General features: G+C 69.0%; 102 protein-coding genes and 15 pseudogenes (1 of these 117 cut by a window edge). 71 read left to right on the forward strand and 46 right to left on the reverse strand.

The features are described from left to right. On the forward strand, window positions 1-1,000 hold the 3' portion of the coding sequence (locus tag ACFZDL_RS26845) for an AMP-binding protein (RefSeq protein WP_353593779.1). 476 nt of this gene lie to the left of the window's left edge; the window shows 1,000 of its 1,476 coding nt (coding positions 477-1,476); its start codon lies off the left edge, out of view; its stop codon occupies window positions 998-1,000. Window positions 1,001-1,060: 60 nt separating this feature from the next. On the opposite strand, the gene ACFZDL_RS26850 is transcribed toward ACFZDL_RS26845, so the two are convergent. Further along, window positions 1,061-3,502: an L-tyrosine/L-tryptophan isonitrile synthase family protein gene (locus tag ACFZDL_RS26850; protein WP_353593780.1), complete on the reverse strand. Its 2,442-nt coding sequence runs from the start codon at window positions 3,500-3,502 to the stop codon at window positions 1,061-1,063. A gap of 703 nt (window positions 3,503-4,205) precedes the next feature. On the opposite strand from ACFZDL_RS26850, the gene ACFZDL_RS26855 reads away from it, so the two are divergent. Further along, window positions 4,206-5,624, forward strand: coding sequence for a DUF1775 domain-containing protein (locus ACFZDL_RS26855; protein WP_353593781.1), 1,419 nt, complete (start codon window positions 4,206-4,208; stop codon window positions 5,622-5,624). A 128-nt stretch (window positions 5,625-5,752) separates the two neighbouring features. On the opposite strand, the gene ACFZDL_RS26860 is transcribed toward ACFZDL_RS26855, so the two are convergent. After that, window positions 5,753-6,607: an isocitrate lyase/phosphoenolpyruvate mutase family protein gene (locus tag ACFZDL_RS26860; RefSeq protein ID WP_353593782.1), complete on the reverse strand. Its 855-nt coding sequence runs from the start codon at window positions 6,605-6,607 to the stop codon at window positions 5,753-5,755. 603 nt (window positions 6,608-7,210) lie between these two features. Between ACFZDL_RS26860 and ACFZDL_RS26865 the strand changes: the two are divergent. Beyond that, window positions 7,211-7,733 (forward strand): annotated as a pseudogene (locus ACFZDL_RS26865) (alkaline phosphatase); the annotation flags it as partial. Between the two features lie 325 nt (window positions 7,734-8,058). Here the strand turns inward: ACFZDL_RS26865 and ACFZDL_RS26870 are convergent. The 3 genes from ACFZDL_RS26870 to ACFZDL_RS26880 all read right to left on the reverse strand — a co-directional run bounded on the left by ACFZDL_RS26870 (window position 8,059) and on the right by ACFZDL_RS26880 (window position 10,630). Continuing rightward, a complete protein-coding gene (locus ACFZDL_RS26870) occupies window positions 8,059-9,186 on the reverse strand; it encodes a DNA alkylation repair protein (protein WP_353593783.1) in 1,128 nt (375 codons plus the stop codon). 125 nt (window positions 9,187-9,311) lie between these two features. Next, the gene (locus ACFZDL_RS26875) at window positions 9,312-9,599 is read right to left on the reverse strand and encodes a hypothetical protein (RefSeq protein ID WP_353593784.1); all 288 of its coding nucleotides are present in this window, start codon (window positions 9,597-9,599) and stop codon (window positions 9,312-9,314) included. Next, window positions 9,596-10,630 carry a hypothetical protein gene (locus ACFZDL_RS26880; protein ID WP_353593785.1) on the reverse strand — a complete coding sequence of 345 codons (1,035 nt, stop codon included), beginning with the start codon at window positions 10,628-10,630 and terminating at the stop codon, window positions 9,596-9,598. Before ACFZDL_RS26880 ends, ACFZDL_RS26875 begins: the two co-directional genes overlap by 4 nt. A gap of 584 nt (window positions 10,631-11,214) precedes the next feature. Between ACFZDL_RS26880 and ACFZDL_RS26885 the strand changes: the two genes are divergently transcribed. Continuing rightward, window positions 11,215-11,766 carry a YciI family protein gene (locus tag ACFZDL_RS26885; RefSeq protein WP_353593786.1) on the forward strand — a complete coding sequence of 184 codons (552 nt, stop codon included), beginning with the start codon at window positions 11,215-11,217 and terminating at the stop codon, window positions 11,764-11,766. 385 nt (window positions 11,767-12,151) lie between these two features. After that, window positions 12,152-12,727, forward strand: a complete 576-nt coding sequence (locus ACFZDL_RS26890) for a YceI family protein (RefSeq protein WP_353593787.1) — start codon at window positions 12,152-12,154, stop codon at window positions 12,725-12,727. Between the two features lie 60 nt (window positions 12,728-12,787). Here the strand turns inward: ACFZDL_RS26890 and ACFZDL_RS26895 are convergent, their stop codons facing one another. Both ACFZDL_RS26895 and ACFZDL_RS26900 read right to left on the reverse strand, forming a co-directional pair. Then, entirely contained in the window at window positions 12,788-13,069 is a 282-nt protein-coding gene (locus ACFZDL_RS26895; protein ID WP_353593875.1) for a hypothetical protein, read from the reverse strand. Between the two features lie 258 nt (window positions 13,070-13,327). Further along, window positions 13,328-13,612, reverse strand: a complete 285-nt coding sequence (locus ACFZDL_RS26900) for a hypothetical protein (RefSeq protein WP_391192587.1) — start codon at window positions 13,610-13,612, stop codon at window positions 13,328-13,330. Window positions 13,613-13,820: 208 nt separating this feature from the next. Here ACFZDL_RS26900 and ACFZDL_RS26905 point away from each other — a divergent pair, with 208 nt between their 5' ends. The 5 genes from ACFZDL_RS26905 (at window position 13,821) to ACFZDL_RS26925 (ending at window position 18,242) form a co-directional block, all read left to right on the forward strand. Further along, window positions 13,821-14,510 (forward strand): type 1 glutamine amidotransferase domain-containing protein, encoded by a 690-nt coding sequence (locus ACFZDL_RS26905; protein ID WP_353593788.1) that lies wholly within the window; start codon window positions 13,821-13,823, stop codon window positions 14,508-14,510. Window positions 14,511-15,033: 523 nt separating this feature from the next. Further along, window positions 15,034-16,065: a hypothetical protein gene (locus tag ACFZDL_RS26910; RefSeq protein ID WP_353593789.1), complete on the forward strand. Its 1,032-nt coding sequence runs from the start codon at window positions 15,034-15,036 to the stop codon at window positions 16,063-16,065. Window positions 16,066-16,320: 255 nt separating this feature from the next. After that, window positions 16,321-17,523 (forward strand): tyrosine-type recombinase/integrase, encoded by a 1,203-nt coding sequence (locus ACFZDL_RS26915; RefSeq protein ID WP_353593790.1) that lies wholly within the window; start codon window positions 16,321-16,323, stop codon window positions 17,521-17,523. Continuing rightward, window positions 17,427-17,813: a hypothetical protein gene (locus ACFZDL_RS26920; RefSeq protein ID WP_353593791.1), complete on the forward strand. Its 387-nt coding sequence runs from the start codon at window positions 17,427-17,429 to the stop codon at window positions 17,811-17,813. Before ACFZDL_RS26915 ends, ACFZDL_RS26920 begins: the two co-directional genes overlap by 97 nt. Before the next feature lie 33 nt (window positions 17,814-17,846). Next, the gene (locus ACFZDL_RS26925; protein WP_353593792.1) at window positions 17,847-18,242 is read left to right on the forward strand and encodes a DUF6262 family protein; all 396 of its coding nucleotides are present in this window, start codon (window positions 17,847-17,849) and stop codon (window positions 18,240-18,242) included. Window positions 18,243-18,268: 26 nt separating this feature from the next. On the opposite strand, the gene ACFZDL_RS26930 is transcribed toward ACFZDL_RS26925, so the two are convergent. Continuing rightward, window positions 18,269-19,348 (reverse strand): protein kinase family protein, encoded by a 1,080-nt coding sequence (locus ACFZDL_RS26930; RefSeq protein WP_353593867.1) that lies wholly within the window; start codon window positions 19,346-19,348, stop codon window positions 18,269-18,271. A gap of 134 nt (window positions 19,349-19,482) precedes the next feature. On the opposite strand from ACFZDL_RS26930, the gene ACFZDL_RS26935 reads away from it, so the two are divergent. Together ACFZDL_RS26935 and ACFZDL_RS26940 are read left to right on the forward strand one after the other, a co-directional pair. After that, the gene (locus tag ACFZDL_RS26935) at window positions 19,483-19,740 is read left to right on the forward strand and encodes a Tn3 family transposase (RefSeq protein WP_353593793.1); all 258 of its coding nucleotides are present in this window, start codon (window positions 19,483-19,485) and stop codon (window positions 19,738-19,740) included. Further along, window positions 19,686-20,219: pseudogene (locus ACFZDL_RS26940) on the forward strand (Tn3 family transposase); the annotation flags it as partial. The gene ACFZDL_RS26935 and the pseudogene ACFZDL_RS26940, both read left to right, overlap by 55 nt. A 311-nt stretch (window positions 20,220-20,530) precedes the next feature. On the opposite strand, the gene ACFZDL_RS26945 reads toward ACFZDL_RS26940, so the two are convergent. Both ACFZDL_RS26945 and ACFZDL_RS26950 read right to left on the reverse strand, forming a co-directional pair. Further along, window positions 20,531-21,652, reverse strand: coding sequence for an epoxide hydrolase family protein (locus tag ACFZDL_RS26945; protein WP_353593794.1), 1,122 nt, complete (start codon window positions 21,650-21,652; stop codon window positions 20,531-20,533). Between the two features lie 52 nt (window positions 21,653-21,704). Continuing rightward, a complete protein-coding gene (locus ACFZDL_RS26950; protein ID WP_353593795.1) occupies window positions 21,705-23,150 on the reverse strand; it encodes an MFS transporter in 1,446 nt (481 codons plus the stop codon). A gap of 51 nt (window positions 23,151-23,201) precedes the next feature. Here ACFZDL_RS26950 and ACFZDL_RS26955 point away from each other — a divergent pair, with 51 nt between their 5' ends. Together ACFZDL_RS26955 and ACFZDL_RS26960 are read left to right on the forward strand one after the other, a co-directional pair. Next, entirely contained in the window at window positions 23,202-23,786 is a 585-nt protein-coding gene (locus ACFZDL_RS26955) for a CGNR zinc finger domain-containing protein (protein ID WP_353593796.1), read from the forward strand. A gap of 201 nt (window positions 23,787-23,987) precedes the next feature. Beyond that, a complete protein-coding gene (locus tag ACFZDL_RS26960; RefSeq protein ID WP_353593797.1) occupies window positions 23,988-24,419 on the forward strand; it encodes a hypothetical protein in 432 nt (143 codons plus the stop codon). A gap of 63 nt (window positions 24,420-24,482) precedes the next feature. On the opposite strand, the gene ACFZDL_RS26965 is transcribed toward ACFZDL_RS26960, so the two are convergent. Then, on the reverse strand, window positions 24,483-25,646 hold the full coding sequence (locus ACFZDL_RS26965) for an epoxide hydrolase family protein (protein WP_353593798.1): 1,164 nt from the start codon (window positions 25,644-25,646) through the stop codon (window positions 24,483-24,485). Window positions 25,647-25,747: 101 nt separating this feature from the next. Here ACFZDL_RS26965 and ACFZDL_RS26970 point away from each other — a divergent pair, with 101 nt between their 5' ends. Further along, window positions 25,748-26,347, forward strand: a complete 600-nt coding sequence (locus ACFZDL_RS26970; RefSeq protein ID WP_353593799.1) for a TetR/AcrR family transcriptional regulator — start codon at window positions 25,748-25,750, stop codon at window positions 26,345-26,347. Between the two features lie 800 nt (window positions 26,348-27,147). On the opposite strand, the gene ACFZDL_RS26975 is transcribed toward ACFZDL_RS26970, so the two are convergent. From ACFZDL_RS26975 to ACFZDL_RS26990, 4 genes and pseudogenes are all read right to left on the reverse strand, one after another. Beyond that, window positions 27,148-27,543, reverse strand: coding sequence for a helix-turn-helix domain-containing protein (locus tag ACFZDL_RS26975; RefSeq protein ID WP_353593800.1), 396 nt, complete (start codon window positions 27,541-27,543; stop codon window positions 27,148-27,150). A gap of 195 nt (window positions 27,544-27,738) precedes the next feature. Further along, the gene (locus ACFZDL_RS26980) at window positions 27,739-28,662 is read right to left on the reverse strand and encodes a GNAT family N-acetyltransferase (RefSeq protein WP_353593868.1); all 924 of its coding nucleotides are present in this window, start codon (window positions 28,660-28,662) and stop codon (window positions 27,739-27,741) included. A 225-nt stretch (window positions 28,663-28,887) separates the two neighbouring features. Then, window positions 28,888-29,232, reverse strand: a pseudogene (locus tag ACFZDL_RS26985) (IS481 family transposase); the annotation flags it as partial. A 127-nt stretch (window positions 29,233-29,359) separates the two neighbouring features. Then, complete coding sequence (locus ACFZDL_RS26990) at window positions 29,360-31,702, reverse strand: ATP-binding cassette domain-containing protein (RefSeq protein WP_353593801.1); 2,343 nt, start codon at window positions 31,700-31,702, stop codon at window positions 29,360-29,362. 100 nt (window positions 31,703-31,802) lie between these two features. Between ACFZDL_RS26990 and ACFZDL_RS26995 the strand changes: the two genes are divergently transcribed. After that, window positions 31,803-32,747: a YafY family protein gene (locus ACFZDL_RS26995; RefSeq protein ID WP_353593802.1), complete on the forward strand. Its 945-nt coding sequence runs from the start codon at window positions 31,803-31,805 to the stop codon at window positions 32,745-32,747. Between the two features lie 548 nt (window positions 32,748-33,295). Next, the gene (locus ACFZDL_RS27000) at window positions 33,296-33,445 is read left to right on the forward strand and encodes a hypothetical protein (protein WP_353593803.1); all 150 of its coding nucleotides are present in this window, start codon (window positions 33,296-33,298) and stop codon (window positions 33,443-33,445) included. Between the two features lie 736 nt (window positions 33,446-34,181). Here ACFZDL_RS27000 and ACFZDL_RS27005 read toward each other — a convergent pair. Next, a complete protein-coding gene (locus ACFZDL_RS27005) occupies window positions 34,182-34,814 on the reverse strand; it encodes a DUF2461 family protein (RefSeq protein WP_353593804.1) in 633 nt (210 codons plus the stop codon). 589 nt (window positions 34,815-35,403) lie between these two features. Between ACFZDL_RS27005 and ACFZDL_RS27010 the strand changes: the two genes are divergently transcribed. Further along, complete coding sequence (locus ACFZDL_RS27010) at window positions 35,404-35,628, forward strand: hypothetical protein (protein WP_353593876.1); 225 nt, start codon at window positions 35,404-35,406, stop codon at window positions 35,626-35,628. A 90-nt stretch (window positions 35,629-35,718) separates the two neighbouring features. On the opposite strand, the pseudogene ACFZDL_RS27015 reads toward ACFZDL_RS27010, so the two are convergent. Continuing rightward, window positions 35,719-36,671: pseudogene (locus ACFZDL_RS27015) on the reverse strand (class I SAM-dependent methyltransferase); the annotation flags it as partial. 204 nt (window positions 36,672-36,875) lie between these two features. Continuing rightward, entirely contained in the window at window positions 36,876-37,511 is a 636-nt protein-coding gene (locus tag ACFZDL_RS27020) for a TetR family transcriptional regulator (RefSeq protein ID WP_353593805.1), read from the reverse strand. A 103-nt stretch (window positions 37,512-37,614) separates the two neighbouring features. Between ACFZDL_RS27020 and ACFZDL_RS27025 the strand changes: the two genes are divergently transcribed. The 3 genes from ACFZDL_RS27025 to ACFZDL_RS27035 all read left to right on the forward strand — a co-directional run bounded on the left by ACFZDL_RS27025 (window position 37,615) and on the right by ACFZDL_RS27035 (window position 40,879). Further along, window positions 37,615-38,481: an alpha/beta hydrolase fold domain-containing protein gene (locus ACFZDL_RS27025; RefSeq protein WP_353593806.1), complete on the forward strand. Its 867-nt coding sequence runs from the start codon at window positions 37,615-37,617 to the stop codon at window positions 38,479-38,481. Next, complete coding sequence (mca, locus tag ACFZDL_RS27030; protein WP_353593807.1) at window positions 38,478-40,505, forward strand: mycothiol conjugate amidase Mca; 2,028 nt, start codon at window positions 38,478-38,480, stop codon at window positions 40,503-40,505. Before ACFZDL_RS27025 ends, mca begins: the two co-directional genes overlap by 4 nt. Before the next feature lie 251 nt (window positions 40,506-40,756). Further along, a complete protein-coding gene (locus tag ACFZDL_RS27035; RefSeq protein WP_353593808.1) occupies window positions 40,757-40,879 on the forward strand; it encodes a hypothetical protein in 123 nt (40 codons plus the stop codon). Window positions 40,880-41,101: 222 nt separating this feature from the next. Here ACFZDL_RS27035 and ACFZDL_RS27040 read toward each other — a convergent pair whose 3' ends face one another. After that, entirely contained in the window at window positions 41,102-41,527 is a 426-nt protein-coding gene (locus tag ACFZDL_RS27040; RefSeq protein WP_353593877.1) for a hypothetical protein, read from the reverse strand. 331 nt (window positions 41,528-41,858) lie between these two features. Then, window positions 41,859-42,035, reverse strand: a pseudogene (locus ACFZDL_RS27045) (Teneurin-2); the annotation flags it as partial. A gap of 317 nt (window positions 42,036-42,352) precedes the next feature. On the opposite strand from ACFZDL_RS27045, the gene ACFZDL_RS27050 reads away from it, so the two are divergent. The 3 genes from ACFZDL_RS27050 (at window position 42,353) to ACFZDL_RS27060 (ending at window position 45,173) form a co-directional block, all read left to right on the forward strand. Next, window positions 42,353-42,997, forward strand: a complete 645-nt coding sequence (locus ACFZDL_RS27050) for a LysE family translocator (RefSeq protein ID WP_353593809.1) — start codon at window positions 42,353-42,355, stop codon at window positions 42,995-42,997. Between the two features lie 263 nt (window positions 42,998-43,260). Further along, the gene (locus tag ACFZDL_RS27055; RefSeq protein ID WP_353593869.1) at window positions 43,261-43,785 is read left to right on the forward strand and encodes a zinc-binding dehydrogenase; all 525 of its coding nucleotides are present in this window, start codon (window positions 43,261-43,263) and stop codon (window positions 43,783-43,785) included. A 521-nt stretch (window positions 43,786-44,306) separates the two neighbouring features. Then, a complete protein-coding gene (locus ACFZDL_RS27060) occupies window positions 44,307-45,173 on the forward strand; it encodes an aminoglycoside phosphotransferase family protein (RefSeq protein WP_353593810.1) in 867 nt (288 codons plus the stop codon). 893 nt (window positions 45,174-46,066) lie between these two features. On the opposite strand, the pseudogene ACFZDL_RS27065 reads toward ACFZDL_RS27060, so the two are convergent. Both ACFZDL_RS27065 and ACFZDL_RS27070 read right to left on the reverse strand, forming a co-directional pair. Further along, window positions 46,067-46,164 (reverse strand): annotated as a pseudogene (locus ACFZDL_RS27065) (sulfate adenylyltransferase small subunit); the annotation flags it as partial. A 194-nt stretch (window positions 46,165-46,358) separates the two neighbouring features. Continuing rightward, a complete protein-coding gene (locus ACFZDL_RS27070; protein WP_353593811.1) occupies window positions 46,359-46,847 on the reverse strand; it encodes an Lrp/AsnC family transcriptional regulator in 489 nt (162 codons plus the stop codon). 172 nt (window positions 46,848-47,019) lie between these two features. Between ACFZDL_RS27070 and ACFZDL_RS27075 the strand changes: the two genes are divergently transcribed. Then, window positions 47,020-48,459, forward strand: a complete 1,440-nt coding sequence (locus tag ACFZDL_RS27075) for an aminotransferase class V-fold PLP-dependent enzyme (protein ID WP_353593812.1) — start codon at window positions 47,020-47,022, stop codon at window positions 48,457-48,459. A 109-nt stretch (window positions 48,460-48,568) separates the two neighbouring features. Beyond that, window positions 48,569-49,222 carry a Tn3 family transposase gene (locus ACFZDL_RS27080; protein WP_353593813.1) on the forward strand — a complete coding sequence of 218 codons (654 nt, stop codon included), beginning with the start codon at window positions 48,569-48,571 and terminating at the stop codon, window positions 49,220-49,222. 220 nt (window positions 49,223-49,442) lie between these two features. Here the strand turns inward: ACFZDL_RS27080 and ACFZDL_RS27085 are convergent, their stop codons facing one another. Together ACFZDL_RS27085 and ACFZDL_RS27090 are read right to left on the reverse strand one after the other, a co-directional pair. Then, window positions 49,443-50,210, reverse strand: coding sequence for a glucose 1-dehydrogenase (locus tag ACFZDL_RS27085; protein ID WP_353593814.1), 768 nt, complete (start codon window positions 50,208-50,210; stop codon window positions 49,443-49,445). A gap of 92 nt (window positions 50,211-50,302) precedes the next feature. Further along, complete coding sequence (locus ACFZDL_RS27090) at window positions 50,303-51,325, reverse strand: zinc-dependent alcohol dehydrogenase family protein (RefSeq protein WP_353593815.1); 1,023 nt, start codon at window positions 51,323-51,325, stop codon at window positions 50,303-50,305. 124 nt (window positions 51,326-51,449) lie between these two features. Here ACFZDL_RS27090 and ACFZDL_RS27095 point away from each other — a divergent pair, with 124 nt between their 5' ends. The 3 genes from ACFZDL_RS27095 (at window position 51,450) to ACFZDL_RS27105 (ending at window position 53,146) form a co-directional block, all read left to right on the forward strand. Further along, window positions 51,450-52,346, forward strand: a complete 897-nt coding sequence (locus ACFZDL_RS27095) for a helix-turn-helix transcriptional regulator (RefSeq protein WP_353593816.1) — start codon at window positions 51,450-51,452, stop codon at window positions 52,344-52,346. 266 nt (window positions 52,347-52,612) lie between these two features. Next, entirely contained in the window at window positions 52,613-52,897 is a 285-nt protein-coding gene (locus tag ACFZDL_RS27100) for a recombinase family protein (RefSeq protein WP_353593817.1), read from the forward strand. Between the two features lie 18 nt (window positions 52,898-52,915). Beyond that, window positions 52,916-53,146, forward strand: coding sequence for a hypothetical protein (locus tag ACFZDL_RS27105; RefSeq protein WP_353593818.1), 231 nt, complete (start codon window positions 52,916-52,918; stop codon window positions 53,144-53,146). A gap of 228 nt (window positions 53,147-53,374) precedes the next feature. Here ACFZDL_RS27105 and ACFZDL_RS27110 read toward each other — a convergent pair whose 3' ends face one another. Then, window positions 53,375-54,109, reverse strand: coding sequence for an SDR family oxidoreductase (locus ACFZDL_RS27110; RefSeq protein WP_353593819.1), 735 nt, complete (start codon window positions 54,107-54,109; stop codon window positions 53,375-53,377). A 71-nt stretch (window positions 54,110-54,180) separates the two neighbouring features. On the opposite strand from ACFZDL_RS27110, the gene ACFZDL_RS27115 reads away from it, so the two are divergent. Both ACFZDL_RS27115 and ACFZDL_RS27120 read left to right on the forward strand, forming a co-directional pair. Beyond that, window positions 54,181-55,128: a LysR family transcriptional regulator gene (locus ACFZDL_RS27115; RefSeq protein WP_353593820.1), complete on the forward strand. Its 948-nt coding sequence runs from the start codon at window positions 54,181-54,183 to the stop codon at window positions 55,126-55,128. Between the two features lie 113 nt (window positions 55,129-55,241). Next, window positions 55,242-55,666 (forward strand): annotated as a pseudogene (locus ACFZDL_RS27120) (recombinase family protein); the annotation flags it as partial. Window positions 55,667-55,999: 333 nt separating this feature from the next. On the opposite strand, the gene ACFZDL_RS27125 reads toward ACFZDL_RS27120, so the two are convergent. Continuing rightward, the gene (locus ACFZDL_RS27125) at window positions 56,000-56,818 is read right to left on the reverse strand and encodes a dienelactone hydrolase family protein (protein WP_353593821.1); all 819 of its coding nucleotides are present in this window, start codon (window positions 56,816-56,818) and stop codon (window positions 56,000-56,002) included. A 90-nt stretch (window positions 56,819-56,908) separates the two neighbouring features. On the opposite strand from ACFZDL_RS27125, the gene ACFZDL_RS27130 reads away from it, so the two are divergent. Next, entirely contained in the window at window positions 56,909-57,880 is a 972-nt protein-coding gene (locus ACFZDL_RS27130) for a helix-turn-helix domain-containing protein (protein WP_353593822.1), read from the forward strand. 121 nt (window positions 57,881-58,001) lie between these two features. Further along, window positions 58,002-58,489 (forward strand): annotated as a pseudogene (locus ACFZDL_RS27135) (transposase); the annotation flags it as partial. Between the two features lie 29 nt (window positions 58,490-58,518). On the opposite strand, the gene ACFZDL_RS27140 reads toward ACFZDL_RS27135, so the two are convergent. Continuing rightward, entirely contained in the window at window positions 58,519-59,454 is a 936-nt protein-coding gene (locus ACFZDL_RS27140; protein WP_353593823.1) for an oxidoreductase, read from the reverse strand. Between the two features lie 104 nt (window positions 59,455-59,558). Here ACFZDL_RS27140 and ACFZDL_RS27145 point away from each other — a divergent pair, with 104 nt between their 5' ends. After that, entirely contained in the window at window positions 59,559-60,143 is a 585-nt protein-coding gene (locus tag ACFZDL_RS27145) for a TetR family transcriptional regulator (protein WP_353593870.1), read from the forward strand. Here the strand turns inward: ACFZDL_RS27145 and ACFZDL_RS27150 are convergent. The 5 genes and pseudogenes from ACFZDL_RS27150 to ACFZDL_RS27170 all read right to left on the reverse strand — a co-directional run. Continuing rightward, window positions 60,124-60,264 (reverse strand): annotated as a pseudogene (locus ACFZDL_RS27150) (IS5/IS1182 family transposase); the annotation flags it as partial. The gene ACFZDL_RS27145 and the pseudogene ACFZDL_RS27150 overlap by 20 nt on opposite strands. Window positions 60,265-60,448: 184 nt before the next feature. Further along, the gene (gene npdG, locus ACFZDL_RS27155; RefSeq protein WP_353593824.1) at window positions 60,449-61,177 is read right to left on the reverse strand and encodes an NADPH-dependent F420 reductase; all 729 of its coding nucleotides are present in this window, start codon (window positions 61,175-61,177) and stop codon (window positions 60,449-60,451) included. A gap of 100 nt (window positions 61,178-61,277) precedes the next feature. After that, window positions 61,278-62,216 (reverse strand): TIGR03619 family F420-dependent LLM class oxidoreductase, encoded by a 939-nt coding sequence (locus ACFZDL_RS27160; protein ID WP_353593825.1) that lies wholly within the window; start codon window positions 62,214-62,216, stop codon window positions 61,278-61,280. Window positions 62,217-62,296: 80 nt separating this feature from the next. Next, the gene (locus tag ACFZDL_RS27165) at window positions 62,297-63,613 is read right to left on the reverse strand and encodes a cytochrome P450 (protein ID WP_353593826.1); all 1,317 of its coding nucleotides are present in this window, start codon (window positions 63,611-63,613) and stop codon (window positions 62,297-62,299) included. 36 nt (window positions 63,614-63,649) lie between these two features. Further along, window positions 63,650-65,005: a glutamine synthetase family protein gene (locus ACFZDL_RS27170; RefSeq protein WP_353593827.1), complete on the reverse strand. Its 1,356-nt coding sequence runs from the start codon at window positions 65,003-65,005 to the stop codon at window positions 63,650-63,652. 351 nt (window positions 65,006-65,356) lie between these two features. Here ACFZDL_RS27170 and ACFZDL_RS27175 point away from each other — a divergent pair, with 351 nt between their 5' ends. From ACFZDL_RS27175 to ACFZDL_RS27225, 11 genes are all read left to right on the forward strand, one after another. Then, the gene (locus tag ACFZDL_RS27175; RefSeq protein WP_353593828.1) at window positions 65,357-65,545 is read left to right on the forward strand and encodes a ferredoxin; all 189 of its coding nucleotides are present in this window, start codon (window positions 65,357-65,359) and stop codon (window positions 65,543-65,545) included. Window positions 65,546-65,550: 5 nt separating this feature from the next. Continuing rightward, complete coding sequence (locus tag ACFZDL_RS27180; RefSeq protein ID WP_391192606.1) at window positions 65,551-66,771, forward strand: FAD-dependent oxidoreductase; 1,221 nt, start codon at window positions 65,551-65,553, stop codon at window positions 66,769-66,771. A gap of 11 nt (window positions 66,772-66,782) precedes the next feature. Further along, on the forward strand, window positions 66,783-67,589 hold the full coding sequence (locus ACFZDL_RS27185; protein WP_353593830.1) for an acetoacetate decarboxylase family protein: 807 nt from the start codon (window positions 66,783-66,785) through the stop codon (window positions 67,587-67,589). A gap of 33 nt (window positions 67,590-67,622) precedes the next feature. Further along, window positions 67,623-69,086, forward strand: coding sequence for an aldehyde dehydrogenase (locus ACFZDL_RS27190; RefSeq protein ID WP_353593831.1), 1,464 nt, complete (start codon window positions 67,623-67,625; stop codon window positions 69,084-69,086). Next, window positions 69,079-70,005 (forward strand): 3,4-dihydroxyphenylacetate 2,3-dioxygenase, encoded by a 927-nt coding sequence (locus ACFZDL_RS27195; protein ID WP_353593832.1) that lies wholly within the window; start codon window positions 69,079-69,081, stop codon window positions 70,003-70,005. The genes ACFZDL_RS27190 and ACFZDL_RS27195 overlap by 8 nt, the downstream gene beginning before the upstream one ends. A gap of 11 nt (window positions 70,006-70,016) precedes the next feature. Continuing rightward, entirely contained in the window at window positions 70,017-70,862 is an 846-nt protein-coding gene (locus ACFZDL_RS27200) for a fumarylacetoacetate hydrolase family protein (protein ID WP_353593833.1), read from the forward strand. A gap of 81 nt (window positions 70,863-70,943) precedes the next feature. Next, window positions 70,944-71,579, forward strand: coding sequence for a TetR family transcriptional regulator (locus ACFZDL_RS27205; RefSeq protein ID WP_353593834.1), 636 nt, complete (start codon window positions 70,944-70,946; stop codon window positions 71,577-71,579). 205 nt (window positions 71,580-71,784) lie between these two features. After that, entirely contained in the window at window positions 71,785-72,966 is a 1,182-nt protein-coding gene (locus tag ACFZDL_RS27210) for a cytochrome P450 (protein WP_353593835.1), read from the forward strand. 58 nt (window positions 72,967-73,024) lie between these two features. Continuing rightward, window positions 73,025-73,237 (forward strand): ferredoxin, encoded by a 213-nt coding sequence (locus ACFZDL_RS27215; RefSeq protein WP_353593836.1) that lies wholly within the window; start codon window positions 73,025-73,027, stop codon window positions 73,235-73,237. 330 nt (window positions 73,238-73,567) lie between these two features. Then, complete coding sequence (locus ACFZDL_RS27220) at window positions 73,568-75,025, forward strand: APC family permease (protein WP_353593837.1); 1,458 nt, start codon at window positions 73,568-73,570, stop codon at window positions 75,023-75,025. Between the two features lie 93 nt (window positions 75,026-75,118). Then, window positions 75,119-76,225, forward strand: a complete 1,107-nt coding sequence (locus ACFZDL_RS27225) for a class II histone deacetylase (RefSeq protein WP_353593838.1) — start codon at window positions 75,119-75,121, stop codon at window positions 76,223-76,225. Window positions 76,226-76,230: 5 nt separating this feature from the next. Here ACFZDL_RS27225 and ACFZDL_RS27230 read toward each other — a convergent pair whose 3' ends face one another. Next, a complete protein-coding gene (locus tag ACFZDL_RS27230) occupies window positions 76,231-76,941 on the reverse strand; it encodes a gamma-glutamyl-gamma-aminobutyrate hydrolase family protein (protein WP_353593839.1) in 711 nt (236 codons plus the stop codon). Window positions 76,942-77,053: 112 nt separating this feature from the next. On the opposite strand from ACFZDL_RS27230, the gene ACFZDL_RS27235 reads away from it, so the two are divergent. The 3 genes from ACFZDL_RS27235 (at window position 77,054) to ACFZDL_RS27245 (ending at window position 79,836) form a co-directional block, all read left to right on the forward strand. Further along, on the forward strand, window positions 77,054-78,544 hold the full coding sequence (locus tag ACFZDL_RS27235; protein ID WP_353593840.1) for an aldehyde dehydrogenase: 1,491 nt from the start codon (window positions 77,054-77,056) through the stop codon (window positions 78,542-78,544). Next, the gene (locus tag ACFZDL_RS27240; protein WP_353593841.1) at window positions 78,541-79,242 is read left to right on the forward strand and encodes a gamma-glutamyl-gamma-aminobutyrate hydrolase family protein; all 702 of its coding nucleotides are present in this window, start codon (window positions 78,541-78,543) and stop codon (window positions 79,240-79,242) included. Before ACFZDL_RS27235 ends, ACFZDL_RS27240 begins: the two co-directional genes overlap by 4 nt. Window positions 79,243-79,323: 81 nt before the next feature. After that, window positions 79,324-79,836, forward strand: a complete 513-nt coding sequence (locus ACFZDL_RS27245) for a hypothetical protein (RefSeq protein ID WP_353593842.1) — start codon at window positions 79,324-79,326, stop codon at window positions 79,834-79,836. Window positions 79,837-80,183: 347 nt separating this feature from the next. On the opposite strand, the gene ACFZDL_RS27250 is transcribed toward ACFZDL_RS27245, so the two are convergent. Genes ACFZDL_RS27250 through ACFZDL_RS27260 form a run of 3 tightly spaced genes read right to left on the reverse strand, consistent with a single transcriptional unit; the run spans window position 80,184 to window position 83,045 of the window. Beyond that, window positions 80,184-81,038: a bifunctional methylenetetrahydrofolate dehydrogenase/methenyltetrahydrofolate cyclohydrolase gene (locus ACFZDL_RS27250; RefSeq protein WP_353593843.1), complete on the reverse strand. Its 855-nt coding sequence runs from the start codon at window positions 81,036-81,038 to the stop codon at window positions 80,184-80,186. Between the two features lie 20 nt (window positions 81,039-81,058). Next, window positions 81,059-81,904: a formyltetrahydrofolate deformylase gene (purU, locus tag ACFZDL_RS27255; protein WP_353593844.1), complete on the reverse strand. Its 846-nt coding sequence runs from the start codon at window positions 81,902-81,904 to the stop codon at window positions 81,059-81,061. Window positions 81,905-81,923: 19 nt separating this feature from the next. Further along, the gene (locus ACFZDL_RS27260) at window positions 81,924-83,045 is read right to left on the reverse strand and encodes an aminomethyltransferase family protein (RefSeq protein WP_353593845.1); all 1,122 of its coding nucleotides are present in this window, start codon (window positions 83,043-83,045) and stop codon (window positions 81,924-81,926) included. Between the two features lie 118 nt (window positions 83,046-83,163). Here ACFZDL_RS27260 and ACFZDL_RS27265 point away from each other — a divergent pair, with 118 nt between their 5' ends. Next, window positions 83,164-83,847, forward strand: coding sequence for a TetR family transcriptional regulator (locus ACFZDL_RS27265; RefSeq protein ID WP_353593846.1), 684 nt, complete (start codon window positions 83,164-83,166; stop codon window positions 83,845-83,847). A 37-nt stretch (window positions 83,848-83,884) separates the two neighbouring features. After that, window positions 83,885-86,245 carry a SpoIIE family protein phosphatase gene (locus ACFZDL_RS27270; RefSeq protein WP_353593847.1) on the forward strand — a complete coding sequence of 787 codons (2,361 nt, stop codon included), beginning with the start codon at window positions 83,885-83,887 and terminating at the stop codon, window positions 86,243-86,245. Between the two features lie 34 nt (window positions 86,246-86,279). Here ACFZDL_RS27270 and ACFZDL_RS27275 read toward each other — a convergent pair whose 3' ends face one another. After that, entirely contained in the window at window positions 86,280-86,849 is a 570-nt protein-coding gene (locus ACFZDL_RS27275) for a MarR family transcriptional regulator (RefSeq protein ID WP_353593848.1), read from the reverse strand. 302 nt (window positions 86,850-87,151) lie between these two features. On the opposite strand from ACFZDL_RS27275, the gene ACFZDL_RS27280 reads away from it, so the two are divergent. Then, window positions 87,152-88,498: an IS630 family transposase gene (locus ACFZDL_RS27280; RefSeq protein ID WP_353593849.1), complete on the forward strand. Its 1,347-nt coding sequence runs from the start codon at window positions 87,152-87,154 to the stop codon at window positions 88,496-88,498. A 64-nt stretch (window positions 88,499-88,562) separates the two neighbouring features. Further along, on the forward strand, window positions 88,563-89,228 hold the full coding sequence (locus ACFZDL_RS27285) for an IS5 family transposase (RefSeq protein ID WP_353593850.1): 666 nt from the start codon (window positions 88,563-88,565) through the stop codon (window positions 89,226-89,228). Between the two features lie 15 nt (window positions 89,229-89,243). On the opposite strand, the gene ACFZDL_RS27290 is transcribed toward ACFZDL_RS27285, so the two are convergent. Continuing rightward, window positions 89,244-89,879 (reverse strand): DUF4352 domain-containing protein, encoded by a 636-nt coding sequence (locus ACFZDL_RS27290; RefSeq protein ID WP_353593851.1) that lies wholly within the window; start codon window positions 89,877-89,879, stop codon window positions 89,244-89,246. Between the two features lie 181 nt (window positions 89,880-90,060). On the opposite strand from ACFZDL_RS27290, the gene ACFZDL_RS27295 reads away from it, so the two are divergent. Both ACFZDL_RS27295 and ACFZDL_RS27300 read left to right on the forward strand, forming a co-directional pair. Beyond that, on the forward strand, window positions 90,061-90,480 hold the full coding sequence (locus tag ACFZDL_RS27295; protein ID WP_353593878.1) for a hypothetical protein: 420 nt from the start codon (window positions 90,061-90,063) through the stop codon (window positions 90,478-90,480). Next, a complete protein-coding gene (locus tag ACFZDL_RS27300) occupies window positions 90,363-90,614 on the forward strand; it encodes a transposase (RefSeq protein WP_353593871.1) in 252 nt (83 codons plus the stop codon). Before ACFZDL_RS27295 ends, ACFZDL_RS27300 begins: the two co-directional genes overlap by 118 nt. A 30-nt stretch (window positions 90,615-90,644) precedes the next feature. Here ACFZDL_RS27300 and ACFZDL_RS27305 read toward each other — a convergent pair whose 3' ends face one another. Beyond that, the gene (locus ACFZDL_RS27305; protein WP_353593852.1) at window positions 90,645-91,016 is read right to left on the reverse strand and encodes a hypothetical protein; all 372 of its coding nucleotides are present in this window, start codon (window positions 91,014-91,016) and stop codon (window positions 90,645-90,647) included. 366 nt (window positions 91,017-91,382) lie between these two features. Between ACFZDL_RS27305 and ACFZDL_RS27310 the strand changes: the two are divergent. The 5 genes and pseudogenes from ACFZDL_RS27310 to ACFZDL_RS27330 all read left to right on the forward strand — a co-directional run. Further along, window positions 91,383-91,949: pseudogene (locus ACFZDL_RS27310) on the forward strand (TldD/PmbA family protein); the annotation flags it as partial. A gap of 331 nt (window positions 91,950-92,280) precedes the next feature. Then, the gene (locus tag ACFZDL_RS27315) at window positions 92,281-93,477 is read left to right on the forward strand and encodes an MFS transporter (RefSeq protein ID WP_353593853.1); all 1,197 of its coding nucleotides are present in this window, start codon (window positions 92,281-92,283) and stop codon (window positions 93,475-93,477) included. Window positions 93,478-93,481: 4 nt separating this feature from the next. Beyond that, a complete protein-coding gene (locus tag ACFZDL_RS27320) occupies window positions 93,482-93,784 on the forward strand; it encodes a hypothetical protein (protein WP_353593854.1) in 303 nt (100 codons plus the stop codon). Window positions 93,785-93,796: 12 nt separating this feature from the next. Further along, window positions 93,797-94,963: a hypothetical protein gene (locus ACFZDL_RS27325; RefSeq protein ID WP_353593855.1), complete on the forward strand. Its 1,167-nt coding sequence runs from the start codon at window positions 93,797-93,799 to the stop codon at window positions 94,961-94,963. Between the two features lie 49 nt (window positions 94,964-95,012). Continuing rightward, window positions 95,013-95,147 (forward strand): annotated as a pseudogene (locus ACFZDL_RS27330) (RacP protein); the annotation flags it as partial. 342 nt (window positions 95,148-95,489) lie between these two features. Here ACFZDL_RS27330 and ACFZDL_RS27335 read toward each other — a convergent pair. Together ACFZDL_RS27335 and ACFZDL_RS27340 are read right to left on the reverse strand one after the other, a co-directional pair. Next, window positions 95,490-96,095 (reverse strand): lytic polysaccharide monooxygenase, encoded by a 606-nt coding sequence (locus ACFZDL_RS27335; RefSeq protein WP_353593856.1) that lies wholly within the window; start codon window positions 96,093-96,095, stop codon window positions 95,490-95,492. Window positions 96,096-96,401: 306 nt separating this feature from the next. Next, entirely contained in the window at window positions 96,402-96,737 is a 336-nt protein-coding gene (locus ACFZDL_RS27340; protein WP_353593857.1) for a hypothetical protein, read from the reverse strand. 999 nt (window positions 96,738-97,736) lie between these two features. Between ACFZDL_RS27340 and ACFZDL_RS27345 the strand changes: the two are divergent. Together ACFZDL_RS27345 and ACFZDL_RS27350 are read left to right on the forward strand one after the other, a co-directional pair. Further along, window positions 97,737-98,066: pseudogene (locus tag ACFZDL_RS27345) on the forward strand (MarR family transcriptional regulator); the annotation flags it as partial. A 399-nt stretch (window positions 98,067-98,465) separates the two neighbouring features. Beyond that, window positions 98,466-98,957, forward strand: coding sequence for a hypothetical protein (locus ACFZDL_RS27350; RefSeq protein ID WP_353593858.1), 492 nt, complete (start codon window positions 98,466-98,468; stop codon window positions 98,955-98,957). 394 nt (window positions 98,958-99,351) lie between these two features. Here the strand turns inward: ACFZDL_RS27350 and ACFZDL_RS27355 are convergent, their stop codons facing one another. Then, entirely contained in the window at window positions 99,352-100,275 is a 924-nt protein-coding gene (locus tag ACFZDL_RS27355; RefSeq protein WP_353593859.1) for a LysR family transcriptional regulator, read from the reverse strand. Window positions 100,276-100,683: 408 nt separating this feature from the next. Here ACFZDL_RS27355 and ACFZDL_RS27360 point away from each other — a divergent pair. Then, window positions 100,684-100,929: pseudogene (locus tag ACFZDL_RS27360) on the forward strand (IS701 family transposase); the annotation flags it as partial. A 129-nt stretch (window positions 100,930-101,058) separates the two neighbouring features. Here the strand turns inward: ACFZDL_RS27360 and ACFZDL_RS27365 are convergent. Continuing rightward, complete coding sequence (locus ACFZDL_RS27365) at window positions 101,059-101,547, reverse strand: MarR family winged helix-turn-helix transcriptional regulator (RefSeq protein ID WP_353593872.1); 489 nt, start codon at window positions 101,545-101,547, stop codon at window positions 101,059-101,061. A gap of 86 nt (window positions 101,548-101,633) precedes the next feature. Here ACFZDL_RS27365 and ACFZDL_RS27370 point away from each other — a divergent pair, with 86 nt between their 5' ends. The 4 genes and pseudogenes from ACFZDL_RS27370 to ACFZDL_RS27385 all read left to right on the forward strand — a co-directional run bounded on the left by ACFZDL_RS27370 (window position 101,634) and on the right by ACFZDL_RS27385 (window position 104,164). Continuing rightward, entirely contained in the window at window positions 101,634-102,221 is a 588-nt protein-coding gene (locus ACFZDL_RS27370; protein WP_353593860.1) for an NAD(P)H-dependent oxidoreductase, read from the forward strand. A gap of 21 nt (window positions 102,222-102,242) precedes the next feature. Then, window positions 102,243-102,420, forward strand: a pseudogene (locus ACFZDL_RS27375) (transposase); the annotation flags it as partial. 579 nt (window positions 102,421-102,999) lie between these two features. Continuing rightward, the gene (locus ACFZDL_RS27380; RefSeq protein WP_353593861.1) at window positions 103,000-103,629 is read left to right on the forward strand and encodes a transposase; all 630 of its coding nucleotides are present in this window, start codon (window positions 103,000-103,002) and stop codon (window positions 103,627-103,629) included. A gap of 157 nt (window positions 103,630-103,786) precedes the next feature. Continuing rightward, a complete protein-coding gene (locus tag ACFZDL_RS27385; protein ID WP_353593862.1) occupies window positions 103,787-104,164 on the forward strand; it encodes a hypothetical protein in 378 nt (125 codons plus the stop codon). 185 nt (window positions 104,165-104,349) lie between these two features. Here ACFZDL_RS27385 and ACFZDL_RS27390 read toward each other — a convergent pair. After that, window positions 104,350-104,739, reverse strand: a pseudogene (locus ACFZDL_RS27390) (transposase family protein); the annotation flags it as partial. A gap of 81 nt (window positions 104,740-104,820) precedes the next feature. Here ACFZDL_RS27390 and ACFZDL_RS27395 point away from each other — a divergent pair. The 3 genes from ACFZDL_RS27395 (at window position 104,821) to ACFZDL_RS27405 (ending at window position 107,491) form a co-directional block, all read left to right on the forward strand. Beyond that, window positions 104,821-105,192, forward strand: coding sequence for a VOC family protein (locus tag ACFZDL_RS27395; protein WP_353593863.1), 372 nt, complete (start codon window positions 104,821-104,823; stop codon window positions 105,190-105,192). A gap of 1,118 nt (window positions 105,193-106,310) precedes the next feature. Then, window positions 106,311-107,066 carry an ISAs1 family transposase gene (locus ACFZDL_RS27400; RefSeq protein ID WP_353593864.1) on the forward strand — a complete coding sequence of 252 codons (756 nt, stop codon included), beginning with the start codon at window positions 106,311-106,313 and terminating at the stop codon, window positions 107,064-107,066. A 53-nt stretch (window positions 107,067-107,119) separates the two neighbouring features. Then, window positions 107,120-107,491, forward strand: coding sequence for a hypothetical protein (locus tag ACFZDL_RS27405; protein WP_353593865.1), 372 nt, complete (start codon window positions 107,120-107,122; stop codon window positions 107,489-107,491). A gap of 62 nt (window positions 107,492-107,553) precedes the next feature. Here the strand turns inward: ACFZDL_RS27405 and ACFZDL_RS27410 are convergent, their stop codons facing one another. Then, window positions 107,554-108,144: a hypothetical protein gene (locus ACFZDL_RS27410; RefSeq protein WP_353593866.1), complete on the reverse strand. Its 591-nt coding sequence runs from the start codon at window positions 108,142-108,144 to the stop codon at window positions 107,554-107,556. A gap of 362 nt (window positions 108,145-108,506) precedes the next feature. Continuing rightward, the gene (locus ACFZDL_RS27415; RefSeq protein ID WP_353593873.1) at window positions 108,507-108,746 is read right to left on the reverse strand and encodes a GNAT family N-acetyltransferase; all 240 of its coding nucleotides are present in this window, start codon (window positions 108,744-108,746) and stop codon (window positions 108,507-108,509) included. Between the two features lie 185 nt (window positions 108,747-108,931). On the opposite strand from ACFZDL_RS27415, the gene ACFZDL_RS27420 reads away from it, so the two are divergent. Next, window positions 108,932-109,570, forward strand: coding sequence for a flavin reductase (locus ACFZDL_RS27420; protein ID WP_391192629.1), 639 nt, complete (start codon window positions 108,932-108,934; stop codon window positions 109,568-109,570). Between the two features lie 76 nt (window positions 109,571-109,646). Beyond that, a complete protein-coding gene (locus ACFZDL_RS27425; protein ID WP_353597309.1) occupies window positions 109,647-111,128 on the forward strand; it encodes an IS1182 family transposase in 1,482 nt (493 codons plus the stop codon). Window positions 111,129-111,267: the final 139 nt, after the last annotated feature.

The raw sequence follows: 111,267 nt of genomic DNA on the forward strand, positions 1-111,267 counted from the left end.
GGGGCTGCCACGGGTGATCGTGCGCCCGCGGCCGTGGACGTACCGGCCGGGCGACTGGGAGGCGCGGCACGACAAGGCGCAGGGCATGCGGCTCGGTCAGACGCAATTGCTGGTCCTGCCGCTTTACCACACCGGGTTCCAGGCGCTGTACCAGGGCCTGGCGCTCGACCACCGGGTCATCATCATGGAGCGGTTCCACCCGTCGCTGTTCCTGAAGCTCGTACAGGAGCACCGGGTCAGCTATGTGCGGATGGTGGCGGCGATGATGCGGATGCTGCTCGATGTGCCGGGGCTGAGGGACTACGACCTGTCCAGCATCGAGACACTGCACCACGGCGCGGGCCCCTGCCCGGAGAAGGTCAAGCGGGCCTGGCTGGGGCTGATCGAGCCCGGGCGGGTGTATGAGATCTACGCCAGCCAGGAGCGGGTCGGCAGAACGGTGATCCGGGGCGACGAGTGGCTGAAACGCCCCGGCAGCGTCGGCCGTCCGACCGGCTGCGAGATACGGATCTACGACGAGGGCGGGCGGCAGCTGCCGCCCGGTGAGGTCGGCGAGGTCTTCATGCGGACACCGGGTGTCGGGCAGCCGAACTACCTCGGCGACGGACCGCCCCTGCCCGAGCGGGACGGCTTCCTCACCGTCGGCGACCTCGGCCACCTGGACGCCGACGGCTACCTCTACCTCGTGGACCGCAAGAGCAACGTGATCAACGTGGGCGGGAGGAACGTCTACCCCGCCGAGGTGGAGGCGGTGTTGCTGGAGATGCCCGGCGTCGCCGACGCCGTCGTCACCGGAAGGCGGCACGAGTACCTGGGACAGGCGGTGCACGCGCTCGTCGTACCGTCCGACCCGGCGGATCCGGTCACCACCGCGGCCGTCGACGCGTACTGCCGTGAACGGCTGTCCGACGCCAAGGTGCCGATGACATGCCAGATCGTGGCGAGCGTTCCGCGCCAGAGCAGCGGCAAGGTGCGCAGGGCCGAACTCGGGGAGCGCTGACCTGGCGGCGCCGGGCGGGTCCTGCCGGATCACGGCGGGCGGGTCCTGGCAGATCACGGTTCATCTCCGCCGCAGGCGCGTGGTGCGCAGGAACGCCGGATCGATGCGGGCGCCGGCCCCATCACCCCTCGCCTGGGTGGCGGTCACCGGAACCATGGCGAACGGCTGCCCGGGACCGAGCAGCGGTGAGTACACAGGGACGAAGCACTGGTCCCGCAGCGCCACCGCGAACTCGCGGGAGACGACGCCCCGGGCGTCGATGGCGCCCGTGGCGTGCGCGGACGACAGGGCGGTGCCGCCCAGCAGGTTGAGACCGATTCTGCCGGGCATGGGCCGCAGCGACGCCTGGACTCCACCGGGAACGAGCTTGGAGCGGTAGCCGGTGCGGGCGTCGGCGTGCCAGGTGGCGACGTACCTGAGGGCGTCGTCCCACGCGGTGGTCAGGACCTCCTTGCGCGCCGCGATGACTTCGGGCGCCGCGCAGTCCTTCGCCAGGTTGTACAGGTCCGCGTAGACCTCGCTCCACCACGATCCGGCGGCCGGCACGGTGCCGGACGTCCGCACGGAGAAGACCAGCGACCGGAACAGATCGGTGAAGTTGCCCCGCGGGTCGCGCACATCCGCCTCGCGGAGCGCGCGCAGCGGCCCGGAGGTGATGTCGAGGCCGCGCAGGGCAGCGCGGTACTCGGCCAGGATACGGGCCCGCAGGGCCCGGTGGGCGGTCACGAACGCGGTGCCCTGGTGCCGTTCCGCGAGTTCGTCGTAGGCGACGATCTCGACGACTTCGCCGGACAGGCCCGCGGCCCCCGCGTACCTGCTCATGGTGAGCATGCCCTCCTCGAGCTTCGCGGGCGGATGGGCGCGGTAGTGCTGGTTGTCCGCCGCCAGGAAGAAGAACAGGCCGGGGGAGTACACCTGATGAACGGCCTCCATGAGTTCCAGGAGGCGGACCAGCATCGCCAGTTCGGCGAGATCGGGAAGGTCGCCGACCGCCTTGAGCTTGCTGTGGGCGAACTTGTTGGGGAAGAACACCATGGCCATGGGGACCGGTGCGCCGCGCCGTACGAAGGGGAGCATTTCCCGCAGCGCCAGCTCGGGCGGGTAGTGGGAACTGGGGCCGTGCTTGAACTGTTTGCGTTGCAGGATGTGATGCACCAGGCGCACGGTCCGCTCGGCGTCGGTCGGCGACCTGCTCAGCCGGCGCCCCAGCGTGTCCCGGGCGGCGCGGGCGGTGCGGTCGGCATTGCGCCGGGCGGCCGCGACCAGATGGTCGACGAACAGCCGGGTCTCCTCGCCGCTCCACCGTACGGCGTGCTGTTCGATCGCCGGGTTGTACCGCAGCGCATCCAGCCGCAGGGACGACAGCGACCTCGCGGTCGGCAGTGTCGGGGCGGGAGGTGTGCTGACCTGAGTGGCGGCCGGCGACTGCCTTTCCAGGGCCTTCACCACTTCCGGCCCACCCGGCACCTGCGGCGGGGGAGACGAGGGTACGGGCACGTCACCGGACCCGGTGCCGGCGCGGGTGCCCGTGCCTGTGCCCGTGCCCTCGTCATGCCCGACGACGAGCAGCGCGGCTCCCGGGAACTGGCGCGCGAACGACTCCCAGCCGACCGGAGCCCGCACGGTGGGGTCCAGCACCGCCAGGCAGGCGACGACTTCCGCTCGCCGATCCCACCGGGCGAGCGCCGCCGCGGCCGCGGCGGGCCCGGCGCCGTCCGCCGAACGCGGGATCAGCACCGTCGGATCGGGCACCCCGTACCGCGCGAGATCCGCCGCGTACCGAGGGGCCGGGCGGCCTGGCTCGGCCAGGAAGACGGTCTCCCCGCCCGCGTGCCACACGTCCCGGCATAACTGCGGAAGGCCGGGCAGGGCCCGTGCGCAGGCGTCCGTAAGAGGACCGATCAGGACCACGGGCAGTGGCTTGTCCGGACGGACCCGGCACTCCCGGGCCCGATCCTGGAGCCTGGCCAGCAGGCGGGCGAGGGCGCGCTCCTGCTGTTCCGGCACGCTGTGTGCCCATGCGGCCCAGCCCGCGTCCGCCGAGAGCAGGCGTGCGGTGTCCGACCGCAGATAACGCATCTCCGCCGCGAGAACCTCCCTGAACGCCGAGCCCGGGTCCTCACCCGAGTCCGGACGCGCCCGTGAGAAGGCCTCCGCCAGGGCATGCAGCGTGGTGGTGACGGTGGTTGCCGCATTCCTCGACGACCAGGCGGTGAGGGCGCCCAGGTCGGTATCCGACTCCCGCGCCGCGCGCAGGGTCGCCGCGCGACGCGTCATCAGGCCGGCGGCGCCGGAAACGGACAGGCTGTCCATGACCAGGACCCGGCCGGTGGCTGCCAGGTCCGCACGCAGCTCGAAGGCCGTGTCCGGCCCGAGGGGGTCGGCGAACACCAGTCCGTAGCTGTCCAGCGCGGTACGGAAGACCCGTACCAGGGGCCGTACGAAGTACTCGACGACGAAGGTGAGATCGTCCGCCTCGTCGCCGCCCGGACGACTGTCCATGATCTTTCGGAGCAGTCCGGGACAGTTCCTCAGCGCCCTCGTCGTGACGGCCAACGACCCGCCATGGCAGGCCGGATGAGCCGGAACGACCTCGATCGGCCCTATGGTCGCGCAGCCGTCGTCCTCGCTGACCGCGGCGGTCGGGCCACCCGGCGGGCGGAGCGCCGCGTGCAGTCGCAGCACGGGATCGGCCCGGATCAGAAGCCGCGCCAGGGCATACGGCGTCCGAGGCGGAGACGGTCCGGCCGAATCCCCGGAATCTCCATCGGCCCGCGTCGGGACGAGACTGTCACCCATGGGTCCAAGACCTCCCCACGCTCGGTCAACAGGCGCGGCAACGGGATGCACGGGACTGTGTACTATGCCGCAGTCACGCTCATACCATGCCCCATCATCACCACTAGCCAAGAGCGGGTGCTTCTACACCACGCGAGGCCCCCAGCAGCCTCACCGGGAAGACCCGGTTCCGGCACACGGTGAAAGCGGGGTGCCTCGCTGTACCTGCCATCGCGGTCACGCAGCACGTCGTGCGGCGTGCGTCGCACAGCCACCGGCAGGGTGAACAGTTCCCACCCTCCGCGCCGTATATGACAGGGTGAACGCCCGTCACCACCAGCCCGCTGAAGCCCGCCGCGCCACCGTGCCGCGTGATCCCATGACGGGGCACCGGGGCTGTGCCGGGGGATCGCGGACCGATGCCCGTGTGGGGGCGTGTGCGCGGGCCGGTGCGTTCGCGGTGCTCGGCACGGTGCTCGCCACGTTCGGCCACCATGCGATCGCCGGAGGAACGGTGCCGTGGCGGCTGGTGAGCGGCTTGGCCGCGGCGCAGTTCGCGGCGGTGTGGCCGCTGGCCCGGCGCCACCGCCCGCCAACCGGGACGATGCTGTTCACACTGGCGACGCAGGGCGTGCTGCACCTGGCGTTGTCCCGGGCGGACGGCGACACACCGGCGGGGATGCCGGGGCACGCGGCGCACGCCGGTCACCTGACGGCGGCGCCGTGCGACGGGCACGCCTGGCATCACGCCGGGACGGCGATGATGACCGTGCACGCTCTCGCCGCGCTGGCCGTGGCCTGGCTGCTGCACCGTGCGGACGCCCGGATGGTGGCCGCGCTGGACACGCTGCGCACCCTGACCAGGGCTGCTGCGGCCGCCCTGGTCCGGGCGCTGCCGCGGCCGGTCACCGGCGCGGGGCGTCAGCTCCGGCTGCCCGGCCGGCAGGCATGGGCCCGCGACGACCTCCCGGTACGGGCGGAAGGGGAGGCGCTGAGGCACGTGGTGGTGCGCAGGGGACCGCCGCAGCCGGAGCACCACCTCCGGTCCCGCACCGGCCCGTCATCCACGGGACCGGTCAATCCCGTAGCAGCAAGGAGTTCCCCTGTGCCCAAGTGCCCGCACCCGCCCGCCCGTACGGGCCGCCGGATCGCACTCGCCGGCGCCGCCGCGCTGACGTCAGTCCTCGCCTTGGCCGCACCGGCCGCCGCGCATGCGGAAGTCGAGGCCGACACCCCGCAGGCCCTGGCCGAGAACGTCACCCTGTCCTTTGTCTCCGAGGCCGAATCCGACTCGGCGGGCTTCCGCGAGCTGCGCATCGTGCTGCCCGACGGTATCGCCCCGGGTGAGGTGAGCCTTGCCGACGCGCCCAAGGGGTGGCGGATGAAGGCCACCGCCGACGGCTACACCGTCGGCGGGCCCGCGCTGAATCCCGGCGTCAACGCCGAACACAAGATCAAGGTGGACCGACTGCCGGATGCGAAGGAGATCGCGTTCAAGACTGTCGAAACCTACGGCGATGGCCAGGTCTCCCGCTGGATCGAACTGCCCCGCGGTGGCGGCGAGCCCGAGCAGCCCGCGCCGGTCCTGAAGCTGAAAGCGGCGGCCGCGGATGCCAAGCCGGCCAGCCCCAGCCCTACGCCGAGCGCGGCACCCGCTGAGGCTTCCCCCGCCACCGCCGGCAGCGCCGCGGAACGGGACGCCACGCCGGCCGCGGAGAAGGCCGCCGGCGAGAGCGACGGCCTGTCCTCCGGTGTGCTGATCGGGGTGATCGTCGCCGTCCTGCTGGTCCTCGCCGGCGGCGTGTGGTGGCTGATCCGGCGCCGGGTCTCCGCGTCGCAGAGCTGAGCGACAGAGCGGTGTGCCGGTGGGGCTGTCTGCCGGCACACCGCGGCTGGTCCGCCGACGCGGCCGGCCACGAGCCCGCCGATCCCACGGCAAACGCCGAGGCCATGACCCCGGATTCGGCCGCGGTACTAACGCCTCCTTCCCAGCAGCGCGTTGAGCTCACCGAAGTCGAGCCCTCCGGCCAGCGACTCGTAGGTCCCCGAGCCCAGCAGCTCCCGCGCGGCGCGGCGGACCACGGCATGCGCGGCCTGGGTGATGCCCGACCCGACGCTCACGCGCGCGACGCCGAGCGCGGCCAGCTCGGCGACCGGAGGCGCCCCGGGGCCCGCCATCACGTTGAGCGGACCGTCGATGCCCTCGGCGAGCGCCTTCACGGCCACCGGGTCGACAACCCTGGGGACGAAGATCCCGTCGGCGCCCGCGGCGAGGAAGGCGGCTGCCCGTTCCAGGGTGAGGTCCACTCCACCCGCGCCCCTGAGGAAGGTGTCGATCCGGGCGTTCACGAACAGCGGCACCCCTGCCTCGTCCGCGGCCTCGCGAGCGGCGGCGAGGCGCTCGGCCTGCTCGGCGACCGGCCGCAGCGGGTCCGCGCCGCTCCCGTACAGCGCATCCTCCTCGTACAGCGCGTCCTCGATGTTCACGCCGACCGCGCCCGCCGCGATCACCGCGCGGATCGTGTCGCCGACACCGGCCGAGTCCCGCGCGTAGCCACTCTCGATGTCGGCGGTCACCGGCACCCGGACCGCGTCGACGATGCGTGCGACGGCGTCGAGGGCCCGGTCGCGGTCCAGCCGGTCGCCGTCCGCCGCTCCCAGGGCCCAGGCCAGCCCCGCGCTCGTGGTCGCCACCGCGCCGGCCCCGGCATCCTCGACGATGCGGGCGCTCGGGGCGTCCCAGGCGTTCGGCAGGACGAGCGGACGCCCGGGGACGTGGCGGGACCGAAGGGCAAGGGCCTGGTCACGGAGGACGTGATTCTGCGTCATGCGGATCAGTCAACCAGCCGGACCCGGGCGACGGCTGGCAGGAATACGACGGCAACCTGGCCGTCGCCGGCCCCCGCGCCAGGGGTTCGGCACGAACCCTGATGAAAACCTCACGCACTCGATCGATTACCCTTTGTGTTCGCTTGGGTTGGGTCGGTCTCTCCGAGCAGCCGCTCCGTGTCGGATACCGGAGCGGTGCTCTTGGTGTTGCTGGCCGCGCTCCTGCATGTTCTGGGCTGTGCGCACGGTCCGACGGCGACCGCCGCGGTTCGGGCGGACGCCCTGGTACTGGCTTCCTCCGCCGCTTGCGGACAGGCCCCAGCGGAGTCACAGGGGCCGGCAGTCCACCGGTCGGCTCCGACGGACCATCATGTGGCGCACTGCTGGGGTCCGGACGAGCCGAGTGGCCAACCGCCGCGCGAGATCGACGTGGCCGGGCCGCAGATCCCCGAAGCCGCGGCCGCTGGACCCAGCGACGCCCACCCCGTCGGCGCACCCTTGGCTTCTCACCCGCCTCACACGACGCACGGTGCGTCATCGGCGGGGCGTACGCGAGCTCGTATCGGCGTGTGGCGGACCTGATCGGGCCGTCGCCGCGCCGCCCGTGCGGGGACGGCGCGCAAGCCGGTGCTGGGCCTGTTCGCCTCGGGTAATGTGCCCACCGAGTGGACCGGCAAGACGGCAGCGGTCGGCGGCACGGACCCGCAGCGGTGCGCGACCTCGAACCCCAACCGCCCGTCGACCACGCCGAGTCTGGCCGACTCCGCCACCAAGTCGATCGAGCCAGATCGGCGAGACTGCCGCCTTCGACCGGGCCGTGAAGGTGGCCCGCGACTACGCCGCCAAGCACCCCGACACGCTCGTCGTCACCACCGCCGACCACGGCCACACCAGTCAGATCGTCCCGCTGGAGGCCACCCCGCCCGGTCTGTCCTCCACCCTCATCACCAATGAGGGCCAGCAGCTCAAGGTCAACTACTCCACCAACACCCCGGGCCAGTCCCAGGAGCACACCGGCACTCAGGTACGCATCGCCGGCCAGGGGCCGCAGGCGTACCGCGTCCTCGGTGTCACCAACCAGACCGACCTGTTCGCCACCATCCGCGTGTCCCTGAGCCTGCGCTGATCGCATGTTCCCAAGGAGGGGAGGCCGGTGGCCTCCCCTCCGTCGGTATGCCCGGCATGAGCGAGAATTGGCAATTCCTGCCTCCCGCCGGCGTGGCCGCAGCGAGCCCCTGCGAGCTCGCCCGTCAGCCGGGGCTCGGCCCTTGCACGACCGCCGCCTCCCGGCTCGCCGCCGCCTCGTCGATGCCGCACCGGTACAAGTGCACCGGCTTCCCGGGCGTTGAGGTGATCGCGACCTGGCGAGAGGGTGACCGGCGGAGCCGGGCCCGGACCCGGTCCGGCTTGACCTGAGCAAAGCGCCGGTGGACCGTGGGGTCGAGAATCGGTCAGGGCCGCTCCTCGGCGGTTTCCCCGAGGTCGAACTCCACCAGGCCGTGCTGCTGGCCATTGACCTGAAGCTGCACGGCGTGGGTTCCGGGGTAGTAGACCCGGGTGCTGATGGGGCGAAAAGAGTGCCGGCGAGCCACGTCGGCGGATTCACCAGGGGCCAGGCTGCGTTTGGTGAGTTTGAACACCTTGGGTGCCAGCTTTCCGTTCGCCTTCTTGTGGTGGATGACATAGTCGATGGCCAGGGAGACGGGCTGGTCAGAGACGTTCTTGATGTGTGCGGTGAAGGCGAGGGTGCCGCCTACGGGGATGGCGGTGTCGGCCAGCAGGGGGCCGGTCACCTGGAGGTTTTCGCCGCTGCCGTGGAAGCCGACCAGTTCCAGGGCTTTCGGGTCGCCTTTCTTGATGAGGGTTCGCATGGCGTGGCGTACCAGGGCGGGCGTGGTGGGCGCCGACAGGTGGTCCATCCATCGTGCGGCCGTCCTGGCGGCGAGGTGGGGGTCGAGGCGGGAGATGTCGTTGAGGTGGTTGGCCACCGAGCGGCGTACGTCTGCGGATGTGTCGGTGTGCAGTTCCTCCAGCAGGGGGACGGTGGCTTGGGGGTTGCGGTTGAGTTCGGGGACCTGTCGCGCCCAGGGCAGTTTGGGGCGGGTGCCCTCGCTGGCCAGTCGGCGCACCGCGGGGTCGGGGGAGCCGGTCCACGTCGATGCTGTGGCCAGGGTGCGTTCCAGGTCGGCGTTCAAGAAGGTGCGCAGTGCGAACTCGCTGGTCAGACGCGGGGTGAGCTGTGCCAGCAGGGCGAGGCCGTCGTCGAAGTGCTCGGTGGTGCCAGATGTGGTGGCCGCCGTGGCGACGGCTTCCGTGACGGGCCAGATCATCCAGCCTGTCAGGTCCTCGCGTCGCAGGGCCTTGCGTACGGCGTGCGCAAGGTGCGGGTAGTCGGGGCCGGAGTCGGCGAGCAGGGCGTCGCCCACGGTGCGCGCCCGCTCGCTGAGCCCGAGCGTGCCGAGCGTGGTGGAACTGTCCGAGACGGTCTGCCAGCGCGAGGCGGAGGGCGAGGCGTCCTGGAGGATGGTGGCTAGGTGGCGGATGCTGTCAGGGCTGATCAGCTCATCGGCGGTGGGCACGGATCCTCCAGGGACCGAGGGTTGTTCGGGCGGAACGCTATGGCGTCGGGGCGTGTTTCGGCGCGTTGTCTGTCAGTGTCAGTGTCAGTGTCAGTGTCAGTGGCGGGCGACGGCGTAGCCCGCGGTCAGCTGACTGATGCACTCCAGCCGTCTGGAGCGGCGATGAGCAGGGCTCCGTGGTGCAGATCGAGGGTGCAGGCGTCAGTGGGCTTCCCTGTCTGAGTGAGTTGGCCGGGGCCCTGGAAGGCGGCGGTGTGGAGGCGGAAGGCGTCGGGCTCGGGGCAGCTGACGGTACGTAGCCGCCAGGGTGCCGAGGGAGGCTCGTCGGGGCGGGGCGGCAGGGCGAGCTGGAGTTCGGCGGTGGCCCGACACTCTGTGCGGTAATCGGTGTGTGCCGCCGTCCAGGCGGTCATGACGAGAGCTGCCTGCGAGGGCGTGCCGAACACGGGTGAGCCGGCGCTGAGGGACGGTGGCGTTCGTTCGGGGGGCCGGGGCGTCTCGATGATGTCCGGCCGGCGTGTTTCTTGAGGATGGTGGCGATCGAGCGAGTGAGAGCCGGGTCGCTCCGGTCGGCCCAGGTTCGGATCAGGTCACGGAAGGCCGCCTCACGGCGGCGGGCGTCGTGTCGCGATCCGGCGGTCAGGATTGCTTCACCCGCTCCTGAGAAGGCGTGGCACAGGCCGAGCACCGGGACATGATCGGCGCGGGCGGCGTAGCACACCGAGCGGATCTCCCACATGGCGTGGCGCAGAAGGATCGCGGCGGCACGGGCGTCGGCGCCCAGGTCCCCCGCGGGCGGTGGACGCAGGCGGTCCGGCTGGGCGGTGCGGGGCGGGGTGACCGCGTCAGCGCGTCGGCCGGCGGCTGACAGGTGCCACGAGCGGTCGTCCAGACGGTACTCGCCGCTTGTGGCGCGGAGCCGGCCGCCCGTGCCCAGGGTTATCTCAACCTGGCCCACACCGGGTTCCAGGGTCGCTCCCTGGGTGTCGGAGAGGTCGAAGACGGCGTCGGTGACGCCGTCCAGCGCCACGTTCAGCAGGGCAGGTTGCGCGGGCGTGCTCTCGTCGAGGGCGTACCTGCGGGGAGCGACCAACTGGAGGGAGGCGGTCAGGAGAGTACCGGCGCGCTCCACTCGAAGGTGGCGGACGGTCGCCGTCGCCAGGTCGTAGTCGGGGCCTAGATCGTCCACGGTCTGTCGGGTGAGCCGGCAAAGCGGTGTTATGACGTGTCCGCGGTAGTCACGGCCTGGCGCGTACGGCTTGGCCGGCGGCAGGAGCGGCTCCAGTTCGTACCCCGCGATGGTGGCCTGCTCGGTCATCCACCCGCGCCGCCGCTCGCTAGAACCGGCCATCCACTCCAACACGGTCAGAGCCCGACGCTCGCGCTCGTCGGCATTGGCCGTGCACGCGGCCCAGAACAGCGGGAAGAGGTTGTTGTCCCACACATCCGATGCCGCGCGAATCGTTTCCCGGTCATAACAGCGGACGTCCGCCGCGGCCCCGCGATCTGCTCGACCGAGCGGTCCAAGAGCGCCGCCAGCACCTGCATGGCCGATCCGCGGCTCGCGCCGCCTGCGTGCGGGGTGCCGGGCAGCAGGGGATGAGAGTCGGTCATGTGCCGATCGTGGCACACCACGGGGCGCGTCCGGCATCACTATGTCCACGGCAGAGCGCTCACTGCGCGTGTTGGCGGCCCGACTCCCTCGTGCGGCAGATGGGCAACCGCGGATCACCGGCCTTTCTGCGGTGTTCAGTCCGGCTGACTGCACACTCGTCCGTGGTGGAGCCCCCTGGCGACGCCGGGGCGGACCTGGCTCAGTCGGGGTTTACCCGTCGGCCCCTGTCCTGGCCCGCCTCGACCACCGCCGCAGCCGTTGGCCGAACACGGCCAGCCCCGACCTGCTGATCACCCCAGAAGCCGTCGTCCCCTACGCGGAGTCGGCACGCCCGCTTCTCGGCGAGGCTGCCGGGCAGTCACCATCGGGAAACTCGCTCGCCTTGGTCACGCCCTTGAAGGGAGCCTATGGGCATGGAGTTCCTCTGCTACCACCGCGACCGGCCCGGCTCGCTGCCGCTGCGCCACGAGCTACTGGAAGAGCATTGGTCCTATATGGACCGGTACGCGAAGGAGATGATCGCCCGGGGCCCGACCTTCGCCGACGACGGCGACACACTCACCGGAAGCGTGCACATCCTCGACCTGCCCGATCCCGCCGCTGCCCGCGCGTTCGCTTTTGACGAGCCGAACTACCAGGCCGGCGCCTACCGGGACGTACTGCTGCGACGGTGGCGCAATGCCCTGGGGCGCACCATGTGGGACTTCCCCGGCGGGCGCACCGGCGGCAACCAGTATTTGGTGCTCGGTCTCGGCGCGGGGCCCGCCGCCGACCTCGCCGTGCCGCCCGACCAGGACGAGCTGATCGCCTACGGGCCGATGCTGTCCGACGACGGCGCCACCTGGCTCGGCACGGCGGCGCTCGTCCGGGCGCCGGACCCGGACACGGCCCGTGCCATCCTGACCCCGGACCGGTACGCCGACATCGAGGTGCACAACTGGCGGTTCGGCGGGCGACCGTCATAGCCCGAGGAGGTCCGGTCTGCATCTGGGTTCGAGCGAAAGGGCCATCGGTTCCCTGGACCCGCGGGCCCCTGGCCCTGTCCTCGTACGGATGCGGCGAACGGCCGCCGGACGCCAGCGGCCACCGCACACGTGTGCGGCTGCGGGGTCCGGGGGTCGGCGTCGACTCCGAAGCCCTGGTCGTGGCGCCGCAAACTGTCGGGAAGGTCCGGGCCGGTGGCGGAGCGGGGGCGCAGTTGGTTGGTGAGTGCGGTCAGGTTGGCGTGGTGGTGTCCGGGCCGGGCGCCCTGGCGGGTGAAACGGTCGATAGGCCGGTCGATGAGGCTGGCGGAGCCAGGCCGAGCGGAGCGCCCGCTGGTAGGTCCATCTGTCACGTAAAGTCAGGTCCGTGACATTGAGTGATGGAGTGTATGGCTTCGGGCCGTCGACCGGCCGCTTGCTGATCAAGACCAGCCGCGTCGGCCTCGGCCGGAGGGCGGGCCACGACCTCACCATCGAGGCCACCCGATGGTCCGGGAAGGCGGTGGTCGTCGCCGACGATCCTGGGAAGTCATCGGTGACCGTGGAGGTCGAGACGGGCTCGCTGGCCGTCCGGGAGGGAGCCGGCGGGCTCAAGCCTCTCACCGACACCGACCGGGCCCAGATCAAAAGGACGCTGGCGGGTGAGGCTCTGCTGCACACTGCGCAGCACCCCACCATCGCCTTCCGTTCCACCAACATCACGGGAACGCTTCAGTCCTTCGAGATCACCGGCGACCTCACGATCAAGGGCCGGACACGCCCAGCGACCGTGCACGGCGGCAGTGATGGGAACGGCATGGTGTGCGGCTGGGGTACCGTCACCCAATCCGCCTGGGGGATCAAGCCGTACACAGCGTTCCTGGGCGCGCTGAAGCTGGCCGACGAAGTCCGGATCGAGTACGCAGTGACCGAACTCGAACGGCTGCCCGACCCGGACAGCTGAGTCGCACGCGCCGGGTGACGTTCCGTCTGTTCTGGGTGCCGCGTCAGACACCTCAGGCCATTACGGACTTCGGCGTATCAGGGTCCGTCGGACCTCCTCCGGGTGGGCCAGGACGTGCTCCAGCTCGTCCTTGGCGGAGAGGTCGTAGTGGGCGATGAAGAACTCGAGGTCGGCACTGTCGAAGACTATGACCGCGACACCGCTCTGCTCGGCGCGGGTGAAGACGGCGTCCAGCTCACTCGTCATCGTCGAGTCCACGAGATTGACGGGAGCGTTGTCGAACGTCACGCGCCAGTGCGTGGGCGAGTGCTCGGTCAGCGTGAACCGTGTCGGGGAGTTCATGGGGCCGACGCTAATATCTGACGGCCCAACGGCAACCTGGCCGCGCCCGACCGAGCTGACAGTCCCCGCGCCCAGGAACCGGCACCCCCGCCCCTCAGACGGAGTGGTGCTCCAACCGCTGGCGCCGGTGCCCCTCGCTGTCCTTTCTGTCAGGCAGTCGTTGGCCAGCGTCTTGGCGCCGGTGGGCAGGTTTTGACCACCGGCGTCACCCGCGCCTGTCGGCAGCTCGGTCACCGAGGCGGGGATGTCGAAGACTGCTCAGTGCCAGAAGCCGCTGACAGTCAGTGCGTCCGGGTCGTAGCAGGTGACCGCGAAGCTCTGTGTCTCGGCTGGATGGCCGTCCCAGGCCAGGTGTGGGGAGCGGTCCTGGCCCGGCCCGCCGAACAGGTCGCTGCGCTGGGCGACGGCCAGGGTCTCACCGTCGGCGATGTCGGCGATGTCGGCGATGTCGGCGATGTCGGCGATGTCGGCGATGTCGGTGCTGCGAAGTGCGAACTCCGGTACCGGAGGAAGCGCGCTGTAGGGGTCGTAGCGCTGGGTCATGTCCGATCCTCCGGACTCGTGGACACTGAGATGATCTCGAGGTGCGGACACCATGCGGAGCGGCGGATTGTCGAGGTAGGCGCAGGTCGGCCCGGCTTTACGTGCCCATGGCCACTGCAGCTGTGGCAGACTACACCTGCTCGTATCATGCTTTAAGGGAGATATGGACGCCAAACCTACCAAATCCTGACAGGAAGGCCATTATGTGATGGCCAAGGTACTTTTTGTAATGACCGGTACGCCGTACTGGACGCTCAAGGACGGCACCAGGTACGCGACCGGCTACTGGGCCGAAGAGTTCGCCGCCCCCTACAAGGCCCTCACTGAGGCGGGCCACGAGATCATCGTCGCCACCCCCGGCGGGGCCGTTCCGACGGTGGACATGATGAGCCTGCGACCCGATATGGCGGGTAGCGCGCAGATCGCGCTCGATCTGGAGGCGATCATCCGCTCCGCAGAGGTGATGCGGCGCCCGATCCACCTCGCGAACGCACGACTGGACGACTACGACGCCGTCTACTTCCCGGGCGGCCACGGGCCCATGGAAGACCTGAGCGTCGACGCCGACGCCGGCCGCCTGCTGACGGCGGCCCTGCCCTCCGGCAAACCCCTCGCCATCGTCTGCCACGCCCCGGCAGCGATGCTGGCGACCAGGATCCACGGGAAATCGCCCTTCGCCGGCTACCGGGTCACCGGCTTCACCAACGAGGAAGAGGAGGCGGTCGGCCTCGCCAAGAGAGCCCGCTGGACACTGGAGACCGAGCTCATCGAACTCGGCGTTGACTTCACCAAGGGCGAGATGTGGAAGCCGTACACGGTAGTCGACCGCAACCTGTTCACCGGACAGAACCCCGCCTCGGCAACCCACCTGGCGGAACGCCTGCTCAAGGTCCTCTAAGTCGCACGATGGCCCCACCCGCCTCACCACATCGGCTCTGGGCGGGGACGGCCCGTCAGACGAGGGTGCTGCCGTGGCTGTCGCAGCAGCGCCAACGGTGCGATTCATGATACTTGCTTGTCTCCGTGGTCATACCTGGGGGCGTGACCTGAAGTGAGACCCATGAGCGCTGTAGAGAGAGCAGCAGCGGCCCGGCGGGAACCAGGACGTGTGTTAAGTCGTGATCATGTGGATGCGTGAGACCGGGCGCGGACGACGGAGGGTGCGCACGGGCATGACGGCGCCCAGGCATACGGGGCGGTTCCGGAGGCCGCGGCACCGCTCGCGGACGTGTTGGCCGATCTGTTGTCGACGGCCGGGAAGATTGCTGTGTTCGGGGAGCCGGTAGCGGTCGGGGTGAAGGCGTCGGTGCTGGCGCGGCTGTTCTCGGCGACCGGCGGGCCCTCGTGCCGGTCTTGCGCGGCCGAGTGTTGACCGGCCGCGAGGTCGGCCGGTTGTCAGTGGCCCTTCTTATGCTGACGCTATGGAGATCACCAAGCGGACACTTGCGGAGGCCTGGCAGCGGACGGCCGCCGGGCACCCCCTGCTCCACGAGGTTGGACTGCCGCCCGTGGCTCGCTCGGACGACGAGCTGGAGGAGTGGGCCGAGCGTGCTGAGGAGGCGGAGGACGGCGGCCTGTGTCTGCTGCTGGACGATGACGGCACGGTGCGGGGCCATCACGGCCCCTACCGGGAGGTCTTTGCCACCCGCGTCCTCGAACAGGTGCTTTACCTGATCGCCGAGGCCGCGATGCGTCGGCGCGGCGGCAGCCTTGAGGAGGTGGCCGACGCACTGGAGCGGATCGATCCGGTGTGGGGCAGACGGTTCCGCAGTGGCGGCCTGGACGACGTGGGGGCGGTCGAGGCGTGCGGGCGCGACCCGCTGGAGGGGCTGGCCTGGATAGCGGGCTCCTGGCGTGAGCAGGACCCGTACACCACCCTTGCCTTCTTCCGCGCGGCGCCCGGGCTAACCGTCGACGCCGAGCGGCTGGCCCTGCTGTACGGGGCAGATCCCGCGCAGGTCGCGGTCGGCACGCGCCTGAAGGACCTGCAGGCCGTGGGCAGCGGCCGAGCCCACTGGGACCGCCAGTGGGAAAGCTGCTGTTTCGGGCAGGCAGGCGGGTGGACGTTCCTGCTGTACCACGACACGCCGCCGGGGTCCTTCGCCGACAAGGAGGCATACGCGGCGCTCGGGATCAAGGAGAGCGTGTGGCTGACCGCCACCTCTGCGAAGGCCATCTACACCTTCGACTATATGAGGGACGGTCGCCGCGTCGACGATGACTGGGGTGTGCTGGAGCTGATCTGGTACGAGCGCGGCCGTGCCCCCTATCTGCGGGGCGGGGAGCTGGACTTCCTCAACCGTGCCGTGCGCCGTGCCGAGCTGGACCACCCCGAACTGACTAGCACGTTCGAGCTGTACTTCCACGCCTTGGAGGAGTCCCTCGGCCTGCGTCTGCCGCGTCGGGATTTCGCGGAGGGGGAGGTGCGGGCCGCGTACTGGGCCGGGGAGTAGTGGTGAGTACGGCAAGGGATCGCTCATGGAACATAAACAGGTTCTGGAGCGCGTATCGAAGCTTGATCAATCCGTTGGTCTCAGCCGTGCTTTGTGGTGTGGTAGATCGTGTTGCATGACGCCGTTGCAACTGGCCGGTGTTGTATTTGAGTTCATTGGCTGTACCTGCCCATAGGCAGGTACGCCCGTATGCCGAGCGGCTGCGGCAACAGTTCGAGGGTGTGGCGGGGGCTGCAGTGGTACTTGAAGGTGCACATGGAGACCGGCGAACTGACCTGGTCCACCGCCCGGACCCGTCGGGGTGGCATCGGCTTCCTGGGCGGCTACCTCGAACAGCAGCAAGTGCCAGGCCCCTGGCTCTGCGACGACGCCGCCGCGCTGCGGGCCTTCATGCTCGACTACCGCAGCCACCTGTGTCAGCTCCCGGCCCGCGGCGGCCCGAACCGCGGCAAGCCCCTGTCCCAGCTGCGGATCACCGGCCTGATCACCGATGTCGAGCAGTTCTACGTCTTCATGCACGACAACCAGGAGACAGCCGCTCGCGCACTCGACGAGCCCGGCTGGCTGCAACTGGGGCCCCACCACACGGTGCTCTGGCGACGCAGCGACAAGAAGCGCCCCCGCGTCCGCCCCGACCTGCAGTACGTCATCGGCGACACCGAGCTCAGCCAGATCATGGCGAACATCGAGCTCCTCGGGCGCCCGGAGGACGAGGGCGGACTCGGCGACCCGCAGGTCATGCACGTGCTGATGCTGCTGACCCGCACCGGACGGCGGATCAGCGAGATCGTCATGCTCGACCGCGACCCGCTGCTGTCCCTGAACCGTCCCACCCCGGCCCCGGAGGACGACGGCGCCTTCCTCGCCAAGCTCCGCTACCAGCAGACCAAAATCGACAAGGCACCGGACACGATCCTCGTGGACTCCGAGATCGTCGCGATCATCCGGGTCCAGCAGCAGTGGGCCGACGAGCACCGGGCACCCGACTGGTTCCCCGGCACCCGGCCGAAGTACCTGTTCCTGGCCCGCAAGCTCAACCGCCGGGCCGACCGGCCGCTGACCGTGGAGGTCGTCCGCGACAAGCTCACCGAGTTCGCCGCCCGGCTCGACATCCGGGACGCGGCCGGGCGCCTGGTCGACTTCAACCGCACCCACCGATTCCGGCACACCAAGGCCACCAGCCTCCTCAACGCCGGCGTCCCACTGCACGTCGTCCAGCGCTACTTCGGCCACATGTCGCCGACCATGCTGATGAACTACGCGCAGACCCTCGCGCCACCCACGAGCGGGAGTTCCTGCGCTACCGGAAGATCACCGCCGACGCCCGGGAACTGTCCACCGATCCCCGCGACCTCTACGACATGCTGGAGCTGGACAAGCGCACCGACCGCATCCTGCCCAACGGGCTGTGCCTGCTGCTGCCCCGTCAGGCCTGCGCGAAGGGGAACGCCTGTCTGACCTGCGACAAGTTCGCCACGGACGCCACCTTCCTGCCCGAACTCACCACCCAGCAGCAACGCACCGCCCAGCTCGTCGAGGAATGGCAGAAGGCGTTCACAGCACGGACCGGGCAGCCGATGAGCGAGGACAACGTCTGGCTCGCCGGGCGCCGCCAGGAACAGGACGCCCTCGGCCGCATCCTCAAGCTGGAACAGACCCGCCTCGCCGACGGACCGCCCCAGGCCGTCCGCGGCGCCGGTGTCGACGCCCGCACCGACGCGATCACCCGCAGCCAGGACGGGAACTGACCGGCATGCGCGGCAACCCCGACAACCTCCGCCATGCCGTCGCCCGCAAGAGCGCCGCCGCGCAGGCCCGCGCGGAAAAGGGCCTGCTGCGAGATGATCCGCCGCGGACAGCCCATCACCTTCCGCGGCCTCGCCCAGACCGCTAATGTCTCGCTCGACTTCCTCTACCGGTGCACCGAGATCCGCCAGCGCGTCGAGCAGCTGAGGTTCCAGCAGCGAAACCACCCGCCACGACCGGCCTCGCAGCCGCCCGACGACTCGCCCAGCGGTGTCGTGCGCACCCTCACTACCCAGCTTGCTGAACTCAAGCGGCGGCACCGTGACGAGGTCCAGGTACTGCGGCAGGCTCTGGAAGCCGCCCAGAGCGAGAACCTCGAACTGCGACGCCGCCTCGGCCCCCGGCACACCACCCGTCCCGAGACGTCCTGACGGCGATCTTCTGCCGAAGGCCGGCCTCAGTGGGGCGCCGAAACCGCAGTGCCCCAGGCCCGCTCGATCTCGGCGGCCGGAAATGGCGTCCGCTTGCTCTCGGTGAGCAGACGTCGGGCGAATTCGCCGAAGATCACGGCAGCTCGGGAATTCCGGTCGATAATCGCGGCGATCTCGCGCGGGACGCCATCGGGCCGGTGGACGGCGATCCACTCGCGCAGGAACGCCTCGTGTTCCATCCCGCCGCGCAGGCCATCGGGCAGGTGGTGGCGGAGCAAATGACTCGCGGTGTGGCAGCGGTCATACGCGAGATGGCCGGAGAGGAACTCCGCCTCGGCCGCTGACAGTTCGAAGCCGGAACTCAGGGCGAGCCCGAAGTCCGCGAAATAGAGCAGCTGGCCGTCGGTCAGGACATTGGCGAAGTGGGCATCGAAGTGGACGAGTCCGCGCGAGCTCATGAAGGCACTCCCGCGCGCCAGGGCCTCCTCCACCCGTGGGTACGGCGAGCCCTCGCTGACCTCCAGCGCCGCGGTCCGGTGGTCGTGCAGCCAGTCAGCGAGGGTCTGCGGAACGTATTCTAGGAAAAGCACCAGGCTGAAAGAGGAACGGCCGATGGCCTCCAGCCGCTCACGCACGGCCGATGATCCCTCCCAGTGCGCGACCGCCCCGTCGATGCCCCCGAACTCGTCGACGAAACCCTGGGGAGGGGAGTCGGGCAGGATTCGCCAGTGGTACATCAGCGGAAAGCCCTCGTACTCATTCCTGAGGACCCAGTTGGTGGTCATCACGTGCACGGCCAGCTCTCGCCAGGCTCCGAACCCTGCTGAGCCCACCCCGTACTGGTAGAACATCGGCAGTCCGAAGAGGTTCGCCGTCGACCGCGCGTTCTCCGGCCGCAACTCGGTGTCTGTGAGGGGGACCCGCTTGACGAACACCCGCGTGCCTTCGATGTCCAGCTCTGCCGACCTGCCGCCGATGCCGGATCCGAGCGGGTCGGCGGCGGCCACGACCTCGCCGAGCCGGCGGTCGCTCAGCAGGGACAGGTGCGTGGCCACGGTCCCATAAATGGCGAGCCGCGCGGCATGCCGCGGGTCCAGGTGGTGCATCGACGACTCCTCGGTGCCCGGAACCAGGGCCTTAATGATCTCGCGCGCACTGTCGAGCCTATCCACCCGGCCTGCAGAAGGAGCAGGCACGCGAAGTCGCTCGGAACGCTCGCCCCCGGACGCCTCCCCAGACGATGACGCGCCCCAGGCACCGATCTCTCACAGACGCTACCGCAAGCGTTCTGCCTGCACAAACAGAACCCGTTCACCCGTTTGCCCCGGATACCTCCTGGGAGGCCGTCTACATCATCGAGGGCCTGCTCAAGAACACCTCCGAGGTCAAGCCGGCCACCGTGCACGCCGATACTAAGGGCCAGTCCTTTCCGTCTTCGCGCTCGCGCACCTGCTGGGCTTCGACCTCATGCCCAGGATCAGGAACTGGAAGGACCTGACCTTCTACCGGCCCACGAAGAGAACCGAGTACGTGCACATCGACGCCCTGTTCGGGGAGAGCGGCCGCAACGTCATCGACTTCGACCTGATCGAGTCCCAGTTCCGGCACCTGATGCGGGTGGCGATCTCGGTGCGCGAGGGCGTCATCTCCTCCACCCTGCTGCTGCGGCGCCTGCGGGCCGGGTCACGCAAGAACGCGACCTACACCGCCTTCCGCGAGGTCGGCCGCGTCATCCGCACCGTCCAGCTGCTGCGCTACCTCTCGGACGCCCCGCTGCGCCGGCGGGTGACCGCCGCGACGAACAAGGTCGAGGCATTCAACGGCTTCTCCCAGTGGATCGGCTTCGGCAACGGCGGCGTCATCACCGACAACGATTCTTCAGCCCGCTGCGCGGCGACGACCCCGGCACGGACGGGTACGCCCAAGCGGCCTGACTCCGCCTCTGCCGGGGGCCCACAGCCCGCCCCTAAAACGTAGGACAGCTTCTCAGCTTGTCCTTTGACCTCCGTCAGCGCCGCGAGTGCCGGGCCGTTGGATCTACTCCATCTGGCTGAACCAGTGGCTGTTTGCCCTGGTTGGCGCCGACCCTGCCCGCCATGGTGGGCCGCTATGAGTACCGATATGTCTCGCGCCGTAGTGCTATTCCGCCATTCGAAGGCCGACTCCTCGTTAGAGGGCGATGATCACCAGCGTCCGCTCGACGAGCGCGGCCGTCGTTTTGCCGGTAACCCGGGGGACGGACAGGACCATCCCCTGGGCGCGGGCTCCCCCGGGGGTGGCACGGACAGTCAGCGGAACAGGCGGAAGAACCCGCGCACCTGCTTGACCAGCGACTCCGGCTGCTCCAGCGCGGCGAAGTGGCCACCATGCGGCAGTTCCTCGAACCAGCGCAGGTCGGTGAACCGCAGCTCGGCCTCCCGCCTCGACGGGCGGGTTATGTCGCGCGGGTAGACCGACAGCCCGGATGGCGCGGTCACCTTGTCCCGGAAGTTGGCGAAGCTCTCCCAGTACAGGCGCGCCGACGACGTGGCCGACGCGGTGAACCAATAGACCGAGATCTCGTCGAGGATCGTCTGCCGCGACAACGCGTCTTCGGGATGGCCGTCGTTGTCCGTCCACGCCCAGAACTTCTCGGCGATCCAGGCGGCCTGCCCCGCCGGGGAGTCGGTGAGGCCGTAGCCGAGCGTCTGCGGCCGGGTTGCCTGGATCGCCGAGTACCCCCGGCCGGTGCGCTGCATCTCCTTCTCGGCCTCGAGATTCGCCAGCTCCGCGGGCGTCGGGTCGTCGAACGTGCCCGCCGCCACGGATCCCAGGTTCAGGTGCACGCCGGCGACCCGCTCGGGCGCCACCTCGCCCAGCACCGCGGACACCGCCGAACCCCAGTCACCGCCCTGCGCGCCGTACCGTTCGTAACCCAGCGAGACCATCAACGTGTCCCAGGCGCGCGCGGTGCGAGTGATGCCCCACCCGGTCGTCGACGGCTTGTCACTCCAGCCGTACCCGGGCAACGACGGCGCGACCACGTGGAACGCGTCCGCCGGGTCACCGCCGTGCGCGCGCGGGTCGGTCAGCGGGCCGAGGACCTCCAGGAACTCGAGCACCGAACCCGGCCACCCGTGCGTGAGCACGAGCGGGAACGCGTCCGGCTCCGGCGAGCGGACGTGCAGGAAGTGGATGCCCAGCCCGTCGATCGTGTCGCGGTACTGCGGGAACACGTTCAGCCGCTCGGCGAACCCGAAGTCGTAGTCCTCGGCCCAGCTACGGCAAAGCTCCTGCGCATACGCCAGCGGCAAACCCTGTGACCAGTCGTCCACCGGCTCGCGCTCGGGCCACCGTGTCCGTCGCAATCGTTCACGCAGGTCCGCGATCTCGGCTTCGGTAATGCTGACCTCGAATGGCTCGGCGGACATGGCAACGCTCCTTACTGGTCAAGGCGTTATCGGATCAGAGGCAGGTGGACCGTCATCGCGGGCTCCTACGCGTGGCGTCGGGTTCGGGGCGGCGGTCGGCGGTAGGGCGCCGGGTCAGGCTGAGGACGAGTCCGGCCAGGGGGAGTGCCGCGAGCACGGCGAGGGCCACCGGCACCGGCACGATGCCGGACAGACCCGCGACAGCGGCCGGACCGATCCCGCCACCCAGGGCGTTCATGAAGTTGAGCAGGCCCTGTGCGGTGTCGCGGTCGTCCGCGGCGACCAGGTCCGGCGCGAGGCTCACCAGTACGGCTTGGGCGCCGGCGAACCCGCACACGGTCAACGCCGTGCCGGCGACAATCGGGATCGGCCCGGTGAAGATCGCGACCACGAGCACGCCGACGACGGTGAGTGCCGCAAGCCCGGCCGACACCTGCCAGCCGGTGAACCGGTCGGTCAAGGTGCCGACCAGCCGCCCGGCCAGCACCGAGCAGGCGGCGGCCGGGACCAAGAGCACGCCGGCTTCCAGGGGGCCACCGCCCGTGGCCTGCTCGATCAGGGACGGGGCGCGGAACAGCACCCCGTAGTAGCCGGCGAAGACGGTCCCGCCGATGAGCCCGGCCGCCAGGAAGCCCCGGGAGGCGATCACCCGCCGAGGCACGAACCCGTCGGGCGTGCTTCGCACGCGCCACCACAGTCCCACGGCGGCGAGCGCCCCGGCGGCAGCCACGACGAGCGTGACCGGAGCGGGCAGGCCGACCGAGTGTGCCTGCAGCAACGTGATCAACGAGCCTGCGAGTACCGACAGCACGGCCGCGCCGACGATATCGAGTCGCCCGGTCGAGCCGTTTCGCTCGCCGCTACCGCTCCGCGTCAGCGCGCGCCTACTCGGCAATGCGGCCAGCAGGAGGGGCAGCGCGAGGACCGGGATCGCGAGCACGGCACGCCACCCGAGCCATGCGGTCACCGCCCCGCCCAACAGTGTCCCGCACCCCGACGCCGTCGCGCTGGCGGCCGCGATGATTCCCAAGGCGCGGATCCGTTGCCGCCCGGGAAGGGCGGTGGCCGCGGCAAAGACGGCGATCACGGTCGCGCCCGCCCCGGCGCCGCCGATCAGTCGGCCGACGATCACGACGGACAGTGTCGGCCCGGCTCCGGCGAGCACGGAGCCCGCGGCGAGCGCCATGACCCCGGCGACGAGGACCTGGAAGGGGCTCCAGCGGACCAGCAGCCGACCCGCGACCGGCATCGCGAGCGCGGAGGTCAGCGACCACGCGGCGAGAATCCATGCGGTGGCCCCGAACGGCACCGTGAGTGCGCGGCCGATGACCGGCAGGGCCACCGACGGCGCTCCCAGTGCCACGTACATCGGCAGCACCAGCATCCCCAAAGTCAGCCCCAGCCGACGCCCGTCCGGGGCGTCGGTTCGCTCCGGTGCCGGGGCCCCTCCAGACGGGATCGTCTGCGGCGTCGTCCCCCGCCGAGTATGTTGTGACATGCTAAAGCTCCTTTGGGTGTAACGCTACGAGGCAGTGAGGAGACACGTCAAATGCAGGATGCGTATCACAGTCCATTGGTGGTCCAGACGGCCGTCGACCTGGCCAACACCTTGAGGCCGGTCAAGGGAGAGGACGCGCTCGAGACCGTGGAGCAGCTCCGGGACTTCCTTGACGACCATCCCGCGGCTGAGCCTCCGAGTTCGGCCGCGAACCAAGGGACCGGTCCGCGGCATCTCACCCGCGCCGACCTGGCGGAAGTCCGCGCGTTGCGCGAGACGGTGCGTGAGGTGCTCGAACGGGCGAACGCGGACGCGGTCGAAGCTGCGGCTCTGATCAACGACGGTCTGCGTCGCAGCCGCGCCACCCCGGCACTGCGCCACGAGGACGGCCGCTGGTGGACCGAGGTGACCTCCGACACCGACCGCTGCGCGGCGCACCTTGCCGCGACTACGCTCAGCGCACTGGCCTCCGTGATCGCCACGCTCGGTCCCGCTCGTCTCGGCGTATGTGCCGGGCCGACCTGCCGGGCCACTTTCGTGGACCTCTCGCGCAACGGCTCGAAGCAGTACTGCACCCGAACCTGCGCACACCGGGCCAGTGTCGCGGCCTACCGGAGCCGGCGCAGCCCGCGTTGAGCGCCGGCGCCTGACCCTGTCAGGTCGGCGCCGGGGTTTCGTCCGAGCCCGCCTTCGGCGAACTCGTTCGGGCCTCCGAGGGCGTTCCTCGCGATGCAATGAGCACGCCCCGTCCTGTGCGGAATCCAGGATCTACTGGGCCTCTGCCGGGCGGATACTGCGCCGCCTGGTCGGCACGCCCGCCCGCTGGCGGGAGGTGTGATGACCCACGCCGTCATCCAGCAACTCCTGGACGGAATCGACCTGCGCGAACGTCAGCTTGCCGAGCAGATCGGCGAACTCGCCGCCCGCCTGCGCGAGGCGCAGGCTGAACGCGAGGCCCTGGCGACCACGGCCAAGACCGTCCGCGCGGTGGCCCCAGGCCTCGACCTCGAGCGGCCGCCGCCCCCGGCGCTGCCGGATGGCGCGGCCTACCAGCAGATCATGGACGTATTCGAGCACGAACGCCGACCGCTACGCGCCCGCGACCTATGCTTCGCGCTGGACCTGCCCTTGATGCCCAAGCACGTCGTAGGCACCCGCGCGAAACTCAAACGCCTGGTCAGCCTCGGATTCCTCGACGAGACCGAACCCGGACTGTTCGCACAGCCCGGCCCTCAGGCCCCGACAGCCCCCGCCGACCAGCAATCCTGATCCAGACCAACGGGCAAAACATTAGAAGACTCGCTTATTGCCCGCTGAGCTCGCGCGTTGGCGTCAGGAACGAAGGGTGCGCAGGCCGGTGCGGATTTCGCTGACAAGGATCTCGGGCTGTTCCAAGGCCGCGAAGTGCCCGCCCTTGTCGGCCTCGCCGTAGTGGATCAGATTGCTGTAGGTGTCTTCGATCCAGCTCCGTGGCACGCGTGGGATGTCCTTCGGGAAGACGGTCACCGCGACCGGAAGCGTCACCTTCGGGCCGGCGAAAGTGAGCGACTTGTTCTCCCAGTAGATGCGGCCGGACGACGCTGCGCTGTTGGTGAACCAGTAGAGGGATATCGCATCGAGCATGTCGTCGATGCTGAGAGCGCCCTCGGCGAGCCCGTGGTTGTCGGTCTTGGACTGGAACTTCTCGTAGATCCAGGCTGCCTGGCCAGCGGGAGAGTCCGCCAGGGCGAATCCGACCGTCTCCGGCTTCGTGCCCTGAAGGTGGTTAGACCCACCGAGATCGCCAGTGTAGAGGGCGAGGGTCTCCACGGCGTAGCGCTGTTCGGGCGACAAGGCGTCGGGTATCTGTGCGGGGAAGGCGTACTGGGTGTTCAGATGAATTCCGAGAAGCCCCTCAGGTTGCATGGCCCCGAGGGCGGTGGTGACGACGGCACCCCAATCGCCGCCTTGCGCGGCCCATCTCGTGTAGCCGAGACGCTTCATCAGCTCCACCCACGCGCTTGCGATGCGCGATACAGTCCACCCGGTCTCCGTGGGCTTCTGGGAGAACCCGAACCCGGGGAGCGACGGGACGACGACGTCGAACGAATCGGCGACGTCTCCTCCGAACGAAACCGGATCGGTCAGCGGGCCGATCAGCTTCAGGAAATCGAGGATCGAGCCCGGCCATCCATGCGTGAGTATCAGCGGCATCGCGTGGGGGTTCTTGGACCTGACGTGGATGAAGTGGATGTCCAGCCCGTCGATCTCGGTCAGGAACTGGGGGAAGCGATTGAGTTCGGACTCGAAGCGCCGCCAGTCGTAGCCGCGGTCCCAGTGCTCGACCAGAGACCTGGCGTTCTCTACACGAACCCCTTGCGACCAGTCGCCCACCGTTTCCGGATCCGGCCACCGGGTTCTGGCCAGTCGCTGCTTGACGTCATCGATCTCCGATTCCGGGATCGACACGGTGAACGGGCGGACGAGGGTCGACGTAGGTGGCGTCGGTGCGGTCATTGCCTTCTTCTCTTCTCCTGAGCTTCGAAGCGCAGCCCAACTCTCGCTGCACACTGCTGTACAGTCAGTCTCACTGTACACCGGTGTGCAATACTGGTGCCGTGCCCACCGAGTCCTCCCGCGTGCGCTCGATGAACGAGACACGCGAACGCATCCTCGACGTCGCCCTCGATCTGCTCGGAGAGAACCCCGACGCCGGAATGGGCGAGATCGCCTCCACCGCCGGCGTCGTCCGCCGCACGGTCTATGACCATTTCCCCTCGCGCCTCGACCTGGTCCGGACACTCACGGAACGGGCCGTCACCGAGATGACAGCCGTGCTCACCGAAGTCAACGCCTCCGACGCGGAAGCGGACGCGACGTGGGTCGAATTCATCGCCCGCCTCTGGCCGGTGGCGCACCGGTACCGAGTGCTGCTGGCGCTGCGCCGTGGCGAGTACGGCGAGGCGATCCACGGCCTGCTCGGGCCAGTCGATGAGCTCCTCGCCGACCTCGTGAAACGGGGCCAGGACACCGAGGTGTTCGCACAGCACCTGCCGGCGGGCATTCTGAGCCAGGTCGCCTACGGCGTCGTGTTCGCCATCGCGGACAGCGACCTGTCGAACGGGACCCTCGGTGCCCGAGCAGCGACGATCACGAGCCTGCTGATGCTGGGAGTTCCCGAGACGCGCGCCATCGCTCTCGTGGGCGACCAGCCCTGACCCGCAGTACTCGAACGGAGCCGCGGAGCCAGTCCGGTCCTGGTACCGCAGCGCGTTGGCGATGTCCCGCATCTCGTAACGCCCCTGATGGCCGGAAACTGAGGCCGTGCCTTCCACGCCGCGATCAGCGGTTTGATCACGGCCCACTCCGGCTCGGTCGGGGCGGTCTTGTGCGGCTTGCGCTCACCCACCGCTCAAGCGCACCACGGCCAAGCCCGCTGACGAGCCGAAACCCACCAAGTCCACACGAACTGTCTCAATCAAAACGGTAGAAGACTCGCTTATTGCCCTCTCAAAAGCGACGACAGCGAGGAGCAACACATCAGGCTCGACGTTTCGGTCCAAGGCCTTCGCGCGATTCGACGGGCAATTCTCGACCTCGACGTCCAAGCAACGGCGGATCTCAAGCAAGGTTGAGCCGAGCCATGGGGGCTGGTGCCGGAAGCAGGCCCCGGGGCACCCATGCAACACAGCAGGACTTGACACGGAATTCGGGTGGCCCAAGCCTCGGGGCCGGGATGACGTGCACACCGTGGGCCGTGCGGGCAGCGGATGCCGGCACGGCCGCAGCCCCTACGCAACGGCATGGGCCTTCTAGGGGAGCTCAAGGCGGGCCTCGGCCGGGATAGTGGTCGCTCGGGAAGCCGCCCTCGAACCGGTTCCGTGGGGGTCGGGTAGCCGGAGGGCTGGGTTGGGCATCTGGCGCTACTCCGGTAGGACGCGGGCGCGCTTGAGCCTGAGGCCCCAGACCGCCGTGGCCGTCGGGCGAACCGCCTGATGCTTTGCGGCGTTGCTGGCCGTCAGCGGTGACCGGCTCGAGCAACTCCTTCCACCGTGCAGCCGAGGATGTCGAGCAGAGCCATGAGCGCCTTGAGGCTGAGCCGATCGGGCCGTTCCACCACGAGGCGGTAGGTCTGGCTGGGCGAGAGGTCGATGCCCCGCTCTGCCGGCAGGGGCCGCAGGTCGGTTGTGGAGAACATTCCGCGGGTTGCCATGACCTCACGCAGGCGCCAGCGGTAGTCGAGTTTGCCGTCATGCCGTATCACTACTGGCCAGCTGTGGCGCGCGTGCGGTCCAGGGCCTTCCGCATCATGGTGTTCATGTGAGGTGTAAATGGCGGTCGTTGACACGTAACGGTGGCCGACCTGCTCCTGGATGAACTTCGGGTCCGTGCCATCCTCGATGCTGTGCGTCACGTGCGAATGCCCTGTGTCCGCAGAGGCCGTGTGCAGTCGGAGTCGTGTCGTGATTGGGAAGACGAGTTTCGACGTTGCGTTCGCGACGGTGGGGGCAGTGCGTGTTGCATTCCGGCCTCGCTGGTGTGATGCAGCTCACTCTGTCGATCGCGGGCGAGTGGGCGGGACGCCGTTGCGGGAGCCCCGCGCCCTCGGTCAGCGCCAGATCATGCAGATCCGGCGTGCGAAGTTGACGTATCCGGCGCGCTGGAAAGCGTTCGCCATGGGAATGTTGCCGAGATCCGTGGCTGCCCGGATGCGGGGGACATCCTGCGCGCTGAGAATCCGGGTGCCTTCGGTAAGGATCTCGTCGATGTAGCCGTTGCCCCGATGTTCGGGGAGTACGGCGAGGTAGCCGATGACGGGGTTGTAGTCGTTGCGGGCCGGAGTGACGAACCCCACCGGCTCGCCGTCCGGCAGTGTCGCGATCCGCCACCAGTCCTGCGGGCTCCGGAAGTGCGCGAGCTCCTCCTCATAGTGTCTGGCCGCCGCTTCGCGGGGGGACATCCGGGTCAGGTCGTCCCTACTGTGCGCGTCCAGCGTTCCGTCCAGGACCCGAGTCATCAGGGCGAGGATTTCCTCGGTGTCGCGGACCGGCCGGAACGCCAGGCGCCCCCTCGGCTCGGGGAGTGGCGTCCCGGGACGCCACTCCAGAAGCAGCCGTTCGACGAACTGGCGGGCGCCGGTCCGTTCCAGGGCGAGCATGCGGTCCTCGACGATGCGCCGGGTCACTCCGCCCTCGCGCCAGTCGGGTGGGACGGCTCGGTTGTACTCGGGTGGACGGGCGTCGGCGGGGACCACTGCGGCCGTGGCAGCCCGTAGCAGCCGCACGCCGATGTCCACGCGATCGCGGTCCGCGCTGCTGTCGTCTATGTCGAAAATGTCCAAAAGGAATGGTGTGTCGTCTCCGGTCCGACCCCACCACGCGACCCTGGCCAGTAGGCGCTCGCCGCGAAGGGCGACCCACATCCATTCCGGACGTCGGCGGCCGGCGGCAAGGTCGTCCGCCAGTTCCTCGTTGAGGGTGTATGGCAGTTGGGAGAAGAGGACGAGTTCTTCGCGCCCGGTGATCGGACGCATGGTCAGGTCGTTCTGTTTCACGGTCAAGGCACGCTCCGGTGAAGGCGCCTGTCCGCTCCGAGTTCAGATGTGATCCGCACCCCGGGAGGACACAAGCGCGGTGATCATGGGCATCATGGGCTTACCTCTCCTCTCGCTGTCGTGGCCCCTCACCCTCGTGGTGGGGGTTCCGCCGTAACGTCTAGCCAAGCGCCGCCCCCTCCGCAAGCGCTTTTCGATCGCCCCCAGGTAGACGTAGCCACGCTTACCGCCGGCGTTCCTGGCGCGTTCGACGGCTCTCTTCCGCTCGCTGTCGCGGTCGTGGACGCGCCAACCGCCGCCGTCGGGGATGCGGCCGACCTTCTTGGCGTCCAGGTGGGCGATTTGGCCGGGCCATCGGGCAATGATCTCGCCGGGCTTGCGGTTGTTGTCGCCGTTCGGGTCGAGGAAGCGGCGCTGCCCGAGGCCGAGCCGCGTGAGGTGCCTGGTGACGGTGCGGCGATTGATCACGTGCCCAAGGCCGACGAGCTCATCGGTGATTCTCCGCGCTGACCACTTGAGCTCGCGTCGCCAGGACTCGAGCCGCTCGATCACAAACGGTGCGTTTCGGTGACGCACCTGGGTTCCTTTCGATGCCGAGTCTCTTCGAGGCTCCGCTTCGGATCACTACCACGGAGAGGAGGTCTGAGCGCGTGCTCGGCTCCCTGGCGGACAGGGTTCAGTGTGATTGCGTTTGGCGATCGGCTGTGACTGCTACGGGGGCAGTGGTGGCGCCCCGCAGGTAGTGGCCGGTGATTGACGTGAGGTCTGTTGCGAGGTCAGCCGGCGTGCCCTGGAACACGATGGTTCCGCCGTTGAACCCAGCGCCGGGCCCGATATCGATGACGTGGTCGGCATGGGCGATCACGCGCTGGTTGTGCTCGATAAGGATGAGCGTTGCTCCGGAGTCGACGAGGTCGTCGCAGAGCGCGAGTAGTCGGTCGACGTCGCTTCCGTGTAGCCCGGCAGTGGGTTCGTCGAGGACGATGCGCAGGTTGTCGGAGGTGTCGGTGTCGGCGAGGTGGTGGGCAAGGAGGAGTCGTTGCCGTTCGCCGCCGGAGAGGGTGTCGAGGCTTTGCCCGATCGACAGGTAGCCGAGTCCGACTCGGTCCAGCCACCGCAGTCGGCGCGCGATGTGGGAGTGTTCGGCGAGCAGGTCGGCGGCGGGCGCCGGGTTCATCGCCAGCAGGTCGGCGATGTTGCGGTCGTGGAGGGTGGCGGCGAGTGCCGTCGGGTTGAACCGGGTGCGTCCGCAGGCGTCGCAGTCGGTCTGGACGTCATCGAGGAATGCCAGGTCGGTGACGATGACACCTCTTCCCTTGCAGACGGGGCATGCTCCGCGGCCGTTGGCGCTGAACCATGAGGGATGCAACCCGGTGGCCTTGCTGAAGATGTCTCGGATGGGTGCGGCGACGCCGAGCACGGTGGCAGGCGTTGAGCGGATGCCGCCGCGGAGAGGTGCCTGGTCGACGACGATGAAGTCGGGGTGCTGACGCGGCAGTTCGTCGGCGATCAGTGTGCTCTTGCCGGAACCGGCGACGCCCGAGACGGCGGTGAGGACGCCGAGCGGCACATCGACGGTGAGGTCTCGCAGGTTGTGGCTGGCGGCATGGGCGATCGTTACGGTCCCCCGAGCCGGACGGGGCCGCTCCTTGAAGTGGATCGGGGCGCGCAGGACGCGGCCTGTTGTGGTGTCGGTTGCCGTGAGTTCGGCGGGTTTGCCTTGGAATTGGATGACGCCGCCGTCTGAGCCACCGCCGGGCCCGAGGTCGATGACGTGGTCGGCGGCCGCGATGACTGCGTGATGGTGTTCGACCACGAGGATCGTGTTGTGCGCGTCGCGGAGCTTTGTGAGTAGTTCCAGGAGGCGGTGCACGTCGTGCGGGTGCAGTCCGGTGCTCGGCTCGTCGAAGACGTAGCAGACGTCGCTGAGAGCGCTGCCGAGATGGTGGACGATCTTGATCCGTTGGGCTTCGCCGCCGGACAGGGTGCCCGACTCCCGGTTCAGGCTGAGGTAGCCGAGCCCGACGGTGTCCAACGCGTCGAGGCGTTCTCGAATCGCCTGGAGGAGCGGCGTCACGGACGGGTCGCGCACGGCCGCCACGACATCGCGCAGGTCGCTGATGGGCAGGGCCGACCAGTCCGCGATGGATCGGCCGTCGATCAGGCTGTTCCTCGCCGACGCGTTGAGGCGGGTGCCGTTACAGTCCGGGCAGGTGCTGCGGGTCACGACTCGGGCAAGACCCTGCTCTTCCTCGGCGGTCAGGCGCGTCGGCGTCCGGCGCAGGTACGTGTCCCGCAGCCGCGGGATGATGCCGTCGAAGATGCCGTGCTTGGGGTACTGGGGGGCGGGGTCGGCGAGCCGGAGTCCTTCAGCGTGGAGCAGGGTATCGATCTTCGCTGCGGGGAGCTTCTCCAAGGGAGTGTCGGGGTCGACGAGTCCGGCGTGGATGAGGCGCTTCCATCGATAGGTTCCGGGGGCAAAGGTCGGGAACTTGACCGCGCCGTCGCGCAGGCTGCGTGAGCGGTCGAGCAGCAGGTCGAGATCGATGTCGTCGACGGTGCCGAGACCCTCACAGCGTGGACACATCCCGCTGGGGGAGTTGAACGAGTATGCCGGCGAGAACCCGGCGGTCGGGCTTCCGATACGGGAGAACAGCAGCCGCAGCAGCGGCGCGATGTCGCTCGCCGTGCCCACGGTCGATCGGGCGTTCCCGGTGAACCGCCGCTGATCCACGATCGTGGTGAAGACCAGCCCGTCGATCCGGTCCACGTCCGCCGGTGGATGCTGCGGAAGCCGGTTCCGGACGAACGCGGGATAGGTTCCGGTGGTCAGACGCTCGGCCTCGGCCGCGATCGTGTCGAACGCAAGCGACGACTTCCCCGACCCCGAGACGCCCGTGAACACCGTCAACTGATGCTTCGGTACCCGGACCGACACGTCCCGGAGGTTGTGAGTCCGGGCACCCTTCACCGTGATCCACCGACCACGCTCGACCATCGCCTCCTGATCATGTGACATGAGTCCAGGTTACGATCAGTTGTGGCCAGCTACTGGCCGCAACTATTCCAGGGCGGATCTATGAGACTGGAGACCTACTGTGACGGCACCAAGAGAACGGATGCTCCGGCTGCTGTCCCTGCTGCAGACCGGTCGGCACTGGCCGGCGGGCGAACTCGCCGTGGCGGTGGGAGTGCCCTCCCGCACCCTTCGACGCGACATCGACCATCTGCGCACGATGGGCTACCCCGTTGAAAGCGCTCGCGGACCAGGAGGCCATTACCGCCTCGTCGCCGGCGCCGCGCTGCCGCCCCTCATGCTCGAAGACGACGAAGCAATCGCCACCGTCCTCGGGCTACGCCTCGCAGCCGCCGGAGGAACCGGCATCGACCTCTCCGCCGAGTCCGCCGAACGTGCTGCCGCGAAGCTCCGCCGCATACTCCCCGCTGCCCTGCGCCGCAGAACCGACGAAGTGCTCGCCGCGGTGGAGTTCGGTCGCAGCCAACATCCCCCGACCGACCCCACCGTCCTGAGTGCCGTCGCATCGGCGATCGCGGCTCATCGGTGCCTTGCCTTTGCCTACAGCGGAAAGAAAGGACGGTCGTTCCGGACTGTCGAACCGGCACGACTCGTTCAGATCCGCCAACGCTGGTACCTCTACGCCTGGGACCGCGACCGGCAGGACTGGCGAAACTTCCGGCTCGACCGAATCGCCGACCCGCAGATGACGGATGCGACGTTTCCGCCACGCCCCCTTCCCACCGACGACCTCGCGGGGCATCTCGAGGCACGATTCCACAGCCCGAAGACAATCCGGACCGTCCTCACCCTGCACACCGACGTGCGCGACGCGGCGACTCGCCTACACCGCATCGACGGGTCCCTCGAAGCCCTCGACGAACACAGCTGTCGGTATATCGCCTACGTTGACTCCTTCGAGTGGCTTGCCGTCGTTCTGGCCGTTACCGACATCGACTTCAGGGTCGATGAGACCGCCGAGTTCCGGGACTACCTCGCGCACACCGGGCAACGCCTGCTTCGGGCCGCCGAAGCCGTGGCGAGGTGACACAACCAGCGTCGACAACGTCCTACCCCGCGACAACCAGTTGGTTTCTGGTAGCAGATGGCGCCCACAGCCGGAATCGGAGCAGGAGCACTTGGCTGTGCACGCCGAAACGGAGATCTAGCTTGGGCAGCAGCCACAGGTCCGTCACTGCGCTGTTCAATTGTGAGCGCGGTGAAGGGCGGCGCCTGGCCCGGAGCGAGGTCGTCGCGCAGGCGAACGTAGCGGACCGGGTGGCGGTAGCGGCCTGCGTCGACGGCTGCGCCGGCGAGGAACTCGGCCACCAGGGTCAGCCTCACCGTGCGGAACTCCAGCTCGTCGCCGGTTTCCCATCCGGCGCTGAAGCGCGCCCGGGCCAGGGGAGTTCGGAGCCTGCGGGTGCCGGCCGCTGCCCCAGGTCATGGTGGGCTGCGGTGTTCAGCGGGGGTCCGGGAGACCCTGTGCAGGTCGCCGGCTTTGTCGTAGCGGGGCCCAGCAGCAGAGTGAGCGGGTTCCTCAGCGAGCCGGTTACGGCACCGAGCACCGCTTCCGAGGTGATGCGGGACCGCACCTTGATCCATGACGGTTCCGACGGCTGGGAGCGCGTCGCCGGCGGCCTCACGAAGGTGGACGTCCTCAAGCAGCTGTACGCCGACCGGCGGCCACCGCGTACGCTCGGCTGGAAGGCCACGGGGACACCGGGCAGCTGGAACGACAGATGACAGTCGTAGACCGGCCGGAAGCGATGGCTGGCGATGCTCCCCCGTGAGGCTGTGGAAGCCACCGCCCTGGCACGTGCCGAAGTAGGAGACCTGCTCGGTTCCAGGCGCGCAGCGCCTCAACGAGCTCCCGGGCGCCAACACCGTGCCAGTTCGCGCCGGACTGCTGTACGTTCCATCGCGGCTCGGCACTGCTCCACCCGTCGAGTCCAGCCCGTACAGCAACTCTGCGCTTCCGTCCTCGTTGTACGGTCTTAACGGCACGTCGAGAAAGATGCCGCTGCCACTGCCGAACGCTCAGTTTATGTCGGGTAGCTCCTCCACAAGGACGAACTCCCCGAACCCGCCGCTGGACGTGACGCATGGCAGCGGCTTAGCCGCGCCTCGGCACCCGGCGGCGAAGGAACACGGCCACCGGCCCACTGCCACCGCAGACCGACCGCGACCCCCAACTCCCCGACGCCGCAGTCGTCACAAACCCGCTCTCTGCTGACCGCCAAGGGACACATCACCGACACGATCGAGGCCCGGCCATGGTGTGCCTCCACGGCCCGGCCGGAGTCGGCAAGATCCCTCGCCGTCAACGTCTGCCTGCGCGAACTCGAGCGGGCGGCCCCCGGCATGGCAACGATGGCTTCGTCACCCAGGGGCCTGCCGCATGCTGCGGGAGCGCCCGGCCGTTGTCCAGCCCTCATGACCTGAGCACGGGGCCGGTGGCGCGCGCGGAGCACGTCCGGTATCAGGCGGCGCTGTTCACGTGACGGACCAGCCATGTGAGCATGGGATCCAAGTCATCGGCGGCCGCCAGGACTTTTCCGACGGCTTCAGGAGTGTGGAGCCAGTCGTCGCAGCCAAGGGGTTGGACAGCGATCAGTGAGCGGTGGCGCAGCAGGTCCGCGCGGAAGTGGTCGGAAGGATAACCCCGTGGGGGGCGCTTCATGACGTCCCCAGAGATGTCGTAGCCCTTCTGCCTCAAGTCCTCGACGATGGCCGACAGTTCACGGCCACTGCCCTCGGCGGCGACTGCCTTGCGGAACATGGCGACTTGACCAGGGTCCCGGTACCACCAGGCCCCCTGGATCCGCAGGCCGTCCAGATCGAACCGCAGACCGATCTCAACCTTGCGGCCGAGTCGGATCACCGCGCCCTGATGCTGCCACCACCAGACGTTTGTGCGGTAGTGCCAGACAGAGAAGTCCTCGTACCGTGGATCAACGTCCGCCACATCATTCAGCAACGCGATCATCGGCTGCCGGACGAGGCGTTCGCGATCCACGCGGTACTTCTCGCGCACCGCGCTTGAGGGCTCGCCCTGCAGGTGCAGCAACACATCCATGGCTCGCTCCGGCCAGCCGGTGAATCGTACGCCCATGTCGGCACCATAACCCACCAGTGATCGATGCAAGGACGTAGTACGACGGGCCCGGAGAGGTACCTCCAGACACGTGGGAGGTCGCGCGCCGGGCAGGTCAGCGGGAGCGCAGCGCAGGAGACGACCTCCGTCAGCCCTACGCGTGTCAAGTCCTCAAAAGGCATCATCGGGTCGGCTCTTCTGGGGCCCTGTGCGGTCGCCCTACAGCCCTCAGGAAGGCGATGCTGTGCTGGGCTGAGACAGCTGAGACGTGGCGGCGGCCGTGTCCGGGACGGTAGCCGAGCAGAAGACGGACTTCTGCTGCTTGGTGCGGTGTGCTTGGTTCTTGGTTCTTGGCTCTTGGCGACGAGCGACTCGAGAGTGCCGCGCACGACTGTGGGCTTGATCTCGTGGTCCGGAAGAGCCTGGGTGAGGGCAGTGACGACCTCGGCTGCGGTGCGCGGTTCACCGTGCTGGGTGAGGTCGTCGCGGATGAGATCCCGGAGCGTGGGCGCATCCGTTTTCGCACCGGCTTGGGACGGCTCCCCCGGATCGTGACCTGGCCCGATCCGATCGTGCTTCCCTACGTCAGCAAGCGGACCACAGGAAGATGCCAGCGATATGTCGCCCAGCTGCGGGCGCTGCGCCCCCCGAGGAGCGTGAGCACGACGTTCGGGACGAGGACGTCGCCCGGCTCTCCCCGCTCAAGCACGCCAACCTCAACGTGCTGGGCCGCTACAGCATCCGTGCTTCGGTCCCGGCCGACGGCGGTCTGCGTCCGCTGCGCGACCCGGTCGCGGCCGGGCTCGGTGGCGAGGACGGGACGGAGGACTGACGGGGCAGCCGTGGAGCATCGCGGTCAGCAGGAGGAACGCATCACGTTGACCTGGCGGGCGCCGGCTCAAGGATCGCGACCGGCGTCCATTCAAGATACGAGCAGACGGAGGCCGAGATCTGCTGCATCGAGGTCTGCGAGGTCGCTGTTGTGCTCGGCCCACCGGCCGGAGTCGAGGTCGTCGCTGAGGCTTCGCACCGCCCGCTGCTCGGCCTCCGGCCCGACCCTCGTCCACACCGACATCGCACGGCGCACGTGATCCTCCAGATATACGCGCCCGGCCGGCGCCAGTACGCCTCGAACAGGCCGTCAGCGCAGTCCCACGGGATGGGTACCGGCTCAGCGCGGGCACCGATCGCGTCGGCCATCCCAGCAAGCGAGGGAAACTCCGCGAGGACGGCGGCGAACTCGGGCAGGTAATCGCGGGTAAGCCAGAACCGGTCCTGCCATCCGGGCTCGTCGGTGTCGAACGTGAGCACCACCACGCGGCGGGCCACGCGCCGCATCTCGTGCAGACCCGCTATCGGGTCCCCCCAGTGGTGAACGGTAGAGACGGCCATCGCGACATCGAAGGACTGGTCCTCGAACGGCAGGCTCTCCGCGGCGGCGGCCACGCACGGCGCCGAGCCAGCAGGCCGCTGCCCCCGCATGACCGCCGATGGCTCCGCCGCGGTCACGTCGCGACCAGCGGGCTCGTAGGAGCCGGTGCCGGCCCCGACGTTCAGCACCGTCCGCGCGTCCCCGAGCGCGTCCAAGATCTGTGCGGCGATCCGAGGCTCGGTACTCCGTGTCGTGGTGTAGGCGCCGCCGATCGCGTCGTACAGCTGTGCACCGAGCACCTCCAGTTGCTCCTCCGGTGTCACCTTCAGTCCCTTCGCCCGTGCCTCAAGTTCCCTGTCGATGGCCGCCACCATGGCGTCAGCTCGATCACGCCGCTCCAGCAGCAGGCCACGCAGTCGGCGCAGATGCGCGACCGCGTCGGTGGACGAGTCGCCAACCAGTTCCGCGATCTCCCGCAGACCGAAGCCCAGCCGCCGGTAGGCCTGCCGCACTTCGCGGTACTGTCAGAAACGACGACCCTTTCCCAGAGCGGGATCGGAAATGGGCTCCCCGGGCGGCCCGGACCGTCGTTTCACTGTCATTTCACGGGCGACCACACGTGAAACACCGGCGGGCGTCGCCGATTCTCGTCGGCGCAGCGCGCTGGGGGTATGCGGAATGGCCCGTCGTGGAGGACGTGGACCGGCTCAGGCGGCCTCGCGCACCGCGTAATCGGCGAGGGATGGTTCCAGCAGCGCGAAGACCTCCTCGGCCGCCCCGGGCAGGGCGTCTGCAAGCTGGCGGTTCGTGCGTCCCGCGATGGTGAGGTCCAGGGCGTGGTGGAACAGAGTCCGGTGGGCCGCGGCGAGTAGGGCTGCGGCGGCCCGGGGGGCGAGGGAGTCGGTACGTACCCCGGTCTCGGCGGCGAGGGCCTCGGCGAGGGCGTCCTCGCGCTGCTGGTGGAGTTCACGCAGGCGGGCGGCGAGAGTGGGGCTGTCGGTGATCATCCGGGCGAACTCCGCTCCGGAGAAGCCCGCGAGGGCGTCCTGCCGGTCGACGGCCGCCAGATACTCGCGGCGCAGCCCGGCGAGCGCGGACTCGCCCTCCCTGCGGGAGTCCAGTGCGGCGGCCAGGCTGCCGCGGAAGGTCTCGTGGAAGTCGAGGGCCAGATCCTCCTTGCGCGGGAAGTAGTTGGTGACGGTCATCTTGGCCACCTGCGCCGCGGCGGCGATCTCGGCGATGGTCACCGACTCGAAGCCGCGCTCCAGGAACAGCCGCGTCGCGGTGTCGGAGATGGTCTGGCGGGTCTGGTGCTTCTTCAGTTCGCGCAGTCCGGTTGTCATGTCACCAAGCCTAACTTAGGTCCAGCCAAAAATTACAGTTGACCTCTTAATAGGTTCGACCTATATTTATGCCTGTCCGAGCGAGACAGGAGAAAGGAACCGTGTGAACCTGCGCATCACCCCGGAACAGTCCGCCGCCGTCCGTGAGCGGCTCGCCCACCTTGCCGACGGCATCCCCGAAACACCCGCCGACGCCGACCTCGCGCCCGCGTTCCCCGACCCCGGCATCGCGTCCGGTAGCTGGGCCGACGCCTCCGGCCGGACGCCCGGTGAGGCCGGCGCGCTCCTCTACGTCCACGGCGGCGGGTTCTCCGGCCGGCAGCCGGAAGCGGAGCGGGCCCTGGCCCGCCACCTCTCCCGCGCCACCAACCGCCCCGTCCTCGGTGTCGACTACCGGCTCGCCCCGCAGCACCCCTACCCGGCGGCCCTGCACGACGTCGCCGCCGCCCACCGGGCACTGGTCGACCAGGGGGTGCCCGCCGGGCGCATCGTCCACTTCGGTGAGTCGGCCGGCGCCACCCTGGTGCTCTCCGCCCTCCTCACCCTCAAGGCGGCCGGGGAGCCGCTGCCCGGCGCGGCCGTGCTGGTCTCTCCGCTCGCCGATCTGACTCTGTCTTCCGCCTCCCTGACGGACAGCCAGGGGCGGGACACCGTCACCAGGGAGGGCCTGGAGCAGGTCTGCGCCCAGTATCTGGCCGGGGCGCGGCCTGATGCCGCGCCCCAATCCCCCCTGCACGGTGACCTGTCCAAGCTGCCGGCCCTGCTGATCGCTGCGGGGGGAGCCGAGGCCCTCGCCGATGACGCCCGCCGCCTCGCCGCTGCCGCCCGGGCGGCAGGGACGGTTGCAGAGCTCGACCTCTACGAGGACCTGCCGCACGTCTTCCACCTGGCTCTGCTGGCCGGCCCGACCGCCGCCACCGACACCTTCCTTCGCCGCCTGGCGGAGTGGACCGAAAGGAACGCCGCATGAACCTGCGCGTCACCCGAGAACAAACGCTCCGTCTGATGAGCGTCCACGCCCACCCCGACGACGAGTCCAGCAAGGGTGCGGCGACGCTGGCCAAGTACGCCGCCGAGGGCGTAGAGGTCCTGGTGGTCACCTGCACCGGCGGTGAGCGCGGCACCGTGCTCAACCCCGCCATGGACCGCCCCGAGGTACGGGCCGACCTGGCCCGGATCCGCCGCGAGGAGATGGCCGCCGCTCGCGAAATCCTCGGCGTCCGCCAGCAGTTCCTGGGTTTCACCGACTCCGGTCTGCCCCCCGAGGGGGAACCGCTGCCCGAAGGCTGCTTCGCCGCGGTTCCGCTGGAGGAGTCGACAGCGGCGCTGGTCGCGCTGGTCCGCGAGTTCCGCCCCCATGTGCTGCTCACCTACGACCAGACCGGGGGCTATCCGCATCCCGACCACATCCGCACCCACCAGGTGGCCGCCGCGGCCTACCAGGCGGCGGGGGACGGAGACCGCTTCCCGGAGGCGGGCCCGGCCTGGCAGCCGTCCAAGCTCTACTACCACGGGGCACTGTCCAGGGCCTGGTTCCAGACCCTGCACGACGGCATGACCGCCCGCGGCATCCCCTCCGGAATGGAGGAGGTCCTCGCCGAGTTCGGCGACCAGGACGCCGATGCGACACCGCAGTTCACCACCCGGGTGCCGTGCGCGGAACATTTCCCCACCCGTGACCGGGCGCTGCTGGCCCACGCCACCCAGATCGACCCGAACGCCGGCTTCATGCTCCACGACCGCGCGGTGGAGCGGGAGGTGTGGCCCACCGAGGACTACCACCTGGCCGACTCCCGGGTCCCGGTCTCCCTTCCGGAGGACGATCTGTTCGCAGGGGTGCGGCCCGAGCCGCCCAAGGTGCTGGTCTCCGGGGGCGGGGTGGCGGGCTCCGCGGTGGCGTACTGGCTCAAGCGGCACGGGTACGCCCCCACAGTCGTCGAGCGCGCCCCCGCGCTGCGGCGCGGCGGCCAGGCCGTCGACTTCCGCGGCCAAGCCCTGACCGTTCTCCAGCACATGGGCGTCCTCGACCGGGTCCGCGAGCGGGACACAGGCATCGGCGACTGCACCGTCGTGGATGCCGTCGGCGAGCCGTACGCCGTGATCCCGGCCGTCGTATACGCGGGCGAACTGGAGGTGCTCATCGACGAGTTGATCGAGATCCTGCACCACCGCGCCGCCGAGACGGGGGTCGAGTACCGCTTCGGCGACTCGATCACCGCACTGGTTCCGGACGACGACGGCGTCGACGTCACCTTCGAGCACGCCCCGCCGGAGCGCTTCGACCTCGTGATCGGCGCCGACGGGGCGCACTCGGCGGTTCGCCGCCTGGCCTTCGGCCCCGAAACCGAGTTCGCGCACTACCTCGGCTGCTACTACGCCTACTGGCAGACCGACAACCACCTCGGTCTCGACCACGAGGGAATGGCCACCGGCGACGGCCAGACCGCGGCGCTGAGCGTATTCACCGTCAAAAACAACCAGCACACGCGAGCGGGCCTGCTGTTCAAGTCCGACCACCAACTGCCCGTCGACCGCCACGACCGGCGCGCCCAGGCAGAGGTCCTCAAAGCCCGCGCCGCACACCTGGGCTGGCAGACCCCCATGCTGCTGGAGACGCTGGACCATGCGGCCGACCTCTACTTCGACGCCATGGTCCAAATCCGGATGGACACCTGGTCCGCCGGCCGCATCGCCCTGGTCGGCGACGCCGCGTACTGTGCCGCCCCCACGTCCGGACGCGGCACGTCCCAGGCCCTGATCGGTGCCTACATCCTGGCCACAGAGCTGGCCGCGGCCAATGGCGACCACACCGCCGCCTTCGCCGCCTACGACAAGGCACTGCGCCCCTACGTCGAGCACAACCAGGCCATCGGCGTGCACGGAAGCCAGTACGTCTTCACCCAGCCGACCCAGGAGATGTTCGACGCGCTGGCGGCCCAGGCGCGCGAAGGCGAGACCGAACCCGGCCCGGAACCGCTGCTGCGGAACTGCTGACAACGACACGGCCCAGGCACACAGGCAAGCCCGCCGGACGGCTACCGGTCGTCTCGTTCATCGACAGGGATGTGCCCCGTTGGCCCGGGTGGGTCTGCCGGACCTTCTCCCAGGCGCGCTCCGGCTCACTACGCAGGTTCATCTGGATGATGTCCTGCGCCAGCATCATCGGATCGTCGGCGGCCTTTCGACAGAGACCACCAGACCGATCCTCTGCCCGCCATTCCGGAGCGGCCGGGTGGCATCCGGCCATGGCTCAGAAAGTTGTCACCGTATACGAGGACGACCTCACCGGTGTGGAATCGGACCAGGTCAGCACGCACAGGTTTTCCCTGAACGGCGTGAACTGGGCCGTCAGCCACACCAAGAAGTAGCGGTTCGACGCTACGTCGTACGCGTAGGTGGGCTCGCCTCTGAAAGTGAAGCCGCTCGGGGCGGTGAAACGCTGGCGATGTTCCCCGGGTTCACCGGCCGGTCGATGCCGGAGATGCACTTCACGGTGAAGACGGTCGACTGCCTGGGGGCGGCGGTGGGGATCGTGTCCTGGAGGATGGTGAGGGCCCTCTCGTCACCGGCCGATGCGGGCACGACGATCGTCACGGGCAGGCGCTCGCGCTGTGATTGAGGTCGATCTCGCCGCTGTACTGGATCTTCAGCGTGGAGGTGGAGATGCCGGGAGACACGGTGGCGGGGGCGCTGACGTGGAAGACGCCGTCCAGGGAGCCCTGATGGGGCAGCAGCCGTTGACCGGTGAAGGTGCGGCTGAGCCGCCGGTCGCCGTTGTCCGGTATGCCGACCAGGCCGTCGGCGAGGTTCAGCTCCACTGTGACAAACCGCCCCTCGACCGCGTTGGGCCCGCGGTTCTTGATCCGGACACCGAGGTCGAACGCTTGGCCACGCGGGACCGCGTACGGGGCGACGCTCTCGCCGTACAGATCCGCAGCCAGCGGCCGCGGCGGCGTCACCTCGGCAACGGCCGTCACGCCGCGTACCCGGTGGTTGTTGCGGTCGCCGATGTACAAGCTTCCCCGCGCCGTCCAGCGCCACTCCGCACGGGCTGTAGAGCGGGGTGGAGACGGCCGGTCCGTCGTCGTCGCTGTAGCCGGCCTCGCCGAGGCCTGCGACGGTGGTGATGATCCCGTCGGGAGTCACCTTCCGGACCCGATGGTTCCACTCGCTGAAGTACAGATTTCCCTTGCGGTCCAACGCGATGCCGCGGGGGTTCTGAAGCCGGGCTCCGACGGCGGGTCCGCGGTCGCCGCTGTAGCCGGGCTCACCGTTGCCCGCCACAGTGGTAATGCCCCTGTCCGGGGCCACTTTGCGGACCCGATGGTTGACCAAGTCGGCGATGTAGAGATTGCCCTGCTTGTCGACGGCCAGACCGTAGGGGTCATTGAGAAAGGTCTGCGACGCGGGTCCGCCATCGGAGAGATATCCGACGGCACCGTTGCCCGCGACGGTGGCGATAGCGCCGTAGGAGCGCAGATCGGTGGGCTGTGGTCCGGTTCCGGTACTCGATTCGCCTGCCATCACTGCTTCTCCCGTCTGAGGGCACGGCACATCGGACGCGGGGGCATGCCGCGCCGATGAGGGTGGGGTGCTCCGGAGCAAGCCGGAGCCTGTCCGGCCGACCACGCGGAGGTCGCCGACGTCGATCGTGGGCGATCCGGCTGTAGTCGTTGATGTCGTCGGCCGGCTGGAGTCAGGGCGCACGGAGACACCGAACGGCAGGGCCGTATCCTGAGGCAGGCGATGCAGGCACTGCCGATGCGTCGCACCGCCCGTCGCAGCCGGGCACCGCCCCACCCCGGGTACCAGGTACCCGACAAGCGATCAGGAGCTGACCGGTGATAAGTCTGGCCGCAGTGGGGGGAGTGGCCCTGGTCGAACTGGGCATGGCCCTGACGCCGGGACCGAACATGATCCACCTCGCCTCTCGCGCGATTACCCAGGGCCGCAGGGCGGGCCTGGTCAGCCTGAGCGGGACTGCCGTGGGATTCCTGTGCTACCTGCTGGCCGCGGCCGCGGGCCTGTCCGCGTTGTTCGCCGCCGTGCCGCTGGCGTTCACGGTGGTCAAGCTCGCCGGGGCCGCCTACCTGGCCTACCTGGCCTGGGACATGCTCAAGCCCGGTGGCCGCTCGCCCTTCGCCCCGGCCCAGGACCTGCCTCCGGTCTCTGACGCCCGCCTGTTCTCGATGGGGCTCCTGACCAACCTGCTCAACCCCAAGATTGCTCTCATGTACGCCGCTCTTCTGCCTCAGTTCATGGATCCGCAGGCGGGCCCGGACTGGGCGCAACTGCTCCAGCTCGGTGGTGTGCAGATCATCGTGGGGATCTCCGTGAACGCTCTGATCATGCTGGGCGCAGCACGGGTGTCGGGGTTTCTGGCCGCCCGACCTCGCGTGATGACCGCTCAGCGGTTCTCGTCAGGCGGCTTGCTCGGCGTCTTCGCGCTGCACACCGCCCTGTCCCGTACGCCTGTCTCGGCCTGAGCCCCGCGCGCCTGTGACACCGGCCCTGCTGGGGTCAGCCGAACACGTCACGGAGATCGTCGACGCGATCGTGAGTGATCTGGCTGTTCTCATCAGCAGCGCCCGGCGCCAGAACCAGAGCGTCTACTGCTGGGTTGCGTAGGAGGTCATGTTCGGAGCCAGAGGGCGACGGACGCCGCGGTGGCGGTGCCGAGGAAGACGTAGCCGCGCTTGTCGCAGTGAGTCGCGACCGCCTGGGTGTCGCAGTCTTCCTACAAGGACCGGTGGGACTGTGTGCCGTCATCGGCGCCCGGCTGCTGGGCGCCGGTCTCGTCGTCGCCACGGCCACACGACCTGAGCACGCCAAACTGTCTGAGAGGTTCGGAGCGGACGTAGTGATCAACCCACGCCGGTGCGACGCGGTGGAGGAAATCCGCGCCCTGGTCGGCGCCGCCGATACGGACTGCGCCATCGACGCGGTGGGGACGCACGAGGCGTTCGAGAACGCCCTCCGGGTCGCTCGGGAAGGCGGCAAGGTAGCCGACGTCGGCTACCAGGACTGGTGCAGCCAGGGTCCGCTGCCGATCCCTGTCGGCTTCTCCGGCCCGGATAGGAGCGGCAAGACCATCCGCAGCGCACTCGCCCCCGGCGGCAGTGAACGCCTCGCACGGCTGCTCCGGCTCATGCAGACCGGCCGTGTGGACCCCACCGCGATGACCACTCACCGGTTTCACTTCGACGAAGCCACCCGGGCCTTCGAACTCCTGCAGACCGAAGGCGAGCACATCGTCAAACCCCTGATTACCTAGAGGGGGCAGCGTTCTGAGCCGAGCAGCTGACGGACGATTCCGGCACGTGGCTGCATTTCCGGCACGACAGATGGGGACGCCGGCACGGTGTGCTGTCCGCGTAGATTACAACTTCGGTCTGGTTGTCTGTCCTCGGTAGGGCCGAGTCGATTCAGGCCGCTTGTCCGAGCGGCTTCTCGACGAGCCTGGGCCTGTCGGCAGGGGGAGACGATGAGGGCCGGACATCGGAAACATGTATCCGCTTCCCGATCCTCAGCATCAATCTGGCTTGGGGCTGCGGCGCGGCAGCCCCGGCCCGATGCTCTCTGAGCACGCCATGATGCGTCTGTTCGAATGCGGTTTTCCTGAGCCATGGGGCGGAGTGTCGTAGAGGTGTGACTGAGTGCTTCGGTTGGCCCCTGAGCGCTTGAGTTGGCCCCGTTGAGCGTCGCGGCTGGCCCGAAGGTGTGCCGAGCCGCGATAGTTGGCACCCGGCCACGCTGGTTGGCATCGCCCTCGCTCATCTATGCCAAGATTCAAGGGTGGAGATAACCGACGTCACGCGTGCGATCGCGACTGCGACTTCGGTCGCCGCATCGCTCGACCTGCCGGCCGACGACGCGATCGTTCTCCACAACTCGAACAAGCTGGCACTGCGGCTGACGCCATGCGACGTCCTTGCCCGGGTCGCCCCTGTGGGACAAGAGGTTGCACAGTTCGAAGTCGAGCTCGCTCAGCGGCTCGCTGAGGTCGGATGCCCGATGTGTCCCTTGGAGCCTCGGGCGGACCCGCGTGTGTACACGCGCGCTGGCTTCGCAGTGACGCTGTGGACCTACTACGAGCCCGTGACACCTCACACCTCACCAGTCGACTACGCCAAGGCGCTGGAGCAGCTGCACGCCGGCATGCGCAAGGTCGATGTGCCGAGCCCGAGGTTCACGGACCGGATCACGGAGGCGGAAGAAGTTGTCGCCGACCCGGGTCGCTCGCCTGAGCTCGCCGACGCGGACCGCGTGTTCCTCAGCGGCAGGCTAGCGAGCCTGCGACGAGCGATCGACGACCGCGGCGCCGTGGAGCAGTTGCTCCACGGCGAGCCGCATCCAGGCAATGTGCTCAGCACGAAGAACGGCCCGTTGTTCATCGACCTTGAGACGTGCTGCCGTGGACCCGTCGAGTTCGATCTCGCCCATGTTCCCGAAGCGGTCTGCGAGCACTACCCGAACGTTGACCAAGGGCTGCTGGACGAGTGCCGACAGCTCGTTATCGCGATGGTCGCCGCGTGGCGTTGGGAGCTTGGCGATCAGTTTCCGAATGGGAGGCGATTCGGAGAGGAATTCCTGCGCTTGCTGCGCCAGGGTCCTCCTTGGCCGACACTCGATACAGTGACCAGGCGACTGGGTGGTCTGTAGAAATCGCCGAAGGTCACGTGAAAGCGGCAAGGGGCCAAGCGACGAGACTGTCGCCGTCGCAACCCCATGCGCGCCGGCCTCGCAGCCGCGCTGAACCATGGCGCTGCTGCCAAAAACGTGGCAAATCATTACAGACGCCAAGAATCTTGGCCAGACGGTGCCAACTAGCGTGGCCCGGCACAAGGGTGTGGCGGCTTCGTCCTTGGTCGGGAGATGGCGGAGCTGCGTCGTTCGGCGAGCACGATGTGGCGTCAGGCGCCGTGGTGGTGACCGGTGCGTTCGCGCATTCCGATGACGGCTTTGGATACTTTCGTCGCGTGCTCGGGGAAGCTGTGTGTAGCGACAAGGTAACGCTGGGCATGGGGGGCTGAAGTATGTCGTGGCACCGGCAGGTACGTGATTGGTGGATCGGGCGCACTTGGGCTGCGAAAGCTGCCCGCCTCCAAGAGCCAGCTGAGGAAACGCGGCATGAGCACGGCGTCGGCGAATACCTTGTCATCGCCACGACAGCGAGTCTCTTGCCGTTTCTGCAAGCTCTCGGCTCACAGGCGGGAACTTGGACGTGGGAGAAGCTTCAACGCCTCCCCCTGCGAATGCTCGACGACAGCTCGCACGTGCACCAGGGAGCTTCGATCGTCGTTGTGGCGGACGACACTGGCGTGCAGTTCAAGATGCCGAGTGGACTGCCAGAGGAAGCTCTCGAAGCATTGAGGGCGACCGACCTCGACAGTCTTGTCAGTCCGCCGCTGCCAGACATGATCTAGTACTCGGCTGAAGAGCGCTGTTGGAAGCGCAGCGACGGACGTGGCGTCCGCAGCCGCAGCAGACATCGTTGGATCAGGCGACTGCTTCCTTTCCGGCGATAACGACCTGGGCTGGTTGTCGATCACCGGGTCCAGCCCGGTCCAGTTGGACAGCGGGAAGACGCGGACGTGCGCGCGGAGGGAGTGCCGGCCCCGTTGCAGAGTTGGCACAGCTCAGGGCGTGGCCGAAACGAAAAATACTCAGGCCTATCTCCGGCTGAGCACCCAGGAGATGCAGGAACTTACCGACGCAGCCCCGCTGACGATGGTGAGAGGCGCCGGGGCTGTCCCGCCTCATCCGATCTTCCCGCCGAGCAACGACCTGGTCTGGGGAGAGGCAATCGCGGCGTATTCCCCAAGCAGGTGAAGCCGGGGCCTCCGGTCATGCACGCGGGGCGGGCCAGGAGTCGAGGGGGAGTGGGCCGCGGTCGATGACGGTGCGGATGCAGAACGTGCTGCGGGCGTCGCGAACGGGACCGATGGCCAGGATCTGGTCGGTGAGCACCTTTTCGAAGGTGCTCAGGTCCGGCACGGCGAGCTCGACGAAGAAGTCGGCGTCGCCGGAGACCACGTAGCAGGCGACCACGTGATCGATCGCCTTCAGTGCCTCTTCGACCACCTGGGAGGTGGTGCGGGAGTGCTCGACCTTGAGGGAGAGGAACACCGTCAGCCCGAGGCCGAGGCGCTCGCGGTCCAGGTCGGCCCGGTAGCCGGCCAGGACCCCGTCCTCCTCCAGCGCCTTGGTGCGGCGCAGGCAGGACGAGGGGGACAGGCGTACGGCCTCGGCGAGGTCGACGTTGGGGGTGCGGCCGTGGCGCTGGAGATGGTCCAGGATCGCCCGGTCGATACGGTCGTACAGGGGGCGTGGCATGAAATGCAGCGTATCGGCAGTATCGGCGAACAATCCTGCGCCGCGGCGCCGTACAGGCACTCACTACGCCATCGCGTGCCGGGCTCGGCGGCGCATTCTGGTCACGCACCGCGGCCGCCAAGCCTGTCCTGCTGCCGCCTCCGTACCCCTCTCACCGCCATCGGACTGCCTCATGCACCCCTTCCCCCTGGAACCCGACCGCGCCGCGATGACCGAGATGGGCTGTCTCGTCCTGGACCGTGTCGTCGATCGCACCGAGAACCTCGCAGCCCGCCCCGCGACCAGCCCCCTGTCGCCGCGGGCCGAGGCCGACCTGGTGGAGTCCTTCCTGGCGCCGCCGCCCACCCGGGGCGGCGACCTGCAGGCTCTGCTCGCGCGCCTGGACGAGGCCGCCGACTGCGCTTTGGAGACGGCCGGGCCGGGCCACCTGGCGTACATCCCGGGCAGCGGTCTGTACTCGGCCGCGCTCGCCGAGTTCTACAACCGTGCCGTCAACCGCTACGGCGGCCTGGCCTCGGTTGCCCCGGCCCTCGCCGCGCTGGAGGAGAGTGTGATCCGCTGGATGGCCCGCGATGTGTGCGGTCTCCCGGAGGGCAGCGGCGGGCTGCTGACCAGCGGTGGCTCAATGGCGACATTCTCCGCGACGGTCGCCGCCCGCCACGACAGGCTCGGCGAGGATCTCGCCGGCGGCACCGTCTACACCACCGCCTTCGCCCACCACTCCGTCGCCAAGGCCGCCCGCCTCGCCGGCATCCCCGCCGCCCGCATACGTACCGTGCCGCACACCCTGGACCTGCGGATGGACCCCCGCGCCGCTGCCTCGATGATCCGCGCCGACCGGGACGCCGGGCTGCGGCCGTTCCTGCTGGTGGCCACCGCCGGCACCACCGACACCGGCACCGTCGACCCGCTGCCTCAGCTGGCCGACCTGGCCCGCCGCGAGGACGTGTGGTTCCACATCGACGCGGCCTACGGCGGCTTCTTCCGGCTCACCGCACGCGGCTCAGAGCGCCTCGCCGGTTTCGAGGAGGCCGACTCGATCACCCTCGATCCGCACAAGACCCTGTTCATGCCGTTCGGCACCGGCGCCCTGGTCGTCCGCGACCTCGCCGCCCTGCACTCCGCGCACGACGGCACCGGCAGCTACCTCCAGGACATGGGGGCGGAGGGGAACGTCCCGGACTCCGGTCACCTCGGGCCCGAGCTGACGCACGAGATCCGCGGTCTGCGGGCCTGGCTTCCCCTGCACCTGCACGGGGTGGACGCCTTCCGCGAGGCTCTGGACGAGAAGCTCGACCTGGCCGAACACGTCCACGACACGCTGTCCGGCGTCGCGGAGCTGGAGGTCCCGCAGCGCCCGGACCTGTCCACCGTGATCTTCCGCGTCCGCCCCGCCGACGGCAGCCGGGCCGCCGCCGAGCGGGCCGATGAGGCGAGTCGCCGTCTGCTGGAGCGGATCAACGGCCACCGGCGCATCGTGCTCTCCAGCACGGTTGTCGACAGCCGCTACACCCTGCGCGTCTGCGTGGTCTCCCACCGCACCCACTACGACCGCATCGCCGAGGCGCTGAAGATCATCACTGCCGAGGTCAAGCGCCACACCACCGCGTAGCGATCTCCAGCCCCTGCGATGCTCAGAGCGGCCCACCGAAGGGCTCGGTCACAGGCGGAGCGATCGCTTCGAGCCCCGTCCATCCGGGGCATGGAGGCCTTCAGCGCGTATGGGTGACGGGCCTGTCGGCGGTGTCCGCCGGGGTGCGGGGGCGGGGCACCGCGAACCCCAGGTCGAGGCGCTTGCCCATCTCCAGGCGGAAGATGCAGTACGGGTTGACAGGTACGCCACCGCGCTCCGGCTCGGCACCGCTGAGGCGGAGCAGGTGCTGCGGCGCTTCACCCGCGGCGGCCCCAAACACCCCGCCTACACCGCGCTCGAAGAACTCGGCCGCGCTGTACGTACGGTCTTCGCCTGCGACTACCTGGCCAGTCCCGGCCTGCGTCGCGAGATCCACGGCGGGCTCCAGGTCGTCGAGAACCGGAACAGCGCGAACATCGTGCTCCACTACGGCAAGGACGGAGCCCTGACCGGTCCGGACAAGGAGCACGCCGAAACGTCGATGCTCGCCCTGCACCTGCTCCAGTCCGCGCTCGTGCACGTCACCACCCTGCTGGTGCAGCAGCTCCTGGCCGAACCGGCATGGGCAACGAGGCTGAGCGACGAGGACGGGCGCGGCCCGACCGCACTGTTCTGGTCCAACGTCAACCTATACGGCACCTTCCGCCTCGACATGAACAAGCGCCTCGATCTGGGGCTCACGGTGCCCCGCCCCCGCACCCCGGCGGACACCGCCGCACGCTCGCACACGGAGACACGATGAAGGACTTCGCCGGCCTCATCACCGATCTCCGGATGATCCAGGCGCGTGGCGGGTGCTCGGCGGCTGCGGACCTGTGCCGCCCGCGAACTGCCGCGGAGCCTTGTCCGAGCGCCCGCGCCCCGCGAGAGGGCCCGGGGCGCGCTCGTGAAGGCGATCGCAACCCAGGGGATCACTACGCGGTGCATCCGCCGTCGGCGACGGGGGCCTGTCCGGCGCCGTATCAGTGGACGGTGAAACCACCATCGACGGGGAGAGCCGTTCCGATGACGAAGCTGGCGCCGGGGCTGCACAGCCACAGGACGGCCGTTGCGACCTCGTCCGCTGCCCCCAGTCGGCCGATGGGCTGTTCCTTGAGGATCCCGGCCATGGCCTCGGCTTGGTTTTCGACCATGTCGGCGACCATCGGGGTGTCGATGACGCCGGGGCACACGGCGTTGATGCGGATACCGCGAGGCGCGTACTCGACCGCGGCGCTGCGGGTCAGGCCGATGACGCCGTGCTTGGAGGCGTGGTAGGCCGCACGCTCGGGCAGTCCGACGAGCCCGCCCAGGGATGAGCAGTTGACGATGGCGCCGCTGCCCTGCTCGCGCATCTGCCGCAGTTCATGCTTCATCGCCGCCCAGACGCCGCGCAGGTTGACGGCGTTGACCCGGTCGAAGTTCTCTGCCGTCTCGTCGGCCGCGTCGGCCGGCGGCACCTGGATGCCGGCGTTGTTGAACGCCATGTCCAGGCGGCCGTACTCCGTCACCGCGCGCCGCACCGCCGCTTCCACTTGCTGTTCGTCGGTGACGTCGCAGACGACACCGGTCGCCCGCCCTCCGCGGCCGGTGATCTCTTCGGCTGCTTCGTGGACGGCGTCGTGGTCGAGGTCGGCCAGGACCACGGCGGCGCCGGAGTCGGCGAAGGCGCGGGCGGCGGCCAGGCCCATGCCGGAGGCGGCGCCGGTGATCAGGGCCACCTGCCCGGAGAAGTCGTACGTGGGGTTCATGAAGTTCTCCCGTCGAGTCAGACAAGGTCCCGCGGCCTGCCCGGGATGTTCGAGGTCCCGGGCGAGGGCGGCTGGAAGGGATGAGTGAGGGGTCAGGGCGTCAGCAGGGTCTTGATGGCACGGCGCTCGTCCATCGCCTTGAATCCCTCAGCAACCTGATCGAGCGGGAGGGTGAGGTCGAAGACCTTGCCCGGGTCGATCTTGCGGTCCCAGATGAGCTGGATCAGCTCGGGCAGGAACCGGCGCACCGGGGCGGGGCCGCCGTGCAGGTGCACCTCGGCGAAGAACAGTTCCTCGCCCGGAATCTCCACCCCGTGGGCCACACCGACGTATCCCACGTGTCCGCCGGCGCGGGTGGAGCGGATGGCCTGCATCATCGATTCCTGGGTGCCGACGGCCTCGATCACGCTGTGGGCGCCGTATCCGCCGGTGAGCTCCTTGATCCTGGCCACGCCCTCGTCGCCGCGCTCGGTGACGATGTCGGTCGCGCCGAACTCGCGGGCGAGCTTCTGCCGCGACGCGTGCCGCGACATCGCGATGATCCGCTCCGCGCCCAGCTGCTTCGCGGCCAGGACAGCGAGCAGGCCCACGGCTCCGTCGCCGACCACGGCCACGGTCTTGCCCGGCCCGGCCTCAGCGGCCACGGCACCGAACCAGCCCGTTCCCAGCACATAGGAGGCGGCCAGCAGCGAGGGGATCAGGTCGTCGTCCGGCATCCCGGGGGTGGCGACGAGGGTGCCGTCGGCCAGCGGCACCCGCAGGTACTCCGACTGCGCCCCGCCGGCTCCGACGTACTCGGCGTGCGCGCACCGTGACTGGTAGCCGGCTTCGCAGATCTCACAGGTGTTGTCCGAGGCGAAGAACGAACCGACGACGAAGTCGCCGACGCGGATGTTCTGCACCTCGTCGCCGATCTCGGTGACCACGCCGACATACTCGTGACCGATCGGGGTCGGTTGTGTCACGTCGTTGATGCCGCGGTAGTCCCACAGGTCAGAACCGCACACGCAGGTGGCCGACACACGGATGATCGCATCCGTCGGCGCGACGATCGTGGGGTTCTCGCGCTCTTCCACCCGGACATCGCCCGGGGCATGAATAACAGCTCCACGCACTTGCAGCATTCCTTTTCACACGAATTTTCTGGGGTGCCTCATCACCGTCCCTCGTCTCGCGAATGCCTGCCAGGCACTCTCAGGGACCCCCACATCGGGAACGGGCGGTCCTAGCCTTGAAGCCATGGAGTTTCAGCAGGAAATCCGGGGCTTCCTCATGAGCCGCCGGGCGAGGATCACGCCCGAACAGGCCGGGCTGCCGTACGTCGGAGGCAACCGCCGCGTCAAAGGACTGCGGCGCGAGGAAGTCGCGATGCTCGCCGGCCTCAGCGTCGAGTACTACACCCGTATGGAGCGCGGCCAACTCGGTGGCGCGTCCGAGAGCGTCCTCGACGCGATCGCCCGTGCGCTGCAACTCGACGACGACGAGCACGCCCACCTGTACGACCTGGCACGCAACGTCGCACCCGGCTCACGCCGCAAACGCCCCAAGCGCACCTCCCCCATCACCGCGTCGGTGCAGCAGGTCCTCGACTCCATGAGCGTCCCCGCCGTCGTACAGAACGGCCGCCTCGACCTCCTCGCGGCCAACGACCTGGGCCGCGCCCTGTACGCCGACCTCTTCGACATGGCCCAGCAGCCACCGAACTTCGCCAGGTACGTGTTCCTCGACCCGCGCGCGGAGAATTTCTACGCCGACCTCGAAGAGGCGAAGAACCTGCTGGTCGCGGTACTCCGCGCGACCGCCGGGCGTGACCCGCTGGACAAGCAGGTGACCGAACTCATCGGCGAGCTCTCCACCCGCAGCACAGATTTCAGCACCCGCTGGGCCAAGCACCACGTGCGCCGACACTCGCGCGGACGCAAGGTCGTCAACCACCCGGCCGTCGGAACGATGGACCTCGCGTACGACGATTTCGCACTGCCCGGCGACCCGCACGTCTCCATCACCACCTACACCGCAGATCCCGGTACGCCCAGCGCTGACGCTCTCACCCTGCTGGCGACCTGGGCCGATACGCAGAAGCAGCCGCAGACCATCAGCGACGACGTACGCCGCATTCGCCCCCGTCACCCTTAGGTGTGCGATCTGCTCGGCCGGTCACCTCCCGCCCGTCGTGGTCCATCGCGACGGCACGGTCCACGGCCAGCGGCTCGCCATCATGGGTGGTCGCTCATGAAACACCTGCCGCCCGGCGATCCACCTGGGGCGATCATGTACATGAGTTGTTGCAAACGACTGGACACCTGAAACACCCCTGAAACCGTCAGCGGTCGTGAGCGGCGACTACAAGCGCGTGGAATCGCACGACTGCCCGATGTCCGCCCGCGCCGCCCCCTCGGGCTGTGAGCGCCGGCGCCGAACCGGCCGGGCACGTCCGCCTCGGCTACGCCCGGACCTCGACCGCCCGGCAGTCCCTCGACGCGCAGCTCTACTCCCTCGCCGACGCCGGAGTGACGCGCATCTTCTCGGAGAAGATCTCCACCGGCGCCACCCGGCGCCCCGCGTTGGAGGCCGCCGTCAAGCTCGCCGGGGAGATCCGTTCCTCCGGCGTCGCCGTCACCTGGTCGTCCATGAGCACAAGCGGCTTGGCCGAGGCATCGAACTCGCCATGTTCGCCGAAGAGCTGAAGGCGAGCGATGTTGGGCATGGAGCGCGAGTACATCCGCGACCGCACCCTGGAGGGCCACGAGTCAACCCGCAAGCGCGGCAAGACGATCGGTGGCGCGGGCGTCACCGACGAGTCGATGCTGTCCATGGCCCTCCGCCTGCGCGAGCAGGAGATGAGCCTGCGCGACATCGCCAAACGCCTCGTCATCACCACGGCACGAGAAAGGCCGGCACCCCTCACCCGCCACCGTCATGCGCATGCTGCGTGAACACGACGAGCACACAACCGCGATGGAAACCGCCGGCTGACTCGCGGCCCAGCCCTTGACGCTGATTCCGCGAGATGAGTGATCACCTCGTGCCCGCCTTGGCTTGTGCGCCCACCAACTACCGGTAAAGCCCGTGGGGACGGGCGCCGCGCCAAGAGGCCAGTGATCGTCACTGCGGAGGTTGAAAACACCCCGGCAGGCTTCGGGCGGAGACGGCGCGGCATGGTCTCACCAGGGAATCGGCCCGTCCTCGGCCAGAAAGGCGCCTGTCGGGCCGTCCTCGCCCACAGTCGCCAGGTCAACCGCGACGGCCGCGCCCTCCTCCGCCGTGCGTATCCCGGTGTGGCGGTTGAGGTCGGTCGCGCAGTAGCCGGGACTCACCGCGTTGACCAGGATCCCTTCGGCGCGCAGTTCATTGGCGTAGAGCACGGTGATCGCGTTCAGCGCGCTCTTCGAGGTGCAGTAAGGGAGGAGGATCGAGGAGTAGGCGGACCACGGGCTGCCCGGGTCGGCCAGGTGGGTGAGGGAGCCGAGTTCGCTGGACATGTTGACGATGCGTGCGGCGGCGGAGCGGCGTAGCAGGGGGAGCATGGCGTGGGTCACCGCGATGACGCCGAACACGTTGGTCTCGTAGACCTGCCGGACGGTGGCGGCGGGGGTTTCACTCGGTTTTTGCGGTCCGGCGGCGATCGCGGCGTTGTTGACGAGGATGTCGAGGCGGCCGAACGTGGCGTCGATGTGCTTGGCGGCGGCCTGGACCGAGATCTCGTCGGTGACGTCCAGCGGTACGAACCGTACGTCGGCGCCGTCGGCGCGAAGCTCCTCGGCCGCCGCCTCGCCATGCTCGGCGTTGCGGGCGCCGATCAGCACGGTGATGCCGAGGGCTGCGAGCCCGCGCGCCGTTTCCTTGCCGATGCCCTTGTTCGCGCCGGTGATCAGAGCAGTCTTCTGTGAAGTCGTCATGGCACCCAGCCTCCCCTCACCCGCGGGCGTCAGGGAAAGACCAGAAGACTCTGGATCTATAGTCCACAAATATGAGTGAGCTGGAGGTGCGGGAGCTGAGGTACTTCATCGCGGTCGCCGAGGAACTGAACTTCAGCCGGGCCGCGCAACGCCTGGGGATGGCGCAGCCCCCGCTGTCGAAGGCGATCGCTCAGATGGAGTCCCGGCTCGGGGTACGCCTGCTGGAGCGCACCACCCGGCAGGTGAGGCTGACCAACGCCGGTCAGGTGCTGCTCGACCAGGCCCGGATCGCGGTCGACGCGGTGCACGCGGCGGCCCGGCGTGCACGCCGGGCCGGTCAGCCGACACCCCAGCTCGTCGTGGCGGTCAAGCCGGGAGGCGATGCCGGGCTGCTGGGGGAGATCCTCGCCGCCTACCGGGGAACGGGTTCGCATCTGCCGCCGCCTGAAGTCGTCGTCGGCGGCAGCGGAGAGCCGATCGCCATGCTGCGGGACGGCCGTGCCGATGTAGCGCTGCTGCGCAGCCCGTTCGACGGTCAAGGGCTGGATTCCCAGACGCTCGTGGTCGAGCCACGACTGGCCGTCCTCCCCGCCGCGCACCGCCTGGCCGGACGCCGGCGACTGCGGCTGACCGACCTCAAGGGCGAACCGATCCCACGCTGGAAAGGGGCCGCCCCCTCCACCACCGCCTACTACACCGGATACGACGGAGCGGAAGCAGGCGATGGCCACACAGGCTTGGCGTCGGCCGACACTCCTGAGGGGCCGCTCGTGGCCAGCGTCGAGCAACTCCTGGAGGTGGTCGCGCTGGGCCAGGCGGTGGCGTTCCTGTCACTCTCCACCACCAAGCGGCACCAGCGCCCGGACATCGCATACCGGCCGGTCACCGGCCTCAGCCCCAGCGCGGTCATGGTCGCCTGGCCGGAGACCTCGCGATCCGCAGCCGTCGCCGCCTTCGTCCAAGCCGCCCACGACGTCGCCGCCCACCACCCCGACCACATGACCGCATTGGCCTACTGACCGGGGGCACTCACCCCTCGCCATGACGATCATCGCAGGACCAATTTCAGACAACCACCAGCGCGGAGAAAGGCCAGCACCCCCTCACCACGCCACCGCCATGCGCATGCCGCCTCGTCCCCGCGCTCGACCGCTACGGCCGGTCCCTTCAAGGACTGGTCAACATGGTCGGCGAACTCCGCGGCCGCGGGATCGGCTACTGCTCTCTGCACGAACGCCTGGACACCACCACCCCCGGCGGCCGTCTCGTCTTCCACGTCTTCGCCGCCCACGCCGAGTTCATCCGCGAGCTCATCGTCTCCGGCACCGCGAAGGCCTGGACGCCGCACGCGCCCGCGGCCGCGTCGGCGGCCGACCCACGGTCGCCACCCCCGAGATCATCCGCGCCGCCCGCGACCTGCTCCCCAACCCCGAGAACTCGATCACCTCGATCGCCAAGATCCTCGGCGTCAGCCCCGGCACCCTCTACAACCACATCCCCGACCTACAGGAACTCCGCGCCTTTGGCCGCGTTCCGAACCAGCTCAGCGCAGACTGACCGCTACCACCAAAACCCGGACCGATCCTCCCCGAAGGCCAGTTCGCCCCTGCTGTTGTCCCTGAAGCGGAGGACGAGGTTAGCGAGCCGGACTCGCAGGGCCCCCAGGACGAGGACGGCACCCGGCACACCATCCGCTACCACGGCGCCCTGCGCTCAGCCCCCTGCCGGATCGAGAATGTGCAGTGCATTGCCGCGCTTGAGGACGGCGAGCGCTGCCCCAACGGCATCCTCGACGTCGACGAAGGACGCTGGGAAGAGATCGACGTCCCCTACGCGGCCGGCCGGGCCGGCAAGATGATCCTGTCCCAGTCCGGCGGGAAGATGTGGGAGCTAGGGGTGCAGGCGGGCGGTCAGGTGGGCGAGGATCTCGTCCCTTGCCTTCAGGGTGGGGTGGCCGTCCTTGTCGACCAAGTGGGCGGTGGTGACGCTGTGGGGGGTTCCGACGACGTCACGAAAGAACGGGGGCGGGTCGGTGTTGGCGGCGCCGCCCGGTAGGACGCGGCCGTCGAAGGCGTCGCCGAGCAGCGCCCGGTAGGCGGCGAAGCGCTGGCCGGTGCACCAGCGGTCGTTGTCAAACCGGTAGGCAAGGACCGTGAGCCCGTCGCGCTCGACGCGATCCTGGACGGCGCGGGCGTCCTCGTCGCTGAGCTCAAGCCCCGCGGGGTCGTCCAGGGGCAGCGACGGGTGGTTGACCACCGGCGCGATGACGGACGGCTCAAGCGTCATGGTCAGGGCGAAGTTGCCGGTGAAGCACAGACCGATCGCGCCGACTCCCGGACCGCCGCACTCGCCGTGCGCCTGCCGCGCGAGGCCGCGCAGCCACGCGGTGACGGGGCTGGTGCCGCCCCCGGCGAACGCACGGAACTCGGCGCTGACGCACGCGCGACGGACGACCTTCTCCCCGTCCTCGGCCCTGGGGTAGGCCCCGTCGAGGCCGAACAGCGAGGGGACGTACACGGTGAACCCCGCGTCCCGCACCCACCGCGCCAGCCGGAGGACGTCCGGGCTGATGCCGGGCATCTCCGGCATCAGTACGACACCAGGTCCGGCCCCCGAGACGTACACCGTCTTCACCACCCCGTCAACGTCCACCCGCCGGCGGGAGAAGTCCGTGATCGCGTCGTCAAGACGCCCGTTGGCTGCGTTCACGGGGACAAGCCTGGACTGCCGCTCCCTCGCATCGGGATAGGCCGGATCGCCACTTATAGAGGTAATCTCGCCACGGACGAGGAGGCGGATATGAGCGCGTTGCGGGTCGGGGTGCTGGCCTATCCAGGGTGCTTCGCGTCCGAGGTGTTCGGCATCCCCGATCTCCTGACGATGGCCGCGCACATCGCCGGCCCGGACCGCGACGGCTACGAGGTGTCGGTCGTCTCGCCCCGCCGTCGCGTCACCGCATCCGGTGGCGCTGTGCTGGCCGTTTCTCCTCTGCGCGACGTCGATGTCCTGGTCGTGCCCGGCTTCGAACTCGCGCCCGGCCTTGATGTGGACGTGAAACTGGCGTCGCTGGCCCCCGAGATCGCGGCGATCCGCTCCCACGCCGCCGCGGGCGAGGCCGTCGTCGCGATCTGCGTCGGGGCGTTCCTGCTGGCCGAGGCGGGCCTGCTCGAGCGGCGGCGGGCGACGACGGCGTGGCTCTTCGCGGACGAACTGGCACGGCGCTGCCCGGACGCCGACGTCCGGCCCGAGCAGATGGTCGTCACTGACACGGGAGTGACGACGACCGCCGCCTTCAGCGCCATGTACGACTTCGCGCTGGAGCTGATCCGCCGCCATAGCGGCGCCGGCGTGGCGCGGAGGACCGCGCGGATGGCGCTCGTCGACGACGCCCGATCGTCCCAGGCCCCCTACGTCGACGCGGGGCTTCTCCCGCAGCCGGGGAACGAGTTCTCCCGCAGGGTCATGCGGTGGCTCGACCAGAACCTCGCCGCCCGATACGACCTCGCCGCACTGTCGGAGACCTTCAACGTCAGCACCCGGACGCTGCTGCGCCGCTTCGCGCAGGAGACCGGACAGAGCCCGCTGGAGTACCTGCAGACCTCCCGCGTCCGCCGCGCCCGCCACCTCCTGGAGACCACGGACGGCACCGTCGCCGCCATCGCCGCCACGGTCGGCTACCGGGACTCCGGCACCTTCGCAGCCCTCTTCGCCCGGCACACCGGACGACGCCCGCGCGACTACCGCACCGCCTTCCGGCGCCGGACGGGCTAACAGGCGAAGAGCCCGCGCGGCGGGGTGCGCGCGGGCCCACCGTCAATTCAGCCAGTGACCGTCAGGTCAGCCGGTGACCGGGAGGTCGCCGGGGCCCGGGGTCGGGGCGGGAGCCTCACCGGGCGAGGTGGCCGGGCGTTCCCCGGTCGACTGCGGCAAGCAGGGCCTGAAACGCTCGGGCATGACGGACGGTTATGGCATTCCACTGGGCCGCGTCCTGGCCGGGGCCAACCGACACGACTCCCCGTTGCTCGCGCCGACCCTGGACCGCCTGGACGACCTTGGACCGCTGCCCGACGACATCACCGTCCACCTGGACGCCGGCTACGACTCCGACAAGACTCGCGCCCTGCTCGACGAGCGTGGCCTGCAGGGCCGGATCGCGCACAAGGGCGAGAAGGCGCCCATCCAGGCAAGCCAGAGGTGGCATGTGGAGCGCACCCACGCCTGGCAGAACGCCTTCCACCGCCTCGCCCGCTGCTACGAGCGCCGGCCATCGTCATCGACGCCTTCTTCGATCTCGCCGACACGATCATCACCGTGCGGAGCCTGATCCGGCAGGCGTGGACAACCCATCGCTGGGCCGAACGCCCGCACCGCCGGCCATGACCCTCACGCCCATCCGCGCGACCTGTTCGTTAGAAAGTGGCCGGAAACAGGAACCGCACGTCGGTGAGTTGTTCCGACAGTTCCCACAGACGGCGGCCGGTCTGGGGATCGGCTGCCGCGGTGGACAACTGCACTTGCTTCGGGCCGCCGCGCAGCTCGGCGAAGCCGTCCGGCCCGATGAACTCACCGCCCTTCACGTCCGGGGCGGTGGCCGCGTACAGCTGGGGCAGTGCACCCTGTTCCGAGGGCTGGGCGAGCGGGGCGAGGATGCGGCCGAACAGCATCTTCACCATGCCGACCGGCGCGCTGGTTTGGAGGTTGGTGGAGGTGTAGCCGGGGTGGGCGAGCAGGCTGCGTACCGAGCTGCCGGCCGCGGTCAGCCTCCGGTGGAGTTCCCATCCGAAGACGGCGTTGGCGAACTTCGACTGGTTGTAGAACCCCATGGGCGAGTACTTGCGCTCGCCGGAAAGGTCGTCGAAGTAGAGGTGCCCCTGCCGGTGGTTGGTCGAACTTACCGTGACCACGCGGGGGTCGTTGCCGTCGGTCAGCAGGTCGAGCAGTAGACCAGTGAGCGCGAAGTGGCCGAGGTGGTTGCAGGCGAACTGCAACTCGTGGCCCTGGGCGCTCAGCGAGCGGGGCGGCGCCATCACGCCGGCGTTGTTGACGAGCACGTCCAGCCGCGGATGATCGACGCGCAGCCGATCGGCGAACGCTCGGACCGAATCGAGATCGGCCAGGTCGAGGCGGCGCACCTCAAGGTCGGCGCCAGGCTCCTCAGCGGTGATCTCTGCGGCGGCCCGGTGGCCTTTTGCCTCGTCGCGCACAGCGAGGATCACGTGCCCGCCCTTGCGGGCGAGTGCCCGGGTGGTCGCCAGGCCGAGGCCGCTGTTGGCTCCGGTGACGACAAACACCCGCTTGGCCTGGTCCGGGATCTGATCGGCGGTCCAGCGCTGGTTCTTCGTCATGCGGCACACGTTGCCGTGCATGACACTTGGTGTCAAGCAGCTACCGAGTGCCATGAATGGCATGGCAGTAGAATTGCCCGGTGAGCTCCCGCCCTGAAGTCACCATGGCCCAGCGCAAACGCCAGCTCGTCTCCGACGAGCTGAGCGAAGCGGCACTCCAGCTACTGGCGCTGAAGGGGTTCGACGCGGTCACCATCGAGGAGATCGCGGCCACCGCCGGCGTATCCAAGCGAACGTTCTTCCGGTACTTCGCCTCCAAGGAGGACGTGGTCGTCCAGTTCCTGGCCGACATGGGCACCGGCATGCGCGCAGCGCTGGCGTCTCGCCCCATCGAGGAGCAGCCTTCCGCGTCCCTGCAGCACACCGTCTGGGTTTCCATGGCCGCCTGCGCCGACCATTCCGACAGGGCAATGCGCGTGGTTCAGCTGATTCTGCGCACCCCCGCCCTGCGCGCACGCTTCCTGGAACGCCAGGACCAGTGGCGCGACGACCTGGCAGCAGAGTTGGCGCAGCGCCTGGGGCTCGACCCCGACACCGATCTGTACCCGCAGCTAGCCGCCGGGATGGCGCTCACCGCATTCGACGCCGTGCTGCAACGGTGGAGCGGCAGCGACGGTGCCGAGGACCCCGCCGAACTGACCGACCGGGCCTTCGCCACAATTGCCCCGGCGTTGGACTCTGTTGAGTGAGCTGTCTTGCAGCCAGCGAGAGATTTCTGCTCAGGAGTTGCAGGAGCATGTCGAAGATGATCCGGTCGCTGATGCGCGGGCGACAGAGCAGTTCGGTCAGCCATGAGGGCAGCGCGGGCACAGGTCTCCCCGGTGATCACAGAGCGTCGCATGTCCCGGCGGGTGGTGTAGTCGAGCCGCCTGCGTGATGCCGCAGATCGCGGTGGTGATCCGCCCGGTACCCGGGAACCTTGTGGGTCATGCCGCTGTGACCAGCCGGCCGGTCGCACAGTGGCGGGGCTCGGTGAAAGACGCTGGGAATCTTCTCAGACGTCGGTGACGCGCAGGCCGGCGTGGGCCTTGTAGCGGCGGTTCACCGAGATCAGGTTGGCTACCAGTGACTCCACTTGGTGGGCGTTGCGCAGTCGTCCGCCGTAGACGCCGCGTGCGCCCGCAAGGCGTGAGGCGAGTGCTTGGACGGTGTCGGTGGCGGCGCGTTCGTCGCCCAGGACGAGTACGTCGGTGTCGATCTTCTCGATCAGCCGGTCTTCCAGAGTGACGGCGGAGAGATGGTGAAACGCGGCGGTCACCCGGGAGTCAGGCAGCAGTGCGGCAGCCTGCTGGGCGGCGCTGCCCTCCTCGGGCCTCAGCGCGTAGGCTCCTTTCTTGTCGAAGCCGAGCGGGTTGACGCAGTCGACCACGATCTTGCCGGCGAGTTCATCGCGGAGCGTGGTCAGTAGCTCGGCATGCCCCTCCCAGGGAGTGGCGACGATCACCAGATCGCTCTCCCGCGCGGTCGTGGCGTTGTCAGCGCCGCGGACGTCATCGCCGATGGCTGCTGCCGTGGAGGCGGCCCGGGCGGCGTTCCGTGAGCCGATGATGACCTGTTGGCCCGCGCCGGCGAGCCGGTAGGCGAGGCCGCGCCCCTGCGGTCCGGTTCCGCCGAGGATGCCGACGACCAGGCCGGACACATCGGGAAGGCGATGGGGATCGTTTCGAGTGGCTTCAGCGGGAGCGGAGGGACGGGTGCCGGCGGCTTCGTCGGGAGTCGTCATGCTGTGGTCCTTGGCTCGTTCGATTCGTTCTTCCGCGGCCCGGTGCCGTTCGTCGTCAGCGGGCTGCTCGGGCCGCGATGCGGGACATCGGCCGGCGCCGTCAGGCGGTCAGCAACTCCACACGGCGCATCACCTCGCGGCAGAACGCGCCCACTCCGTTCGGATCGTCTGTGAACTGCGAGGGCTTGACGCAGAAGGTGGTGAAGCCCTGAGCCATCTGCGCGGGGATGGGCTCGAGGGCCTGGGCGAGGTCGGCGCAGGAGTCGTCGTCGGGAAACACGGCGCGGGTGCCGCCGATCATCTCCAGGTCGGCGATGTCGCGGCCCGCCGCGGCCATCGCGGCCTTCAGCGTCTGCATCTCCTCGGGCGTCACCTTGCCCAACGGGTTGAAGGCATGGCCGTACCGGACGATCCTGCGGACCATCGCGTCGTGCATGCCCGCGCCACCGAAGCAGAGCCGGGGGCCGTCCGGGCAGTAGGCCTTGGGCTCGAAGTAGACGTCCCGGAAGGCGTAGTACTCGCTCTCGTGGGACACGGGAGAGGGGCCCCACAACTTCGCCCAGATCTCCAGGTGCTCGTCGAGGAGCTTGCCGCGCCGGGAGAACGGGACGCCGAGTGCCGCGTACTCGTCCCGGCTCCAGCTGACGTTGGGCAGCACCATCAGACGGCCCTCGGAGAGAAGGTCGAGGGTGCCGAGCTCGCGGGCCAGGAGCAGGGGGTGCCGCAGGGGAGCGATGACCGCCGACGCGGCGAGGCGCAGGCGATCGGTGACAGCGGCGATCGCGCTGAGCAGCATGAGGGAGTTGGGCCATGGGGTGTGGGGGTCCTGGTTGCCGGGCAGGGCGTAGTCGCGAGGGTTGCCCATCACGCCGTTGGCGCCTGCGTCCGGGCCGAGCACAATGTGTTCGCTGATCATGACGGAGTCGAATCCGGCGTCCTCGGCCTCGCGGGCCCAGCGGATCACGGTCGGCAGGTCCGCGCGGCCTGCGGTCATGGTCCAGTTCTCGCTCAGGACGAGCTGCATGCGGGGAGTGGTCATCGTGGCGATCCTCGGGACGAGCGTGTTTGAGGGCAGACGTGAGGGGCGGCCGCAGCCGTCTGGACGGCTGCGGCCGGCGGTCAGGCGAGGGTGACCTCGACCGGCAGCTTCTTGATGCCGTTGACGAAGTTGGAGCGGACGCGGGGGACATCGCCGGCGAGCTTGATGTCGGCGATGCGTGGGATGAGCTCCTCGAACATGATGCGGATCTCGGTGCGGGCGAGCAGGTTGCCCAGGCACAGGTGGGGGCTGCCCTTGCCGAAGGTGACGTGGTCGTTGTTCTGCCGGGCGACGTCGAAGTCGTACGGGTTGCCGAAGACCTGCTCGTCGCGGTTGCCGGAGGCGTACCACATGACGACCTTGTCGCCTTCCTTGATGTGCTTGCCGCCGAGTTCGACGTCTCGGGTGGCGGTGCGGCGGAAGTGGTAGACGGGGGAGGCCCAGCGCAGGAACTCCTCGACCGCCGTGGGGATCAGCGACGGGTCGTCCTTCAGCCTCGCCAGCTGCTCTGGGTGTTGGAGCAGGGCCAGCATGGAGTGGGAGATGGTGTGGCGGGTGGTCTCGTTTCCGGCCACCACCAGGAGCAGGAAGTAGTTGTCGAAGTCCTCGGCCGAGAGCGGGACGCCGTCGCGCGGCGTGGTGTTGACCAGCTTCGAGACCAGGTCCCTACCGTCGCCGCCGCGCCGCTGCCGGGCCAGCTCCCTGCCGTACTCGAAGACTTCGATCGAGGCGGGGGAACGGAACGGCAGGTCGCGGTACTTCTCGCTCTCCGCGCTGTGCAGCAGGACGTCCGCGTAATCGGGGTCGGTGTTGCCGATGATCCGGTTGCCCCAGTCGATGAGCTGCTGGTTGTCCTCCGGCGGGACGTCGAGGAGTCGGGCCAGGACGTTGATGGGGAAGTCGGCGGAGACGTCGGCGACGAAGTCGAAGGTGCCCTTGGCGAGGGCCGCATCCAGCGTGGTGGCGGTCAGGCCGCGCAGGAAGTCGGTGTAGCTGTTGATGACGCTCGCGCCGAACTGCCGCTGGATGACGCTGCGCAGGGCGCGGTGGCGGACGCCGTCCATCTCCAGGATGGAGGCGCGCTTCTTGATCTGGTCGTCGTCGAGTTCTTCGAGGTTGACGAACCTCGTGGAGGTGAAGGTCTCCGGGTCGCGGTCGACGGTGGCGATGTCGGCGTGGCGGGTCACCGACCAGAAGCCGGAGTTGGGTGCCTCTTCGGGCTGCCAGTGGACCGGGTCCTGGTGGCGCAGGGTGTGGAACATGCGCCACGGGGTGATGCCGTCGGCGAAGTTGTCGAGGTGGGCGAGGTCCACCCGGTCGAGCGGCAGGGGCTCGTCGAGGGCTGCGCGCAGCTCGGCCCGGGTGGTGGGGACGGCGGGAACGGTGGGGCTGGTCATGTGGCTTGTCCTTCGGGCGAGGGCTTCGGGGCGGGCTTACAGGTGGTAGGCGTACTCGGTGAACTCCCAGTCGGTGACGTGCCGCCCGAAGCGTTCGAGCTCGTCCCGCTTGTAGGTGAGGAAGGACGTGGTGAAGTCCTTGCCGAGCAGGTCGGTCAGGGCGGTGTCCGACTCCAGCGCGTCGAGCGCGGCCGACAGACTCTGGGGCAGCAGGCCGGCACGGGAGGTGTCGTAGCCGTAGCCCTGAAGCGGGGCGGGCGGCTCCTCGCCGGCCTGGACGCCGAGCGAAGCGGCGGCGATCGTGCCGGCGATCAGCAGGTACGGGTTGGCGCTTGCGTCGCCCAGCCGCAGCTCCAGCCGCGCCCCGCCACCGCGCTCCGGCGGGATGCGGACCATGGCGCTGCGGTTGTCGAGCCCCCAGTCGATCAGCCAGGGGGCGAGGGTGTCCGGGCCGAAGCGCTTGTAGGAGTTCACGGTCGGGTTGGCCAGGGCTGCGATCGCCGGCGCGTGGGCGAGAATGCCCGCGATGGCGTGCCGGGCCGTGGCGGACAGGCCGTAGGAGCCCGCCGGGTCGTCGAAGGCGTTGTGGCCATCGGCGTCGTTGCACGACAGGTGGAGGTGGAAGCCGGAGCCGCCCGCGTCGCCGAAGGGCTTGGCCATGAAGGTGGCGAGGTTGCCCTCCTTGCGGGCCAGTTCCTTGACGGCGGCCTTGAAGCGGAAGGCGCGGTCGGCGGCGTCGAGGGCGGCGGAGTGGGTGAGGTTGATCTCGTACTGGCCGCCGTCGAACTCGTGGTTGCCGGTGACGACACCGAGCCCCAGGTCGCGCAGCGCGCGCAGAGTGCGCAGCAGGTGGTTGTCGGGGTCGGCGCGCAGGCCCGCGGTGTACACGGCGCCGGTGGTCTGCGGTGAGCGGCGCCAGCCGGTCGGGGTGCCGGGGGCCGGCTCCAGCAGGAAGTACTCCAGCTCGGGGCCGACCACGGGGCGCAGTCCCTGCTCGGCACAGCGGGCCAGGACGGTGCGCAGCAGGTCGCGGGGGGACTCGGGCGCCGGGGCACCGGTCGCCGGGTCGGTGACCTCGCCGAGACAGGCGGCGACACCCGGCTCCCAGGGCAGGACGGCCAGGGTGGACAGGTCGGGGCGTACGGTCACGTCCGGCAGACCGGCGTCCAGACCGCCCGCGACCGGGACCACGTCGCCCCGCGGGGTGGTGTGGTAGACGGCGCGGCAGAAGGCCAGGCCGTGCTCGCAGGCCGACGGCAGATGGTCCAGCAGCACCTCGCGGGCGCGGTCCGTGCCGATCAGGTCGGGGTAGACCACCCGGACCACGTCGACGCCCTCGGCGGCGAGCCGCTCCACGTGCCGGCGGATGTCTGGGGTGTCGGATGCGCTCACCGGTGTCTCCTTGGCGGAAGGAAGGGACTCCTCGTGCCTGGGGCACTGGGGAGGGGGTGCGGAGGGAGGCCGGGGCGGGGGAGAAGCGCGCCCCGGGCTAGTCATTTGATCCCGAACGATATGGAGGGGGTTGCCGCCCCGCAAGGGGCTGGTAGAAAAAAGTTATCCATCTGGACAGGTATTGACCAGGGTCGGGCAGCTTCCTATCTTGTTTGAAGCCAAACGAGTAAGGGGTGCGGCATCCGCTGGATTTCGCCCCCTTTGGCCGAGGGGCCCGGCCACACCCGGGCCGGGCCCCTCTCTTCCTCCCTCTCCTTTGCTCCGACGCCCTCACCCCTCAGGAGGACCGCGATGAAGGTCGTCGTCGACATGAACAAGTGCCAGGACCACGGCCAGTGCGTCTTCGCCGCCCCCGACGTCTTCTCGATGGACGACGACGGCCACCTGGTGTACGTGTCCAGCCCCGATGACGCGCTGCGCGACGAGGTCGAAGAGGCCGCCGACGTGTGTCCGCTGCAGGCCATCCGGATCGAGGGATGACCGCCATGACCGCACCCACGACCGGACGTATCGTCGTCGCCGGCGGCTCCATGGGCGGCCTGCGCGCCGCCGAACAACTGCGCGCCGCAGGCTGGACCGGGACGATCACGGTCATCGGCGACGAGCCCCACATGCCCTACAACCGGCCCCCGCTGTCCAAGGAGGTGCTGGCCGGCAAGGCACCCTTCGAGTCGCTCGCCTTCACGCCGAAGGCAGCCGCCGCCGACGTGGAGTGGCGGCTCGGCACGAGGGTCGTCGCAGCCGACCTCGACCGGCGCGTCGTCGAACTCGACGACGGCTCGGCGATCTCGTACGACGGACTGGTCGTCGCCACCGGCATGCGGCCCCGGCGCCTGCGCTGCCCCGGACCGCTCACCGGCCGCCACACCGTCCGCACCCTCGCCGACGCCCAGGGCCTGCGCGACGAGCTGACCCGCCCTGGTGCCCGCGTGGTCGTGGTCGGTGCCGGCTTCATCGGCTGCGAGGTCGCCGCCACCGCCGTGGGCCTCGGCGTCCGCGAGGTGACCGTCGTCGATCCGCTCCCCCTGCCCATGGTCGGCCCGCTCGGCGAACTGCTGGGTCGCGCGCTGCTGAAGCGGCACGAGGAGCGCGGGGTGCGCTTCGCGCTGGACACCGGAGTGTCCGGTTTCGAGGGCGAGGACCGGGTCACCGGGGTCGTGCTGAGCGACGGCAGCGTGCTGCCCGCCGATGTGGTCGTGGAGTCGGTCGGCTCCGTGGCCAACGTCGAGTGGCTGGAGGGCAACGGCCTCGACCTCAGTGACGGCGTCCTCACCTGCGAGCAGCTGCGGGTCGGGGGACGGCCGGAGGTCGTCGCGGTCGGCGACGTCGCCCGCTTCCCCAATGCCCGCTACGACGGCGTTCCCCGGCGTGTCGAGCACTGGTCGATCCCCACCGACACGGCCAAGCACGCCGCGAAGGCCCTCGTCGTCCATCTCACCGGCACAGACGGGGACTTGGTGCCCTTCGCCCCGCTCCCGACGTTCTGGAGCGACCAGCACGACTTCCGGCTGCAGTCCTTCGGCGCGCCGGTCCTGGGCAAGGACGACGTACGGATCCTGGACGGCGACCCCGACGGTGACGTCCTGGTCGGATACCACACCGGTGGCCGGCTCGTCGGCGTCGTCGCGCTCGGCGGTCAGGCCGCCGCGATGGGGGCCGCCCGGTATCGCACCCAGTTGCTCAAGCAGCCTGCCCTCACCGCGTAAGGAATCCCTTCATGTCCACTGTCCGTGGTTACTTCCACCCCAAGACGGCGAGCGGTGTCTCCTCGCTGATCCCGTCCCCGCCGTGGCGCTACTCCGGCGACCTGCTGACCGTCGAGTACCGCACGGATCCCGCGCGGGTGCGTGAACTGCTGCCCGAGCCGCTGGAGCTGGCCGACGAGGATCCTGGCGCGGTCGCTCTGATCTGGGCCGACTGGCAGTCCTGCTCGGAATCGGGCCAGGAGCTGCTGGACCCGGTGCTCGCCCAGTACAAGGAGGCCTTCGCGGTCGTCCGCTGCAAGTACCGGGGCCAGACCTACAGCCGCTGCGTCTACATCTGGGTCGACAAGGACTTCGCCATCGCCCGCGGACTGCACCAGGGATACCCGAAGAAGCTCGGCTCGATCCACCAGACCCGCCCGCACCCGTACGGGCCCGCCCCGCGCATCGAGGCCGGCGCCCGCTTCGGGGCGACCCTCGCCGCCGCCGACCGGCGCCTCGCCCAGGCCGTGGTCACCCTGCGTGAGACGTCGGACACAAACGGCTTCGTCAACGCCCACCCCATGGCCCACCACCGCTGGCTGCCCTCCATCGAGAAGGGCAAGGGCCTGGCGCTCGACGAGCTGATCGAGTCCGGCGCCGCCTCCTTCGAGGGCGGGCAGCCGTGGCGCGGCGACGCCGAGCTGGAGCTGTTCGAGGCGCCCACCGAGGAACTGGCACGCCTGGAGATCCGCGAACCGATCGCCGCCTACTACCGGCAGGTCGGCGTCGTCTGGGACGGCGGCCGACTGCTGGAGTCCGGCACGTCCGGCGCCGAGTAACCCCGTACGCACCACAGGACTTGGAGACCGGACATGACCGAGCACACCCTCACGGTGGCCGGGGTCGCCGTCGACACGCGGCACTGGATCGGCGGCGAGCGCGTCGCCTCCACCGAAACGTTCACCGATGTCTCGCCGATCGACGGCAGCCTTCTGGGGGAGATCTCCCGGGGCACCGCCATGGAGGCCGCGGCCGCGGTGGCCGCGGCGAAGGCCGCCTTCCCCGCCTGGGCCGCCACCCCCCGCGCCGAACGCGCCCGCATCCTGCACGCCGTGGCCGACGGCGTCGAGAAACGGCTGGAAGAGCTCGCCATCGTCGAGACCACCGACAACGGCGCCCTGCTCCGCTCCCACCGCCGGGGCGTCATGCCCCGCGTCGCCCACAACTTCCGCTTCTTCGCGGACTGGCTGCTGAAGCTGGGGCACGAGGACTTCGAGACGCGCGGGCACACCAACCACGTCAGCTGGGACCCCGCGGGCCCCAGCGTTCTGATCACCCCCTGGAACGCCCCCCTGATGCTGGCCACGTGGAAAGTCGCCCCCGCTCTCGCCGCAGGCAACACGGTCATCCTCAAGCCCGCCGAGTGGACCCCGCTGACCGCCTCCCTGCTGGCCGACATCGCCGCCGAAGCCGGGCTGCCGGCCGGGGTGCTGAACGTCGTGCAGGGGTACGGCTCGGAGATCGGTGACGCCCTGACCTCGCACCCTGACGTGCGGCGGATCAGCTTCACCGGTTCGGTGCCGACGGCGAAGCGGATCTCGGCCTCGGCTGCCGCGAACCTGACCCCGCTCAGCCTCGAACTCGGCGGGAAGTCCCCCCTGTTGGTGTTCGCCGACGCCGACCTGGACCTCGCGGTCGACCTGGCGGTGGAGCAGTACGACAACGCCGGGCAGGTGTGCCTGGCCGCAACGCGCTTCCTGGTCCAGGAGTCGGTCGCCGAGGAGTTCACCCGCCGCTTCGTCGAGAAGGCCGGGCAGCTCACCCAGGGCGACCCGCGTGACGAGGCCACCGACATCGGCCCGAACATCCACCCGCGCCAGCTGGAGAAGATCGACGGGTTCGTGCAGCGGGCGATCGCGGCCGGGGCACGCGCGGTCATCGGCGGCCACCGCAAGGACGGCCAGTACTACGCGCCGACCCTGCTCACGGACGTCGCCCAGGACTCGGAGATCGTGCAGGAGGAGGTCTTCGGACCGGTCCTGACACTGCAGACCTTCGCCACCGAGGACGAGGCCGTCCGCCTCGCCAACGACACCCGCTTCGGGCTGGCCGCCACGCTCGCCACCGGTGACCCGGAGCGCGCCGAACGCGTCACCGCCCAGCTGGTCGCCGGCACGGTCTGGACCAACTGCTTCTTCGTCCGCGACCTGCAGGCGCCCTTCGGCGGCTCCCGCCACTCCGGCGTCGGCCGTGAGGGCGGCACCTGGAGCTTCGACTTCTACTGCGACGTGAAGAACACCGTGACCGCGCCGAACGGTTGGAGGAACCATGGGTGAGATCGTCGGGGCGGGCCTGCTCGCCCACGTCCCCACCATCGTGCTTCCGCAGGAGACCCGGCTGGAGCTCAACGCGGGCAAGGAGATCACCCTCGTCACCGGCCTGCACCAGCTCCGCAAGGACGTCTTCGAGCGCGACGACTACGACACCGTCGTCGTCCTGGACTCCCACTGGGCCACGACGGTTGAATTCGTCGTCACCGCCCAGCAGCGCAGGGCCGGCCTCTTCACCTCCGAGGAGCTGCCGCGCGGCATGTGCCGGATGCCGTACGACTTCCCGGGTGACCAGGAACTCGCCCACAACATCGAGAAGTTCGCCGACAAGCACGGCACCTGGATCACCGCGATCGGCGACGAGTACCTACCGATCTACTACGCCACCATCAACCTCTGGAAGTTCCTCGGCGAGGGGCTGCCCGACAAGCGGTGGGTGACCATCGGGGTCTGCCAGACCGGCGACATGGAGGACCACCTGCGCCTCGGCCGCGCCCTGGCCGACGGCATCGCCGCCACCCCGGGGCGGCGCGTGCTGCTCATCGCCTCCGGTGCGCTGTCGCACACCTTCTGGCCGCTGCGCGAGCTGCGCGACCACGAGTCGAGCGACCCGGTGCACATCTTCACGCCCGAGGCGCGCGAGGCCGACCAGGAGCGGATCGCCTGGTTCAAGGAGGGCCGCCACGACAAGGTCCTCGACACCATGGACGCCTTCTGGAAGTTCAAGCCGGAGGCGAAGTTCTTCCACTACCTGATGATGGCCGGCGCCCTCGGCGAGCAGGCGTGCGTCGCCCGGGCCCGCCAGTACGGGGAGTACGAGAACTCCATCGGCACCGGTCAGGTCCACCTCTGGTTCGACCGCCCGGCCGACGGCTGGACCGGCGCCGGCCTGCCCTCCCCGCGCACCCCTCACAGCCGTATCTAGAAAGGCCCGCCATGCCCGAATACCGCCGCATCCTGCTGGACGGCGCCGCCGTCCAGGCCACCGTCGACGGCGACGAACTGGTCGCCGGGGACGGCCGCCGCGTCAAGATCGAGGACGCGCAGCACCTGCCGCCGGTCGTGCCGTCCAAAGTGATCGCCGTCCACCTCAACCACCGCAGCCGCGTCCACGAGTTCCGGATCGACCTGCCCGACACTCCCACGTACTTCCACAAGCCGACCTCCTCCCTCAACTCCCACAAGGGCGCCATCATCCGCCCCGAGGGCTGCAAGTGGCTCAACTACGAGGGCGAGGTCGCCATCGTCATCGGGAAGACCGCGCGGAACATCTCCCAGGCCGAGGCGGGGGAGTACATCGCCGGTTACACGATCGCCAACGACTACGGCCTGCACGACTTCCGCGACACCGACGCCGGGTCCATGCTCCGCGTGAAGGGCTCCGACACCCTCTGCCCGCTCGGCCCCGGTCTCGTCACCGACTGGGACTTCCACGGCAAGAGCCTGCGCACCTACGTCAACGGCGAGGTGGTGCAGGACGGTTCGACCGACGAGATGAAGTGGGACATGCACTACCTCGTCGCCGACATCGCCCGCACCATCACCCTCTACCCCGGTGACGTCCTGCTCTCCGGCACCCCCGCCAACTCCCGGCCCGTCCAGCCGGGGGATGTGGTCGAGGTGGAGGTGGAGGGGCTCGGCCGGCTGGCGAACCGCATCGTGACCGGCCCGACCCCGGTCCGTACCGACGTCGGCGCCCAGCCCACCGAGTCCGAGGAGGTCCTGTCCACCGCGCTCGGCGGCGACTGGGAGTTCCGCGGCATCCGCCCGCCCAGGCGCTGACTGACGCCCATGAACGGCGCCGCACCGGGCCTGCCGACCGAGGCGGCCGGTGCGGCCGCCCGCCCAGGTAGAGTCGCCCCCATGACCGAGTCCACCGACGCCCCCAAGAGCCGGCCCTCACGCAAGCGCCTGCACTACGGCGAGGGCCGAGAAGCCCTGCTGAACGCCGCCGTCCGTGTGGTGGCGCGGGGCGGCCTGCGCAGGCTCACCTACCGGGCCGTCGCGGAGGAGGCCGGGGTCACCCACGGCCTCGTGGTGCACCACTTCGGTTCGCGCGATGCCCTGATCGAGGAGACCCTCGCCCACACCATCCGCACCTCGCTGAGCACCAGTGCGCTCGAACCGGGCACCGGCAGGGTCGCGGACTTCTCGGCGGGGCTGTCGGAGATGGTCACGGCGGATCCGGACATCCAGGCGTTCCAGTACGAGCTGCTGCTGGAATCGCGCCGCCGCCCGGAGCTGCTGCCCCAGATCCGCGCACTGTACGACGAGTACTTCGACGCCACTCAGCGCGAACTGACCCGCATGCTGCCCGCCGGCGCGGACAAGGCACTGACCCGGCTGGTCTTCGCCGCGCTCGACGGCCTCGTACTGCACCAGCTCGTCCTCGGTGAGCCCGAGGTCACGGATGCCGCACTGGAAGAGCTGCGCTCCTTGCTGAGGCTCCTCGACGCAGGCGGTGACACTGCTCGCGACCGTACCGCCGGGGACGGCTGACAACCCCTGTGACCTGCTTGTTCCAAGGCTCCGGACGTTCCGCGTCCGGAGCCTTTCGCTGTTCGGCGCCATGATCTCGTTTGATTCCGTACGAGTAAAGAGTTGGTTACGGCCGCCGGAAGCATTGACGCAGCTTTCCAGATGGATAATTCTCGCCTGCATGGCAGGGACCGTCCGCGGCCGCCATGCACCCTAGGAGATCCCCATGACCATCGAGGCTCCCGCAGCCGAGCTGCTTCCGTTCCGCGATCCCGGCTACCGGGCGGACCCCGCTCCGTACTACGCCCGGCTCCGTGCGGAGGCGCCCGTCTGCCGGCATCCGATCGGCGTGTACGTGGTGTCCCGCTACGAGGACGTCGCGAAGCTGATCCGCAACCCCACCCTCAGTGTCCGCAAGCTCGATTTCGGTGTGGCCGATCCATTGCACGACACGGTGCTCGGCCAGGACGCCCCCGACCACACCCGGCTGCGCCGCATCACCAACCGCTGGTTCACGCCCAAGGCGGTCGAGGAGTGGTCCAAGGTGATGCAGGCGTCCGTGGACGCCGTGCTCGATAAGGCGGTTGAGGCGGGCGGCAGGCTCGACGCGGTGGACGACCTCGCCCTGCGCTCCACGTTCGAAACCATCTGTCACATCTTCGGTGTCGAGCCCACGAAGATGCTGGAGATCCAGAAGGCCACCTATGACATCGGCGTCAGCCTCGGGCCAGGGTCCGACGAGGACGACTGGCGGGTCACCGGCGAAGCCTTCGAGTGGTACGAGCAGCACAACCGCGCCCTGATCGCCCACAAGCGCGCCCACCCCGGCAGCGGACTGATCGACCACTTCCTCGCCGAGCAGGACGCGGGGAACATGACCGAGAACGAGGTCATCTTCTCGATCCTGCTCTTCTTCGCCGTCGGTCACCTGGACATCAAGCACCTCATCGTGCAGGGCATCCGGCACATGGCCGAACACCCCGAGTACATCGGGATCTACCGCGACCAGCCGGAAATCCGGCCCGGCTTCATCAACGAGGTGCTGCGCATCGAGACCCCCGAGCAGATGGTCTCGCGCCTCACCACCCAGGAAACGGTCATCGGCGACACGACCGTGCCCGCCGGCGAGGTCCTCGTCCTGCTCATCGGCTCCGCCAACCGCGACCCGGAAGCCTTCCCCGACCCGGACCGTTTCGACCACAACCGTCCGGCCGCCGCGAGCCAGCACCTGGCCTTCGGCTCAGGCCAGCACGGCTGCGCGGGGCAGGTGCTCGCCCGTGCACAGGCCGACGTCGTCTTCACCGCGCTGGTCAACCGCTTCAGCACGATCGAACTCGCCGGTGAGCCCACCTTCACCCACACCGAGTTCCTGCGCAGCATCGCCCACCTGCCGATCCGGCTGCGCTGACCGCACGTCGGCCGTTCCTCCCCCCAGCACACAGCACAGCACCACACCAGGAGCCATCATGCGCGTCGAAGTCGACCTCAAGAAGTGCCAGGACCACGGTCAGTGCGTCTACGCCGCCCCCGACCTCTTCGCCCTGGACGAGCAGGGACGCCTGTCCCTGCGGAACGAGGCCACCGAGCTGTACACGGCGGAGGTGGACGCGGCGCACATCGACGAGGTGCAGGAAGCCGCGGACGTCTGTCCGCTGCAGGCCATCATCGTCCACGAGTAGCCGGGCATCGACAGGTCACCGATGACCGCCGGGTTGCCAGGTTGCTGTGTCGAGGTCGTCGACACGGCTGTCTGGCCGTCTCGCCGCCGAAGGGTGACGCGGCGGACTTTTGCTCCGTCCTGGCGCAGCGACCGCGGCGGCCCTCGGGCGGGCGCCCGAGGGCCCGGCCGGGTGGCCCCGCCGGGTCCCGTGGGGATGTCCTCCCGGGCGGGAGCGGTGGCGGAAAATCATCGCCCAACCCCTTGTCGTATGGATAGTTTCGCCTCACTATGAGGCAACTCGTTTGGCTTAAAACGACTCTCGTTCCCCCTCCCCAGGCAGGTGATCCGCGTGGACAGTCAAACGGTCCAGAGAAACCAGACCGTGCAGGACGAACCCACCGCTGGCCGACTCAAGCCGAACTCCCTCGGTGTCCTCGGCATCCTCTTCTTCGTCCTCTCCGCGCAGGCGCCCCTGACCGGCATCGCCGGGGCTGTGCCCATCGCCGTCGCCATCGGCAACGGCGCGGGTACGCCCGCCGCCTATGCCGGGGCCGGCATCGTCATCCTGCTGTTCTCCGTGGGCTTCGTCGCCATGGGACGCCATGTCGTGGACGCCGGCGCCTTCTACACGTACATCGGCAAGGGGCTCGGCCGTCCGACCGGCTCCGGCAGCGCCGGTGTCGCGCTCTTCGCCTACTGCGCGGTCCAGGCGGCCATGTACGGGCTGTACGGATCGATCGTCAGCGCCCTGGTGGAGCAGTACACCGGTCTGAACGCCCCGTGGTGGGTCTGGACCCTGGTCACCATGGCGATCGTCCAGGTTCTCGGCGCGGCCGGCATCGAGATGGGGGCCAAGGTGCTGGCCGTGTTCGTCCTGGCCGAGTTCAGCATCCTGCTCGTCTTCGCCTTGGTCACCCTTTTCAAGGGCGGCGGCCCCGAGGGGCTGGGTTTCGCCGACAGCTTCTCGCCGCACGCTGCGCTCCAGGGTGCTCCAGGCGTGGCCCTGATGTTCGCCGTCGCGTCGATGTTCGGCTTCGAGGCCACCGCCATCTACGGCGAGGAGGCGCGCGAGCCCCGCAGGACAGTGCCCCGGGCCACGTACCTCTCCGTCGTCGTGATCACCGGCTTCTTCGCCTTCACCTCGTGGATGCTGGTCTCCGCCCACGGCGCCTCCCGCGCCACCGCTGAGGCCGGCAAGGCGCTGGCGAACGGTGACGCCACGGCATGGGTCTTCGCACCGATCACCGCGCAGTTCGGCGCATGGGTGGGCGACGTCCTGCCGATCCTCCTGGCGACCTCCCTCTTCGCCGGCATCCTGGCCTTCCACAACTCCGCCAACCGCTACCTCTTCTCCCTCGGCCGCGACGGCCTGCTGCCCCACGGGCTGACCGCGATCAACCGGCGTCACTCCCCGTGGGTGGCGGGCAGCGTGCAGACCGTGCTCTCCCTGCTACTCGTCATGCCCTTCGCGCTGCTGGGCAAGGACCCGGTGCTGACCCTCTTCGCGTGGTTCAGCGGGGTGGCCGTGCTGGGGATCATGCTCCTGTACTTGCTGACCTCCGTGTCGGTGGTGGTGTTCTTCCGGCGCGAGCGGCTGGACACCCGCCCCTGGAACACTCTGATCGCCCCCACTCTGGGCGCGCTCGGCATCGCCGGTGCGATCTGGCTGATCCTGGCCAACTTCACGACCCTCATCGGCGGCGACTCGACCACGGCGACCTGGCTCGAACTCGCCGTCCCGGCGGTCCTGGTCCTCGGCGTCGTCGCCGCCCGCGTGACGCGTGACCGGGCGACGGTCCAGGTCTGAGGAGGCTGCTTCTCGCGGTGTGACCGGTCCGGTTCCCGCTCTCCCGGGACCGGGCCGGCCACGTCCGGCTCCCACCCGCCCACGGAGGATTCATTGAGCACGGGATACGTGTGGCACGAGCTGTTCGGCTGGGCCGACAGCGGCAGCGGCGGGCTGTTCCCCGCCGATCCGGCCGCCGGGCTCCAGCCGATCGGCCACCATGTGGCACACGCCGACACCAAGCGGCGGCTGCACGAGCTCGTCGCCGTGTCCGGCCTGATCGGCCATCTGGAACGCGTCGAGGCACGACACGCCACGGAGGAAGAGGTACTGCGGGTCCACACCCCCGAACACGTCGGCCGACTGCGGCGTGAGAGCACCCTGCCCAAGGGCGGTGACGCCGGCGACGGCATCTCCCCCTTCGGCAAGGGCGGTTACGAGATCGCGGCGCTCGCCGCGGGCGGTGCGATCGAACTGGTCGAAGCGGTCGTCACCGGACGGGTGGACAACGGTTACGCGCTCGTCCACCCATGCGGGCATCACGCCCCGGCCCACACCGGCATGGGGTTCTGCATGCTCAACAACGTGGCGATCGCGGTCGCGCACGCCCGTGCCGCCCTGGGCGTGCGGCGGGTCGCGGTGGTCGACTGGGACGTCCACCACGGCAACGGCACCCAGTCCGTCTTCTGGGAAGAGCCCGACGTCCTGACCCTCTCCGTGCACCAGGACGGCTGCTTCCCGCCCGGCTCCGGGCATCTCACGGAACGCGGCGGGCGATCGGCGCCCGGCAGCGCGATCAACATTCCGATGCCGCCTGGTACCGGCGACTTCGGCTACCTCTACGCCTTCGAACGGGTCGTCGTACCCGCCCTGCGCGCCTTCGCCCCGGAACTCATCGTCGTCGCCTCGGGGTTCGATCCAGGCGCGATGGACCCGCTCGCGCGCCAGCTGGTGACCAGCCGCGGTTTCCGGGGCATGACCGAGCAGGTCCTCCAGGTCGCCGCCGAGGTTTGCGACGGCAGGGTGGCGATGGTGCAGGAGGGCGGCTACAGCCCCTTCTATGTGCCGTTCTGCGGACACGCCGTCATCGAGACCCTGGCCGCGGTGAAGGTGCTGGACGACGCGCTGTTCCCGGTGGTCGGCGGGATGACGGGACACGATCTCGCGCCGCACCAGAAGGCGCTGGTCGACGAGGTCGCCGCGCTGGTGCTGCCCGCATGAGACGGTCAGCCGGCCGTGCCCGCCACCCGGTCGAGGAACCCGTCGACCAGGCGGCGGGCGTTCGCGCGGGCCGTCGCCGCCAGGTCCCTTGTCCGGGTGAGCAGCTCCCCGGGGTCCACGCCGTGCTGCAGGCACTGCTCGGCGCCGCCGAGCTCCAGGTGCCGGCGCACGGTGGTGGGCGTGATCTCCGGATGGAACTGCACCCCCAGGCTCCGCCCGAGCCGGAACGCCTGGGTGCACACGGAGTTGCGGGCCACCTCCTCGGCTCCGGGTGCCAGGAGGCAGCGGTCGTAGTGCCACTGGAACCACGGGCCCGGGCCGATCAGTGCGGGATCGTCGGTGTCGACCCGGACCCAGCCGATCTCCGGGCGCGGCGACGCCTCGACCGAGCCCCCGAGCGCGGTGGTCAGCGCCTGAGCGCCGAAACAGACCCCGAGCACCGGGACACCGAGGTGGTGGGCCTTGCGCAACAGCGCCAGCTCTCCGCCGATCCAGGAACCCACGGCCGTCTCGTCGTAGACCGACCAGGGCGCGCCGAGCGACACGATCAGGTCCCAGCCGTCGGCCGCCGGGAAGTCGAAGGCCACGTCCGGCGCGTGGTGGCGATGTCCGGGTACGACGGTCACGACGTGCAGGTCGTATCCGCGCCGGGCGAGCCGGGCCCCGACCGGACCGGGATCGGTCACGTGGTCGTGCTGGATGACGAGTGCGCGCACAGTGGGCTCCCTCGACGGGTTCACGGACCCGTCGGATCGATCCGTGAACGCTTGTGACGGCTGAGCCCACACCATATCGTTTGGAATCAAATAAACTATCCGGAGGTTCCGCATGCTGGACATCACCCACGAGGAATGGCTGCGCCGGGCCAAGGCACTGGACCTGGTCGGCGCGCATCACATCGACGGTGTCGACGAGGGCGGGGGAGGGGCGACCTTCGCCGCCGTCTCCCCCCGCGACGGCCAGATGCTGACCCAGGTCGCCGACGGTGGCACGGAAGAGGTGGACGCGGCCGTGGCCGCCGCCCGCCGGGCCTTCGACTGCGGCCCCTGGCCCCGCCTCGCACCGGCCGACCGCGGCCGGATCCTGCTGCGCATCGCCGATCTGCTCGAAGAGCACCGCGAGGAATTGGCGTTGACCGTCAGCCTGGAGATGGGCAAGCCGATCACGGACGCGTACGAGATCGAGCTGCGCGCCGTCATCAACACGTTCCGCTGGTACGGGCAGCTGGCCGACAAACTCACCGACACCTCGCCCCACACCGCCCCCGATGCCCTGGCGCTGGTCACCCGGGAACCGGCCGGTGTCGTGGGCGCGGTGGTGCCGTGGAACTTCCCCCTCACGCTGGCCGGTTGGAAGGTGGCTCCGGCACTCGCGGCGGGCTGCACCGTCGTACTGAAGCCGTCGGAGAACGCCCCGCTCTCCGCCCTGCTGCTCGGCCGGCTCGCCATCGAGGCCGGCCTGCCGCCGGGTGTGCTCAACGTGGTGAGCGGCAAGGGCCCCGTCGCCGGGCGCGCCCTCGGTCTCCACCCCGACGTCGACGTCCTGGCCTTCACCGGCTCGACCGCCGTGGGCCGTCACTTCCTTCACTACGCGGCCGACTCCAACCTCAAGCGGGTCTGGCTCGAACTCGGCGGCAAGTCCCCCAACATCATCTTCCCGGATGCGCCCGACCTGGAGAAGGCCGCCGCCACCGCCGCCTGGGGCATCTTCTTCAACCAGGGCGAGATGTGCACCGCCCCCTCCCGGCTGCTGGTGCACTCCTCCATCGCCGAACAGGTCACCGACGCGATCGTGGCGCGAGCCCGGGAACTGGTCGTCGGGGACCCACTCGACCCGGCAACCGAGATGGGTGCAATGGCCGGTGAGAGCCACCTCGAACGGGTCCTCGGCCACATCGAGACCGGCCTCGAGGAAGGCGCCCGCCTGCGCGTCGGCGGCGGCCGCACCCTGGCCGGGACCGGCGGCAGTTTCCTGCGCCCCACCGTCTTCGACCACGTGCGCCCCGGCATGCGGCTGGCCCGCGAGGAGATCTTCGGTCCCGTCCTGTCCGTCCTCACCTTCGACGACCTCGACAAGGCTGTTGAACTCGCCAATGACACCGAGTACGGCCTCGCCGCGGGCCTGTGGACCTCCGACCTGTCCACCGCTCACCAGGTCGCCCGAGCGCTCAGGGCCGGAACCGTCTGGGTCAACTGCTACGAGGAGGGCGACCTGACCGTCCCCTTCGGCGGCATGAAGCAGTCCGGCAACGGCCGCGACAAGTCCGCCCACGCCATCGAGAAGTACACCGAACTGAAGACCACTTGGATCCAGCTGTGACCCGACCCCTGATCGCGATCCCCGCCCGCTTCTCCGCGACGACCTCCGCGCTGCGCTACGCCGCCGAGGTCAACGCCCGCGCGCTGATCGAGGCGGTGTGGCGGGCGGGCGGCGAACCGGCGAGCATCCACCCCGCCTCCAAAGACGTGGCCGAGCGTCTCGCTCGCTTCGACGGCGTCCTGCTCCCCGGCGGCGGAGACCTCGCCCCGCACCGCTACGGCGCAGCCGACACGCACGAGAGCGTCTACGACGTCGACGACCTCCAGGACGACTTCGACATCGAGGTCGCCCGCCAGGCCATCGACTCGGGCCTGCCGCTGCTGGCGATCTGCCGAGGACTCCAGGTTGTCAACGTCGCCCTCGGCGGCACCCTGGAGCAGGACATGGGCGGCCCGGAACGCGAGCACCGGCATGTCGTCCACCCCGTGGCGATCCAGCGTGGCACCTTGCTGGAGCAGGCCACCGGCGCGCAGAAGGTCGAGGCGTCCTGCTACCACCACCAGCGCGTCCACCGTGCCGGCGTGGGACTCGCGGTCACCGCGCGCGCGGCCGACGGCACCGTAGAGGGGCTCGAGCTCCCCGGTGTCCACGGATGGTTCACCGCTGTCCAGTGGCACCCGGAGGACACCGCCCACGAGGACCCCACCCAGCAGGGACTGTTCGATGCCCTGGTCCGGGCCGCCTACGACAGACGCTGACACCGCGATGACATTCTTCGGCAGCACCAGGCGGTCGAAGCCCCGACTGTCCCCGGAACTCGACGATGCGGCCCTGGCCGGGTGCTCAGAGGTATCGCCTCTTTGCGGGGCCCGGGCCCACAGGACCTCGCCATCGCCCGGATCGAGCAGCTCCTGCGGGACACCGGGCCCGACTGGGACCGCCGTTGCCACCGGATCTCCGTGCTCGCGCAGGCTGCTCCCGCGCCGGCCCGCGGGTGGCAGAAGCGCCGGCCGCGCGATGCGGACGCGCTGGTTCTCGCCGGGTGGGCTGAACGGGCCACGGATCCCTGGGGTGCCCTGGTGTTCTGCTGCCTCGCCGCCGAGGCGCCTCCGGGCGATCCGACGCCCTGGGTGGGCGCGCTGGCGGCGCTGCGGTCGCTGGGGCTGCCCCGTGCCGAGCTCGCACCGGTCCAGGAGGAGATCCGCGCGCGTGATCCGTGGCACCGGGAGGCGCATCTGCAGATCCTGGGCTATCTCTCCCCGGAGGAGGAGTCCGGGCGCTGGGGGCGAGCCGCTACTGGACACAACCGCACGCCGCGCGATGGGCGGATCAGGCGCTGGCCTCCTGGCTGAGCCCCGGTCACCTGCGCCAGGGCGCCGCCGTCGCCGACCTCGGGCTGCTTGCCTACTGTCTGGTCCGCGCCGGCCGCACCGGGGACGCACGCCCGGTGTTCACCGCGATCGACGGCCTGATGACGCCCTGGCGATGGGGCCACGAGGGAGAACCGCTGGAGCGCTACACCTTCTACGCCGGCCGCCTGTGATCGTGCGTACGGCTCGCCGGGCCCTGTGGGCTGGGGCAGACGGCGAGCATGCGCGCGTACTGCCTGCCTGGCGGCGATGCCGCCGGTGCCTTCCCCGCCGGCGCGCACACGGCTGCGGGGCCGAGCCCGAACAGGCTCGGCCCCGCAGCTTTCCCGTCAGGGCCGGCCGCGCTCGGCGGCTTCGACGATGTTGGTCAGCAGCATGGCCCGGGTCATCGGCCCCACCCCGCCCACCGGTGGGGCCAGGGAGCCGGCGACCTGCCCGACGTCCGGGTGGACGTCCCCGAGGATGCCCTCCACGGTCCGGGTGATGCCCACGGACAGGACCGTGGCGCCCGGCTTGATCCAGTCGGGCCCAACGAGGTGGGCCACGCCTGCCGCGGCCACGACCACGTCGGCGACCCGGGCGTGGGCCGCGGTGTCCTGGGTGGCCTCGTGGCACAGGGTGACCGTGGCGTGCTCGGTGCTTCGGGTCAGCATCAGGCCCAGCGGACGGCCCACCGTGATGCCGCAGCCGATCACGCAGAACTGTCTGCCGGTGATGGCCACCTGGTTGCGGCGGAGCAGGTCGATGATGCCGCGGGGCGTGCAGGGCAGCGGCCCGGGAATGCCGAGCACGAGGCGTCCGAGGTTCGCCGGGTGCAGCCCGTCGGCGTCCTTGGTGGGATCGACGAGCTCCAGTACGGCGTGGGTGTCGATGTGGGCCGGCAGCGGCAGCTGGACGATGAAGCCGGTGCAGGCCGGGTCCGCGTTGAGCCGGAGCACGGCGGCCTCGACGTCGGCCTGGGAGGCGGTGGCGGGCAGCTCCACCCGGATCGACGCGATGCCGACCTGGGCGCAGTCGCGGTGCTTGCCGCCGACGTAGGAGTGGCTGGCCGGGTCGTCGCCGACCAGGATGGTCCCCAGGCCCGGGGTGACACCCCCTGCCTTCAACGCCTGTACCCGGACGGTGAGTTCGGCCTTGATCTCGGCTGCCGCGGCCTTGCCGTCGAGCAGCGTCGCGGTGGTCATGGTCGTACGAACCTCTCGGGTCAGGAGAACACGACGGTGCGGGAGCCGGTCAGCACGACCCGGTCCTCGGCGTGCAGGCGCACCGCCCGCGCCAGGACGACCCGTTCGACGTCCCGGCCGATGGCGACCAGCTCCGGCGCGGTGTGCCGGTGTCCGACGCGCACGACGTCCTGCTCGATGATCGGGCCCTCGTCCAGGTCGGCGGTGACGAAGTGGGCGGTGGCGCCGATGAGTTTGACGCCCCGGTCGTGGGCCTGGTGGTACGGCTTGGCGCCCTTGAAGCCCGGCAGGAACGAGTGGTGGATGTTGATGACCCGCCCCGACAGCTTGCGGCACAGGTCGTCGGAGAGGACCTGCATGTAGCGGGCGAGGACCACGAAGTCGACCCGGTGCTCGGTGACCAGCCGCACCAGCTCGGCCTCCGCCTCCGGCTTGGTGTCGCGGGTGACAGGGAGGTGGACGAACGGGATGCCGTAGCTCTGCGCGACGGGCGCCAGATCGGGGTGGTTGGAAACGATGAGCGGGATGTCGACGGGCAGTTCGCCCAGACGCCAGCGGTAGAGGAGGTCGACCAGGCAGTGGTCGAACTTCGACACCATCAGCAGGACCCGGCGCCGCTGCTGCTCCGGCCGCAGGGACAGCACGGGGTCGAAGCGCGCCAGGCGCACAGAGAGCTCGTCCCGCAGGCTCTCGACGTCGGCCTGCGGGGTCTCCAGGAGCACTCGGATGGTGAAAGTGCCGGTGCCGGGATCGGAGAACTGGGCACTCTCCAGAATGTTGCCCTTGGCCTCGGTGATGCCACCGGACAGGGCGTGTACGATGCCCGGCTGGTCGGGGCAGCTGACGGTCAGGATGTAGCGCTGCATGGCTGCGGTGCCTTCCGGCTCAGGCCCGTACGCGGGTGCGCTCGGGGTCGTACACGGGGGTGGGCTTCACCGTGGCGTCGGCCTTGGAACCGTCGGCGGCGACCGCGGTCAGCACGGTCCCCGACTTCACCGCGTCACGGTGCACGCGGGCGAGCCCCAGGGTGGCGCCGTCGAGTACGGGCGAGGGCACGGCCATCGTCACGTAGCCGACGTCCCGTCCGTCCAGCTCCAGCCGCGCGCCCTCGGCCGCCTCGGGCACGGCGTCCACGACGACGCTGACCACACGCCCCTGCGCGGTGCCCTTCTTGGCGAGCAGCGCGTCGCGGCCCTGGAAGGGGCCCTTGTCGAAGTCGATCGCCCAGCCCATCCGGCACTCGAACGGGGTGACGGTGTGGTCGTACTCCAGCTCACCCATGATCATCCCGGCCTCGGTGCGGCACGTCAGGAGGGCGAGCGCGCCGGCGGCCTTCACCCCGAGGTCAGCCCCCGCGTCGAGGACCGCGTCCCACAGGTCCAGCGCACGCTCGCGCGGCACCTGGATCTCGTAGCCGAGTTCGGCGGTGAACCCGATCCGGCTGACCTGCGCACTGATGCCGGCGACCAGGACGTCCCGGATGAAGGTGTAGTAGGGGAAGGCGGTGTTGGAGACGTCGACGTGCGTGAGCCGCTGGAGCACCTCGCGGCTGCGCGGCCCCTGCAGGGTCAGTACGGCGAACTCGTCGCGACGCTCGGTGACCGTGGTGCCGTTGGGGGCGTGCGCGGTCAGCGATTGCTGGGTGGCGGGGTTGCCGCCGGTGACGACCACGTGGCCGGGCGCGAGGACGGCCACGGTCACATCGTCGATCATGAAGCCGTCCGCGTCGACGACCGCGCCGTAGGCGATACGACGGGCGCCGAGCCCGCGGACGCTCCGTGAGAAGACGGCGTCGACGGTGGCGAGCGCGTCCTCGCCCTCGACGTGCCACTTGTAGAGCATCGAGTAGTCCAGCGCACCGGCGGCGGTGCGGAATGCCTCGTACTCCTCGGCCGGGTCCGTGATGAACAGGGGCACGGCATGGCCGTAGACGTCCATCCACTCCTCGACGCGGTCGTCGTACCGCGGGGAGAACGGGGTGCTGCGCAGTCCTTCGGGCAGGGCCATAGGAACTCCAGTGAGGCGGAGGAAGTGAGGCACCGCCGAGAATCTATCCATTCGGATAACTTGTCAATAGGATAGATTTGCTTGTCAGGGTGCGCAGGGGGAGAGGAAAGGGGGGTGCATGACCGAGACGGTGGTCGATGAGGGGACCGGCGGCCAGGACAATCGGCCGGGATACGGTCAGGGACGGGAAGCTTTGATGGCCGCGGCCATCAAGGTCGTCGCGCGAGGGGGCCTGCGGAAGCTGACGTACCGGTCCGTGGCTGCCGAGGCCGGTGTGACCCACGGCCTCGTGGTCCACCACTTCGGATCACGTGACACGCTGCTCGAAGAGGCTTTGAGCTGGGCTGTGCGGCGCAGCATCGAGACGTCGTCGCTGGTGCCCACCAGTGGCCGCCTGGAGGACTTCGCCGCGACGCTGGCCGCGTTCATCGCCGCCAATCCGGATCTGCAGGCGTTCCAATTCGAGCTGAAGCTCGAATCCAGCCGGCGGCCGGAGCTGCGCCATCACGTCGACCTGCTCTACGACGCCTACCGCGATGCCGTCCGCGAGGCACTGGCCTGCTTCGACGTGTCGCAGGAGATGACGGAGATCGTCTTCGCGGCTCTGGACGGCCTGGTCTTCCACCAGGTCACGTCCAGCGCACCGGACCACACAGAGGAGAGCGTCGACGCCTTGCGCCGGCTCCTGGCGGCCCATCGCGCGCAGGCGTCATCGAGGGCGACCGGCGGTACATTGAATGAGCCGAATCTCTCCTGCAGCCACTTCAGGAGCGGCGATGACGAGCATTTTCAAAGGGCGTGACCAGCCAGGCCGGCCGCACGGCAGGTCTTCCTCGGCCATGCCGACGCCCCTGGGCGCGACCGCGGTGCTGGACCAGCACCTGCGGTTCACCGGGTGGAGCAGGGAAGCCGAGGTACTGTTCGGCCTGGCGTCCGAAGAAGTCCTCGGCCGGTCCGCCGACGCCGTCCTGGCCGATACCGAGACGGGAGCCGGCGTCTCCTCAGCCGCTGGTGACGGTGGTGCGGCATGGTCGCTCGGCCCTCGACCGGTCCGCCGTGGCGACGGCCGCCCGCTATCCGTCTCCTTGTCTCTCACCCCGCTCGCCCTGGGGGCGGACGCGACCGGGTGGCTGCTGACAGCCATGGACGCCGAGCTGGCGCACCGGGAGGCCATCGGCCGGGCCATGCTTGACGGACTCGACCGGGAAGCGCCCGTCCAGTTGGTGGTCTACGACACGGACGCCCGCGTGCGCTGGATCAACGCCGCGATCGAAAAACAGTTTGGAATCCCGCTGGAGGACGCTGCCGACAGGTTCCTGAAGGACATCCTGCCGCAGGGCGAGGTGCTGGGGGAGGGGGAGGGGACAGCCACGAGCGTTGAAGAGATCGTCCAGCGCGTGGCCCGCACCGGCGCCCCCGTGATCGACGTCCGCTACCGCAGCTCCACTCACCTCGACCCCCATCACGAACGCGTCTGGTCGTGTTCCTACTTCCGACTTCAGGACGAGCACGGCCGAGCGATCGGAGTCTGTGAGGCCGGCCTCGATATCACCGACCGCTATGTGGCGCGCCAGCGTCTCGCCTTGCTCAGCCGGGCCAGCGGCAGTATCGGAAGGACCCTGGACATCCGACGCACGGCACAAGATCTGGCGGAACTCGTGGTCCCCGAGTTCGCCGACGCCGTCACCGTGGACATCGTCGAAGCCGTCCTGAGCGGGCAGGAACCACAACACTTCGCCACCCACCCCACCCTGTGCCAGGTGGCTCACCGCACCCATCACGCCGCGGCCAAGGACACCGCGTACGACGCACTGGACACCGTCCGCCTGCGGTGCCTGGCCCAGAACGCGCCGGCCACCGACGCGGCCACCCATGTGCTCGCCCTTCCCCTCAAGGCCCGTGGCGCCACCCTGGGCGCGGTGGCCTTCGCACGCTCCCGACACGCCGACCCCTTCGAGCACGAGGAGAACCAACTCGCCGAAGAACTCGTCTCCCGCACCGCGGTCTGCCTGGACAACGCCCGCCGCTACACCCGAGAACACGCGACCGCGCTCACGCTCCAGCGTGATCTACTCCCCCGCACCCTGCCCCAGCAACCGGGTGTGGAGGTCGCTCACCGCTATCTGCCCGCGGCCGGGCCCGCCGGCGTCGGAGGGGACTGGTACGACGTCATCCCCCTCTCCGGGGCACGCGTCGGGCTGGTGGTGGGCGACGTCGCCGGACACGGTACGAGCGCGGCCGCCACCATGGGCCGGGTGCGCACCACCGTCGCGGCGCTCGCGGCACTCGACCTCGCGCCGGACGAACTGCTCGCCCGTCTCGACGACCTCGTGGCGCGCACCGGCGCCCCGCCTTCCGGGCCCGTCGAGGCCGAGGACCAGGCACTGGGAGTCACCTGCCTGTACGCGATCTATGATCCGGTCTCCCGGCACTGCGTCATGGCGCGGGCGGGCCACCTGCCGCCCGTGCTCCTCACCCCCGACGGACACGCCGAGCTCGTGGACCTTCCCGCCGGACCGCCCCTCGGCCTGGGCGGCCTGCCCTTCGAATGCGCCGACATCGAGCTGCCGGAAGGCGCCACGCTCGCCCTCTACACCGACGGACTCGTCGAAAACCGTCACACGGACATCGACGCGGGAGTCAGCTCTCTCTGCACCGCACTCGCCGGGCCCGAGGACGGCCAACTGGACAAGACATGCGACAAGGTCATCACCACACTCCTGCCCCAGCCCCCCGAGGACGACGCCGCACTGCTGCTGCTCCGCGTCCACGCCCTGGCCGAGAATCTGGTGGCGACGTGGGACGTGGCCTCCGACGCCGGAGAAGTGGCAAGAGCGCGGTCGCTGGCCCTTGATCAGCTGGCCGCCTGGGGAGTCGACGAAGCCGCGTCGTTCGTCGTCGAGCTCGTCGTCAGCGAACTGGTCACCAACGCGATCCGCTATGGCGGCGCTCCGGTGTGTCTGCGGCTCATCCGGGAACGTGGCCTCATCGTCGAGGTCTCCGACGGCGGCCACACCTCGCCCCACCTGCGGCGGGCTGCGATGGAGGACGAGGGCGGCCGAGGTCTGTTCCTGGTCGCGCAACTCACGCAGCAGTGGGGAACCCGATACACGCCAACGGGCAAGACCATCTGGACCGAGGTGTCGCTGGTTCCAGCCAGGATGCCAGGAACCTTCGCAGGCGAGCAATTCGACCTGTAGCGATCCGGGCTCCCTGGTCCGGGACTGTCGCGGCTCAGGCCTTACGGCGGCCGCTGCGGCGTGGCGCGGGGGCGGTACCGCCCAACAGATCCTGGCGGCGCTCCTCGCCGTTCTCCTCCACCTGCAGCACCACCCGGCGCAGTCCGTCGGCGACGGTCCGGCAGTCCGCGTCGCTGAGCCGCCCGGTGACGAAGGATTCCTCCTCGTTGAACGCCGGAAAGAGGCGCTGCATAAGCTCCTCCCCTTCGTCGGTCAGGCTCAGCAGCACCAGCCTCCCGTCGGTGGGATGGTCTGCTCGCTGCACAAGCCCTCGTCTTTCCAGCGTCCGGGCAACCCCCGTGAGCGTGCCCTTGGAAATCCCGGACTCTTCGGCCACGTGCCGCGTCTCCGACTCGCCCCAGATCCAGATGACCCAGAGCACCACGAAGGCGGTCCAGGTCAGGTCGACGCCGCGCAACACGGAGTTCTCCAGGTGCTGCCGCACCGCCGAGGCGGCGCGATAGATGTTGGCGACAACGGCCATCTGGTCATGCCGGACGGGGATACCGCCGAGCCTGGCCGCTGCCAGTTTCTCGGCTTCGGCGATGGATCGATGGCCGGGCACGGGCACGCTCCTTCGGGCCGCCTGCGAAGGCATGAGACATCAGGAATTGTTCGGGCCCAAATTATACGGTGCCCCGTTGCCCTCGCCCTCATGAGGAGTCGGCCGGGGCGGTTCACGGGGACACGACGATCAGTTCCCGTACATCCGCGGCATGCGCGGCCGACATGGACGGTGAGGGAGCGCAGGCCCACCTCCATCCGGCTCCGACTACCTGGCGTTGGACGGCGCTGTCATTGAGGGCCTAGTACCGGCCCTAGTGTGATGCGCCGGAAATCGCGGGCTTAAGTCTGTAGCCTGTTTTCATGTCCCGGGGTCCCCGTGCCGTCGAGGTTGTGCTGTCCGATGATGAACGCGCCGAGTTGCTGCGCTGGGCGGGCGGGGCGGTGGCGCCCCGTCTCGTGGAGCGGGCACGCATCGTCCTGGCGTGCGCGGACGGGAAGCCGAATACGCGTGTGGCGGCGGAGTTCAAGGTAACCGCGGACACGGTGAGGAAGTGGCGCTCGCGGTTTGCTGACCGGCGGATGGCCGGACTTGCGGATGAGCCGCAGCCGGGCCGGCGTAAGTCGGAGCTGGTGCTCAGCGATGACGAACGGGCTCAGCTGACGCGTTGGGCGAGGCGCGCGAAGACCGCGCAGTTCCTGGCTTTGCGCGCGAGGATCGTGCTGCGGTGCGCGGAGGGCGGGACGAATAAGCAGGTGGCGGCCGAACTCGGGGTGAGCGAGCAGTCGGTGAACCGCTGGCGGGCCCGGTTCGTCAAACGGCGGCTGGAGGGTCTGGTCGACGAGCCGCGGCCCGGTCGGCCGCCGTCCATCCTGCTCGACCAGGTCGAGGACGTTGTCGTCGCGACGCTGGAATCCACCTCGGGCCAGGACACGCACTGGTCGCGGGCCTCCATGGCCGCCCGCACCGGGCTGTCGAAGTCCACAATCGGGCGGATCTGGAAGAAGTTCGACCTCAAGCCGCACCTGCAGGATGCCTTCAAGCTTTCCACCGACCCGCAGTTTGTTGCGAAGGTTGTCGACGTCGTCGGCCTCTATCACAACCCGCCTGAGAAAGCAGTGGTGTTATGCGTGGACGAGAAGGCCCAGATCCAGGCGCTGGACCGCTCGCAGCCGGTGCTGCCGATGATGCCGGGCATGCCCGAACGGCGTACCCACGACTACCTGCGGCACGGCATCACCAGCCTGTTCGCCGCCTTCAACATCGCAGACGGCACCGTCATAGGTGAACTGCACCGCCGCCACCGCGCCATCGAGTTCAAGAAGTTCCTGGCCACGATAGACAAGGCGGTCCCCGCTGGACTCGACGTGCATCTGGTGTGTGACAACTACGCCACCCACAACACTCCCGAGATCAAGACCTGGCTTGGCAGGCACCCTCGCTTCCATGTCCACTTCACCCCGACCGGCTCTTCCTGGATCAACCAGGTCGAGCGGTGGTTCGGCTTGCTGACCGACAAACTCATCCGACGCGGCGTCCACACCTCGGTGAAGGCGCTGGAGGACGACATCAGGGCCTGGATCGACTCATGGAATGAGAACCCCAGGCCCTTCACCTGGACCAAGACCGCCGACGATATCGTCAAATCCCTCGCCGACTACCTCGCCAAGGTCACTCCGCCAGCCGCCGAAAACCAGCAAGAGACTTAAGCCCGCGATTTCCGGCGCATCACACTAGGCCGTGTCGTTTGGATCATCAGATCGTTGGACTGATGTGTCGTTGTCTGATGCGCAGTGGGCACGGATCGAGCCGTTGCTCCCGGACCGGACGCCGATGCGGGGCGGTCGTTGGAGGGATCACCGGGAGGTGATCGACGCGATCGCCTTCAAGTTCCAGACGGGAACGCAGTGGGTGCACCTGCCGGAGAAGTACGGAAACTGGCGCGGCGTCTACAACCGGCTGCGGAGGTGGGCCGTCGACGGCACCTGGGAGCGGGTGTTCACCGCTCTGATGGCTCAGGCCGACACCGATGAGGACCACGACTGGGCGGTTTCGGAGGGCTCCACGATCGTGCGAGCCCACCAGCATGCGGCCGGGGCCCGCAAAAGGGGCCCCGGCCGGCGAACCCGACGACCATGCCATCGGACGGTCCCGCGGCGGACTGACCACCAAGATCCACCTGGCTGCCGATGCCGGCTGTCGGCCTCTGGCTTTCGTCCTCACCGCCGGACAAGCAGGCGATGCACCCGCCTTCACCGAGGTCATGGCCCGCCTGCGTGTTCCCCGCCGACGGGGCGGGCCACGCACCAGACCGGAGTGGTCCTGGCGGACAGGGCGTATTCGTCCCGCGCGATCCGCGAGCACCTGCGCCGACGCGGCATCCGGGCCGTGATCCCCGGACTCCACATCGCCGGCATCTTCCTCTGGTCCGCCCGATGAGGCAAACGAAACCGCCTAGTCGAGGGTCCACTTGCCCGTGCGCTCGGGGTCCGGCCCGACCTTTTCCATCACATACGTCACGGACGTGATCTTCGCGTCCTTCGGCACCTCGAAGACGATCCAGCCGGAGACCCGCTGACCCGGCTTGACGATCAGTTGGAGGCCGCCAAGGGACTTGCCGACGGTGGGGGATCCGGGCTTGCCCTGATATCCCTGCCCGTTCGCGTCGTAGACCATCGCCTCCGCGTACCCGGAGTCCTGGTAGGTGCCGGTGCCGGTCTCGACGATGGTGAACTTGGCGGCCACGAGGCGGTTCCCGGCGGCCGGTTGGGGTGCGCCGATCGCAGGCTTGGCGTGGTTCTCGAACTTCTCCAACGTGAAGTCGGCCTCGATCGTGCCCGTGCCGTTCAGGCTGCCTTCCATCCCCACCAGCTTGAGGGTGTCGCCGAGCTTGCCGACGGGCGCCTGTGTGCTACCGGCGGTGGCGCCGGGCGACTGCTCGCCGGCCGGCTGGGTGGTGCTGCTGGAGCCGGCGCCCTTCGTGGGCCCCGTGGGCCCGGCCTTGTCGCTGCCCCCGTCCGAACCCCCACATGCCACAAGGGTGGCGGTGAGCGTGACGACCGCGGCGGCAGCCGCGATGGAACGGCGCATGGAATCCCCCCGTACATTCTCGATGGACCAGGTGAGTATGACGACTGATCCAGGTCAGTGTGTCGATGCCTGGAATCCTTGTACAGATCGATGGTGCGGGGAACGGCCGTTCTGTAACCGAACTGCACTAGTTGAGGCGGAGGCGGCCGCCGAGAGGGCGGTGGTGGAGGCTGCCAGCCGCGTGCGCACCATCCTCAGAAGGCGGCGATTCGCCGAGGGGTGCACCAGCGTCACCCGATTTCACAGCGAGCTGATTGCCGAGCACGCTCCTGTCACCTACGGCATGGTCCGCGCCCACGTCGCCACGTTGCGCGGCGCTCCCTCCCAGGCGCCGCCGCGGCCGCCGACGGTGCGGCAGGTGACCGGCTGGATCACCCGTCACCCCGCGACCCTGACCGAGGAAGACCGGGCCGGCCTGAAGGCTGTCCTGGCCCACTGCCCGAACTGGACGCGGCCGCCGGACATGTCCGCCACTTCGGCGAGATACTCACCGACCGCCTCGGCTCCACGCTCCCTGGCTGGTTCGACGCAGTCGACGCCAGCCAGTTACCCGGCCTCACTGGCTTCGAGCTCCACCTGCTCCGGGATCTCGACGTTGTGACAGCCGGGCTCACCCTGGACTGGAGCTCCGGCAGCATCGAGGGCGCGGCGAACCGCATCAAAACACTCAAGCGCGCCATGTATGGCCGGGCCTCGTTCGAACTCCTCCGGACTCGCATCCTCACTCAGTCATGAGCCTCACCAAATCCAGGTAGAAGGCGGTTTTCAAGAACCCGGCCGCGGCACAGCATCCCATCTACCAGGCTGTATGCCATGGATGGAGTTACTGGAGGCACGGTTCTCGCCCTGATCGGTGTCCTTCTCGGGACCACGGGGACGCTCGTAGGGCAGTACCTGGCGACGCGCGTCGAGGTGCAACGTGACCGTCAACAACGCAAAGATGTAGAGCGCACTGAGCGCAAAGAGGCCATCTCGGGATTCCTGGCTGCCGCGCAGCGCGTCGAGTTGATACTGGATCGCCGAGAACTCGGTCTTCCGGCCTCTGATGACCCTGCAGACGAGAGACTGCACGACCTGTGGCTCGCGAAGAAGGCCGTCGAGCTGACCTGTTCGCATCAGACAGCACAGGTCGCCCACGACTACACCAAGGCGCTACACGCACACATGCGCGACGCAGTTCCACCTGGACAGGGCGCCACCAAACGCGAATGTCGCCACGCCTTCATGGAAGCGGCCCGGGACGCTCTGGAGAGCGGACGCCCAAGGATCAGGCGGTGACCCCGCACGGGTGATCCGCGACTCCATGACGACCGCGATCTTCACCAAACTGCGGTCAGAGCGCAGTTGGTTGTGACCTGGATTCCGTGACGACTACGACCAGTGCGTCGTCGGTCCGTACCTCGTCGAGCCGATGCTCCACGCAATCGTGGCCAGAACCTGCAAGCGTCGCTGCAGCCGGACCCGACCGGAATGTCGAGGGAGGACCTGATCGGCGGGTTCGACGTCGTCTCGCGCTCGGCCGTGACCGTGGACGAGCTGGAGCCGCTGGTGCGGGCCTCTGAGGCCACCACGCGCGGCGCCGGGTCGGCGGAGGACGTGCATCCGCTGGTCACGGGCGTTGCCCAGTCGCCGGACTTCTCGGACGTGCCCGCCGGGACCTCGTCGACCGTGTTCGCCGACTTCGCACCGACACTCGGTGAGGCGTTCGCACGCGCGCGTGCGGGCGGCCGCGAGCTGGACGGCTTCACCAACCACGAGTTGGTGTCAAGCTATGCCGGTACGTCGACGGGGCTGCGCCTGCGGCACGGCCGACCCAACGGGTCGCTGGAGCTCAACGCCAAGTCGTCGGACCGTACGCGCTCGGCGTGGGCCGGGCGCTCGACACGGGACTTCAAGGACGTCGACCCGGCGGCGCTGAACGCGGAGCTCGCCGTACGACTCGGCTGGACGGAGCGGAGGATCGAGCTGCCGGCCGGACGGCACGACGCGCTGCTGCTGCCGACCGCCGTTTCCGACCTGCTGATCTATCAGCTGTGGTCGGCGTCGGGCCGGGACGGTGCGCAACGGCGAGCTCAAGCACCTGACCATCAGTCGGCACAGCCCGCGACTGACAGGGCTCGACGAAGTCGCGCAATTCCGCGCGGTGTTGGGTAGGGGTAGCGGTGACGACGAACCGGGCGAAGTCCTCGGGTGCCCTCGCCACGGAGATGAACCGAACCAGGACAGCGGCCGGCGAGACGTTCTCGGGATGCTTCTCGTACGCGTAGTAGACGGAGGCGACGGTCTGGGCGCCGTTTCGGTGAGCCGGTGACGGACGCGGACGGCTGCGCCCTGGCTCCCGTGCCCCTCGATGTCGCCGTCGAGGCGTTCGTGAAGGTCGCGGCCACGGAGGTGATCTGGCATGAAGGAACGGACTGACGCCGGGAAGCGGCCGACGTCGGCGCTGCTGGCCCTCGCGGTCACAGCGTTCTGCTACGTCTCGGTGGAGACCGTGCCGGTGGGTCTGCTGTCGGTGATGTCCTCGGATCTGGGTGTGCCGTCCTCCCGCATCGGCCTGCTGGTGACCGGGTACGGAGTCACGGTCGCGGTCGTCTCGCTGCCACTGGCCCGGGCGGTGGCGCGGGCGCCGCGCCGCCCCCTGCTGCTCGGGCTCGTGGCGCTGCTAACGGCGGCAACCGTCGCATCGGCCCTGTCACCCGGATACGGCCTGCTGTTTGCCGCCCGCCTGCTGACCGCACTCAGCCAGGCCGTCTTCTGGGCGGTCGTGGCTCCGGTCGCCGCCGGCATGTTTCCCGTGCACGTACGGGGGCGGGTGACCGCCGTGGTGTTCACCGGCGGTTCGCTCGGACCGATGCTGGGCGTTCCCGCAGGGACCTGGCTGGGGCAGCAGGCCGGCTGGCGGGCGACGTTTCTCGCCCTGGCAGGACTGGGCCTCCTGGCATTGCTCGTCCTGGCCGTGGCGATGCCGGCCACTCCGGCGTATCACGAGCACGCCGGACGCGGCACATCGCCCGACGCCTGCCGATACGTGCTGGTGCTCGCCACCACGGCGCTGTCGGTGGCGGGGTTCTTCGCCGTCTTCACCTACACATCCACGTTCGTCACCTCAGTCGCCGGCATGCCAGCCGTACTGCTGGGGCCTTTGCTGGTCGCCCGTGGGCTGGCCGACTTCGGCGGGATCACGGTCGGGGGCTTCCTTTCCGACTGGAACCAGCGGCTCGCCGTGCTGCTCCCGGCTGTCCTCCTGACCACCACGCTGATCAGTATGTTCGCCCTCGGGACCAACCCTGTGGCCGCTGGGACCACCCTCGTGCTCACCGGGCTCGCCATGGGTGCGCTGACTCCGGCGCTGCAGAACCGTGTCATGGAGTTCGCACCCGGCAGCACGGACATGGCCTCGGCCGGGAACTCGGTCGCCTACAACATAGGTATCGCCCTCGGCTCGTCGTCCGGCGGCCTCGCCCTGAGCCATGCTGGGCCCCGCAGCACCGCCCTGGCCGGCGCCGCGCTGGCCGCCAGCGCCGTGCTGATTGCCCTCTGGCCGCCCGAGCGGGACCGGCCGCGCACTGGACTCACGAAGGAGGAAGCCCAGGGATGAGGCCGTGGCACCGTGGACATGGGAGGAAGCCGACTCCGGCGAAGAGTTCCCGTGCCCGCAGCTGGCCGATCCTGGTCTGACCGCCCCCGTCTCCGCCGACGACCTGGCAGCGCTGGGGGTGTGTGGCGTCCAGTTCAGCAGCTGGGACGGGCGGGCGTCCGGCTGGCTCAACACCGACACCGTCGCACTGCGCTGCGGCGAGGCCCGCACCGAGACCGGTCGCGTCTACCGCGTGGACGACGCCACCCACTTCGTCAAGGCCGACGCCCGGCGAGCCCGGCAACGCCTGCCCTTAGCCGACCAGTGATGCCGTGGGTCTATGCGGAGCAGGCCGACCCGCGCCGGTACCTCCACGTCCCCGCTGCTGCTCGCCCGGGACAGGACAGGCAGCATCACTGGCGTCTCCCCGGCGGAAGGGCTCGCCTACCGCTCCGAACAGTTCGGCGGCCACGTCACCCTCTCCGGCCGCACGGCGCAGCCGCTGGCGCTGGCCGCCGCACGGATCGCCCGGGAGATGATCCGTGCGTCCCCGCTGCGTGACGGCTGGACACTCCTGCACGCCTCCGCCGTCGTCTGCGACGACCGCGCCCTGCTCGCCTTCGGCTCCAAGGGCGCGGGCAAGACCACCACGGCCCTGCTGCTCGCCAGCCGCGACGCCCTGCTGCTCGCCAACGACCGGGTGTTCGTGAAGGTCGTCGGAGACGAACTGCGCGTCCTGCCCTGGCCGTCGGCGGCGGCCATCGGGCTGGGCCTGCTCGATGCGCTGGGCCTGTACGACGTGGTCCGCGACCGGCTCCAGGCGGGCGAGCAGCTCCACCCCACGCAGCACCAGGACGTCACTGATGCTCTCCGCCGCCGCGAGCCGCTGGGGGAGCCGGGCGGCAAACGGGAGATGAAGGTGCAGGTCTTCCCCGACCAGTTCGCCACCTGGTTCGGTATGGAACTCGCGACGGGTGGACACGCGGCGGCACTGCTGTTCCCTCGCATCGACCCCGCCTCTTCCGTGCCGATCCTGCACTGGCATCCCTGCGCTGGTCCGACGACGTCCTTGAACAGTTTCTCTTCGATCATGGGGACAACGGCGCTTTCGTCTCCGACTACGGCGGCATCAACCTGTATCGAGAGCTACGCCGAGAACCCAGTGCACTGGGTCAAGGTTCGCCGCCCCGAGGCGGGGCGGTACTGGGAAGAGCACGGGACGTGGCTGCGTCCGCCGGTCATCACCGACGACATGCTCCGCACCGTGCTCCGGCGCCGCGCGAGCGGCGAGTCCGTCGAGCAGATCCAGCCCGACCTGATCATCCCCACCGGCAAGCGCAAGGGACAGAGCCCCTCCGTCGCGAGCATCTACCGGGCGCTCGCCGAGCACGCCAAGCGCGAGGCGTACCCCGAAGCCGTCGAACAGACCCACGCCGACTTCGCCGCTCTCCAAGTCGGCGAGGTCCCCGGCCCCCGCCTCGCGCTCCCTGACCGAGCGTCACTCTGATCACAGAGAGCTACTTGTTGCTTCGCTGTAGCTTCGGGAGAACAGGGCCTGGACCAGAGCCGACGGCTACCAGCTCGGCGCCGACCGCGCGGCGCTGGAGGCATACGAGCGGGCCGTGCTCGCCGAGAAGCTCACCGAGTTCCGGCGGTTCATCACCGGCACGGTCGCCCCGCGTGCCGCAGCTGGCACCCAACTGCTCGGTCAGGTCGCTGCTGCCCACCTGACCTGCGCAAGGTCTGGGTCGATGGCGGCTACCGCAAGCACTTCGTCGAACATGCCGCCACCCTCGGCATCGACATGGAAATCACCCCTGGACCAGAACGAGATCCCCCGTCGAAGTCCTGGCGGATCCTCGGCAGTTGAGCCCGACCATCCAAGATCCCCGACAGAGTCAAGTGAGGAACGCAGGAAGCCCCGTCGGGGCAGGGTGACCAATTGGGGCCCTTGCCCCGACGGGGCTCGGTCGGCCGGGCGGCGTGTTACCGGCGCCCGGCCGAGGCCGGTGCCGTGTGCGGTGCTTTGCGGCTCAGCCGAAGTTCACGTCGCTGCACCACATGTAGGCCTGGTCGAGGTGCGAGGCCTGCCAGATCACGAACAGGATGTGGTGTCCGGTGTAGCCGGAGGTCTGGACGGGGAACGTGATGTCCTGTGCCGGGGCGAAGCGGCCGGTCTGCGTGATGAAGTCGAGGTTGCCCCAGCCCAGGGTCTGGGTCTTGGGGTTGAAGCCCTGCTTGCTCACGTAGACCTTGAAGTAGTCGGCACCGTGGGACGCCTGGTCGTACAGGTGGACCGAGAAGTTGTTGCCGATGGTGGTGGTCTTCCACGGTCCGGGCTTGTCCAGGCTGGCGTTCCTCGAGAGGTTGTTGCTGCAGAGTGTCCCGTCGGGGGTCCGTGCCTGGAACTGGCCTCCGAGGCCGTCGCGGAGCGCGCTCATCCAGTTCCACATGGTGTCGGGGTTGGCCTGGAAGGCCTGCCAACACATGGGGTCTTGGGTCTGCATGGCCGGGTTCGTGTGGTCGTTGCCCCACGTCTTCCAGCACTGGTACGCGCGGGTGGCGGGGCCGACGACGGTGCCGTGAGCCTGGGCGGGGGTCGACCATGCGAAGGCGCCGACGGCCATGGCGAACAGCATGACGAGCGCCTGGAGAGGCCGGCGGAGGGACGCCCGCGAACGCCCGGTTAACGGACTCTTTTTGCGCATGTGGGGGGACTCCTTCCAGTTGCAAGGCTGCTATGGGAGCGCTCCCAAAGTTAGGTCTTCTGAGTGAGATGTCAAGGAAGCAGACGGAGTTGATTACAGGGGTGGGTGGCGAGCAGGGAATCTGCCGTGAGCCGGGAGTCAGAATTGTTCGCGGGACCGGAAAAGGAGGATGCGGCCTGGACCGGTGTGCCTGGCCGGCGATGCCACCCTCTCCTGGCGCGACCCGACACCCAGGGATCAAACACTCATTCCGGGATAAAATATCGAGAGAAAACGATCTCTGCGAGAGGCCGGGACCGGCTTCCAGCCGCGGCCGTCGAACTTCACCAGCCCCTCAGCGACGAGAAGGCCCTGGCCGGTGTCCTCGGTGGCCAGCCGTATTGAGGGGGCGGTGCCCAGCCAGGGCGGGCGGGGCCGGTCGCTGAACCAGATCGAGGTGACGCCGTCGGCCCGCATCCTCTCGGTGCGGACGGTGATGTCGGCGTTGGTCGCGGGGGCGAGCTGGGCTTCGAGGGCAGTCTTCCAGGCCGCGATGGGGTTGGTGGTATCGGTGCGGGCGACCGGGTCTTCCACTCGGCATCCCAGCTCTGCCCGCACCCGAGGTTCGGCAGGTGCGCGAAGATGGTCCCCCACTGCGCGTGCAGGGCCCTGAACGCCACGCTGGCCCCCTGCTGGTCGGAGAGGAGGCCAGTGTGGCGCAAGGTGCTGACATCGCATCAGGCCGCAGGCCGCGAGGCTGGCGCTTTGCGCCGGGTCCCTTGATTGCGCGACGGGCGGGCCGCAACAGCACAATTAGATGGGATGGCGAACTCAGGGACGCTTGTCGATCCAGATGTGCGTCAACGTTCCACCGCTGCCGCATGCCACGTGAGCCACACGCGGGTCGTTCTCCCAGAACCAGTCAGTCCAGTCATAGTTGCCGCTGCAGATCCACCCGACTCGCCAGGAACTGGCTCCAGTGACCGTGTTGCAGCGCCCAGTGCCTGCCACAGAGGACTCTTTGGTTGCCGAGCACCCGCTGACGGCGGCCTGGGAGTTGGGTGCTGTGGTGAGCATCAAAGCTCCGCCCAGTGCCGCAGCACCCGCAAGTGCGCCAATACGTTTCAACATTTGTATCCCCCTTCGCGAGGAAGAATTCGTTGTGCGAACCAGGATGTTCCGCATCGCGGTGGTTTGTTCTGAAGCATGAAACGCCAGTAAGGCTCTGCGGATTTGAATCGCCGCGCCGCCCCCGGTCGATCGGTGGAACGAGCGTGCATAACCGAGCTTGCCGAAACCTGTCACAGATCTTGAATCCGCTGGTGGCAGCCCAAGCCCGAGCAGTACCGGTACGCCGCCGGAGCTCCAAGGGGCTGCACGAGGTCGGCTGTCCAGTCGTGCGCCGGGACATGCCGCAGGAATTCAGCCCGCCAGCCGCCGACGATGCTGAAGCCCTGTGCTCGTTCGCCCACCACAAGGACGCCCTGGGCTTCCGTGATCCGCTGACGGACCTCTGGCCGCTGCGACCAGCAGGTTCGCGGATTCTTGTAGTTGTCCTGAGCCAAACTCGCTGGAGGTCTGGGGTGTATGGTGCTGTTGCGCAACCTGTCGAAGAACGACATCTCACCCGACGGCCACGGTATGACGATCCCCGAACTCCAGCAGGCCATGAGCACCTACCTCAGGCCCGAGGATGACCTCAAAGCCGAGGCGGGGGTGCTGCTGGAGCGCGGCTGGCTCACCCGTGACGGCATGGGACGACTGTGGATCACCGAGTCGGGCGACGAGGCCCGGGCCGACTTCAAGCGGCATGCCCCGGACATCCGTGACCGCATCCACCAGGGCATCGACGACGCCGACTACGTCACTGCCCTCAAGGTACTCCAGCAGATGATCCGGAATACCGGCAGCACCCTGCCCTAGTCATCCGCACGGCGCTGATGCCCTGTCTTCCCTCCGGCCGCAGCTGAAACCCCGAGAGCTCCGCTCGCCGTGCTGTCATCGTGACCCTTCAGCCAATGGCACCACCACCCAAGGTGCGCGGCTTGCTCGCGGAACTCGGCATCCCTGACCCGGGCAAGCCGAAGGCGGCCCCGGACAGGCCTCCCTCCAACGGGGGCTTGCCCAGGGGCGCCTGCTCGGCGCTGGGCTGGAGACCGCGCGCCGAGACCCGGCCGCGGTGAAGGAGGAACGGGTGCGCAGCTTCAAGACGGGACCACAGCGGGCTGGGCTGTGCTGGCCGGTACCGGGGCGGGGTCCTGGCGGCATCGACAGCTGGGACGGTTAGGGGTGTACTGGGATTGGCCGGCTCATCTGCTGGCCATGGCCTTCACGGTGGCGGTCGCGACGGTCTCCCTATTGGTTCTCGCCGCTGGGGTCCGCGGTCAGCAGGACTCCCTGGCGCATCAGGTGCGGCTGTCAGCGGCTGTCAGCGACTGCACCGAGAACGGGTCGGTAGGGATCGACAACGGTACGAAGGGCCCCAGCATGAAAGTTCCGACGTACGAGTGCGCCTATGAGTGGACGATCAACCGCCGGGCGTACACGCAACGTGCCAGTGGCCGACTTGAGCTGGACGGGAAGCACACGACTGTCCTAGTAGACCCGACAAACCCGGACACCATGGTCCCGGAACAGATCGCCTCTTACAAGATCCTGTACATCTGGGCTGCAGTGGTCCTGACAGCCCTCATGTACCCCGGTTTCATGTTCTGGCGGCTGTGGGAGCAAGTCGCCCACGGTGTGCGTCGGGCGGTTTCCACAGCTCAGGCCAGAGCGGTGCGATCGGCCAAGGAGTCCGCATCGGTTCGGTGAGGGGCACAAGTCAGGGGCGGCCCGCAACTCGCCTCAGCCTTTGGGCGCCCTGCCCCCGTCCCCCGTGATCGACTTGGGTGACCAGCAGCACGTGGAGGCGGAACCTGCAGGCACTCCCAGCGGCTTTCAACAGGCTCGCGTCCGGCTCCCGGCTCCCGGCTTCCGGCTCACCGGTCCGAGGCCCGCGACAGGCGGACGCCTCCTGCTCCGGCCGGGCCGGTGTTCAAGGCGACCACGCGGCCGCTCAGCCGGTTCGGTTCCGTCGGCCGGCCATCTGGCCTGCCCCGACTGCGATCCAGGCACGGCATCCGCTCACGGACGACTTCCAGGGACTGCCCCGCCATCCACTGAGCCGGTGAACCCGTCGAGGCCGAGTGAAGCGGATCGTCTTGCTTCAGCCGTTGCGTGCCGTGCTGTGGCGGGTGGTGACCGTTCGGGCTGCGGTGCGCAGGGCGGTGACGGCGGGTTTGTCGCGGTCTTGGGTGCGCCAGGCGAGGGCGGTCCAGCAGGGGGTGAGATCGGTGACGTCGACGTAGGCGACGCCGTGCCGCTGGTAGAGCCATCGGGATGGTTCCGGGGGGAACATGATTCCCTCGCCGAGGCCGATGGCGGCCAGGGCGGGTTCCCATTCGGTGGTCTGGTAGGCGGCGTAGCGGATAGGGGTGCCGTCAGGTCTGGGGTCGACGGACCAGAAATCGCGCCAGGTTTTGGGGATCCTTGGCGACCAGCCGACGACGGGCCGGTCGGCGAGCTGCTGGAGGGTCAGTACTCCCTGGCTGGCGAGGGGGTCGCGGTCGTGCAGGCACACGACGCGGGGCATGGTGGTCAGGCGGTGAGTCTGCACTCCCGGCGGCACGGGCGGGAAGACGAACGCCACGTCCAAGTCGCCGGCGAGAAGTGCCTCGGCCCAGTCGGCGAACCCCATGCGCAACACCTCGATGGACAGGCCGGGGTGTGCCGCCTGCAACTCGTCGAAGATTTCGGGTATCGGCGGTATGGACGTCGTGGCCTCTAAGGAGCCGATCACGACCCGGCCGGAGACGGTCCGTGTCTGTGCGGCGACGGCCCGCTGCAACCGATCCGCCGCCTCCACCACAGCGCTGACGTTTGACAGCAGTGCTTGTCCTGCTTCGGTGAGGCCTGCGGTGCGGGTGCCGCGGACGACCAGCGTCAAGCCCAGGCGTCGTTCCAGTGCACGGATCTGCTGCGAGAACGCCGGCTGCGTCATAAACGCCCGTTGCGCCGCCCGCCCGAAGTGCAGCTCTTCTGCGAGCAGCAGGAACAGGCGCAGCTGATGCGTGCTCGGATCTCCCCGCAAGTGTGTTTCCCGACCGTCCCCCGACTGCGTCATACGTGAAACCATATCAACGATGGTGGGAAACGTATCAACTGGGCCTTTTTCCTGGTGATTGCCCAGCGGGCAGTCTGGCTGCTGGGCACGCGGATGGTCTTCCGTGGCACAGGGGAGAACGGGGGCGTACATGAAGCAGCGCACCATGCCAGCCGTCCGGCCTACCCGCGGGCATCATCACGGTGTTTGCGGTGAGCAGCGATGCGGTGGCGTGGGGGCCGTACGCGGCGGACGCGGCACCGCAGGCACCGGCGAATCACGACGTGGTGGTGAAGGGTCCAACGGACAGCGACTGACTCGGCTGTTCCTTCTGAACTGATTCCCGCAGCCCTGCCGGTAGACCGACGCAGCGCTGCGCCTCCGCTCCTCCGGCTGGTCCGTCAGGAAGTGACTCTGTCGATTGCGTACCCGTGCCGGCGGACGCAGCCGGTGGGACGGCGTTCTGCCGCTGCGACCGGCTACTGGATGACCAATCTGCCTGCCACCACTCCGGTCCCCGATCTGGTGCGGTGGGCGAAGATGTGCTGGCGGATTGAGCACGACTACCGCGAGCTCAAGCACGGCCTGGGCCTGGACCACTTCGAGGGCAGCGCCTGGCGCGGCTGGCACCACCACGTCACTGGTGGAGGGTCAGGCCGGCATCCGCGCTTTTGGGTCGAGCCGCCGCAGGGTGAGAAAGGCCTGGGCGGCGGTCACGAGATAATGCCGGGCCGTATCGGCGACGCCTGTCCGAGCGGTGTCCGGCGCGTTTTAGGATGCGCCGTCGCCGGCGGCCTCGCCGCAGCGCGGCTCGATGTGGTCGACCACTTGCTCGCTCCATGCCCGGATGACCGCCGCCTGCTCGGGGGTGAGTGAGTCGAGGAAGTGGCGGCGGATATTGCCGGCATGCGTGAGGACGGCGCTCTGGGCGGTGCGGCGGCCCACGTCGGTCAGTACGATCCCCGCGCGGCGGCCATCGGCCCCGTACTGGGTGCGCTGTACGAAGCCGCGGTTTTCCATGCGTGTCAGCTGATGTGAGACGCGGCTCTTGTCCCAGTCGAGCGACTCGGAGAGCTCGCCGACGCGCATCTCGCGGCCGGCGGCCCGCCACAGCGTCACCAGCACGCTGAACTCGGCCTTCGAGATACCGCAGTCACGCTGCAGACCACGTTCCAGCTCCCTGGTGAGCAGGCGCTGCGCGCGCATCCAGGTGTCCCAGAAATCCCACTCATCGGGTTCCAGCGTATGAGTCTCCGCCATGCCGTAAAGGATACCGACCAGGGAAGTTGTCACCTCAACTCGCCTCGATCTAGAGTTGACGTGACAACTCCTAGGGAAGGGGAATCATGGCACTCCGCATTGGCATCATTCTCGGCAGCACGCGACCCGGACGCCGGGGCGAGCAGATTGCCTCCTGGGTGCTCGAAGCGGCGCGCGCCCATGGCGGCGCCGACTACGAGCTGATCGATCTCGCCCATCACCATCTCGGCAACCTCGACGAGGGCGGCAATCCGAACCTTCAGCAGTACCAGCACCCGCACACCCGCGACTGGTCCGCGCTGATCGACGGCTTCGACGGCTTCGTGTTCCTCGTCCCGGAGTACAACCACTCCTTCCCCGGTGCACTCAAGAACGCACTCGACTACGTCTACCGGGAGTGGAACGACAAGGCGGCCGGCATCGTCAGTTACGGCGGCTGGGCCGCCGGGGTCCGGGCCGCCGAGGCGCTCCGGCTTGTCCTCGCCGAACTCCAAGTGGCGACGGTCCGCGCCCAGCCCGCCGTCCCGCTGATCCCCACGTTCTCCACCGGCGCCTTCGTCCCCCAGGAGGGCCTCGACACCGCGGTCCGCGGCATGCTCGACCAAGTGATCGCCTGGTCCGGCGCGTTGCGCGGGGTGCGCGAGGCCAAGGCGCGGACGGCCACGGCTGTCTGAGGCCCGTTCGTGGCCGATCCTGTGATACGACATGGCGAGCTGACGGACACCGCATGGGAGACATTGGAGCCCTTGCTGCCGACGGCCGACGGCCGACGGACCAGGCCGTCCGTCGCGCGACCATCGGCAGGTGATCAACGGCGTGCTGTGGCGGTTACGGGCGGGTGCTCCCTGGCGTGACCTGCCGGAATGCTACGGCCGCGGCAGACGGTTTCCGAAACCGCTAAGGCCCGCGGACGGTTCCATGCACGACCTGCGCGCTACAACCTCAACGACCAGACCCGCGCACTGGCTGGGCCACGCCTACGCGCCGACGGGCTCGCTCAAGGGGTGCTGTAGCGGACGCCGCCTCAAGAGGGCAGCGTGACACACCTCCCGGGCAGAGCGCAGCTCATCATGAAAGGCTGGGCAGCCTGGGCGGACCGTCTGAGAATCCAGAACTCTGGGCGTTTCTGGAATCACTGCACTTCGGCGAGACCCTTTCCAGAACCTTCACGGCGATTGAACGGTTCGGCGTGTTCGTGGCGCTGGACGACGGCCCCAACCATCCGGTCCACCCCGGCGTCGGGTTCATCACGAACCCCGAACTGTCCTGGCGGCGCTTCGAAGCGGCTTCCGATGTCGTTCAGTGCTTGCTTCTGAGTCGGTCCGTTGGGGCTGCTCGTTTAGTCTGCTTATTACCGGTAGTTCGTTAAATCCGGCGGTGGTGTGGGTTAACGGTAGGTCGGGTTGGTCGTAGGCCGGTGGCGGGAGTCAACTGCTCTGCTGAGGGCTGAAGATGACCGCTCGCCGTCCGTGTCCGCCTGCACCCGGGCCACTGGAGGACTACGCGGCCCGGTTCGACGACCTCTTCTTCAGCCTGGCCCAGCGGCGAGGGTTTCGCGAGTACCTGACCGGGCTGCTGGCGCCACGGGAGCGGAACAAGACGATCACCTGCCTGGCAGGGGCGGAACCAGTGGCGGGTGCGGGGATGCCAGGGGTGCAGCGGCTGCAGTTCTTCCTGTCCGAGTCGCCCTGGGAGGTCGAGCAGGTCAACGACCGGCGGCTTGAGCTGCTGCGTGAGGAGCCGGCGACGGCTCCTCACGATGGCGGGGTCATCGTGATCGACGACTCCGGGGACCGCAAGGACGGCACGGCGACCGCGCACATGGGCCGGCAGTGGCTGGGCCGTTTGGGCAAGACGGACAACGGTATCGTCACGGTGACCACGGCGTGGACCGACGGCCGCGTGTACTACCCGCTGCACGCGACTCACTACACACCCGCCCATCACTTCGCCCGCGGCCGGTCCGATCCGGCCTTCCGTACGAAACCGCAGCTGGCCGCTGCCCTCGCAGCCCGCGGGAAGGCTGCGGGCTTCGGCTGCCGGGCCGTAGTCGCCGACTGCGCCTACTTAAGTCAGCGATGACTGGTACCTCGCACTGCGCGAGGCCGGCCTGGCCTACGCGGTCGCCCTCAAGCCGCACCGCGGCACTTGGGCTCCGACCGACCAGCCGCACACCCCCATCGAAGCCGCCCACGCCCTGACCTGGCGCAATGCCAAGCGTCCAGGCGACTGGACACCCGTGAAGCGTCACTTCCGCGACGGGCACACCGAGACCTGGTGGGCCGCTGATGCCTACCTGGGCGGCTACGGCCCCGACTCGCCCTGCCGACTGGTCGTGGCCACCACCGACCCAGCCAGCCTGCCGGAGAAGGCCACCTGGTACCTGACTACCAACCTGCCTCACCCTGACGCACCCCATGCCACCACCAGCCCGCACCCGCCGGCCGACCTCGCCGAGATCATCCGCCTCTACGGCCTGCGACCGTGGATCGAGCAGAGCTACAAGCAGATCAAGGACGAACTCGGCTGGGCCGACTTCCAAGTCCGCTCCGACCGCGCCATCCGCCGCCACCAGACCCTGGTCAACTGCGCCTTCTCCTTCTGCTGGAACCAGTAGTTCACCCCACCCGGACCCCTGGATGCCACCGCGCCGGACCCGTGCCCCGACGAGGGGCCAGAGAGGGGCGGTGGTGGCGAGTCTGGACGGACAAGGACCCACCCTCCGAGCTCCAGGCCCTGATCGACGCGGTCACCACCGGCCACGGCATTGACCTCTACCTCCGGATTTAACGAACTACCGGTAGTGGAGTGCCGATAGTTCTTCGACTGCTCGGCGATGGTGTGGTCGCGGGTGGGGACCAAGGTGCCATCCACGATCAGGACGGTGTCCTTGCGGAAGTGTCTGCGCTGCTAGAGCGCGAGCGCAGGGCCGAGGTGGTCGGTGATGCGGTTGGCGGCCGACTTCGATACCCCGAACAGCGGTGCCGGCTGCTGCAGTGTGAGGTTGGTGCGCCAGTACGCCGCGACCAGCAGGACCCGATCTTCCAGCGGCAGGCTCCACGGTCGGCCCTTGCGAACCGGGTCCACGCCTTCGTGCCGCAACGCGGTGATGAGCTTGTCGAACTGATGTAGGCTCAGCCCGGTGTACGGGGCTGTCCACGAGGGCTCCGACGCCGTGATTACACCAGACACGACAAGATCATGTCACCCACGACCGGCTGTCTTCTTCTCCTCCCAAGGCCCGGTGTCTGACCCCCGACGTACGATGCCCGGATGCAGCCACACTTCACCGGCACCGCCCTGATCACCGACAATGTTCCGGCGCTTGCCGCCTTCTATGCCGCAGTCCTGGACGCAGATGTCGAAGGGAGCGACCCCTTCGCCCGGGTGGCGGTCCCCGGTGCCGTCCTGTCCTTCTTCTCCACACAGGGCATGGAGTCGATAGTGCCCGGATCGATGGCCGCTGCTGCGAGCGGAGGCTTCACCCTGGAGTTCCAGGTCACCGACGTGGACGCACGCCACGAACGACTGTTGGCTCGGGGTATTGAGATCCTCAAGCCGCCGACAACCCAGCCCTGGGGGCGCCGCTCGGTGTGGCTGCGCGACCCCGACGGCAACATCGTCAACCTCTACCAGGAGGTGTGACGACCGGTCCTCTGCACCTCGGTTCGCTCATTGCGGGACAGCCTTTAGGTAGGTCAGAGCTGAGAGCAGATGTTCCTGGCTCTCGGGAGCGATCTCGAGGGCAGAGGCTCGGAATTGTTGATGAGAAGTGGCAATGGTTGGACAGCCTGTGTGTGTGGATCGTGGGGAGGGTCACTGTGCGAGGCGGCGTTTCCACCAGGGGTCTGTGGGGGGTGAGAAGGGATCTGGCAGGGTGCGTGCCAAGAAGCGGTGGTCCAGGGGAGCAACCGCTTCGAGAAGTTCACGGCGTGCCTTGCGAGTCATGGTCGAGGCCGCGCCCTGTAGCAGTGTTCGCGCGTGCAGGTCCCGCCAGAGGGTGGTTCCCTGCCCGTGGTTGGGGCCGTGATCGGGCCATGGATGAAGCGCGAGAGCCCATGCCTGGAAGGCGTGGGCGACGTGCCCGGGAGGCAACCGGTGCTGGACTTCGAACTGTGCGATCTGCCGGTTCGTCGCAGTGGACAGACCAGGGATGACCTGTCGACTTCTGGTGTTCCTGTGGCGGGGGTGTGCGGTTCTGATCTCGCCTGGTGATTGGCGAGGCATGGGCGCTTCCGGCTGGGGAGAGGAGTGACGGTCCGACGGTAGATGGCGTGGGTTCGAAGGGCAAGTGGTCGGCTGGCTGCTTGTTGTTCGGCTCGGGTTCGGGTGGTGGCGAGGCGGTAGGGATCTGTGCCGGTTTTGGTGGTGTTGCTGCCGGAGGTGAGGTGATCGATGATGGCCGTGCGGAGGCGGGGGCCGGTGAAGGTTTTGGTCCAGGGTGCGCTGTGCGGTGTTTTGTCGTGTCTCCGATTGTTTCTGGCAGGTGGTGTGGGGGCCGTTGGGGCAATGGGAGCGGGGGCCGCGTTGGTTCATTCGTGAAGGTGGTTGGCACCCTCGCTGCTGCGTGGTCGGCAACGGGAATGGGGGAGGGCTTTGTCGTTCTTGTGGTGAGTCTGGATGGCCTGGGTTTTGTGGTGGTGTCTGGGGGTTGTCGGGTGTGTGGGCAGGCATGACTTCCGGTGGTCATGGAGTGTCGAGTTCCCTGATCACTGTGATGGATGATTGTGCCTGCTGTGTCATCTTCGTCCATTCCTGCAGGGTTGGGCCAGTTCGTCGGTACTGCCGCTGCCGGTCCTCAAGATCTGCTCGTCCTGTTGGACTGGCTGTGGCGGTTGCCTGATCCGCGGTGCCGTCAGGGGCGGCGTCACCGGTTGGCCGCTGTCCTGGCGTTGGCCGCCTGCGCGGTCCTGGCCGGTGCGAAGTCTTTGACGGTGATCGGCGAGTGGGCAGCCGACGCCCCTCAAGAATTGCTGCTTTGCTGCGGGGCCGGGTTGCGGGAGGGGGACCGGGGCTTGTGTGCGTCGAGCGAGGCGACCGTTCGCCGTTTACTGCAGCGCCTGGACGGCGATGCGCTCGATGTGGTGGTCGGCGGCTGGCTTACCGACCGGGCTGCCGCCTTGCGGGCCACCGGCCCGGATGAGGCGCCACCGGGCCTCCTGGTACCTGAGGCGGTCGGGGGCGATGGCAAGTCGCTGCGCGGCGCGATCTGCCCCGAGGGCGCCCGCGTTCACCTCATCTCCGCACTGCGCGGCGATGGGGTGGTCCTGGCCCAGTGTGAGATCGACGCCAGGAGCAACGAGATGCCCGCGTTCGTCCCGCTGCCGGCGGGAGTCGATATTGCTGACGCGGTCGTCACCTTCGGTGCGATGCATACCCAGACCGCGACTGTCCGCTTCCTGGTCGAGGAGAAACATGCTCACTACATCGCCCTGGTCAAGGGCAACCGCCCCGCTCTACACCGCCAGGTGAAAAACCTGCCTTGGAGCCGGATACCGCTGATGGACCGGACCCGCTGAACCGCCCACGGTCGACACGAGATCCCCGGCTGAAGGCCGCCACCGTCACCGGTGTGTCCTTCCCTCACGTCGAGCAGGAGCTCCAGACTGTCCGGTGCCGCCGCAACGCACGCACCGGCAAAACCATGATCGAGCGGGTCTACGCGATCACCAGCCTCAAGACCCACCAGGCCAGTGCCGCTGACCTGGCCAACTGCGTGCGCGGGCACTGGGGTGTCGGGAACCGCGAACACTACGTGCGGGACGTGACCTTCGCCGAGGACGCCTCGCGGGTGCGTACCGGCAGCACACCACGGGCGATGGCCTCCCTGCGGAACCTCGCGATCGGAGCACTACGACTGTCCGGCCGCACCAACATCGGCGCCGGACTTCGCCACCTCGGCCGGGACATGACCCGACCACTGGCCATTCTCGGCATCAGGTGACCAACCCGGACACCCACGAGACCGAGGGGAGACCTGGACTCATACCCTGTGTATATAAATGATCACTTCGAGCCGTCATCCGTACGTCTGACAAGCACCGCAGCCATCTCCCGTAGCACCTCTACCTCGTCGGTTCCGGCGATCGCCATGATCTGCGGCTGGAACTGTGGATACTGCGCCATCGAGACCGCCCATAGCCCACCCTCGCGCACGCGCGCGTCGTTGTGCCGCAGGGCGTCGTCGATCACAGCGAAAAAACGCTCGTCGAACTCCACCGGAGCGCCATACGCGGCCCGCTCTACCGCCTTGGCCAGATCATCGGGATCGGAAGCGCTGCGCACCTCGGCAAGGAGTTCGTCGAGCGACCAGGTGTCCAATTGCGCCTCGGCGCTCTCGAACGCCTCGCTCACCTCCCCGGCATCCCCTCCGAAGAAGATCAGATACGACAGCCGGACATCCCAGTCGTCGTAGCAGGTCATCACCAGCCGCGCGTCGTCGCCCCACGAGACGCTGGAGGGCTGCTCAAACAGATCGACGGAGACCGACACCGCAAGCTGCGGCCAGCCCCACGCTGTCACCAGCCGGTCCACCTCGTCGGTCGCACGCCAGACCCGCAATATCAACCGTCGCGAGCTCGTGAAGTCCACAGCCATCGCCGTTCTCTCGGCCTCGGTATACCGGACGCATCACGCTATCGCGATCGCGGCGATCCAGTCGTCCACGCTCAGCTGCGTGCAGCCATTGGGGCAATGCCGCCAACGGAGCTCAACCCACTGGGCAGCGACGCAGAGAACGTCACCAGTGAGTCGAACCTGTCCACTGGTTCAAAGAACCATGTGAGCCACGAACTCGCACAGACCGCCTGAACGACGACGCCCTGGAGAATGGGGGCCACCCCTATCGGGTGACTCCGGCCCCGGTCTGGAAGAAGTCGTGAGTGTCCTTGATGAGGAGGCCGCCGATGGCGACAGGCTCTGTCGGCCCGCGTCCCTGACAGATGCGGTTCGAGTCATTGTCAAGATCTGTGGATCGGGCCGGGCTGAGGCGGCTGGGTGGACATCCTGATCTTGATGTTGTTCTCGCCGTGACGAGTGACTTCGTGCAGGCCCAGTCGCCGGTAGAGGGCCTGGGCTCGCTGGTTGACGACGAGGACGTCCAAGGTGAGATCCCGGCCCTGCTGGTGGGCCTGGTGCAGGAGGCTGCGGATGAGTCGGCTGCCGATGCCGCGTCCCTGGTGGTCGGGGTGGAGCTCGATCCAGGTTGCTAGGAGCGTGTCCCAGTAATCAACGCCGGGCCTGTCATCGGGCGACTGCTCTGCTCGCCCGAAACTTGATGTCGTATTACCGCCAGCGTTGGCGTCTCGCTCGCGAGAGAGTCAGCGACGGTTCGTGTTCCTGATCGCGGACCTGTCCGTCTGACACTCCGCGAAAGGCACAGCGCATGCATGTCGTCCCCGGGCTCAAGGTCCTGTACTTCGGAACGCCCGTGGTGCTGATCAGCTCACTCAACGAGGACGGCACAGCGAACCTCGCGCCGATGTCCTCAGCGTGGTGGCTGGACCAGTCCTGCATGCTCGGTCTCGGCAACAACGCCCAGACCACCGCGAACCTGCTGCGGGAAGGCGAATGCGTGCTCAATCTGCCCTCGTCGGCGATGGTCGATGCCGTCGACCGGATCGCGCTCACCACGGGAAAGTCGGCCATGCCCGACTACAAGGAGAAGCAGGGCTACCGATACGAGCCGGATAAGTTCTCGACCGCGCAGCTGACGGAGCAGGCATCGGACCTGGTCCGGGCCCCCAGGGTTGCGGAATGCCCGGTCCAGCTGGAATGCAGGGTCGTCGCGGCCCATCCTTTCGGCGGTCCCGAACCGCATGCCACCGCCTTCGAGGTCGAGGTCCTTCGCGCCCATGTCGAGGAAAACTTGGTCATCCCGGGGACGCACTACGTGGACCCGCTCGGCTGGGACCCGCTGATCATGAAGTTTTGCGAGTTCTTCGGCGGGGGCCGCAACGTTCACCCGTCGAGACTCGCTGAGGGCTGGAACATGCCGCACCAGCTCCGGTCGGCGACCGCCTGACCAGGCATCCGGCGCCCTCGCTCACGTCTCGTGACCATTCATGCGGGATGATCACGGTATGCGTGATGGGGATGGGCTGTTCGAGGTCGGGCCGGTCGGGAAGAAGCGGCCGCAGGGCCCTGCGGCGGCGGTCGGCAAGACGTTTCGGGCGTTCGATCCGTATCAGGTCCTGCTCCTGCCGCCGTCGCTGGACGACTGGCTGCCCGAGGACCACCTGGCCCGGTTCGCCGCCGACCTGGTCGACGAGGTGCTCGACCTCGGGCCGGTCCTGGCCGACTACACCGAAAAGCGCGGCTGCCCTCCCTACGACCCGCGGCTGATGGTGCGGCTGCTGATCTACGGCTACACCACCGGCGTCCGCTCCTCCCGGGCAATCGAGCGCCGCCTGGCCGACGACGTCGCGTTCCGGTTCCTGGCCGCCGGCCAGGAACCGGACTTCCGCTCGATCGCCCGGTTTCGCCACCGCCACCTCGATGCGCTCGCCGGTTTGTTCACCCAGTCGCTGCACCTCGCGACCAAGCTCGGCATGGTCAAGATGGGACGCGTCGCGCTGGACGGCACGAAACTGGAGGCCAGCACCTCCAAGCACAAGGCGATGAGCTACGGCCGCCTGGTTGACAAGGAAGAACGCATCGAGGCCGAGATCGCACAGATGGAGGCACAGGCCCAGGCCCTGCTGGCCGACGCGGAGGCCATCGATGAAGCCGAGGACCACGCCTTCGGCGTGGACGGCAAGGAGACGGACCTGCCCGCCGAACTGGTCCGGCGTGAAAAGCGCCTGGCGAAGCTGCAGGCTGCCCGCCCGCAGATCGAGGCCGAGGCCGCCGACAAGGCCCGCAAGCATGCCGAGGACAAGGAACGCCGCCGTCAGGAGCGCGCCGACACCCACGACGAGCAGGCCGTCACCAGCGCCGGGGAGAAGGCCGCCAAGGCGGCACGCCCCAAGCCGAAGGCGCAGGCCAACTTCACCGACCCCGACTCGCGGATCATGAAGAACAGCGACGGCGCCTACATCCAGGCCTACAACGCCCAAGCCGTCGTCGACGAAGAACACCAGGTCATCACCGCCGCCGACGTGACGACAAACCCTTCGGATGCGCTGAACTACACCACGATGCTCGACCAGTCCGCCGTCAACACCGGCGTCCATCCCAAGCAGGCCCTGGTCGACGCCGGCTACTGCTCCGAGACCAACCTCGAAGCCGCGCGAGAGCGCCAACTGGCCTGCGGCACCGACACCTTCATGGCCACCGGCCGGCTGATCCACGACGAGCAGGTCCCGCCCGCACCGCGCGGACGCATACCCAAGGACGCCACACTCAAAGAGCGCATGGCCCGCAAGCTGCGGACCAAGCCGGGCAAGGCCGCCTACAGCCGCCGCAAGGCCATCGTCGAACCCGTCTTCGGACAGATCATGACCTGCCAGGACGGCCGCCAGCTCCTCCTGCGCGGCGAGGACGGTGCCCGCGGTGAATGGCGACTGCTGGCGGCCTGCCACAACCTTCGCAAGATCTTCCGACACGCCGGGACCACCGGGCTCGCCGGCCTGGCCGGGTAACCCGCCAGGCCTCCCCGGCCACACCACGAGCCCTACACCCTGCGGGCAGCCCCCCACCGAAGCCCCACAGACCCCGACAGGGCCTCCGCAACCGATCCGCCGACCACAGAGGCCGAGCCGCTTGCTCGTTACTGACCCA

Source organism: Streptomyces sp. NPDC007917 (assembly GCF_042959105.1).
GTDB lineage: Bacteria > Actinomycetota > Actinomycetes > Streptomycetales > Streptomycetaceae > Streptomyces.

Excerpts from the sequence above, each read along its gene's own strand:
- ACFZDL_RS26850 (WP_353593780.1), bottom strand. The coding sequence starts at position 3,502 with ATGGACAGTCGTCCGGGCGGCGACGAGGCGGACGATCTCACCTTCGTC.
- ACFZDL_RS26860 (WP_353593782.1), bottom strand. The coding sequence starts at position 6,607 with ATGACGCAGAATCACGTCCTCCGTGACCAGGCCCTTGCCCTTCGGTCC.
- ACFZDL_RS26875 (WP_353593784.1), bottom strand. The coding sequence starts at position 9,599 with ATGACCGCCTGGACGGCGGCACACACCGATTACCGCACAGAGTGTCGG.
- ACFZDL_RS26885 (WP_353593786.1), top strand. The coding sequence starts at position 11,215 with ATGGAGTTCCTCTGCTACCACCGCGACCGGCCCGGCTCGCTGCCGCTG.
- ACFZDL_RS26895 (WP_353593875.1), bottom strand. The coding sequence starts at position 13,069 with ATGAACTCCCCGACACGGTTCACGCTGACCGAGCACTCGCCCACGCAC.
- ACFZDL_RS26900 (WP_391192587.1), bottom strand. The coding sequence starts at position 13,612 with ATGACCCAGCGCTACGACCCCTACAGCGCGCTTCCTCCGGTACCGGAG.
- ACFZDL_RS26905 (WP_353593788.1), top strand. The coding sequence starts at position 13,821 with ATGGCCAAGGTACTTTTTGTAATGACCGGTACGCCGTACTGGACGCTC.
- ACFZDL_RS26910 (WP_353593789.1), top strand. The coding sequence starts at position 15,034 with ATGGAGATCACCAAGCGGACACTTGCGGAGGCCTGGCAGCGGACGGCC.
- ACFZDL_RS26915 (WP_353593790.1), top strand. The coding sequence starts at position 16,321 with ATGGAGACCGGCGAACTGACCTGGTCCACCGCCCGGACCCGTCGGGGT.
- ACFZDL_RS26920 (WP_353593791.1), top strand. The coding sequence starts at position 17,427 with ATGCTGGAGCTGGACAAGCGCACCGACCGCATCCTGCCCAACGGGCTG.
- ACFZDL_RS26925 (WP_353593792.1), top strand. The coding sequence starts at position 17,847 with ATGCCGTCGCCCGCAAGAGCGCCGCCGCGCAGGCCCGCGCGGAAAAGG.
- ACFZDL_RS26930 (WP_353593867.1), bottom strand. The coding sequence starts at position 19,348 with ATGCACCACCTGGACCCGCGGCATGCCGCGCGGCTCGCCATTTATGGG.
- ACFZDL_RS26935 (WP_353593793.1), top strand. The coding sequence starts at position 19,483 with ATGACGCGCCCCAGGCACCGATCTCTCACAGACGCTACCGCAAGCGTT.
- ACFZDL_RS26945 (WP_353593794.1), bottom strand. The coding sequence starts at position 21,652 with ATGTCCGCCGAGCCATTCGAGGTCAGCATTACCGAAGCCGAGATCGCG.
- ACFZDL_RS26950 (WP_353593795.1), bottom strand. The coding sequence starts at position 23,150 with ATGTCACAACATACTCGGCGGGGGACGACGCCGCAGACGATCCCGTCT.
- ACFZDL_RS26955 (WP_353593796.1), top strand. The coding sequence starts at position 23,202 with ATGCAGGATGCGTATCACAGTCCATTGGTGGTCCAGACGGCCGTCGAC.
- ACFZDL_RS26960 (WP_353593797.1), top strand. The coding sequence starts at position 23,988 with ATGACCCACGCCGTCATCCAGCAACTCCTGGACGGAATCGACCTGCGC.
- ACFZDL_RS26965 (WP_353593798.1), bottom strand. The coding sequence starts at position 25,646 with ATGACCGCACCGACGCCACCTACGTCGACCCTCGTCCGCCCGTTCACC.
- ACFZDL_RS26980 (WP_353593868.1), bottom strand. The coding sequence starts at position 28,662 with ATGCGTCCGATCACCGGGCGCGAAGAACTCGTCCTCTTCTCCCAACTG.
- ACFZDL_RS26990 (WP_353593801.1), bottom strand. The coding sequence starts at position 31,702 with ATGTCACATGATCAGGAGGCGATGGTCGAGCGTGGTCGGTGGATCACG.
- ACFZDL_RS26995 (WP_353593802.1), top strand. The coding sequence starts at position 31,803 with ATGCTCCGGCTGCTGTCCCTGCTGCAGACCGGTCGGCACTGGCCGGCG.
- ACFZDL_RS27005 (WP_353593804.1), bottom strand. The coding sequence starts at position 34,814 with ATGGGCGTACGATTCACCGGCTGGCCGGAGCGAGCCATGGATGTGTTG.
- ACFZDL_RS27010 (WP_353593876.1), top strand. The coding sequence starts at position 35,404 with ATGCCAGCGATATGTCGCCCAGCTGCGGGCGCTGCGCCCCCCGAGGAG.
- ACFZDL_RS27020 (WP_353593805.1), bottom strand. The coding sequence starts at position 37,511 with ATGACAACCGGACTGCGCGAACTGAAGAAGCACCAGACCCGCCAGACC.
- mca (WP_353593807.1), top strand. The coding sequence starts at position 38,478 with ATGAACCTGCGCGTCACCCGAGAACAAACGCTCCGTCTGATGAGCGTC.
- ACFZDL_RS27035 (WP_353593808.1), top strand. The coding sequence starts at position 40,757 with ATGGCTCAGAAAGTTGTCACCGTATACGAGGACGACCTCACCGGTGTG.
- ACFZDL_RS27070 (WP_353593811.1), bottom strand. The coding sequence starts at position 46,847 with ATGCCACGCCCCCTGTACGACCGTATCGACCGGGCGATCCTGGACCAT.
- ACFZDL_RS27075 (WP_353593812.1), top strand. The coding sequence starts at position 47,020 with ATGCACCCCTTCCCCCTGGAACCCGACCGCGCCGCGATGACCGAGATG.
- ACFZDL_RS27080 (WP_353593813.1), top strand. The coding sequence starts at position 48,569 with ATGGGTGACGGGCCTGTCGGCGGTGTCCGCCGGGGTGCGGGGGCGGGG.
- ACFZDL_RS27085 (WP_353593814.1), bottom strand. The coding sequence starts at position 50,210 with ATGAACCCCACGTACGACTTCTCCGGGCAGGTGGCCCTGATCACCGGC.
- ACFZDL_RS27095 (WP_353593816.1), top strand. The coding sequence starts at position 51,450 with ATGGAGTTTCAGCAGGAAATCCGGGGCTTCCTCATGAGCCGCCGGGCG.
- ACFZDL_RS27105 (WP_353593818.1), top strand. The coding sequence starts at position 52,916 with ATGGAGCGCGAGTACATCCGCGACCGCACCCTGGAGGGCCACGAGTCA.
- ACFZDL_RS27110 (WP_353593819.1), bottom strand. The coding sequence starts at position 54,109 with ATGACGACTTCACAGAAGACTGCTCTGATCACCGGCGCGAACAAGGGC.
- ACFZDL_RS27115 (WP_353593820.1), top strand. The coding sequence starts at position 54,181 with ATGAGTGAGCTGGAGGTGCGGGAGCTGAGGTACTTCATCGCGGTCGCC.
- ACFZDL_RS27130 (WP_353593822.1), top strand. The coding sequence starts at position 56,909 with ATGAGCGCGTTGCGGGTCGGGGTGCTGGCCTATCCAGGGTGCTTCGCG.
- ACFZDL_RS27140 (WP_353593823.1), bottom strand. The coding sequence starts at position 59,454 with ATGACGAAGAACCAGCGCTGGACCGCCGATCAGATCCCGGACCAGGCC.
- ACFZDL_RS27145 (WP_353593870.1), top strand. The coding sequence starts at position 59,559 with ATGGCCCAGCGCAAACGCCAGCTCGTCTCCGACGAGCTGAGCGAAGCG.
- npdG (WP_353593824.1), bottom strand. The coding sequence starts at position 61,177 with ATGACGACTCCCGACGAAGCCGCCGGCACCCGTCCCTCCGCTCCCGCT.
- ACFZDL_RS27160 (WP_353593825.1), bottom strand. The coding sequence starts at position 62,216 with ATGACCACTCCCCGCATGCAGCTCGTCCTGAGCGAGAACTGGACCATG.
- ACFZDL_RS27165 (WP_353593826.1), bottom strand. The coding sequence starts at position 63,613 with ATGACCAGCCCCACCGTTCCCGCCGTCCCCACCACCCGGGCCGAGCTG.
- ACFZDL_RS27175 (WP_353593828.1), top strand. The coding sequence starts at position 65,357 with ATGAAGGTCGTCGTCGACATGAACAAGTGCCAGGACCACGGCCAGTGC.
- ACFZDL_RS27180 (WP_391192606.1), top strand. The coding sequence starts at position 65,551 with ATGACCGCACCCACGACCGGACGTATCGTCGTCGCCGGCGGCTCCATG.
- ACFZDL_RS27185 (WP_353593830.1), top strand. The coding sequence starts at position 66,783 with ATGTCCACTGTCCGTGGTTACTTCCACCCCAAGACGGCGAGCGGTGTC.
- ACFZDL_RS27190 (WP_353593831.1), top strand. The coding sequence starts at position 67,623 with ATGACCGAGCACACCCTCACGGTGGCCGGGGTCGCCGTCGACACGCGG.
- ACFZDL_RS27195 (WP_353593832.1), top strand. The coding sequence starts at position 69,079 with ATGGGTGAGATCGTCGGGGCGGGCCTGCTCGCCCACGTCCCCACCATC.
- ACFZDL_RS27200 (WP_353593833.1), top strand. The coding sequence starts at position 70,017 with ATGCCCGAATACCGCCGCATCCTGCTGGACGGCGCCGCCGTCCAGGCC.
- ACFZDL_RS27205 (WP_353593834.1), top strand. The coding sequence starts at position 70,944 with ATGACCGAGTCCACCGACGCCCCCAAGAGCCGGCCCTCACGCAAGCGC.
- ACFZDL_RS27210 (WP_353593835.1), top strand. The coding sequence starts at position 71,785 with ATGACCATCGAGGCTCCCGCAGCCGAGCTGCTTCCGTTCCGCGATCCC.
- ACFZDL_RS27215 (WP_353593836.1), top strand. The coding sequence starts at position 73,025 with ATGCGCGTCGAAGTCGACCTCAAGAAGTGCCAGGACCACGGTCAGTGC.
- ACFZDL_RS27235 (WP_353593840.1), top strand. The coding sequence starts at position 77,054 with ATGCTGGACATCACCCACGAGGAATGGCTGCGCCGGGCCAAGGCACTG.
- ACFZDL_RS27250 (WP_353593843.1), bottom strand. The coding sequence starts at position 81,038 with ATGACCACCGCGACGCTGCTCGACGGCAAGGCCGCGGCAGCCGAGATC.
- purU (WP_353593844.1), bottom strand. The coding sequence starts at position 81,904 with ATGCAGCGCTACATCCTGACCGTCAGCTGCCCCGACCAGCCGGGCATC.
- ACFZDL_RS27260 (WP_353593845.1), bottom strand. The coding sequence starts at position 83,045 with ATGGCCCTGCCCGAAGGACTGCGCAGCACCCCGTTCTCCCCGCGGTAC.
- ACFZDL_RS27265 (WP_353593846.1), top strand. The coding sequence starts at position 83,164 with ATGACCGAGACGGTGGTCGATGAGGGGACCGGCGGCCAGGACAATCGG.
- ACFZDL_RS27270 (WP_353593847.1), top strand. The coding sequence starts at position 83,885 with ATGCCGACGCCCCTGGGCGCGACCGCGGTGCTGGACCAGCACCTGCGG.
- ACFZDL_RS27280 (WP_353593849.1), top strand. The coding sequence starts at position 87,152 with ATGTCCCGGGGTCCCCGTGCCGTCGAGGTTGTGCTGTCCGATGATGAA.
- ACFZDL_RS27290 (WP_353593851.1), bottom strand. The coding sequence starts at position 89,879 with ATGCGCCGTTCCATCGCGGCTGCCGCCGCGGTCGTCACGCTCACCGCC.
- ACFZDL_RS27315 (WP_353593853.1), top strand. The coding sequence starts at position 92,281 with ATGAAGGAACGGACTGACGCCGGGAAGCGGCCGACGTCGGCGCTGCTG.
- ACFZDL_RS27325 (WP_353593855.1), top strand. The coding sequence starts at position 93,797 with ATGCGGAGCAGGCCGACCCGCGCCGGTACCTCCACGTCCCCGCTGCTG.
- ACFZDL_RS27335 (WP_353593856.1), bottom strand. The coding sequence starts at position 96,095 with ATGCTGTTCGCCATGGCCGTCGGCGCCTTCGCATGGTCGACCCCCGCC.
- ACFZDL_RS27350 (WP_353593858.1), top strand. The coding sequence starts at position 98,466 with ATGGCCTTCACGGTGGCGGTCGCGACGGTCTCCCTATTGGTTCTCGCC.
- ACFZDL_RS27365 (WP_353593872.1), bottom strand. The coding sequence starts at position 101,547 with ATGGCGGAGACTCATACGCTGGAACCCGATGAGTGGGATTTCTGGGAC.
- ACFZDL_RS27370 (WP_353593860.1), top strand. The coding sequence starts at position 101,634 with ATGGCACTCCGCATTGGCATCATTCTCGGCAGCACGCGACCCGGACGC.
- ACFZDL_RS27380 (WP_353593861.1), top strand. The coding sequence starts at position 103,000 with ATGACCGCTCGCCGTCCGTGTCCGCCTGCACCCGGGCCACTGGAGGAC.
- ACFZDL_RS27395 (WP_353593863.1), top strand. The coding sequence starts at position 104,821 with ATGCAGCCACACTTCACCGGCACCGCCCTGATCACCGACAATGTTCCG.
- ACFZDL_RS27410 (WP_353593866.1), bottom strand. The coding sequence starts at position 108,144 with ATGGCTGTGGACTTCACGAGCTCGCGACGGTTGATATTGCGGGTCTGG.
- ACFZDL_RS27420 (WP_391192629.1), top strand. The coding sequence starts at position 108,932 with ATGCATGTCGTCCCCGGGCTCAAGGTCCTGTACTTCGGAACGCCCGTG.